Source organism: Serratia sp. B501 (assembly GCF_051172315.1).
Taxonomy (GTDB): domain Bacteria; phylum Pseudomonadota; class Gammaproteobacteria; order Enterobacterales; family Enterobacteriaceae; genus Serratia; species Serratia ureilytica.
The window spans coordinates 229514-343224 of the sequence record NZ_JBPIZB010000003.1 but is presented as its reverse complement, the minus strand read 5'-3'; the positions used below and the strand labels follow the sequence as shown (position 1 = coordinate 343224).

The 113711-nt window shown below is 60.6% G+C and carries 102 protein-coding genes and 1 tRNA gene (2 of these 103 running past the window's edge); 57 read left to right on the top strand and 46 right to left on the bottom strand.

The annotated features are described in order from the left end of the window. From ACSBQV_RS12180 to ACSBQV_RS12165, 4 genes are all read right to left on the bottom strand, one after another. Positions 1-820 carry the 5' portion of a sugar efflux transporter gene (locus ACSBQV_RS12180; RefSeq protein ID WP_434991449.1) on the bottom strand. Its footprint begins 389 nt before the window's first position, so only the first 820 of its 1209 coding nucleotides appear in the window; the start codon lies at positions 818-820; its stop codon lies off the left edge, out of view. A 155-nt stretch (positions 821-975) separates the two neighbouring features. After that, positions 976-3450 carry a trimethylamine-N-oxide reductase TorA gene (gene torA, locus ACSBQV_RS12175; RefSeq protein ID WP_099784171.1) on the bottom strand — a complete coding sequence of 825 codons (2475 nt, stop codon included), beginning with the start codon at positions 3448-3450 and terminating at the stop codon, positions 976-978. Between the two features lie 12 nt (positions 3451-3462). Next, positions 3463-4623, bottom strand: coding sequence for a NapC/NirT family cytochrome c (locus ACSBQV_RS12170; protein WP_033652538.1), 1161 nt, complete (start codon positions 4621-4623; stop codon positions 3463-3465). Between the two features lie 231 nt (positions 4624-4854). Beyond that, positions 4855-5277, bottom strand: a complete 423-nt coding sequence (locus ACSBQV_RS12165) for a nucleotide triphosphate diphosphatase NUDT15 (RefSeq protein WP_033652539.1) — start codon at positions 5275-5277, stop codon at positions 4855-4857. A 247-nt stretch (positions 5278-5524) separates the two neighbouring features. Here ACSBQV_RS12165 and fruB point away from each other — a divergent pair, with 247 nt between their 5' ends. The 4 genes from fruB (at position 5525) to ACSBQV_RS12145 (ending at position 10045) form a co-directional block, all read left to right on the top strand. Beyond that, positions 5525-6658 (top strand): fused PTS fructose transporter subunit IIA/HPr protein, encoded by a 1134-nt coding sequence (fruB, locus tag ACSBQV_RS12160; protein ID WP_069100293.1) that lies wholly within the window; start codon positions 5525-5527, stop codon positions 6656-6658. Continuing rightward, entirely contained in the window at positions 6655-7596 is a 942-nt protein-coding gene (fruK, locus tag ACSBQV_RS12155; protein WP_015378523.1) for a 1-phosphofructokinase, read from the top strand. Before fruB ends, fruK begins: the two co-directional genes overlap by 4 nt. Positions 7597-7607: 11 nt before the next feature. After that, on the top strand, positions 7608-9290 hold the full coding sequence (fruA, locus tag ACSBQV_RS12150) for a PTS fructose transporter subunit IIBC (RefSeq protein WP_099784167.1): 1683 nt from the start codon (positions 7608-7610) through the stop codon (positions 9288-9290). A gap of 161 nt (positions 9291-9451) precedes the next feature. Further along, positions 9452-10045 (top strand): DJ-1/PfpI family protein, encoded by a 594-nt coding sequence (locus ACSBQV_RS12145; RefSeq protein ID WP_099784165.1) that lies wholly within the window; start codon positions 9452-9454, stop codon positions 10043-10045. A 20-nt stretch (positions 10046-10065) separates the two neighbouring features. Here the strand turns inward: ACSBQV_RS12145 and nfo are convergent, their stop codons facing one another. Both nfo and ACSBQV_RS12135 read right to left on the bottom strand, forming a co-directional pair. Next, on the bottom strand, positions 10066-10905 hold the full coding sequence (nfo, locus tag ACSBQV_RS12140; protein WP_033643802.1) for a deoxyribonuclease IV: 840 nt from the start codon (positions 10903-10905) through the stop codon (positions 10066-10068). A gap of 98 nt (positions 10906-11003) precedes the next feature. Next, positions 11004-12077, bottom strand: coding sequence for a YeiH family putative sulfate export transporter (locus ACSBQV_RS12135; RefSeq protein ID WP_099784163.1), 1074 nt, complete (start codon positions 12075-12077; stop codon positions 11004-11006). Between the two features lie 193 nt (positions 12078-12270). Between ACSBQV_RS12135 and ACSBQV_RS12130 the strand changes: the two genes are divergently transcribed. The 3 genes from ACSBQV_RS12130 (at position 12271) to ACSBQV_RS12120 (ending at position 15133) form a co-directional block, all read left to right on the top strand. Then, a complete protein-coding gene (locus ACSBQV_RS12130; protein ID WP_033643799.1) occupies positions 12271-12468 on the top strand; it encodes a hypothetical protein in 198 nt (65 codons plus the stop codon). A 98-nt stretch (positions 12469-12566) separates the two neighbouring features. Next, complete coding sequence (yieE, locus tag ACSBQV_RS12125) at positions 12567-13433, top strand: DNA-binding transcriptional regulator YeiE (RefSeq protein WP_099784161.1); 867 nt, start codon at positions 12567-12569, stop codon at positions 13431-13433. Between the two features lie 221 nt (positions 13434-13654). Continuing rightward, on the top strand, positions 13655-15133 hold the full coding sequence (locus ACSBQV_RS12120) for an amino acid permease (protein ID WP_033643798.1): 1479 nt from the start codon (positions 13655-13657) through the stop codon (positions 15131-15133). A gap of 45 nt (positions 15134-15178) precedes the next feature. Here the strand turns inward: ACSBQV_RS12120 and ACSBQV_RS12115 are convergent, their stop codons facing one another. Beyond that, on the bottom strand, positions 15179-16279 hold the full coding sequence (locus ACSBQV_RS12115) for a GGDEF domain-containing protein (RefSeq protein ID WP_033652543.1): 1101 nt from the start codon (positions 16277-16279) through the stop codon (positions 15179-15181). Between the two features lie 368 nt (positions 16280-16647). On the opposite strand from ACSBQV_RS12115, the gene ACSBQV_RS12110 reads away from it, so the two are divergent. Both ACSBQV_RS12110 and ACSBQV_RS12105 read left to right on the top strand, forming a co-directional pair. Next, positions 16648-17730: a FecCD family ABC transporter permease gene (locus tag ACSBQV_RS12110; protein WP_033643796.1), complete on the top strand. Its 1083-nt coding sequence runs from the start codon at positions 16648-16650 to the stop codon at positions 17728-17730. Further along, a complete protein-coding gene (locus ACSBQV_RS12105) occupies positions 17727-18515 on the top strand; it encodes an ABC transporter ATP-binding protein (RefSeq protein ID WP_033643795.1) in 789 nt (262 codons plus the stop codon). The genes ACSBQV_RS12110 and ACSBQV_RS12105 overlap by 4 nt, the downstream gene beginning before the upstream one ends. A gap of 33 nt (positions 18516-18548) precedes the next feature. Here the strand turns inward: ACSBQV_RS12105 and ACSBQV_RS12100 are convergent, their stop codons facing one another. The 5 genes from ACSBQV_RS12100 to puuR all read right to left on the bottom strand — a co-directional run bounded on the left by ACSBQV_RS12100 (position 18549) and on the right by puuR (position 25000). Further along, complete coding sequence (locus ACSBQV_RS12100; RefSeq protein ID WP_099784159.1) at positions 18549-19496, bottom strand: siderophore ABC transporter substrate-binding protein; 948 nt, start codon at positions 19494-19496, stop codon at positions 18549-18551. Positions 19497-19551: 55 nt separating this feature from the next. After that, positions 19552-21540 carry a ligand-gated channel protein gene (locus ACSBQV_RS12095; RefSeq protein WP_099784157.1) on the bottom strand — a complete coding sequence of 663 codons (1989 nt, stop codon included), beginning with the start codon at positions 21538-21540 and terminating at the stop codon, positions 19552-19554. A 244-nt stretch (positions 21541-21784) separates the two neighbouring features. Continuing rightward, a complete protein-coding gene (locus tag ACSBQV_RS12090) occupies positions 21785-22705 on the bottom strand; it encodes an ABC transporter permease (RefSeq protein ID WP_434991455.1) in 921 nt (306 codons plus the stop codon). Between the two features lie 71 nt (positions 22706-22776). After that, positions 22777-24288: a sugar ABC transporter ATP-binding protein gene (locus ACSBQV_RS12085; RefSeq protein ID WP_099784153.1), complete on the bottom strand. Its 1512-nt coding sequence runs from the start codon at positions 24286-24288 to the stop codon at positions 22777-22779. A gap of 154 nt (positions 24289-24442) precedes the next feature. Further along, positions 24443-25000, bottom strand: a complete 558-nt coding sequence (gene puuR / locus ACSBQV_RS12080; protein WP_016927000.1) for an HTH-type transcriptional regulator PuuR — start codon at positions 24998-25000, stop codon at positions 24443-24445. A 394-nt stretch (positions 25001-25394) separates the two neighbouring features. Between puuR and ACSBQV_RS12075 the strand changes: the two genes are divergently transcribed. Further along, positions 25395-26813: a glutamine synthetase family protein gene (locus tag ACSBQV_RS12075; RefSeq protein ID WP_099789583.1), complete on the top strand. Its 1419-nt coding sequence runs from the start codon at positions 25395-25397 to the stop codon at positions 26811-26813. A 535-nt stretch (positions 26814-27348) separates the two neighbouring features. Continuing rightward, the gene (locus ACSBQV_RS12070) at positions 27349-28716 is read left to right on the top strand and encodes an APC family permease (protein ID WP_099784150.1); all 1368 of its coding nucleotides are present in this window, start codon (positions 27349-27351) and stop codon (positions 28714-28716) included. A 70-nt stretch (positions 28717-28786) separates the two neighbouring features. Here the strand turns inward: ACSBQV_RS12070 and sbcB are convergent, their stop codons facing one another. The 3 genes from sbcB to ACSBQV_RS12055 form a co-directional block, all read right to left on the bottom strand. Continuing rightward, positions 28787-30214, bottom strand: a complete 1428-nt coding sequence (gene sbcB / locus ACSBQV_RS12065) for an exodeoxyribonuclease I (protein WP_099784148.1) — start codon at positions 30212-30214, stop codon at positions 28787-28789. A 90-nt stretch (positions 30215-30304) separates the two neighbouring features. Next, a complete protein-coding gene (locus ACSBQV_RS12060; protein ID WP_033643787.1) occupies positions 30305-30493 on the bottom strand; it encodes a DNA polymerase III subunit theta in 189 nt (62 codons plus the stop codon). Positions 30494-30547: 54 nt separating this feature from the next. After that, positions 30548-30754: a hypothetical protein gene (locus tag ACSBQV_RS12055; RefSeq protein ID WP_046896373.1), complete on the bottom strand. Its 207-nt coding sequence runs from the start codon at positions 30752-30754 to the stop codon at positions 30548-30550. Between the two features lie 258 nt (positions 30755-31012). On the opposite strand from ACSBQV_RS12055, the gene ACSBQV_RS12050 reads away from it, so the two are divergent. Further along, positions 31013-32122 carry an SDR family oxidoreductase gene (locus tag ACSBQV_RS12050; RefSeq protein ID WP_033644325.1) on the top strand — a complete coding sequence of 370 codons (1110 nt, stop codon included), beginning with the start codon at positions 31013-31015 and terminating at the stop codon, positions 32120-32122. Positions 32123-32158: 36 nt separating this feature from the next. Here the strand turns inward: ACSBQV_RS12050 and ACSBQV_RS12045 are convergent, their stop codons facing one another. Continuing rightward, positions 32159-32905, bottom strand: a complete 747-nt coding sequence (locus tag ACSBQV_RS12045) for a S24 family peptidase (protein ID WP_033643785.1) — start codon at positions 32903-32905, stop codon at positions 32159-32161. Positions 32906-33081: 176 nt separating this feature from the next. On the opposite strand from ACSBQV_RS12045, the gene ACSBQV_RS12040 reads away from it, so the two are divergent. The 3 genes from ACSBQV_RS12040 to tmaR all read left to right on the top strand — a co-directional run bounded on the left by ACSBQV_RS12040 (position 33082) and on the right by tmaR (position 35489). After that, complete coding sequence (locus tag ACSBQV_RS12040; RefSeq protein WP_099784146.1) at positions 33082-33849, top strand: N-acetylmuramoyl-L-alanine amidase; 768 nt, start codon at positions 33082-33084, stop codon at positions 33847-33849. A 94-nt stretch (positions 33850-33943) separates the two neighbouring features. Next, the gene (locus ACSBQV_RS12035; RefSeq protein WP_099784144.1) at positions 33944-35011 is read left to right on the top strand and encodes an FUSC family protein; all 1068 of its coding nucleotides are present in this window, start codon (positions 33944-33946) and stop codon (positions 35009-35011) included. Positions 35012-35171: 160 nt separating this feature from the next. Continuing rightward, the gene (gene tmaR / locus ACSBQV_RS12030; RefSeq protein WP_004935612.1) at positions 35172-35489 is read left to right on the top strand and encodes a PTS system regulator TmaR; all 318 of its coding nucleotides are present in this window, start codon (positions 35172-35174) and stop codon (positions 35487-35489) included. A 158-nt stretch (positions 35490-35647) separates the two neighbouring features. Here tmaR and ACSBQV_RS12025 read toward each other — a convergent pair whose 3' ends face one another. Continuing rightward, positions 35648-36436 (bottom strand): ABC transporter substrate-binding protein, encoded by a 789-nt coding sequence (locus tag ACSBQV_RS12025; protein ID WP_099784142.1) that lies wholly within the window; start codon positions 36434-36436, stop codon positions 35648-35650. Between the two features lie 22 nt (positions 36437-36458). Then, the gene (locus tag ACSBQV_RS12020; protein ID WP_099784140.1) at positions 36459-37640 is read right to left on the bottom strand and encodes a M20 aminoacylase family protein; all 1182 of its coding nucleotides are present in this window, start codon (positions 37638-37640) and stop codon (positions 36459-36461) included. 138 nt (positions 37641-37778) lie between these two features. Between ACSBQV_RS12020 and ACSBQV_RS12015 the strand changes: the two genes are divergently transcribed. The 8 genes from ACSBQV_RS12015 to araD all read left to right on the top strand — a co-directional run bounded on the left by ACSBQV_RS12015 (position 37779) and on the right by araD (position 46708). Continuing rightward, positions 37779-38732, top strand: a complete 954-nt coding sequence (locus tag ACSBQV_RS12015; RefSeq protein ID WP_099817819.1) for a LysR family transcriptional regulator — start codon at positions 37779-37781, stop codon at positions 38730-38732. Between the two features lie 284 nt (positions 38733-39016). Beyond that, a complete protein-coding gene (locus ACSBQV_RS12010) occupies positions 39017-40084 on the top strand; it encodes a zinc-binding dehydrogenase (RefSeq protein WP_033643780.1) in 1068 nt (355 codons plus the stop codon). Positions 40085-40221: 137 nt separating this feature from the next. Further along, positions 40222-41139, top strand: coding sequence for an ABC transporter substrate-binding protein (locus ACSBQV_RS12005; RefSeq protein ID WP_016927010.1), 918 nt, complete (start codon positions 40222-40224; stop codon positions 41137-41139). A 54-nt stretch (positions 41140-41193) separates the two neighbouring features. Further along, positions 41194-42684 carry a sugar ABC transporter ATP-binding protein gene (locus tag ACSBQV_RS12000; RefSeq protein ID WP_099784136.1) on the top strand — a complete coding sequence of 497 codons (1491 nt, stop codon included), beginning with the start codon at positions 41194-41196 and terminating at the stop codon, positions 42682-42684. Beyond that, positions 42681-43670 (top strand): ABC transporter permease, encoded by a 990-nt coding sequence (locus tag ACSBQV_RS11995; RefSeq protein WP_099784134.1) that lies wholly within the window; start codon positions 42681-42683, stop codon positions 43668-43670. Before ACSBQV_RS12000 ends, ACSBQV_RS11995 begins: the two co-directional genes overlap by 4 nt. A gap of 8 nt (positions 43671-43678) precedes the next feature. After that, the gene (locus ACSBQV_RS11990) at positions 43679-45166 is read left to right on the top strand and encodes an FGGY-family carbohydrate kinase (RefSeq protein WP_099784132.1); all 1488 of its coding nucleotides are present in this window, start codon (positions 43679-43681) and stop codon (positions 45164-45166) included. Further along, on the top strand, positions 45153-46022 hold the full coding sequence (locus ACSBQV_RS11985; RefSeq protein ID WP_099784130.1) for an L-ribulose-5-phosphate 3-epimerase: 870 nt from the start codon (positions 45153-45155) through the stop codon (positions 46020-46022). The genes ACSBQV_RS11990 and ACSBQV_RS11985 overlap by 14 nt, the downstream gene beginning before the upstream one ends. After that, complete coding sequence (gene araD / locus ACSBQV_RS11980) at positions 46016-46708, top strand: L-ribulose-5-phosphate 4-epimerase (protein ID WP_060388044.1); 693 nt, start codon at positions 46016-46018, stop codon at positions 46706-46708. Before ACSBQV_RS11985 ends, araD begins: the two co-directional genes overlap by 7 nt. A gap of 6 nt (positions 46709-46714) precedes the next feature. Here the strand turns inward: araD and ACSBQV_RS11975 are convergent, their stop codons facing one another. Then, complete coding sequence (locus tag ACSBQV_RS11975) at positions 46715-47719, bottom strand: LacI family DNA-binding transcriptional regulator (protein ID WP_047574453.1); 1005 nt, start codon at positions 47717-47719, stop codon at positions 46715-46717. Positions 47720-48231: 512 nt separating this feature from the next. Then, positions 48232-48780, bottom strand: a complete 549-nt coding sequence (locus ACSBQV_RS11970) for a TetR/AcrR family transcriptional regulator (protein ID WP_099784478.1) — start codon at positions 48778-48780, stop codon at positions 48232-48234. Between the two features lie 131 nt (positions 48781-48911). Between ACSBQV_RS11970 and ACSBQV_RS11965 the strand changes: the two genes are divergently transcribed. The 5 genes from ACSBQV_RS11965 (at position 48912) to ACSBQV_RS11945 (ending at position 52320) form a co-directional block, all read left to right on the top strand. Beyond that, positions 48912-49094, top strand: coding sequence for a hypothetical protein (locus ACSBQV_RS11965; RefSeq protein WP_404948200.1), 183 nt, complete (start codon positions 48912-48914; stop codon positions 49092-49094). A gap of 61 nt (positions 49095-49155) precedes the next feature. Continuing rightward, positions 49156-49938 (top strand): SDR family NAD(P)-dependent oxidoreductase, encoded by a 783-nt coding sequence (locus tag ACSBQV_RS11960; protein ID WP_099784476.1) that lies wholly within the window; start codon positions 49156-49158, stop codon positions 49936-49938. Positions 49939-50072: 134 nt separating this feature from the next. Next, positions 50073-50891, top strand: a complete 819-nt coding sequence (locus ACSBQV_RS11955) for an oxidoreductase (RefSeq protein WP_099784474.1) — start codon at positions 50073-50075, stop codon at positions 50889-50891. A gap of 2 nt (positions 50892-50893) precedes the next feature. Further along, a complete protein-coding gene (locus tag ACSBQV_RS11950; RefSeq protein WP_099784472.1) occupies positions 50894-51304 on the top strand; it encodes a hypothetical protein in 411 nt (136 codons plus the stop codon). After that, the gene (locus tag ACSBQV_RS11945; RefSeq protein WP_099784470.1) at positions 51301-52320 is read left to right on the top strand and encodes an NADP-dependent oxidoreductase; all 1020 of its coding nucleotides are present in this window, start codon (positions 51301-51303) and stop codon (positions 52318-52320) included. The genes ACSBQV_RS11950 and ACSBQV_RS11945 overlap by 4 nt, the downstream gene beginning before the upstream one ends. Here ACSBQV_RS11945 and ACSBQV_RS11940 read toward each other — a convergent pair. Then, positions 52275-53237 carry a LysR family transcriptional regulator gene (locus tag ACSBQV_RS11940; protein WP_241900192.1) on the bottom strand — a complete coding sequence of 321 codons (963 nt, stop codon included), beginning with the start codon at positions 53235-53237 and terminating at the stop codon, positions 52275-52277. The genes ACSBQV_RS11945 and ACSBQV_RS11940 overlap by 46 nt on opposite strands. A gap of 107 nt (positions 53238-53344) precedes the next feature. Here ACSBQV_RS11940 and ACSBQV_RS11935 point away from each other — a divergent pair, with 107 nt between their 5' ends. After that, entirely contained in the window at positions 53345-54652 is a 1308-nt protein-coding gene (locus ACSBQV_RS11935) for a serine hydrolase domain-containing protein (protein ID WP_099784468.1), read from the top strand. 210 nt (positions 54653-54862) lie between these two features. Then, positions 54863-55084 carry a DUF6434 domain-containing protein gene (locus ACSBQV_RS11930; RefSeq protein ID WP_047730881.1) on the top strand — a complete coding sequence of 74 codons (222 nt, stop codon included), beginning with the start codon at positions 54863-54865 and terminating at the stop codon, positions 55082-55084. 297 nt (positions 55085-55381) lie between these two features. Here the strand turns inward: ACSBQV_RS11930 and ACSBQV_RS11925 are convergent, their stop codons facing one another. Together ACSBQV_RS11925 and ACSBQV_RS11920 are read right to left on the bottom strand one after the other, a co-directional pair. After that, complete coding sequence (locus ACSBQV_RS11925; protein WP_434991448.1) at positions 55382-56140, bottom strand: ankyrin repeat domain-containing protein; 759 nt, start codon at positions 56138-56140, stop codon at positions 55382-55384. Continuing rightward, the gene (locus ACSBQV_RS11920) at positions 56137-57639 is read right to left on the bottom strand and encodes a phospholipase (RefSeq protein ID WP_099784466.1); all 1503 of its coding nucleotides are present in this window, start codon (positions 57637-57639) and stop codon (positions 56137-56139) included. Before ACSBQV_RS11920 ends, ACSBQV_RS11925 begins: the two co-directional genes overlap by 4 nt. A gap of 505 nt (positions 57640-58144) precedes the next feature. Between ACSBQV_RS11920 and ACSBQV_RS11915 the strand changes: the two genes are divergently transcribed. From ACSBQV_RS11915 to ACSBQV_RS11905, 3 genes are all read left to right on the top strand, one after another. Further along, positions 58145-58759 carry a TetR/AcrR family transcriptional regulator gene (locus tag ACSBQV_RS11915; protein ID WP_099784464.1) on the top strand — a complete coding sequence of 205 codons (615 nt, stop codon included), beginning with the start codon at positions 58145-58147 and terminating at the stop codon, positions 58757-58759. 74 nt (positions 58760-58833) lie between these two features. Continuing rightward, positions 58834-59943 (top strand): efflux RND transporter periplasmic adaptor subunit, encoded by a 1110-nt coding sequence (locus tag ACSBQV_RS11910; protein ID WP_099784462.1) that lies wholly within the window; start codon positions 58834-58836, stop codon positions 59941-59943. Continuing rightward, positions 59940-63026, top strand: coding sequence for an efflux RND transporter permease subunit (locus ACSBQV_RS11905; protein ID WP_099784460.1), 3087 nt, complete (start codon positions 59940-59942; stop codon positions 63024-63026). The genes ACSBQV_RS11910 and ACSBQV_RS11905 overlap by 4 nt, the downstream gene beginning before the upstream one ends. A gap of 135 nt (positions 63027-63161) precedes the next feature. Here the strand turns inward: ACSBQV_RS11905 and lptG are convergent, their stop codons facing one another. From lptG to ACSBQV_RS11870, 7 genes are all read right to left on the bottom strand, one after another. After that, complete coding sequence (gene lptG / locus ACSBQV_RS11900; RefSeq protein WP_099784458.1) at positions 63162-64241, bottom strand: LPS export ABC transporter permease LptG; 1080 nt, start codon at positions 64239-64241, stop codon at positions 63162-63164. Continuing rightward, on the bottom strand, positions 64238-65308 hold the full coding sequence (gene lptF, locus ACSBQV_RS11895; protein WP_099784456.1) for an LPS export ABC transporter permease LptF: 1071 nt from the start codon (positions 65306-65308) through the stop codon (positions 64238-64240). Before lptF ends, lptG begins: the two co-directional genes overlap by 4 nt. Before the next feature lie 28 nt (positions 65309-65336). Next, positions 65337-65903, bottom strand: a complete 567-nt coding sequence (locus tag ACSBQV_RS11890; protein ID WP_046688517.1) for a YtfJ family protein — start codon at positions 65901-65903, stop codon at positions 65337-65339. Positions 65904-65923: 20 nt separating this feature from the next. Continuing rightward, positions 65924-66793, bottom strand: coding sequence for a hypothetical protein (locus ACSBQV_RS11885; protein WP_033643767.1), 870 nt, complete (start codon positions 66791-66793; stop codon positions 65924-65926). After that, on the bottom strand, positions 66790-68127 hold the full coding sequence (locus tag ACSBQV_RS11880; RefSeq protein WP_004935553.1) for a lipopolysaccharide biosynthesis protein: 1338 nt from the start codon (positions 68125-68127) through the stop codon (positions 66790-66792). The genes ACSBQV_RS11885 and ACSBQV_RS11880 overlap by 4 nt, the downstream gene beginning before the upstream one ends. A gap of 72 nt (positions 68128-68199) precedes the next feature. Next, positions 68200-68994, bottom strand: coding sequence for a hypothetical protein (locus tag ACSBQV_RS11875; RefSeq protein WP_099784454.1), 795 nt, complete (start codon positions 68992-68994; stop codon positions 68200-68202). 30 nt (positions 68995-69024) lie between these two features. Further along, positions 69025-69750: a lipoprotein gene (locus ACSBQV_RS11870; RefSeq protein ID WP_033643765.1), complete on the bottom strand. Its 726-nt coding sequence runs from the start codon at positions 69748-69750 to the stop codon at positions 69025-69027. 368 nt (positions 69751-70118) lie between these two features. Between ACSBQV_RS11870 and ACSBQV_RS11865 the strand changes: the two genes are divergently transcribed. After that, positions 70119-70850 carry an ATP-binding protein gene (locus ACSBQV_RS11865; protein ID WP_099784452.1) on the top strand — a complete coding sequence of 244 codons (732 nt, stop codon included), beginning with the start codon at positions 70119-70121 and terminating at the stop codon, positions 70848-70850. Between the two features lie 64 nt (positions 70851-70914). Here ACSBQV_RS11865 and spt read toward each other — a convergent pair whose 3' ends face one another. Genes spt through ACSBQV_RS11845 form a run of 4 tightly spaced genes read right to left on the bottom strand, consistent with a single transcriptional unit; the run spans position 70915 to position 75016 of the window. Next, the gene (gene spt, locus ACSBQV_RS11860) at positions 70915-72087 is read right to left on the bottom strand and encodes a serine palmitoyltransferase (protein ID WP_089194954.1); all 1173 of its coding nucleotides are present in this window, start codon (positions 72085-72087) and stop codon (positions 70915-70917) included. Then, a complete protein-coding gene (locus ACSBQV_RS11855) occupies positions 72074-72334 on the bottom strand; it encodes an acyl carrier protein (RefSeq protein ID WP_015378483.1) in 261 nt (86 codons plus the stop codon). The genes spt and ACSBQV_RS11855 overlap by 14 nt, the downstream gene beginning before the upstream one ends. A 31-nt stretch (positions 72335-72365) precedes the next feature. Then, a complete protein-coding gene (locus tag ACSBQV_RS11850) occupies positions 72366-73280 on the bottom strand; it encodes an NAD-dependent epimerase/dehydratase family protein (protein WP_033643762.1) in 915 nt (304 codons plus the stop codon). Continuing rightward, positions 73277-75016 carry a fatty acyl-AMP ligase gene (locus tag ACSBQV_RS11845; RefSeq protein ID WP_033643761.1) on the bottom strand — a complete coding sequence of 580 codons (1740 nt, stop codon included), beginning with the start codon at positions 75014-75016 and terminating at the stop codon, positions 73277-73279. The genes ACSBQV_RS11850 and ACSBQV_RS11845 overlap by 4 nt, the downstream gene beginning before the upstream one ends. Positions 75017-75755: 739 nt before the next feature. Between ACSBQV_RS11845 and ACSBQV_RS11840 the strand changes: the two genes are divergently transcribed. From ACSBQV_RS11840 to ACSBQV_RS11830, 3 genes are all read left to right on the top strand, one after another. Then, complete coding sequence (locus ACSBQV_RS11840) at positions 75756-76880, top strand: N-acetyltransferase (RefSeq protein WP_099784448.1); 1125 nt, start codon at positions 75756-75758, stop codon at positions 76878-76880. Between the two features lie 206 nt (positions 76881-77086). Continuing rightward, positions 77087-77452: a diacylglycerol kinase gene (locus ACSBQV_RS11835; protein WP_033643759.1), complete on the top strand. Its 366-nt coding sequence runs from the start codon at positions 77087-77089 to the stop codon at positions 77450-77452. Positions 77453-77554: 102 nt separating this feature from the next. Next, positions 77555-78454, top strand: a complete 900-nt coding sequence (locus tag ACSBQV_RS11830; protein WP_046896395.1) for a LysR family transcriptional regulator — start codon at positions 77555-77557, stop codon at positions 78452-78454. Here ACSBQV_RS11830 and ACSBQV_RS11825 read toward each other — a convergent pair. After that, positions 78429-79235, bottom strand: coding sequence for a substrate-binding domain-containing protein (locus ACSBQV_RS11825; RefSeq protein ID WP_099784446.1), 807 nt, complete (start codon positions 79233-79235; stop codon positions 78429-78431). The genes ACSBQV_RS11830 and ACSBQV_RS11825 overlap by 26 nt on opposite strands. A gap of 26 nt (positions 79236-79261) precedes the next feature. After that, positions 79262-80557 carry an MFS transporter gene (locus ACSBQV_RS11820; RefSeq protein ID WP_033643756.1) on the bottom strand — a complete coding sequence of 432 codons (1296 nt, stop codon included), beginning with the start codon at positions 80555-80557 and terminating at the stop codon, positions 79262-79264. A gap of 438 nt (positions 80558-80995) precedes the next feature. Between ACSBQV_RS11820 and ACSBQV_RS11815 the strand changes: the two genes are divergently transcribed. The 3 genes from ACSBQV_RS11815 (at position 80996) to ACSBQV_RS11805 (ending at position 83289) form a co-directional block, all read left to right on the top strand. After that, positions 80996-81349, top strand: a complete 354-nt coding sequence (locus tag ACSBQV_RS11815) for a type II toxin-antitoxin system RelE/ParE family toxin (protein ID WP_099784444.1) — start codon at positions 80996-80998, stop codon at positions 81347-81349. A gap of 4 nt (positions 81350-81353) precedes the next feature. Continuing rightward, the gene (locus ACSBQV_RS11810) at positions 81354-81656 is read left to right on the top strand and encodes an XRE family transcriptional regulator (RefSeq protein WP_016927038.1); all 303 of its coding nucleotides are present in this window, start codon (positions 81354-81356) and stop codon (positions 81654-81656) included. A 424-nt stretch (positions 81657-82080) separates the two neighbouring features. Further along, on the top strand, positions 82081-83289 hold the full coding sequence (locus tag ACSBQV_RS11805; protein ID WP_099784442.1) for an aldose 1-epimerase family protein: 1209 nt from the start codon (positions 82081-82083) through the stop codon (positions 83287-83289). Between the two features lie 73 nt (positions 83290-83362). Here ACSBQV_RS11805 and ACSBQV_RS11800 read toward each other — a convergent pair. Beyond that, a tRNA-Asn gene (locus tag ACSBQV_RS11800) sits at positions 83363-83438 on the bottom strand. 456 nt (positions 83439-83894) lie between these two features. Here ACSBQV_RS11800 and ACSBQV_RS11795 point away from each other — a divergent pair. The 5 genes from ACSBQV_RS11795 to ACSBQV_RS11775 all read left to right on the top strand — a co-directional run bounded on the left by ACSBQV_RS11795 (position 83895) and on the right by ACSBQV_RS11775 (position 88934). Beyond that, the gene (locus ACSBQV_RS11795; protein ID WP_016927040.1) at positions 83895-85013 is read left to right on the top strand and encodes a branched-chain amino acid ABC transporter substrate-binding protein; all 1119 of its coding nucleotides are present in this window, start codon (positions 83895-83897) and stop codon (positions 85011-85013) included. 124 nt (positions 85014-85137) lie between these two features. Next, positions 85138-86052, top strand: a complete 915-nt coding sequence (locus tag ACSBQV_RS11790; RefSeq protein WP_016927041.1) for an ABC transporter permease subunit — start codon at positions 85138-85140, stop codon at positions 86050-86052. Between the two features lie 10 nt (positions 86053-86062). Continuing rightward, on the top strand, positions 86063-87349 hold the full coding sequence (gene livM / locus ACSBQV_RS11785; RefSeq protein WP_033643751.1) for a high-affinity branched-chain amino acid ABC transporter permease LivM: 1287 nt from the start codon (positions 86063-86065) through the stop codon (positions 87347-87349). Continuing rightward, positions 87346-88221 (top strand): ABC transporter ATP-binding protein, encoded by an 876-nt coding sequence (locus tag ACSBQV_RS11780; RefSeq protein WP_033651873.1) that lies wholly within the window; start codon positions 87346-87348, stop codon positions 88219-88221. The genes livM and ACSBQV_RS11780 overlap by 4 nt, the downstream gene beginning before the upstream one ends. Further along, positions 88218-88934 carry an ABC transporter ATP-binding protein gene (locus ACSBQV_RS11775; RefSeq protein ID WP_033651872.1) on the top strand — a complete coding sequence of 239 codons (717 nt, stop codon included), beginning with the start codon at positions 88218-88220 and terminating at the stop codon, positions 88932-88934. Before ACSBQV_RS11780 ends, ACSBQV_RS11775 begins: the two co-directional genes overlap by 4 nt. 29 nt (positions 88935-88963) lie before the next feature. On the opposite strand, the gene ACSBQV_RS11770 is transcribed toward ACSBQV_RS11775, so the two are convergent. Next, on the bottom strand, positions 88964-89383 hold the full coding sequence (locus ACSBQV_RS11770) for a winged helix-turn-helix transcriptional regulator (RefSeq protein WP_033651871.1): 420 nt from the start codon (positions 89381-89383) through the stop codon (positions 88964-88966). An 86-nt stretch (positions 89384-89469) separates the two neighbouring features. Here ACSBQV_RS11770 and ACSBQV_RS11765 point away from each other — a divergent pair, with 86 nt between their 5' ends. After that, entirely contained in the window at positions 89470-90402 is a 933-nt protein-coding gene (locus ACSBQV_RS11765) for an aromatic alcohol reductase (RefSeq protein WP_099784440.1), read from the top strand. Between the two features lie 17 nt (positions 90403-90419). Here the strand turns inward: ACSBQV_RS11765 and ACSBQV_RS11760 are convergent, their stop codons facing one another. Further along, a complete protein-coding gene (locus tag ACSBQV_RS11760) occupies positions 90420-91106 on the bottom strand; it encodes an aspartyl/asparaginyl beta-hydroxylase domain-containing protein (protein ID WP_434991447.1) in 687 nt (228 codons plus the stop codon). Positions 91107-91366: 260 nt separating this feature from the next. Here ACSBQV_RS11760 and ACSBQV_RS11755 point away from each other — a divergent pair, with 260 nt between their 5' ends. The 5 genes from ACSBQV_RS11755 (at position 91367) to ACSBQV_RS11735 (ending at position 96735) form a co-directional block, all read left to right on the top strand. Further along, on the top strand, positions 91367-92557 hold the full coding sequence (locus ACSBQV_RS11755; protein ID WP_099784438.1) for a sugar transporter: 1191 nt from the start codon (positions 91367-91369) through the stop codon (positions 92555-92557). A gap of 160 nt (positions 92558-92717) precedes the next feature. Beyond that, on the top strand, positions 92718-93548 hold the full coding sequence (locus ACSBQV_RS11750) for an alpha/beta fold hydrolase (RefSeq protein WP_033643745.1): 831 nt from the start codon (positions 92718-92720) through the stop codon (positions 93546-93548). A gap of 9 nt (positions 93549-93557) precedes the next feature. Next, a complete protein-coding gene (locus tag ACSBQV_RS11745) occupies positions 93558-93983 on the top strand; it encodes a DoxX family protein (protein WP_033651867.1) in 426 nt (141 codons plus the stop codon). Next, complete coding sequence (locus ACSBQV_RS11740) at positions 93976-95586, top strand: MFS transporter (protein WP_099784436.1); 1611 nt, start codon at positions 93976-93978, stop codon at positions 95584-95586. Before ACSBQV_RS11745 ends, ACSBQV_RS11740 begins: the two co-directional genes overlap by 8 nt. A 96-nt stretch (positions 95587-95682) precedes the next feature. Beyond that, the gene (locus tag ACSBQV_RS11735) at positions 95683-96735 is read left to right on the top strand and encodes an NAD(P)H-dependent flavin oxidoreductase (protein ID WP_434991446.1); all 1053 of its coding nucleotides are present in this window, start codon (positions 95683-95685) and stop codon (positions 96733-96735) included. A gap of 106 nt (positions 96736-96841) precedes the next feature. On the opposite strand, the gene ACSBQV_RS11730 is transcribed toward ACSBQV_RS11735, so the two are convergent. The 5 genes from ACSBQV_RS11730 to ACSBQV_RS11710 all read right to left on the bottom strand — a co-directional run bounded on the left by ACSBQV_RS11730 (position 96842) and on the right by ACSBQV_RS11710 (position 105339). Further along, positions 96842-98224: a serralysin family metalloprotease gene (locus ACSBQV_RS11730; protein WP_033643741.1), complete on the bottom strand. Its 1383-nt coding sequence runs from the start codon at positions 98222-98224 to the stop codon at positions 96842-96844. Positions 98225-98725: 501 nt separating this feature from the next. Further along, positions 98726-100012: an alginate export family protein gene (locus tag ACSBQV_RS11725; protein ID WP_241900780.1), complete on the bottom strand. Its 1287-nt coding sequence runs from the start codon at positions 100010-100012 to the stop codon at positions 98726-98728. A gap of 44 nt (positions 100013-100056) precedes the next feature. Further along, positions 100057-100956 (bottom strand): VOC family protein, encoded by a 900-nt coding sequence (locus ACSBQV_RS11720; protein ID WP_168177249.1) that lies wholly within the window; start codon positions 100954-100956, stop codon positions 100057-100059. Between the two features lie 524 nt (positions 100957-101480). Then, positions 101481-103676, bottom strand: a complete 2196-nt coding sequence (katG, locus tag ACSBQV_RS11715) for a catalase/peroxidase HPI (RefSeq protein ID WP_099782252.1) — start codon at positions 103674-103676, stop codon at positions 101481-101483. Positions 103677-103935: 259 nt separating this feature from the next. Next, positions 103936-105339, bottom strand: coding sequence for a coniferyl aldehyde dehydrogenase (locus ACSBQV_RS11710; RefSeq protein WP_434991445.1), 1404 nt, complete (start codon positions 105337-105339; stop codon positions 103936-103938). 220 nt (positions 105340-105559) lie between these two features. Between ACSBQV_RS11710 and ACSBQV_RS11705 the strand changes: the two genes are divergently transcribed. Beyond that, positions 105560-106390, top strand: coding sequence for an alpha/beta fold hydrolase (locus ACSBQV_RS11705; protein WP_033643735.1), 831 nt, complete (start codon positions 105560-105562; stop codon positions 106388-106390). A 67-nt stretch (positions 106391-106457) separates the two neighbouring features. Next, positions 106458-107402: an NAD-dependent epimerase/dehydratase family protein gene (locus ACSBQV_RS11700; RefSeq protein ID WP_099782251.1), complete on the top strand. Its 945-nt coding sequence runs from the start codon at positions 106458-106460 to the stop codon at positions 107400-107402. A gap of 139 nt (positions 107403-107541) precedes the next feature. Here the strand turns inward: ACSBQV_RS11700 and ACSBQV_RS11695 are convergent, their stop codons facing one another. Both ACSBQV_RS11695 and amiA read right to left on the bottom strand, forming a co-directional pair. Continuing rightward, positions 107542-108594 (bottom strand): porin, encoded by a 1053-nt coding sequence (locus ACSBQV_RS11695; RefSeq protein WP_099782249.1) that lies wholly within the window; start codon positions 108592-108594, stop codon positions 107542-107544. A gap of 54 nt (positions 108595-108648) precedes the next feature. Continuing rightward, positions 108649-109491, bottom strand: a complete 843-nt coding sequence (gene amiA, locus ACSBQV_RS11690; protein ID WP_099782247.1) for an N-acetylmuramoyl-L-alanine amidase AmiA — start codon at positions 109489-109491, stop codon at positions 108649-108651. A gap of 339 nt (positions 109492-109830) precedes the next feature. On the opposite strand from amiA, the gene ACSBQV_RS11685 reads away from it, so the two are divergent. The 4 genes in view from ACSBQV_RS11685 to ACSBQV_RS11670 are tightly spaced (at most 46 nt apart) and all read left to right on the top strand, a layout consistent with a single transcriptional unit that may run on beyond the window. Beyond that, the gene (locus ACSBQV_RS11685; protein WP_089197224.1) at positions 109831-111201 is read left to right on the top strand and encodes an MFS transporter; all 1371 of its coding nucleotides are present in this window, start codon (positions 109831-109833) and stop codon (positions 111199-111201) included. An 18-nt stretch (positions 111202-111219) separates the two neighbouring features. Continuing rightward, a complete protein-coding gene (locus ACSBQV_RS11680) occupies positions 111220-111618 on the top strand; it encodes a hypothetical protein (RefSeq protein ID WP_226886098.1) in 399 nt (132 codons plus the stop codon). A 46-nt stretch (positions 111619-111664) separates the two neighbouring features. Further along, entirely contained in the window at positions 111665-112741 is a 1077-nt protein-coding gene (locus ACSBQV_RS11675) for an ABC transporter substrate-binding protein (protein WP_232099496.1), read from the top strand. A 42-nt stretch (positions 112742-112783) separates the two neighbouring features. Further along, positions 112784-113711, top strand: partial view of a FecCD family ABC transporter permease gene (locus tag ACSBQV_RS11670; protein WP_099782245.1) — the 5' portion only. The gene runs 83 nt beyond the window's last position; the window shows 928 of its 1011 coding nt (coding positions 1-928); the start codon lies at positions 112784-112786; its stop codon lies beyond the right edge, outside the window.

Here is a 113711-nt window from a genome sequence, read left to right as displayed (position 1 = left end):
CCACCATGCCGGCGATCAGCATGATCGGGATTTCCAGCCCGGCGGCGGTGCCCATCAGCACGCCGACCAGCCGCTCCGGCAGCCGCAGTTCGTGCACCATATACAGCGGCATGTTGATCAGGTACATGCTGTTGGCGGTCCACATCAGGGTGCTGGCGCCAAACAGCAGCAGCGCGTCGCGGCGATGCTGCCGCGGTGCGGCCAGGGGCGCGTTCGTCGCCGCGGTTTTCGGCATGGAAGGCAGCCGCTTCCACACCAGCAGGCCGCATAGCACAAAGGCCGCCGCGCCAGCCAGGTACAGGGTCTTAAACCCGAATCCCAGCGCCAGCGCGAAGGCGATCGGCGGGCCTATCACCCAGGCGAGCGAGACCTGCGCGCGCATGACGGAGGTGAACATCACCGCCTCGCGCCCGGTGCGATCGGCGTGTTCGCGCGCCAGGGCGAACATTTGCGGGTTAGCGGTCGAACCGAAGCTGGTAAGCAGCACGCCGACGAGCAGCAGCAGGTAATAATTGCGGCTCCAGGCGAACAGCGTAAACCCCAGCGCACCCAGCATGCAACAGAGAAAAATCAGTGACTTGCGGTCGCCTTTTTTATCCGAGCGGCCGGCGAGAAACTGGCTGACCAGAATGCCGATCACCGCGCTGCCGGTAAAGAACAGGCCAACCAGCGCCGGCCGCACCTTGACTTCGGTTTCCAGAAACAGGCTCAGCGTCGGGGTTTGCAACGCGCCGGCAATGCCGGTCAGGAACGCCACCGCCAAAAAGGCCAGCGAAGTGAGATCGGGCGTGCGTCGCGTTACTGCGGATGAAGTCGGCATGGCGATTGAGAATTCGTCGAAAAAGGAAGGTCGCGCGCATCATACGCCCGTAGAAATGAAACGCAAACCGCTCCCTTCCGGCGAAGGGTAAAACGGCTATGTCGCGCGGCGACGAGAAAAAAGGGGCGCGTTGCGCCCCCTTGCTTGCCGATAAATCAGGCGCCTTGCGGCACCGCGTGCGCGGTATTTTTCAGCGCCGGCCCCTGATATTTCTCGATCTGCAGCTGCGCCATCTGCCCGCAGTTGCCCTGCGCCAGGCTGGAGGAGCCGATGTCGAAGGTCAGGCAGTTGACGTTGCCGTTCTTACATAGCGAGCCGGGCTGCGCCGGATCGGCCGGATCGAACCAGGCGCCTTCACTGATGCGCACCACGCCAGGCCGCACGTCTTCGCTGACCACCGCCCCCACCAGGATCTGGCCGCGATCGTTGAACGCCCGCACCAGATCGCCGCCGGTGATGCCGCGCGGCTGCGCGTCCTGCGGGTGGATCAGGATCGCTTCACGATCCGCCACCGCGTATTTCTTGCGCAGCGGCGTATTGTCGAGCTGGGAGTGCAGCCGGTTGGTCGGGTGCGCGGTATTGAGCGACAGCGGATACTTGGCCGCTTCCGGCCCGCGATACCACTCGTGCGGCGGCATCCAGGTCGGGATGCCCGGGCAATCCTCATAATGCATTTTGGCGATGGCGTCGGAGTAGATTTCGATCTTGCCCGACGGCGTGCCCAGCGGGTTCAGCAGCGGGTTGTCGCGATAATCAGCGAAGCGCACCCACTGTTTATTGGCCTCCGGCACCGGGAAACGCACGTAGTTATTGGATTGCCAGAACATGTCGAACGGCGGCAGCGCCACCCGCGCGGCGCGCGCCTGGTTTTTCATGTCGTCGTACATGCCTTTCAGCCACTGGGTTTCATCCTTGCCCTCGGTAAAGGCCTCCTGCACGCCCAGCTTGGCCGCCATCGCCGAGAAGATGTCGAAGTCGCTGCGCGACTCGTGCTGCGGCGGCACGCATTGATGCATCGGGAACACGTAGAGCTGCGAATAGTCGCCGCCCATTTCCAGATCGTTGCGCTCGTAGCTGGTGGTGGCCGGCAGGACGATATCGGCATGCTTGGCGGTGGCGGTCCAGTAAGGCTCGTTGACCACGATGGTGTCCGGCCGCTGCCAGGCTTTGACCAGGTTATTGGTGTCCTGATGCTGGTGGAAGGTGTTGCCACCCGCCACATACACCATCTTCACCTCGGGGTAGGTGACCTTGGCGCCGTTGAAGTCGATGGTTTTACCCGGATTGCTCAGGCATTCGGCGATGCGCGCTACCGGGATCGGCGCCGGCGAGTTCTTCGGCGCGTTGCCGGCGGAGATGCCGGCGATGATGCCGCCCTTGGCGGTCGGGCTGCCGCCGGACGAATAGTGGTAGCTGAAGCCGAAGCCGCCGCCCGGCAGGCCGATCTGGCCGAGCATCGCCGCCACCGTCACCAGCAGCCAGTGCTGCTGTTCGCCGTGATGCTGGCGCTGAATGCCCCAGCCGCCCATGATCATGGTGCGGTGCTTCGCCATCTCGCGCGCCAGCGCGCGCAGCGTGTCGGCATCGACGCCGCTGATGTCGGCCGCCCATTCGGCGGTTTTCGCCACGCCGTCGCTCTCGCCCAGCAGGTAGGCCTGGAACTTGTCGAAGCCGACGGTGTAGGTTTTCAGGAAGTCCGGGTTATGCAGCTTCTCGGTCAGCAGCGTGTGGGCGATGCCGATCAGCATGGCGCCGTCGGTATAAGGACGCGGGGCGATCCACTGCGCATTGACGAACTTGGCGCTGTCGCTGTGCACCGGATCGATGCTGATCACCCGGGTGCCTTTTTTCTTCAGCGCCTCGAAGCCGGTTTGGCCGACGTGATCCGGCACGTTCCAGCTGTTTTTCAGCGTGACCATCGGGTTGCAGCCCCAGAGGATCACCAGCTCGCTGTTCTCGATCACATTCGGCCAGGCGGTCTGCTGTTCGTAGACCTCCATCGAACCGACCACGTGCGACATGATCACCTGCGCCGCGCCGGTGGAGTAGTCGCCGGCGTAGCCGAGGAAACCGCCGGTCAGGTTCATCAGGCGCTGCAGCAGCGTGCGGCTGTTGTGCAGCATACCGACGCTTTTCCAGCCGTAGGAACCGGCGTAGATCGACTGCGGGCCGTGATCTTTTTGCAGGCGAACGATCTCATTGCACACCAGCTCGGTTGCTTTGTCCCAGCTGACGCGCACCCACTCGTCGCGGCCGCGCAGCTCGGTGCGGCTGCCGGGGCCGCCTTCCAGCCAGCTTTTGCGCACCATCGGGTATTTGATGCGGTTCTCGGCGTGCACCTGATAAGGCGCCATGGTGATCAGCTCATTGGGATACGGATCGTCCTGCACCGGCTGCACGCCGACCATCTTGCCGTCCTGCACGATGGCCTCGAACGCACCCCAGTGGGCACCGGTCAGGATGCCTTTCTGCGCCTGACGCAAGACGATGAACTGCGGCAGCGCTTCGCTGATGGCCTGCGCCAGCGCCGCTTTGGGCCATAATCCCGCCAGCAGCGGGGCGGCGGTCAGCGCGGCGGCGCCGGTTAGGAAGCGGCGGCGGCTCATGGTTAACGGTTTTTGGTTGCTCATTGCGCTTCTCCCTTAAAGCTTGGCCGGTGCGGCAGGTGGCATGTCGCTGGCGTGTTTTTGTACGTATTGTGTCAGCACGCGCAGCTGTTCCTGCGTCAGCGAGGTACGCGGCGCCATGCCTTTGATGACGCCGATCCATTGGTTGGCGTTGAAGCGATCGAGCGCGGTCAGCCCGTGGCAGCCGGTGCAGTTGGCCGACATCATGTCCGCGGCGTAGCGCCAGATTTTTTGCTGATCGTCGATCAGCTGCTTGCGCGGCAGCCACACCTGCAGAGAGACCTGATGCCAGACCAGGCCGGTTTCCGCATCGGTCTGGGTGGACGCTGTCTTCAGCTGTTTGCGCGCGTCTTCACCCAGCAGCACGCTGAGGATGCGCTTGCCCTGCGCGGCGTAGAACACTTCGCTGACCCCGTCCTGCTGCCAGCCGCTGACGGTGGCCAGCACCTTGTCGCCATCCTGTTTCACCACCTGCACTTCGGTGGACGGCATCAGGTTGCCGGCATTATGGCTGTCGTCTGCGCTGAGGAAGAACGGTTCGGTGGCGATGGTGTAGAGGGTGGTGGCGCCCGGTGCGGTCAGCGCAGCGGCCTTGGCCAGCTCGGCGGCGCCGGCCTGGGTTTCGCCGCTCATGTCCGGCAGGATGTGGGCCACGCCTTTATGGCAGTCGATGCAGGTTTCGCCCTGTTTGATCGCCACCGGGTGCTGCAGGCGCGCTTCGGGACGCTGGGCGGTGATGTCCATGGCGTCGTAGCTGTGGCAGGAGCGGCAGGTGGCCGAGTCGTTCTCTTTCAGCGTCTTCCAGACCGACTGCGCCATCGCCAGCTTGTGCGCTTCATATTTTTCCGGCGTATCGATGGTGCCGACCATCTCGCCGTAGATGTCTTTTACCGCGCGGATCTTGGTCCACAGGTAATCGATCGGCTGGTGCGGCACGTGGCAGTCGGCGCACTCGGCGCGGATGCCCTTGGTGTTTTGGAAGTGGACGCTGCCCTGATATTCGGCCAGCGGTTGTTGCATGGTGTGGCAGGAAACGCAGAAGGCGGTATCGCTGGTTTTATGGAATACGGTGGCGGTCCCGGCCAACAGCGCCGCGCCGAGGATAATCCCCAGCAGCAAAAGCCATAGCCATCCCCACCGGCGCTTTTTTTCAAAGCCAGTCAGTTTTTTGCTCATGGTAAACCCGCTTATAATTATGAATTTAAAATAAAATCTTGCCAAAAGGCCGCCGACCGGAGGTCAGAATGCCACGTCGATTGCAGGGGTAATGATAGAAGAGGGTTAACCCCATGGGGTTATCCGTAGTCAAAAAAATGGCGTATATCGCAAAAAATAGCGTTATATTCTATTTTATATAACGATGAGCTGTGAGGCAGGCAACGCGAACGCCGCGCGCTCGCGAAGGGCTCAGGCCGTTGGCAAGTAGGTTTGGCCGCTCAGCCACAGGCGGATCGCCGTGCGGCTGGCTTCGAAATGGGGTTCCGGCAGAGAGTCTGGCGCGCACCAGCGCCATTCGGCGCATTTTTCGGGTTCTTTCAGCTCGGCTTCGCCGCCGGGATGCGCCACCTGCAGACAGATGGACACCGTGTGTTTGCCTTCGGCGCGCCAGGTTTGCAGATTGTTGCTGACGCCAACGAAGCGCGGCGGATCGATGATCAACCCGGTTTCTTCGGCAATTTCGCGCTGGGCGCACTGCTCGAAGGTTTCACCGGCATCCAGATGCCCGCCGGGGATCGACCAAAAGGGCGCGTGGGAGCCGCAGCGTTTGCCCAGCAAAATCTCGCCTTGCGGGTTCACGATGATCACCCCGACGCCCGTCACTACATTCATGCTTTTCTCCGTCAGCAAAGTTTCAGCACAGTATGTCATTTTGCCCCGGCGCTGACCAATGCGCCGATGAAAGTGTGCGTAAGCTCAAAAATCTGCAATGGCGAAAGGGAGAAAGCTTGCTTTCATCTTGCGCTGCTTACACACTCCTTGAAACGTTTCAGCGTTATCCGACCGCTTGTGGGCAGCGGGTAACGCTCCTTTTTCTCAATGAAGCTGAAACGATTCAATTCAGCAGGAGAGGAGAATCATGTTCCAGTTGTCACCGCAAGACATTCATCTGGGCGCCGCTGCCGCCGATAAGCAGGAGGCCATCCGTCAGGTGGCCGCCGCGCTGACCGAAGCCGGCTGCGTCAGCGCCGGTTATGTGGACGGCATGCTGCAGCGCGAACTGCAGACGTCCACCTACCTGGGCAACGGCATCGCCATTCCGCACGGCACCACCGATACCCGCGATCTGGTGTTGAAAACCGGTGTGCAGGTGTTCCAGTTCCCGCAGGGCATCGCGTGGGGGGAAGGCCAGACCGCCTATGTGGCGATCGGCATCGCCGCCCGTTCCGACGAGCATTTGGCGCTGCTGCGTCAGCTCACCCACGTGCTGAGCGATGACAGCGTGGCGGAGCGGCTGGCGAAAACCACCTCCGCGGAAGAGCTGCGCAGCCTGTTGATGGGCGAACGGCAGAGCGCCGAATTCCAGTTCGACGTTTCGCTGATTGCGCTCGACGTCGCCGCCGACAGCCTGATGACGCTGCAGGCGCTGAACGCCGGCCGTCTGCAAAAAATCGGGGCGGTCAACGCGCAGTTCGTCAGCGATGCCATCACCCGCAAGCCGCTGAATCTGGGGCAGGGCATTTGGCTCAGCGACAGCGTTGAAGGCAACCTGGCCAGCGCGGCCACCGTCAGCCGCCCGGCGCAGGCTTTCGTGGAAGACGGCGAGCCGGTGGCGCTGCTGCTGACGGTGTCGGTCGCCGACGCGCAGCCGCTGGCGGTGCTCAACTACCTCAGCGATCTGCTGCTGGCCAACAAAGCTGAACGCTTGCTGAAGGCGGATGCCGCCGGCGTGCTGGCGCTGCTGACCAGCGACGTGGCGGAAGAGAGCAGCGTGCTGAGCGCCGAGTTCGTGATCCGCAACGAGCACGGTCTGCACGCGCGGCCGGGCACGGCGCTGGTCAACGTGATCAAAAGTTTCAACAGTGACATCACCGTCACCAACCTGGACGGCAGCGGCAAGCCGGCCAACGGGCGCAGCCTGATGAAGGTGGTGGCGTTGGGCGTGAAGAAAGGGCATCACCTGCGCTTTACCGCCAATGGAGAAGATGCTGAAGCCGCGCTGAAGGCGATCGGCGAAGCGATTAATGAAGGACTGGGTGAGGGCGCAGCATGAGCAGAAGAGTAGCAACAATCACCCTGAACCCGGCGTACGATCTGGTGGGTTTCTGCCCGCAGATTGAACGCGGGGAAGTCAACCGGGTAAAAACCGCCGGCCTGCACGCCGCCGGTAAGGGCATCAACGTCGCCAAGGTGTTGAAAGATTTAGGCATCGACGTCACCGTCGGCGGCTTCCTGGGCAAAGATAATCAGGACGGTTTCCAGCTGCTGTTCAGCGATCTGGGGATCGCCAACCGCTTTCAGGTGGTGCCGGGGCGCACCCGCATCAACGTCAAGCTGACGGAAAAAGACGGCGAAGTGACCGATTTCAACTTCTCCGGCTTCGAAGTGACGCCGCAGGACTGGGATCGCTTCGTCAGCGACTCGCTGAGCTGGCTGGGCCAGTTTGACATGGTGGCGGTGAGCGGCAGCCTGCCGGCCGGCGTCGATCCCGACGCGTTTACCGACTGGATGACCCAACTGCGCGCCAAGTGCCCGTGCATCATTTTCGACAGCAGCCGCGAAGCGCTGGTCGCCGGGTTGAAGGCCTCGCCGTGGCTGGTCAAACCGAACCGCCGCGAGCTGGAAATCTGGGCCGGTCGCCCGCTGCCGACGCTGGCGGACGTGGTCGAGGCCGCGCATGCGCTGCGCGAACAGGGCATCGCCCACGTGGTCATCTCCCTCGGCGCGGAAGGCGCGCTGTGGGTTAACGCATCCGGCGCCTGGATCGCCAAACCGCCGTCCTGTGAGGTGGTCAGCACCGTGGGCGCCGGCGATTCGATGGTCGGCGGCCTGATTTATGGCCTGCTGATGCGCGAATCCAGCGAACACACCCTGCGTCTGGCCACGGCGGTAGCGGCGCTGGCGGTCAGCCAGAGCAACGTCGGCGTGACCGATCGTCCCCAGTTGGCCGCGATGATGGCGCGCGTCGATCTGAAACCTTTCAATCAATAGCAGGAGGCAGAATGAAAACGCTGCTGATGGTAGACAGTTCGCAGGGACAGGCCCGTGGCCACCTGGCGAAACGCATGCTGGAGGCCGCCGCGGCCAAAGCCGGCCTGACGCTGGTCGAGTCGCTGCAGGACGCCGAACTGGTGGCGGTGGCGGGGCAGGCTGCTCCTGCTGACGCCGCGCTGAACGGCAAATTGATCTATGTGGGCGAGGTAGAACAGGCGGTGCGTGAACCGGACGCGTTTCTGGCGCGCGCCCAGGCCGAAGCTGAAACCTATCAGGCGCCGCAGGCGGCTGCGGTGAAAGCCGATGGACAAAAACGCATAGTGGCGATCACCGCTTGCCCAACCGGCGTGGCGCACACCTTTATGGCGGCCGAAGCCATTGAAAGTGAAGCCAAGAAACGCGGCTGGTGGGTGAAGGTGGAAACGCGCGGTTCCGTAGGTGCCGGCAACGCCATCACCCCGGAAGAAGTGGCGGCGGCGGATCTGGTGATCGTCGCGGCGGACATCGAAGTGGATCTGGACAAGTTTGCCGGCAAGCCGATGTACCGCACCTCGACGGGCCTGGCGCTGAAGAAAACCGCGCAGGAACTGGATAAGGCCCTGGCCGAAGCCGAGGTGTTCCAACCGCAGCAGCGCGGCGGCGCGGCGCCGACGGCGAAAAAGAAAGAGGGCAACGGCCCGTATCGCCACCTGCTGACCGGCGTGTCCTACATGCTGCCGATGGTGGTGGCGGGCGGCTTGTGCATCGCGCTGTCGTTCGTGTTCGGCATCAAGGCGTTTGAGGTCAAGGGCACCCTGGCGGCGGCGCTGATGCAGATCGGTGGCGGCTCCGCCTTTGCGCTGATGGTGCCGGTATTGGCCGGCTTCATCGCCTTTTCCATCGCGGATCGTCCGGGCCTGACGCCGGGCCTGATCGGCGGCATGCTGGCGGTGAGCACCGGCGCCGGGTTCCTCGGCGGCATCATCGCCGGTTTCCTGGCGGGTTACGTCGCCAAAGCGATCAGCAGCAAACTGCGCCTGCCGCAGAGCATGGAAGCGCTGAAGCCGATCCTGATCATTCCGCTGGTGGCCAGCCTGATCACCGGTCTTATCATGATTTACGTGGTCGGCACGCCGGTGGCGAAAATCATGGAAGGCCTGACCCATTGGCTGCAGTCTCTGGGCACCGCCAACGCCGTGCTGCTGGGGGCGATCCTGGGCGGCATGATGTGCACCGATATGGGCGGCCCGGTGAACAAAGCGGCCTATGCGTTCGGCGTGGCGCTGCTCAGCTCCTCGGTGTATGCGCCGATGGCGGCCATCATGGCGGCGGGCATGGTGCCACCGTTGGCGATGGGCCTGGCGACGCTGCTGGCGCGCCGCAAGTTCCCGAAATCCGAACAGGAAGGCGGCAAGGCGGCGTTGGTGCTGGGGCTGTGCTTCATCACCGAAGGGGCGATTCCGTTCGCCGCCCGCGACCCGATGCGCGTGTTGCCGTGCTGCATCGCCGGCGGGGCGCTGACCGGCGCGCTGTCGATGGCCTTCGGCGCCAAGCTGATGGCACCGCACGGCGGGCTGTTCGTGCTGCTGATCCCGGGCGCGATTTCGCCGGTGTTGCTGTACCTGGTGGCGATCGCCGCCGGCACGCTGTTGGCCGGGGTGGCTTATGCCCTGCTGAAACGTGCTGAAACGCCGGTAGCCGCCGCGGCGTAAGCCTCGCCGATACCGCAAAACGCGCAGCCCCGAGCTGCGCGTTTTTATTTGTGTCTTAGGCAGTTAGCACGATTTACCCCTGGTCAGAAACCACAGCGCTTTCTAAGCTGATAGCGCGACTTTGTTCCTGCGAACAAGGAATGACTCAAGGAGATTCATCAGTGGCTAAAAAAGTGGCGATCGTACTGACATCCGGTTTCGCCGATTGGGAATACGCGCTTATCGCCGGCGTCGGCGGCCCGTTTTATGGGCTGGATGTGGCGTTTTTTGCGCCGCAGGCCGGAACGCTTCGCTCACAGGGCGGGTTGACGGTGGACGTTGCTCACGGCGTGGCCGAATTGGCGGATTGGCGCCCCGAGGTGCTGGTGGTGGTCGGTGGCACCCTGTGGGAAACCGAGCGAGCGCCGGATATCCGCGCGTTGCTCAACGAGCAGTTTCAACGCGGCGCGACCCTGGCGGGCATTTGCGGCGGGACGTTGGCGTTGGCGCGGGCCGGCCTGTTGAACGGCAGGGCGCATACCTCCAACGATGCCGAGTTCTTGACGCGCAACGGTGAGGGCTACAGCGGGCAGCTCCATTACGTTGCGAGCGCCGTCGCCGTTGTGGATGACCGCGTCATTACGTCACCGGGATCGGCGCCGGTCAGTTTTACCACTGCGGTGTTCAGGGCTGCGGGCCTGGATGAAGAAACGCTGCGTCAGTTCGGCGCCATGCTGGCGGCGGAGCACGCGGTGGGGGAAACCGCTCGCGCTTAAGCGAGCGGCCAGGGGGGGGGTTACTGCTGCGCCTTCAGCCAGGCGATCTCTTCGGCCCAGATATCCGGATTGACCGTTTCCAGAATCAGCGGGATATTGTCGAAACGCGGATCGCGCATGATGTAGCTGAACACCGTTTTGCCGATGTTGCCTTCCCCCAGGCTGTGATGGCGGTCGACGCGGCTGTTGAACTCGCTCTTGGCGTCGTTCAGGTGCATGCCGCGCAGGTAGTTGAAACCGACGATGTCGCCCAACTGTTTGAAGGTGCGCTCGCATTCTTCTTCGGTGCGCAGATCGTACCCGGCGGCGAAGGCGTGGCAGGTGTCGATGCAAACGCCGACGCGGCTTTTGTCTTCGACGCCGTCGATGATCGCCGCCAGGTGCTCGAATTTGAAGCCCAGATTGCTGCCCTGGCCGGCGGTGTTCTCGATCACGGCCGTCACGCCGGCGGTTTTATCCAGCGCGATGTTGATCGATTCGGCGATGCGCGCCAGGCATTTATCTTCGTCGATTTGCAGCAGGTGGCTGCCGGGGTGGAAGTTCAGCAGCGTCAGCCCCAGCTGTTCGCAGCGCTGCAGCTCGTCGATAAACGCCTCGCGCGATTTTTCCAACGCGTCGGCTACCGGGTGCCCCAGATTGATCAGGTAGCTGTCGTGCGGCAGGATTTGCCCCGGCCCGTAACCGTACTGGGCGCAGGCGCTCTTGAACTTATCGATCACGTCGGCGGCCAGCGGGGCGGCCTTCCATTGACGCTGATTTTTGGTGAACAGGGCGAACGCGGTCGCCTCCAATTCGTGCGCGCGGATAACCGCCTGATCCACGCCGCCTGACGCGCTGACATGTGCACCGACAAACTTCATCTTCATTCTCCTGTGTTATCGGTGACATTATGGCATTGATGGCGGGCGGATTGAATGGCGAAAAGCGGCGGCCCGCCGAAGCGGGCCGCCGAGGGAGATTACAGCAGGTGTTGCACCAGTTGGTTTATCGCGCCGCCGCCGACCAGCAGCCAGACGAACAGCAGCGTCGCCAGCAGAATCGGTTTCATCCCGGCCTGACGCACGGCGCTGATGTGGGTAGTCAGCCCCAGCGCCGCCATCGCCATCGCCAGCATCCAGGTGTCGGCGGTGATCAGGTGGCGCACCAGCGTGGCCGGCAGCAGGTTGAAAGAGTTCAGCCCGGCGACGGCGATAAACAGCACGGCGAACCACGGAATGGTGATGGCGGATTTTTCCGCCTTGCCTGCGCTGCCGCGGCTGATGTAGCCCGACAGCAGCAGCAGGAACGGCGCCAGCATCATCACGCGGATCATCTTGGCGATCACCGCCGCATTTTCGGCGTCCGGCCCGATGGCGTGCCCGGCGGCGACCACCTGAGCCACTTCGTGGATGGTGGAGCCGGCGTAGATGCCGAAGGTTTCCTGGCTGAACGGCAGCCACTGGAAGTGTTCATTCAACTGGTACAGCCACGGATAGGCGAAGATCGCCAGGGTGCCGAACACCACCACGGTCGAAACCGCCACCGCCACTTTGCTGGAGTCGGCCTTCAGTACCGGTTCGGTGGCCATCACCGCCGCCGCGCCGCAAATGCTGCTGCCGGCGCCGATCAGTATCGCGGTTTGGCTGTCGATGCCGAACACTTTCTTGCCGAGCCAGCAGGCCAGCAGGAAAGTGGTGATCAGGGTCAGCGCATCGATGATGATGCCGCTGGTGCCCACGTCGGCGATCTGCTGAAAGGTCAGCCGGAAGCCGTAAAGGATAATGCCCAGACGCAGCAGGCGCTGTTTGGCCAGCTGTACGCCGCTGTGACAAACGGTTTGCCAGCGGGGGTACAGCGTGTTGCCCACCAGAATGCCGAGCAGGATCGCCAGCGTCAGCGCCCCCAGCCCCAGCTCCGCCACCCAGGGAATGTCGCCGGCCCAGACGGCCAGCGCGGTGAGCGCGCCGGTCAGCGCCAGCCCCGGCACCAGCCGCGGCAGGCCGAACAGCGGGAAGCGTCGCTCGGGGTAAGTGTGAGTGGTATCAGTCGCCATATAAAGTCAGTCCTTCAGTCTGTTTCTTGCGGTCAAGAGTACGTTTAGGCTGAATAAAAGAGAAATTGATTATATATTTATAACCTATCTGAATAAGTGGTATGGGGTCAGCCATTGGCATAACGCCGCATTGCGGCTAGGGTGTGGAGGAGCGGCGAGCCGCCGTCAATTTTCCAACTAACAGGAGCAGGCGATGGATACCGACGATCAACGCAGAGAGCAGGTAGATCAGGAGGTGGGCCGCGCGGTGCGGCGGTTGATTGAAGAAAACAAGGCGATCGACCGCGACCATCTCGCGGCGATGCTGCAATTGATACTGCGGGACGAAACCGGCACGCCGCGAGAGCCGGTGCTGGCAGCGGCGGCGCAGCTGGTCGCGTTGGGCAAATAGCGCGCCGATCTGGCCGCAAACAGGGTAGCCTGGCCGGGCTGCCCACCACACCATATTGGGGTTCTCTGGCAGAACCTTCTTTCAATACCGGGACAGCTATGCATATCACGTTGCGTCAACTGGAAGTCTTTACCGAAGTGCTGAAAAGCGGTTCGACCACGCAGGCCTCTGTGGTGCTGGCGCTGTCGCAGTCGGCGGTCAGCGCGGCGCTGGCGGATCTGGAGGGGCAACTGGGCGTGCAGCTGTTCGATCGCGTCGGCAAACGGCTGGTGATTAACGAGCACGGCCGGTTGCTGTATCCCAAGGCGCTGGCGCTGTTGGAACAGGCGGGGGAGATAGAGCAGCTGTTTCGCCATGACGGCGGGGCGTTGCGCATCGCCGCCAGCAGCACCATCGGCAACTACATGCTGCCGGAGATGATCGCCCGCTACCGCCGGGATTTTCCCGCCATGCCGCTGGAGCTGAACGTCGGCAACAGCCAGGACGTAATCGTGGCGGTGGCGGATTTTCGCGTCGATCTGGGGCTGATCGAAGGGCCTTGCCATATGCCGGAGCTGGTGACGCAGCCGTGGCTGGAGGACGAGCTGGTGGTGTTCGCCGCGCCGGATAACCCGCTGATCCGTCAACCGCCGACGCTGGAGGCGCTGGCCAATGCGCCGTGGATCCTGCGCGAGCGCGGTTCCGGCACCCGTGAGGTGTTGGACCATCTGCTGTTGGCGCATCTGCCGCACTTCCAACTGGTGATGGAGCTGGGCAACTCGGAGGCGATCAAGCATGCGGTGCGGCACGGCATCGGCATCAGCTGCCTGTCGCGGCGGGTGGTGGCGGAACAGCTGGCCAGCGGCGCGCTGGTGGAACTGCCGGTGCCGTTGCCGCCGCTGCGCCGTACCCTGTACCTGATCCGCCATCGGCAAAAGCACGTCTCCAACGCGTTGCAACGTTTTCTCAGCTATTGCGTGCTGTAACCGGCGGCACGTCAAGCCCTCTGCTGCCGCGCAGGCCGGAAAAAGCATAAAAACCTGCGCGCGCTCACATTAATGAGAGTAAGTAAGGCTATAAGGGCCGCAGCTAATAATTGCCTCTGAATTATGAAGCTATCTTATATCGGTGCAATGTTGCTAGTTCACCGGCGGGTATTTGTTACAATCCGCCCTCATTTTTCGAAGAGCAGATAGATAGGGAACGAATGGCTCAGCAGGATATAAAAACATCGGGGCAGCAAGCACCCGGATTGCGCCGTGAATTGAAAGCCCGGCATTTGACCATGATCGCCATCGGCGGCTCCATCGGCACCGGCCTCTTCGTCGCCTCGGGCGCCACGGTTTCTCAGGCAGGCCCCGGCGGGGCGCTGCTGTCTTACGCTCTGATCGGTTTGATGGTGTACTTCCTGATGACCAGCCTGGGCGAACTGGCGGCGTTTATGCCGGTCTCCGGTTCATTCTCCACCTACGGCGCCAAATACGTAGAAGAAGGCTTCGGCTTCGCGCTGGGCTGGAACTACTGGTACAACTGGGCGGTGACCATCGCCGTTGACCTGGTGGCCTCCCAGTTGGTGATGAGCTACTGGTTCCCGGACACCCCGGGTTGGATCTGGAGTGCGCTGTTCCTCGGCCTGATGTTCCTGCTGAACTACATTTCGGTGAAAGGGTTCGGCGAGGCGGAATACTGGTTCGCGCTGATCAAGGTCAGCACCGTGATTATCTTCATCGCCGTCGGCGTGATGATGATCGTCGGCATTCTGAAGGGCGGCGAGCATGCCGGCTGGCAGAACTGGACGATAGGAGACGCGCCGTTTGCCGGTGGCTTCTCGGCGATGATCGGCGTGGCCATGATCGTCGGCTTCTCGTTCCAGGGCACCGAACTTATCGGCATCGCGGCCGGCGAATCGGAAAACCCGGGTAAAAACATCCCGCGCGCGGTGCGTCAGGTGTTTTGGCGTATCCTGCTGTTCTATATCTTCGCGATTCTTATCATCAGCCTGATCATTCCGTACACCGATCCGAGCCTGCTGCGCAACGACGTGAAAGACATCAGCGTCAGCCCGTTCACCCTGGTGTTCCAACATGCCGGCCTGCTGTCGGCGGCGGCGGTGATGAACGCGGTGATCCTGACGGCGGTGCTGTCGGCCGGTAACTCGGGCATGTATGCGTCGACCCGCATGCTGTACACCCTGGCTTCGGAAGGCAAGGCGCCGCGCATCTTCGCCAAGCTGTCGAAAGGCGGCGTGCCGCGCAACGCGCTGTACGCGACCTGCGTGGTGGCCGGCCTGTGCTTCCTGACGTCGATGTTCGGTAACCAGTCGGTTTACCTGTGGCTGCTGAATACCTCGGGCATGACCGGTTTCATCGCCTGGTTGGGCATCGCCATCAGCCACTACCGTTTCCGTCGCGGCTACATGCTGCAGGGGCGCGATCTGAACGATTTGCCATACCGTTCCGGTTTCTTCCCGCTGGGGCCGATCTTCGCCTTCGTGCTGTGTCTGATCATCACCCTGGGGCAGAACTACCAGGCCTTCCTGCAAGACAAGATCGACTGGTACGGCGTGACCGCGACCTACATCGGTATTCCGCTGTTCCTGCTGATTTGGTTTGGTTACAAGCTGTCGCAAGGCACCCGTGTCGTGAAGTACAGCGAGATGGAATTTCCGAAGATGGACGTGAAGTAATTTTCGGTGAGTGACACGCGGCGGGGGCACCCGCCGCGTTTTGTTTTACTTTTTCCCGCCTTTGGCTTCCGCCAGCGCCTGCTGCGCCGAGCTCATCAAACTCTCTACCGTCGCGTAATCCTGCGTCAGCGCCACAATGCCGGCGTTAAGCTGCATGTTCACCTCGCCGAACGCGCCAAAATCGTAGGGCGCCTCCAGCGGCGGCACAATGCGCGCCAGGAACTCGCTTTCCGCGCCGTAGGGCAGATCGTGCACCAGAATCAGAAACTGGCCGCCGGTATAGCGGCAGATGTAGTCGCTGGGGCGGATCAGCGTCTTGAGGCGCTCGCCGACGGTGCGCAGCACGTCGTCGCCGATCTGGACGCCGTGGCTTTGGTAGAGCGCCGCCAGCGGGCCGAATTCAAGAATGAACAGGTGAGAGATCGGCTGCGCCGTTCCGGGACGGCAGATGCTGCGCATCACCGCCTCGCCGCCTGCGCGGTTGAGAAAGCCGGTCAGGCGATCGCGGTGCGACGCCTGCTGCTTCTCCCACGCCAGCGTGACGTGCTGCACCAGTTGGCGGTGGTAGCGCGCGATCATGCCGTGGGCCAGCACCAGCCACAGCGGCGCGAGGTCCGCCAGGACAAACAGGTTTTGCACGCGCGACAGCGGCGCCGCCAGCAGGTAAGGCAGCGTCAGCGCGATCACCTCAAGCAGCGCGAAGCGCGGGGCGGCGGCGTGGCGCTGCATCAGCCAGCAGGCCAGGGCGGTGATCGTCAGGCCGGCGAACAGCATTAAGACAAAGCGGCCCGAGAGCATCGCCAGAGCGGCGCTGGCGCCGACCAGCAGTGCCCACAGCAGCACCGTCACCAGCATGGCGTTCGGCCAGGCCGGTTGACGCCGGCGCGCCAGCCAGGCTCGCCCGGCGGTCAACAACAGCAGCAGCAGCAACAAACCGATGCCGAGCGGCCGCTGGACCAGCCAGGCGTACCCCGCCAGCAGCGCGGCCGGCCCTGCGGCATTCAGCCAGGGCGTGAGAGGAGAGGGCGTCAGCGTGAGACGCAGCTGGCGTTGAAACGGCTCGTCATCGGCGTGCAGCGGGCTGTATAACAGCCAGTTCAGCAGCGCCGGGCGTTTGGGCGTTACCGCCGGAGATGGACTTCTCATTACAGCCTCGTCAATCAATAAGGCCGCTCTTGCGGCGGCCTGAAGTTTTTTTGCACGCGCGGTGCTGTGATTTTGGATTCTATGTGGTTTTGCCGTTATTTGTCAGAGTCTGGTCGGATCAGGAAGAATTTTCAGAATAATTAACCTACTGGCCGTTGGCGGTGGAAAGCGTGGCGGTTTGAAAAATGGCGATAAAAAACAAATTATTACATTTCGACAACGCCGTTTTCACCTATTGATATGATTGATAAGTATTATCGTTTGTTTTATTGTTAACGGCTGTGCGCAGGCTGCTGCCGCACACTTTTCGGTTCACGGCGGCCGCTTTCGCGCCGCTGTCATGATGGTTGCAACAGGTATCTTAACTAATGAGCGTATCCACCGATCCCATGACTGAAGCCAAGGGGCAACCCGACGCCGGCGTGATGGGGCGTTATCAGCATATTCTTCGCCATCGCCTGTTGATGATGGGCGTATTGGCATTGGCGATCCTGGGCTCGCTGCTGCTGGATTTCACCATGGGGCCGTCCGGCCTGTCGTTGTCGTCCTTATGGCAAACACTGCTTGATCCCGCCGCGGCCGATGCCGGCACGCGGGTGATCGTCTGGGACATCCGCTTGCCCTATGCGTTGATGGCGGTGGTGGTGGGCTTTGCGCTCGGCCTGGCCGGGGCGGAAATGCAGACCATCCTGAATAACCCGCTGGCCAGCCCCTTCACCCTCGGGGTGTCTTCCGCCGCGGCCTTTGGCGCCGCGCTGGCGATCGTGCTCGGCATCGGCATTCCGGGGATCCCCGATCAGTGGTTCATCTCCGCCAACGCCTTTATCTTCGCGCTGTTCGCCGCGCTGATGCTTGACGGCATCACGCGCTGGACGCGGGTCGCTACCTCCGGCGTAGTGCTGTTCGGCATCGCGCTGGTGTTTACCTTCAACGCGCTGGTCTCGATGATGCAGTTCATCGCCAGCGAGGATACGCTGCAGGGGCTGGTGTTCTGGACCATGGGCAGCCTGGCGCGCGCCTCGTGGGACAAACTGGGCATTCTGTTCGGGGTGTTCGCCGTGCTGCTGCCGCTGTCGATGATGAGCTCGTGGAAACTGACCGCGCTGCGTCTGGGGGAAGACCGGGCGGTGAGCTTCGGCATCGACGTGCGTCGGCTGCGTTTGACCACGCTGCTGCGCATCAGCATGCTCTCGGCGCTGGCGGTGGCTTTCGTCGGGCCGATCGGCTTTATCGGTCTGGTGGCGCCGCACATCGCCCGCATGATCTTCGGCGAAGATCACCGTTTCTACCTGCCGGCCAGTGCGCTGATTGGCGCGCTGGTGCTGTCGATGGCCTCGGTGGCGTCGAAAAACCTGGTGCCTGGGGTAATCATCCCGGTGGGGATCGTGACGTCGCTGGTTGGGGTGCCGTTCTTCCTGAGCATTATTCTGCGCCACCGGGGGAACGTATGAGCCAGGGTTTACGGATAGAAAACTTCTCGGCGGGTTACCCGAAACGCCAGGTGATCGACAATCTCTCGGTGCCGATGCTGCCGCGCGGGCAAATCACCGTGTTGCTGGGGCCGAACGGCAGCGGCAAATCGACATTGCTGCGCTCGCTGGCCGGGCTGAACCCGGCGCAGGGCAAGCTGTGGCTGGACGACGGCGATTTGATGCAGATGCCGTTCGCCCGTCGGGCGGAGAAAGTGGTGTACCTGCCGCAGTCGCTGCCCGCCGGAGTGCATCTGCACGTGCTGGAGTCGATCATCGTGGCGCAGCGCGCCTCGGGCGGCCGCAGCAACGCCGGCAGCGAAGCGGAAGTGATGGCTTTGCTGGAACAGCTGGGCATCGCCCACCTGGCGTTGAGCTATCTCGATCAGCTGTCCGGCGGCCAGAAACAGCTGGTGGGATTGGCGCAGTCGCTGATCCGTCAGCCGTCGCTGCTGCTGCTGGATGAGCCGCTGAGCGCGCTCGATCTCAACTACCAGTTCCACGTGATGGATTTGGTGCGCCGCGAAACCCGCAAGCGCGATATCGTGACGGTGGTGGTGGTGCATGACATCAACATTGCGCTGCGTCACGGCGACCACGTGCTGATGCTGCAGGATGGCGATCTGATCGCCGACGGCGCGCCGGATCAGGTGATTACGCCGCAGAGCCTGGCGCGGGTCTATGGCGTGCGCGGGCGCATCGAGCGTTGCTCGCAGGGCACGCCGCAGGTGCTGATAGACGGTCTGGTGAACCAGCCGACGATATAATCCAGGAAAAAGCCCGGCATCGCCGGGCTTTTTTTATCGCGCAGCGCGGTTCAGTGCTTCGCTCACGCGTTCGACGACGTGTTGGGCGGTGACGATGCCGCCGGACAGATAGACCTCGGCCGCCGGCAGGTAAACCACCTGGCCTTTTTTCACCGCCGTGGTTTTCTTCAGCGCGGTGCCGGTGAGGATTTTCTGCGGCGCCACCGCGTTCGGCCGACCGGTCGCGGCGTCTCTGTCGATGACGAACAGCCAGTCCGGGTTCAGTTTGGCGACCTGCTCAGGCGTCAGCTTATTGCCGCGCACGTCTTTTTCATCGGACTGCAGCGCGGACGAGAAGCCGAGGGCGTCATAGACGAAGCTGAAACGGCTCTTGGGGGCGTAAGCGCTGATCTTGCCGCCGGAGAACAGCACCACCAGCCCGCGTCCGGCCTGGGCGGCCTGCGGTTTGACCGCCGCGATCTGCGCATCCAGCTTATCGATCGCCGCCTGCGCCTGTTGCGGCTTATCGAACAGCTCGCCCAGCTGCAGGGTGCGCTGTTTCAGGCTGCCCAACTGATCCTGCTGATCGACGGACATGTTCAACGTCGGCGCCAGCGCGTTCAGCTCGTCATAGGCTTTGGACGCCCGGCCGGCGATCAGGATCAGGTCCGGTTTGGCGGCGCGCAGCACGGCCATATCCGGCTCGAACAGGGTGCCGGCATTGAGGTATTTGTCATCCTGATAGCGCTTCAGGTTATCCGGCAAGTTCTTGCGATTGCCGGGCAGCGCCAGCGGCTCGACGCCCAGCAGCTGCAGCGTTTCCAGCGAAGCGTAATCCAGCACCACGATACGCTGCGGGTGCTTCTTCACCTCGGTGCTGCCGTTCAGGTGCTGGACGTTGACGGTGGCCGAGGCCGCCGGCGCGTCGGTTTTGCTGTGGCAACCCGCCAGCGCCATCGCGGCCAGCAGGGCGATCATCAGGGGGGAGCGGCGTAATCTCATGGGGCTTCCTCTCGGTGATGGAATGAAAAGGGCGCGCAGCGCGCGCCCGGGGGCATCAGAAGTTGTAGGTCATGCCGACGGTGTAACGGCGGCCGTCCAGCGTGGTGCGGTAGTGATCGTAATCCACGGTCTTGTCGAGAATGTTGTAGACCCCGCCGGTCAGCTGCAGGTTTTTCGCCGCCTGGTAGCTCAAGCCCGCATCGACGAAGGTGTAGGACGGGGTGCTGGTCTCCATCGACGTGCGGCTCAGGTAGTCTGAGGTGCGGCTGCGGAAGTTAACGCGCGACCACAGGCTGAGGTCTTGCGTGGCCTGCCAGTCCAGCACGGTGTTGATCATGTGCTTAGGCATCTGGTTCAGCGCCTTGCCCTGGAACTCGCCGCTCTTCTGCTCGGAAGCGGTGTAGGTGTAGTTGGCGTTCCACTTCCAGTCTTTATTGATCTGCCAGCCGAAGGTGGCCTCTACGCCGCGCATATTGGCTTTGTCGACGTTGACGCGATCGCTGATAAAGTCGTAGGGCGTACCGCCGATGGTGCAATCCGGCGTGTCTTCGCAGCGGCGCACTTCGGTGATCTTGTTCTTGAAGTCGGTGTTGAAGACCGTCACCCCGGCGTTGACGCCTTTCAGGCTATCCCACATCAGGCCGATCTCTTCGCTCAGGCTCTTCTCCGGCTGCAGATCCGGGTTGCCGACGATGATGCCGTTACGCACGCCGCCGCCCGTCGCCTGGCCCCAGCTGGCGGAGGATTGGCGCAGATCCGGCGAACGGTAGCCGGCGGAGACGCCGCCTTTCATCGTCCACTGTTCGGTCAGGTGCCAGACGCCGTACATGCGCGGCGACCAATGGCTGCCGAAGTTCTGATCGCGGTCCATACGAATACCGCTGGTCAGACTGAAGTCGTTGGTCAGCGCCCATTCGTCCTCGGCGAACAGCGCCCAGCTCCAGCGCGTCAGCTGGTTGACGTCTTGCGCCGAGCTCAGCTGGTTGCCACTGTCGCCCAGTTTCTCATAGCGGTATTGGCCGCCGAGGTTCAGCATGTGGGCACCCAGCTCGAACTGGTTCTGGGTGTTGAAGATGGTGTTGTACATCTTCATCTTGCGGCCCGGGTTGTTGGTCTCTTCGCGCTGAACGTAGCTGGTGGAGTTGCCGAAGTCGTAATAACCGTTGTGGGTCAGCGAGTAGTTGGTGCGGGTGTAGAGATCTTCGCTGCGTGAGGACGGTTTGCACTTGCCTCTGCTGCAGCGCTCCGCCGCCACCGATTTGCCCGGCGTGCTGTTGCGATCCTGCAGCGAGCGGCCGATTTCAAAGTCGAATTCGTTTTTCTCGTCCGGGGTCAGGGTGAACACCGCGGTACCGCTGCGCATGCGCTGTTCGTTGTAACCGTTGACGATTTTATCTTCCGCGCGGCGCGACAGCAGGCCGTTGACCCGCACGCCGAGCAGGCCTTCAATCAGCGGACCGGACGCGTAGGCGTTGGTCTGGAACAGATCGCCGGAATCGCGGTTTTCCTGGAGGGTGGCGTCGCCGTGCAGCGAGCCTTTCCACTCGGTGCGGGAAGTCTTGCGGGTGATGACGTTGATCACGCCGCCCATGGCGTCGGAACCGTACAGCGAAGACATCGGCCCGCGCACCACTTCGATACGTTCGATGGCTTCCATCGGCGGCAGCCAGCCCTGTTCGATGCCGGCGTTATCGCTGTTCGGCCGGGTGCCGCGGGTGTCGACGCGCTTGCCGTCCACCAGAATCAGCGTGTACTTGGAGGACATGCCGCGGATGCTGATGTCGCTGCTGCTGGCGCCGCCGGTGACGACCACGCCCGGCACGTCTTTCAGCGCATCGGTCACATCGCGATAGGCTTTATCTTCAATTTGCTGGCGCGGGATCACTGAGATGGAAGCGGCGGAGTCCTGAATTTTTTGCTGAAAGCCGGAGGCGGTGACGACCATGGTGTCCTGGGCGTCAGTCTGCGGCGCGGCCAGCGCGGCGGTGGCGCTGAGCGAGGCGATGACCATGGCGGCGAGCTTGCTGTAACGTGGCGTTTCCATGAGGTAAACCTTTCCTGGATTGAAGTGAAAGTAATTAACCAATTGAATTTCTAATGAAATCATTCATCGTTCGCTGAGAAATCCGGTGCTTCGTCAGCGTGGCGTGAGGGTATTGTAAGGATTTTTTACTTAATGTAAACGCTAATGATAATTCATATCATTTGTATGCTTGTTATTCTGGCGGGAAAGAGTAACCGGATGAATTAAAGGGAAAACCGGCGCAGCGGATGTGCGCCGGGGAGGATCAGCGTTTCTGGATGTAAGTGATGGCCAGCGCCAGCGCCAGCACCAGGCCTTTGATAATGTCCATGGCGTAGTAGGGCACCGACAGCATCACCAGGCCGTTTTGCAGCACACCGAGGATCACCGCGCCGATCAGGGTGCCGAGCGCATTGGGTTTGCCGGAGCCGGCCAGCGAGAAGCCGATGTAGGCCGCCGCCACCGCGTCCATCAGATAGCCGCCGCCGGCATTGACCTGCGAAGAGCCGATACGTGACGCCAGCAGGATGCCGCCAAGCGCCGCCAGCCAGGAAGAAATGACGTAAGCGGCAACCCTGTAACGCACGGTGCGAATGCCCGACAGGCGTGCCGCCTCGGGGTTGCCGCCGATGGCGTACATGCGGCGGCCGTGCTTGGTCAACGACAGAAACAGCTGCACCGCCACGGTGACCGCCAGCATGATCAGCACGATCACCGGCACCTGGCCGAGGGCGGAAAACACCTCCGGGATCAGGCCTTCCGCCATGTCGCCATTCGGCAGCACCATGTTTTGGGTGATGGAGCCGCCGTAGCTGTAGGTCATCGCCACGCCCTGGATCACGAACAGGCTGGCCAGCGTCGCCAGCATATCGGGGATTTTGAGCACCACGATCAGCAGAGCGTTGAACAGGCCGACCAGCGTGCACAGCAACAGCGTCACCACGATGGCGCCGGCGGTGCCGAACCCGTGCCAGACGAACAGGGAAGTCACCAGCGCGTTGGCCAGCGAGGCGGTCGAGCCGACCGACAGATCGAAACCGCCGACCGACAGCGAGATAGAGACGCCGATGGCGATCACCGTCACGATGGCGATCGAGCGCAGGATATTGATGATGTTGTTGGCATCGAGAAAGTTGTCCGACGCCAGGCCAAACAGGGCGACCAGCGCCGCGACGGTCAGCAGCATGCCCCACTTGTAGAGGAAATCAAACAGCTGTTGGCGCCAGGGCAGCGTCGGCCGCAAGGCAAATTCTTTACTCACGCAGGGGTTCCTCCGGTGGAATAGAGCAATAAGGTTTCTTCGTCGGTATCGGCGGCGTTCAGCTCCGCCACGATGCGGCCATCCCACAGCACGCAGATGCGATCGCACAGACCAACCAGCTCGGCGAACTCGCCGGAGGCGTAAATCACGCCTTTGCCGGCGCGGGCCAGGCCGTCGATCAGGCTGAACAGCTCCTGTTTGGCCTTGATATCCACGCCCTTGGTCGGCTCATCGAAGATCAGCACGTCGGCGTCGCCGCGCAGCCACTTGCCGATCGCCACTTTTTGCTGATTGCCGCCGGACAGGCGCGCCAGCCGCTGTTGCGGGCCGGAGGCGCGAATGTTCAGACGCTGCATGATCTCGCGCGCCCAGCGCAGCTCTTGCCGCCGGCTGAACAGGCTCCAGCGCGAGAAGCTGTTATCGGCGCTGACGCTCAGGTTCATCGGGATCGCCTCATCGATAAAAATGCCTTCTTTGCGGCGTTCTTCCGGCACCAGCGCCAGCCCCTGTTCGACCGACAGATGCGGCGCACGCGGCGCCCAGGGCTGCCCGCGCAGTTCGCCGCGTTCCAGCTGCGCGGCGCCGGCGCCGAACAATGCCTTGCACAGCTCGCTTTTCCCGGCCCCGGCCAGCCCGGCGATGCCGAGGATCTCGCCCTCATGCAGCCGCAGCGAAACGTCGCGCAGCTTATGGCGATCGCGCAAGCCCTCCACCTGCAGCAGCGTTCGCTCAGGGTGGGGCGGGCGCGGCGGCGGGAAAATGTCGTCCAGCCGGTGGCCAAGCATTTTCTCGACGATCTGTTCGCCGCTGAGGCCGCGCATGGCGTCTTCGCTGACGCGGCGGCCGTCGCGCAGCACCGTCAGCCGATCGCAAATGTCGCTCAGTTCGTGGATGCGGTGAGAAATGAATACGATGCCGATGCCTTCGGATTGCAGGCGGCGCACTACGTTGAACAGGCGCTCGCTCTCGGCCCGATCGAGCGGCGCGGTCGGTTCGTCGAGCACCAGAAAACGGCAGCGGTGCGACAGCGCGCGCGCCAGCAGCACCTGCTGTTTTTCCGCCAGCGTGCAGTCCGCCAGACGTCTGCGCGGGTTGAGCGGCAGCGCCCATTGCTGCAGCAGCTCTGCGGCGCGGCGGTGCAGCTCCGCCCAGTTCAGCCAGTGGCCCGGTTCGTTCAGCCAGTCCAGCATGATGTTTTCCGCCACCGACAGCGTGGGGATCAGCGCGACGTCGACTTCTTGCTGCACCACGTGGATGCCGTGGCGGCGCGCCTGCAGCGGGGAATGAATTTCCACCGCCCGGCCGTCGATCAGGATCTCGCCGCGGTAGTGATCGTGGGCGCCGGAGAGGATCGCCATCAGCGTTGACTTGCCCGCGCCATTGGCGCCGACCAGCGCATGGATTGAACCGCCCTGCAGCGTGAAGTCCACGTCCTGCAGCGCGTTGAAGCCGGCGAAGGCGATCGAGATATTGCGCATCTCGAGGCGTGAAGGCGTTGCGGTTGACATTGCGTAGTGAGGCCGTTTAGATGTTTAGATGGCTGTTTTGCTCTGTTGTAACACAGATTGCGCCGTTGGCAACCAACAAAATGGCATAACGGCGATGAAAGCGTGGGCGGACAGGGGCGCAACCCGCGTCAGGCTGCGCCGGAGCGATAAGCGGTCAGAAGGTGGTGGGGGTGTGTGCGCTGACGATGCGGCAGATGCGCGCCGAGGTATTGCTGAAGCTGTGCGGGATGCCGGTGTTGATGGCGTAGCTCTGACCGGCGGTCAGGCAGTAACTCTGGCCGTTGATGGTCAGCACGATCTCGCCCTCCAGCAGGGTGCCTATCTCTTCGCCCTGATGCTTGATCTTTTCGCCGGTGGTGGTGCCGGGCTGGTAGGTTTCCAGCATCATCGCCAGGTTGCGCGTCGGGCTGCCGTTGTGCACCAGCTTCATCGACACCCCCTGGCTGCCGATCTCAATCAGATCCTCGGCGTCGATCACCACGCGCGGTTCGTCGACGGCCTCCGGTTCGGCAAAGAATTCCGACAGCGACAGGCCATACACCTTAAGCAACTTTTGCAGCGTGCTGATGGCCGGGCTGACTTTGTCCTGTTCGATGGTGCTGATCGCACTGTGGGTTAACCCGGACAGTTCGGCGACCCGGCGCTGCGACAAACCCAATTGCTGGCGGATCTGCGACAGGCGTTTGCCCGGTGCCAAGCTGGCTTCGCTCATAGCGGTACTTCCTTCTGGTAAGGGCGACAGGCTGAAATGACGATCGGTATCGGGCGCCTGCCTGGTCGATAACGATGCTGCATGATATCGGTAGTTAGGGTAGGTTTGGAAAATATATTGCCCATGCTCACCGTCGGCGCGGCGGACAAAATAGTTGACGTGAAAATGGCATCAAGGCCTTTTCGGTCAATATTTTATCAATTTAGCAGCCGGTGGCGAATAATCAAACAGGATTGTAACATTTGCAAACCCATTCTGTTAATACTATGTTTCATGTTGTGGATGTTATTTTGAGCGCCCGCAGCGGCGCGACCTGGCGAGAAATCCAATCATGTGTTGAATCGAACGGCGGACGGGCGCCAACGCGCCTTAAGAGCATAATGGCGGGTGACGTATGCAAACCAATAGCGCAGCAGTTGAACATTTTGCACAGCATCATGAAGAGAGGCGAAGTAGCGCGTTCCAAAATGAGGTCGCTCATTATTTGGAACGCCATCCCGCCACGCAGTATATCGATATCCTTCTCACCGATCTCAATGGTTCCTTCCGCGGCAAACGCATACCCGTCTCAGGGTTGAAAAAACTGGAAAAAGGCAGCTACTTCCCCGCGTCGGTGTTCGCTATGGACATCCTCGGCAACGTGGTGGAGGAGGCGGGCCTTGGGCAGGAACTCGGCGAACCGGATCGCGTATGCCTGCCGGTGCCCGGTTCGCTGACGCCGTCGGCGGCCGATCCGCAGCACATCGGCCAGGTGCTGTTCACCATGCTGGATGAAGATGGCACTCCCTTTGACGTTGAACCCCGCAATGTGCTGAACCGCGTGTGGCAGGCGCTGCGACAGCGCGGCTTGTTCCCGGTGGCAGCGGTAGAGCTGGAGTTTTATCTCATCGATCGGCAGCGCGACGCGGAAGGCGATTTGCAACCGCCGTGTGCGCCCGGCACGCAGGAGCGCAACACCCAAAGCCAGGTGTACTCCGTCGATAACCTGAACCATTTCGCCGAGGTGCTGAACGATATCGACGCGCTGGCGAAGCTGCAGGGGCTGCCGGCGGACGGCGCGGTGGCGGAGGCCTCGCCAGGGCAGTTCGAGGTCAACCTGCGCCATACCGACGATATCTTGCAGGCCTGCGACCACGCGCTGGCGCTGAAGCGGCTGGTGCGGCTGGTGGCCGAGAACCACGGCATGCACGCCACCTTTATGGCCAAGCCCTATGAGGAGTACGCCGGCAGCGGCATGCACGTGCACGTCAGCATGCAGGATGGCGCGGGCAACAACCTGTTCGCCGACGGCGAAGGCGAGGATTCGCCGCTCTTGAAACAGGCGCTGGCCGGGATGATCACCCTGATGCCGGCGTCGATGGCGCTGTTGGCGCCGAACGTCAACGCCTACCGGCGTTTCCAGCCGGGGATGTATGTGCCGATCCAGGCCGCCTGGGGCCACAATAACCGCACCGTGGCGCTGCGCATTCCCTGCGGCGAACCGGAGAACCATCGGGTGGAGTATCGCGTGGCCGGCGCCGACGCCAATCCGTATCTGGTGATGGCGGCGATCCTGGCCGGCATGCTGTACGGGCTGGACAACCTACTGCCGCTGCCTGAGCCGGTGACCGGCAACGGGCTGGAGCAAGAGGGGCTGCCGCTGCCGATCCGCCAGAGCGACGCGCTGTACGAGTTTGAACATCAGCACGCGCTGACGCACTATCTCGGCGAGCGTTTCACCCGCGTTTATCACGCCTGCAAGACCGACGAACTGCTGCAGTTTGAACGGCGAGTGACGGAAACAGAGATCGACTGGATGTTGAAAAATGCCTGAATAGGCGTATAAAGTAAGAGGTATGTGCGGGCGACTGGCCTGCCGGCAGCGGATTAATTCGCCTGCCGGGCTGGTTTTCCGTGCGATCGACAAAAAGAATTTGTATTTGAGGGTTTCCGGATCTTGTCATTCGGAGGCATTCTGGTGCAAAATATCTCAAATGCAGATAGCCGACGTTTTGAAAGCGTCGGTTATTTTTTTTGCATTATGTTTTACCAACGTAGCGTTTCATACACCAAGCGAGGCCGGACACCGATCCGGATAGATAAATAGTTTCGTGCACGATCAAACAAAACTTTATGGTCGTGACTCATGAGGATTAGAAAGATGGGGCAATTTTTCACTTTAGCGCCGGTGCCCGCCGGTTTCCGCTGTGGCCGCAGCGACTATGGAGCAGCCGAGGTTACCTCGACCCGTTATCCAGCTTACAACCCCCTTCTTTTAGAATTAAGTCGCTCGTTGCGAAGTTTCCCCGCAACCTTAAGTCTTGGCGTGTCCGCCATCCGCAAGGCTCAAGGTAAGGGGGGGCTGAACAATGTCCGATAACACCCTCAACGCCGCTCCGGCTCAGCGCACTCAGCTGCGTAAAACCCTGACTTTAGTTCCGGTAGTGATGATGGGCTTGGCTTACCTGCAGCCAATGACCATTTTCGATACCTTCGGCATCGTATCCGGCCTGACCGATGGTCACGTCGCGACCGCGTACGCCTTCGCTCTGCTGGCGATCCTGTTTACCGCCCTGAGCTACGGCAAGCTGGTGAAGAAGTTCCCTTCCGCCGGTTCCGCCTACACCTACGCCCAGAAAGCCATCAGCCCGCACGTCGGCTTTATGGTGGGCTGGTCATCGCTGCTGGACTACCTGTTCATGCCGATGATCAACATTTTGCTGGCCAAGATTTACCTGGAAGCGATTTTCCCGGGCGTACCGTCCTGGATCTTCGTGGCGGTGCTGGTCGGCTTGATGACGATTTTCAACCTGCGCGGCATCAAGCTGGTGGCTAACCTGAACTCCATCATCGTGGTGGTGCAGGTGGCGATCATGATCGTGTTCCTCGGCCTGGTGATCAACGGCATTTACCACGGCGAAGGCGCCGGTACGTTGGTCAGCAGCCGCCCGTTCTGGTCCGATAACGCTCACGTGGTGCCGATGATTACCGGCGCGACCATCCTGTGCTTCTCGTTCCTGGGCTTCGACGGCATCAGCTCGCTGTCCGAAGAGACCAAAGACGCGGAAAAAGTGATCCCGAAAGCCATCTTCCTGACGGCACTGATCGGCGGCATCATCTTTATCGTGGTGTCTTACTTCGTGCAGCTGTACTTCCCGGACATCTCGCGCTTCAAGGATCCGGACGCGTCGCAGCCTGAAATCATGCTGTACGTGGCGGGCAAGTTCTTCCAGTCGGTGATCCTGGTGTTCTCCTGCGTGACGGTATTGGCGTCGGGCATGGCGGCGCACGCGGGCGTTTCGCGTCTGATGTACGTGATGGGCCGCGACGGCGTGTTCCCGACTCGCTTCTTCGGCTATGTGCATCCGAAGTGGCGTACCCCGGCGCTGAACGTGCTGCTGGTAGGCGCCATCGCGTTGTCCGCGGTGTCGTTTGACCTGGTGACCGCGACCGCGCTGATCAACTTCGGTGCGCTGGTGGCCTTCACCTTCGTTAACCTGTCGGTGATCTCGCAGTTCTATATTCGCGATAAGATGAACCGCACCGTGAAGGACACGTTCAACTACCTGATCCTGCCGGTGATGGGCGCACTGACCGTCGGCGCGCTGTGGATCAACCTGGAAGCCAGCTCGATGACGCTGGGCCTGGTTTGGGCGGCCATCGGCCTGATCTACCTGGCCTTCGTCACCCGCAGCTTCCGTCTGCCGGTGCCGCAAGCGAGCGAAGACGCCGCCTAAACGCGAGCCGTCTCCTCAGCCACAAAAAAGGCCGCTTTCGCGGCCTTTTCCTTTTCTGCTGCGGCGGATTTTATCCCACCAACTCTTTGCCGTAATCGAACAGCGCTTTCAGCAGGGCGGTTTTCTCTTTGTCGCCTTCGTGCAGGTTATACAGCGATTCGAGCTGCAGCAGATAGCTCTGCACGCGCTCCGCGCTCAAGGCTTCCTGACGATGTTGCAGCCAGCGGCGCTGCTCGGCGTCGTCCAGCGTATTCGGGTAGTTGCGCGCGCGGAAGCGGAACAGCAGCTCTTTCATGCGGCCGTCGCTGAAGGCCAGATCCAGCACCGGCAGGTTCTGCGGCTTGGTCTGCTGGATAATCCTCATCGCCGCCTTGTCGGCGTCGCTGAAGAAACCGTCGTACAAGCGGGCGTCGACGTCCTCGGAACCTTTGAACGGCTCGGCTTCGGCGAACAGCGCGACCACTTTCTCGCGCACTTCCGGATGCTGTTTCAGCAGCTGCAGATTTTGCAGGCACGCCTGACGATCGATGCCCAGCCGCTCGGCGTTCTCCGGCAGCAGGGTTTTGGCCGGCGCCAGCACCGGGCATTTGTTGATGTGCACCAGCTTGATCGGCACCGGCGCCTGATCCGGCGCCAGATCGTCGCGGCGGGTGTACAGCCGCTCACGCAGCTGCTCGGCGCTCAGCGTCAACAGCGGCGTCATGTCGCCGGCCAGATCGCACATGATCACCGCGTTCTTGTTGTCCGGGTGCCAGGCCAGCGGCGATACCCAGCTGGTATTGCCGCGCGCCGCGCCGAACATGCCGGAGACGTGCACCAGCGGCGTCATGTCGGCGACGTCGATCAGGGCGTTCAGCTTGTGTTTATTGCGGTGCTGCAACAGGAAATCGAACAGCCGCGGCTGCGCCTGCTTGACCAGCTTGGCCATGGCGATGGTGGCGTAAACGTCCGACATCGCGTCGTGAGCCTGCGTGTGCTCGACGCCGTTGGCGCGCGTCAGGTGTTCCAGGCGGAAGCTGGGGAAACCGTCTTCGTTTTCCGGCCACACGATGCCGTCCGGGCGCAGAGCGTAGCAGGCGCGCATCACATCCAGCAGATCCCAGCGCGAGTTGCCGTTTTGCCAGCTGTACGCGTAGGGATCGTAGAAGTTGCGATAGAAGATATTGCGGCTCACTTCGTCATCGAAGCGGATGTTGTTGTAACCGAGAATGCAGGTGCCGGCCACGCTGAAGGCCTGATGGATTTGGCGGGTGAACTCGGCTTCGTTAACGCCTTTGGCGCGCGCCACCTGCGGCGTGATGCCGGTGATCATCACCGCCTCCGGTTCCGGCAGGTAATCGTCGGCCGGGGCGCAGTAGATGACCAGCGGCTCTTCGATAATGTTGAAATCCATATCGGTGCGCACGCCGGCGAACTGCGCCGGGCGGTCCAGCGACGGGCTCTTGCCGAAGGTCTCGTAATCGTGAATATAAAATGTGGACGTTGCCTTGCTGCTCAAAATCGCGTCTCTTCAGTGGCGGATACAATATGCCTCTATTGTAACGGCGTGGGGAGCGATGCCAAGCGGCGGTTAGCGAAATGCGCGCAATTACGCACGGCGATAATAATTCAGCCGTTGATGAAAGTAGGGGAGCAGGTGGTCGGGGACCTGTTGTTCTGTTTCCGCCTGAGTGGAGGCGATGCCGTAGCGTTCGTTGTAGATCACGCTGATGGCCAGCAAATCGGTTTCTATTTTCTCGCGTTGCGCCTGCGGTAAGCTATCCAGCTTTCGAGCCATCGTTATCTCCCTGTTAACCTTAGGGCATGATAGGATCGTTAGCGGATATTGTCCCTACCCATTCCGGGGGGCAGTCGACGCCTGAGCGCCGGGTTGCGCGCAAGGCGCCTGGCTGTGGCGGGCGGCGAACTCGCTCTCTGCGTGATGTGCCTGGAAGCGATCCACGCGTTGATAAAGCGAACAGGCGCCGCCGATCACCGCCACCCAAAACAGGGTGCATAGCAGCAAAACCCCCAACCAGATTTTTTGGTTATAGGTCATAAGTCCTCCACGGACGAAAAGAGAAATAACATTGACCGTTAAATTAAATCAGGGGTTACATCAATGGTATTTAAACAGCAGGGATTAATCGTAATCTTGTCCCGACTCTTTTGTTACTAAACCCATGATGGATGTTTCAAAAGATTCCTTAAGATAATATTAAGAAAAGTGTTTAAGGGCGCCGTAATTCTATTTAATAATTGTTTAATTATCCGCAGATACAATCTTCCACATTCAATGCCAATGTGGGTGACAATTATGAAAACGCTGCTGTTGACCGGCGCTACCGGCTTTCTCGGTGGTGCGGTTCTTGAGAAATTATTGATTGAAAATCAGTCTATTAATTATCTTTTACTGGTGCGCGCCGACGATGCGCAGCAAGGGCTGGCCCGTATTCGCGCGAATATGGAAAAATTTAATATCGACGCGAATCTGCTGTCTAAAATTACGATAGAAAATATATTGTTGGGCGACCTTTCCGAGCCGGCCGACTTTTTAACTGACGCACGCATTAACAAAGTCACGCACGTTATTAACTGCGCGGCCGTTGCTTCTTTCGGTAATAACCCGCTCATTTGGAAGGTAAACGTAGAAGGCACACTGGCCTTTGCCGAAAGAATGGCGCAGGTGCCGGGATTAAAACGCTTCCTGCACGTCGGTACCGCCATGTCCTGTTCGCCGGAGCCGGGTTCGCTGGTGTCGGAGAGCGGCGAGTTTGAGGAAGACGCCGAGCACCTGGTGGAATATACGCGTTCCAAATCCACCATCGAACAGCTGATGCGCCAGCGCTGCCCGCACATGCCGCTGACCATCGCCCGTCCGTCGATCGTCGTTGGCCACACTCGCCTGGGCTGCCAGCCTTCCAGCAGCATTTTCTGGGTGTTCGGCATGGCGCTGATGCTGCGCAAGTTCATGTGTTCGCTGCAGGACAATATCGATGTGATCCCGGCGGACTACTGTGCGGATGCGTTGGTGATGCTGATGAACAGCGAAACGCTTGAGAACGACGTTTATCATATCTCCGCCGGTGAGGAGAGCAGCGTCAGCTTTGCCGAAATCGACCGCGCCATGGCGGCGGCGCTGGAAAAGGCGCCGGTGGGCGATGAGTATGCGCAGGTGACGTATGACGCGCTGGTGAAAATGCGCCGTCAGCTGAAAGACATTTTCGGCCCGTGCAACGAGCGGCTGATGCTCAAAGCGATGCGCCTGTACGGATCGTTCGCCATGCTCAACGTGCGTTTCAGCAACGAGAAAATTCTCAAGCTGGGCATGCCGAAACCGCCGCGCTTCACCGACTACATCGCCGGCTGCGTGCAGTCGACCCGCGGGCTGTCCATTCAGCAGCAGATGGTGGTGGACTTCAAATAACCGCCGGGCGCCCTGGGCGCCCGACGCTGTGGTCCGTTACCAGGACGAAGATGACCAGAAGACGCGGCCGAGCACCACCAGTTGCTCTTTGCGCTGCTGATAGCTGAGATGCTCGTCCTGGTACTCTTCCCGGTTGAGGGAGCGGATGATGACGCCGCCGTCCGGCTGCTCGATAAGCACCTTCACCCGCAGCAAATTGCCGTGGCGGATGGCGTAGGTCTTGCCCTCGCGGATGCGCGTGTCGTCGGTGTTGATGCCGACCACGTCGCCGTCCTGCAGGCGCGGCTCCATGCTGGAGCCGGAGATGCGGATAATGCGCGCGGCGTTGACCGCCACCCCCATCTTGTGCAGATAGTAACGGCGAAAGATCAGCGAAAACTCCTCGCGATCGACGATTTCGTAGCAGCCGTCGCCGGCGGAAAAATCGATATCCAGCAGCGGGATCTCCACAAACTCTTCCTTGTCTTGTTCGGTATCTTCCCATACCACCGGTTTCAAGCGGGCGGGTTGGAAGTCCGACTCCGCCGCCACGTTGTCAAACGGGCGCACCAGCTGCTTTTCATGAAACACGTCGAACCAGCCCTTGGGCAAGTTCAGCTTGGCCTCGATCCGCCTGGCCAGATTGTCGCCAAGATTGCGGGAGGATTTCTCCCCGATGATTTGGCTCAGCGTCGGCGCGGAAGACTCAACCAGCGTTGCGAATTCATTCTGGTTGACGCCTTGCCGGGCGTAGCGGGCCATCAATTCGCGCAGATTGTTGCGCCTGATTTCTTTAGTTTCCATCGTGCAATGATCGCACTCTTTAGCAAAAAGGTAAATAACGATTTTGCTAAAAAAGACTTGCGCATGATTTAGCAATTAGCTAAAACAAAAAAGGTGAGCCAAGGGTTCACCCGTGCGGGGCGGTCTGTCATGATGAGGGGCCGCTCAGTGAAATCAAACGAGAGAGGGACTTTACGATGTACAAGATTGATTACAATAGCTACCGATCGGTCGCCAGCTTCGGCCACCGCGTGCGCTTTCTGGTGCTGCACTACACGGCGCAAAACTTCGCCGACTCGGTGAAGTCGTTGACCGGAAAATCGGTCAGCGCGCACTATCTGGTGCCGGATCCGACCGAGGCGACCTATCAGGCGGCCGGCTTCAGCGGCGTGCGCATCTTCAACCTGGTGGACGAGAATGAGCGCGCCTGGCATGCCGGCAGCAGCCAATGGGGCACCCGCAGCAATATCAACGACACCTCGATCGGCATCGAGATCGTCAACCTGGCGAGCGGCGACGGTGGAAACATCACCTTCCCGCCGTTCAATCCGCAGCAGATCGAGGCCGTCACCCAGCTGGCGCAGAACATCCTGCAGCGTTATCCGGACATCTCGCCGGTGAACGTGGTGGCGCACTCGGACATCGCGCCGGGCCGCAAGAGCGATCCGGGCCCGCAGTTCCCGTGGCAGCAGCTGTATCAGGCCGGCGTCGGCGCCTGGTATGACGAAGCGACCAAGCAGCAGCGCCAGCAGGAATACTGCAGCCAGGGCCTGCCGGCGCAGGCCGATCTGCTGAAACTGTTCGCCCAATACGGCTACGACACCTCGGCGGCGAACACCGCAGATGGCTATCGCCAGTTGGTGCGCGCGTTCCAGCTGCACTTCCGTCAGCAGAAGTATGACGGCGTGATGGATGTTGAAACCGCCGCCGTTCTGCGCGCGCTGGTCGACAAGTACGTCGCCTGAGCCTGAAGGTGAATGGGGGACGCCTCATTCGCCTTTTCCTCGCCGGGCTTCCTCCGCTAAAATAGCGGCCTGGCTGGTCTTTATCGGAGGCACTGTGCGCCTCGATCGAAAAATCTCTTCCCTTGAACTGCTGACCTATCGCCACTACCGCATCGTACACGGCGTGCGCATCGGGCTGGCGTTTATCCTGACCTTTCTGCTGATCCGCCTGCTGGCGGTGCCCGAAGGCACCTGGCCGCTGATCACCCTAGTGGTGGTGATGGGGCCGATCTCGTTTTGGGGCAACGTGCTGCAGCGGGCGCTGCAACGCATTGCCGGCACTGTGTTCGGCGCGGCTTCCGGCCTGATCGCCCTGTATCTGGAACTCTATTCGCTGCCGCTGATGCTGGTCTGGTGCGGCGTGGTGATGTTCGTCTGCGGTTACCTGACGCTCGGCAAACGGCCGTATATGGCGCTGCTGGTGGGGATCACGCTGGCGGTGGTGTGCGGCGCGGGCGCCGGCGACATGCACACCGCGCTGTGGCGCAGCGGCGACGTGATCTTCGGCTCGCTGTTGGCGCTGCTGTTCACCAGCATCTACCCGCAGCGCGCCTACATTCTGTGGCGCATGCAAATGGCGGACTGCCTGCAAACCGCCGCCCGTCTCTACGGCGCGTATTTTTCGCCGAACGTTATCGAGCGGCCGCGGCTGGAGCCGCAGCTCAAGGATCTGTTGAATCAGGTGGTGAAGCTGCGCAGCCTGATCGTGCCCGCCAGCAAGGAAACCCGCATCCCCAAAGCGGTGTTCGAAGCGGTGCAAACCCTCAGCCGCAATCTGGTGTGCACGCTGGAACTGATGGCGGATGCTTACTGGGCCTCGCGCGAAACGCACTTCATCATGCTGAACGCCCGAACGCTGCGCAGCACCCAGCTGCTGACGCTGAGCTCGCTGGAGTCGCTGGCGGTGCTGATGCGCGAAGGGCCGCAGGCGCAGCGCCAGGCGGCGGCGGGGCAGCTGGCGGAAATCGCCGGCGAGTTGAAAAGGCTGATGCAGGAAGTCAGCGTCGGCCAACACGGCGAAGCGCCGATTTACGGCTACGTTTGGCTCAGTATGGAGCTGGCGCAGCAGTTGGAAGAGCTGGGGGATTTGCTCCAGGTTTGCACCGCCGCCGGGCGCGAATAAGGGGTCAGATCATGAAGGCGGCGCTTTGGGTTTTGGCCGCCGGGGCAAAGTGGGTAAGATAAGCCGATCACTGTTGTGCCGGACCGCCACAAACCTGTATCTTGGTGCCATGTGGCCGTAAGCAAATGAATCTGTGTATTACTAAAGCAAGGGTATAAAGATGGATAATGCAAATAAGCCGAGTTTCCAGGACGTGCTGGAGTTTGTGCGTATGTTCCGCCGCAAAAACAAACTGCAACGCGAGATCGTCGACAACGAAAAGAAAATTCGTGATAACCAGAAGCGCGTGCTGCTGCTCGACAACCTGAGTGAGTACATCAAGCCCGGCATGAGCATTGAAGACATTCAGGGCATCATCGCCAACATGCGCAGCGACTACGAAGATCGCGTTGATGACTACATCATCAAAAATGCCGATCTGTCCAAAGAGCGCCGCGAGCTGTCCAAAAAGCTGAAAGCGATGGGCGAAGTGAAGTAACCCGCGTTATTGGGCCGGGCGCGATGCCTGGCCCGCATTCCTATCCTGTCTGATTCTCCATTTTTGCCGACACTGCCGTTTTCGTTGGGGCGTTCCCCGGCGGCCGAAGGCGCCTCCCCATCCTGCAGGAGCTGCAGGTGACCGCCGGGGAACGCGTGTTACTGCTCCGCGCCGTACATGTCGAAGTCGAAATACTGGTCGTTGATTTTCTTGTAAGTACCGTTGGCGCGGATCGCCTGCAGCGCGTCGTTGAAGGCGTTAAGCAGCGCGGTATCGTCTTTGCGCACCCCGATACCGTCGCCGACGCCGAAGTATTTGCTGTCGGTCAGCTCGGCGCCGATAAAAGCGAAATCTTTACCGCCGGGCGTTTTGAAAAACTCGCTGGCGCTGACGCTGGCCAGCAGCGACGCATCCAGGCGGCCGTTGGCCAGATCCTCATTCACTTCCTGCTGGCTTTGGTAGGCGACCACGTTGACGCCGGCCGGGCGCCACAGCGCGTTGGCGTAGGCTTCCTGGCTGGAGCCTTGCTGCACGCCGACCGATTTGCCCTTCAGCGAGGCGGCGGTCGGCAGCAGGTTGCTGCCCTTATGCGCCACCAGCCGCGCCGGGGCGTTGGAGACTTTGCTGGAGAAAGCTATCTGCTGCCGGCGCTGCGGCGTGATGGTCATCGATGAGGCGATGGCGTCGAACTTCTTCGCCTGCAGGCCGGGGATCATGCCGTCCCAACTGCTTTCTACCCACACGCATTTGGCCTGCATCTGGTCGCACAGCGCCTGGGCGATATCGACGCCGAAGCCGGTCAGCTTGCCCTGCGGGTTTTTATACTCCAGCGGCGGAAAGGTGGGATCGATGCCCAGTTTGATCACTTTGCCGCTAAATTCACCGCTCAGCGCGGGAAAACTCGCGGCCAGCGGCAGCAACAACAACAGCCCTTTGATGGTTTTCATGTCATTTCCTCAGCGTTGGTGATTAAACCGCGGGGCGAGCCAAAAAGCGCTCGACCAATTTGACCCAGTAGGTGGCGCCCAACGACACATTGTCGTCATTGAAGTCATAACCGGGGTTGTGCAAAGAATTGCCCGGCGTGGCGGGGCCGTTGCCGATCGAGATGTAGCTGCCTGGGCACTTCTCCAACATAAAGGCGAAATCTTCGCTGGCGGTAAACGGCCGCAGCGTGGGAATAACTCGGCTCTCTCCGGCCCATTCCTGGGCTACGGCGCGCGCCAGCTCGGTTTCTGCCGGGTGGTTCACCAGCACCGGGTAGCCGTGCTGGTAGTCGATCTCCGCGCGGGCGCCGAAGCTGGCGGCCTGCGCCGTGACCAGCTCGGTGATGCGCTGCTCCAGCCGCGCTCGCACCGCCGCCGTCAGCGCACGCACGCTGAGCGTCAGGCTGGCGGTCGCCGGGATCACGTTGGCGGCCTGGCCGGCCTGCATCGCTCCCACGGTGACGATCGCCGTTTCCTGCGGATCGATATTGCGCGCCACGACGGTTTGCAGGCTCATGACGATGGCCGCGCAGACCACCACCGGATCAACGGTGCTCTGCGGCACTGCGCCGTGGCCGCCGTGGCCGTGCAGAGTGATGTGTACCGTATCGGCCGAGCACATGAAGGGGCCGCTGGCGAAGCCCAGGTGGCCGATGGGGAAACCGGGCACGTTGTGCATGGCGAACACTGCGTCGCAAGGGAAGCGCTCAAACAGGCCGTCTTCAATCATCACTCTGGCGCCGCCGCCGCCTTCTTCCGCCGGCTGAAAGATCAGGTGCAGCGTGCCGCTGAAGTTCGGCTGCTGCGCCAGATAGCGTGCAGCCGCCAACAGCATGGCGGTGTGCCCGTCGTGGCCGCAGGCGTGCATCACCCCGGAATGGGTGCTGGCGTGCGGTAAGCCGGTTGTTTCGGCAATCGGCAGGGCGTCCATGTCGGCGCGGATGCCGAGTGATTTTCCCGGCCCGTGCTGCAGTGTGGCGACAACGCCGGTTTGTCCTACGCCGCGCGTGACGCGGTAACCCCATTCCTCCAGCCGCCGCGCCACCAGATCCGAGGTGGCGAACTCCTGGAAGCCTAATTCCGGATGGGCGTGAAGGTGGCGGCGAAGAGCGACCATCTCATCATGAACGGCGGCGATATCAGGCAGTACCAGTGAATGCATCATCACGATCTCCGGCAAAGGGTTCCGGCTAACGGGCACGGAACGGGGCAGAGGGGTAGGCATCGAGACTAGCAAACTCCGTTTTTGGCGGGTAGCCACCGTTCGGTTATGCTGACAACCAATAATTGTCAGGAGGCGAACATGAAACTGCACCAACTGCAGGCGCTGGTGGCCAGCGCCGATAGCGGCAGCATTCGCGCGGCGGCGCGGCATCTGGGGCTATCGCAGGCGGCGGTGACCCGCGCGCTGCGCGAACTGGAGCAGGAGCAGGCGCTGCCGCTGCTGATCCGCACCCCGACCGGGCTGGGCTTTACCCCCTACGGCAAAACCCTGTTGGCGCACGCCAGGCTGGTGTTGAATCAGCTGGAGCAGGCGCAGGGTGAAATGGCGGCGCTGCGCGGGCGGACGGCGGATCTGGTCAAGGCGGCGATCACCCCCTGGCTGATGCTGACGGTGCTGCCGCCTGCGGTGAGGGCGTTTCGCAGCAAGGTGCCGGCGGTGCGGCTGGAACTGTCGGAAAGCCTGATGGCCAACGCTCAGTCGCAGCTGCGCGAGGGCACGATGGACTTTGCCATTACGCCGCTTCCGGCATCGTCGGCGCCGCAGGAATTTCACTGCGAGCCGCTGCTGGAGTATGAAACGGCCTACATGGTGCGGCGCGGCCACCCGCTGGCGCACAGCACCTCGCTGCATCAGCTGCTGGAGCAGGATTGGGTGATGAGCTATACCCCGGAAAGTTTCGATGCGCTGCTCGACGAGGTGTTCCACCGCCACGGCGCGCGCCTGCCGCGCCAGCGCATTATCCAGGCGCATTCGTTCGGCATGCTGCAGGCGCTGGTGGAATCTGCCGGGATGTGTACCTGGTGCCCGCAGCCGATCGTCGCGCTGCCGCAGTTCGATTCCCGCGTGCAGCCGCTGGCGTTGCGGGAGAGCTGCCAACCGGCGCAGCTGAATATCGTCACCCGGCGCAACAGCATTCTGAGCGCCGCCGCGCATGCGTTTATCGATACGCTGGTGCGCACCCTGCGTCAGCAGGCGCGATCGTCGCGGCTGGAAGATCGTCAGATCTACGATCGCGTGCGCCTGCTGATTTAGCGGATCTGCCCGGATCGCCGATCTTGTAAATGGGATCGCGATCCGCATTTGTAGCATTTTTGGCCGCAATGTTAACGAACTGTGATTTTGCTCAAACAATTCTTTTTGCAGCTTTGGTTATATGTCGATCAATGTTCACGTTGTCATTTTGAGTTTTCGGGATGTGTGATGATTAATTTATTGAAATTTAACATGTTGTGACGCCACTCATTTTTTGTTGAATAAAAATGACAACGTCAACATTAATAAAATTCAAGCGTTTAACGAATGTATTGGAGGAAGAGATGAGCCAGTTGCCGGAAAAAATGCGCGCGGTCGTTTGCCATGGCCCGCAGGATTATCGTTTCGAACAGGTGCCTACGCCGCTGCCGAAGGCGCGCGAGCTGGTGATCAAGGTGGAAGGCTGCGGCATTTGCGCCGGCGACTGCAAGTGCAAGAACGGCGCGCAGATGTTTTGGGGGGAGAACCCGTGGGTCAAACCGCCGGTGGTGCCGGGGCACGAGTTCTACGGCCGCATCGCCGCGCTGGGAGAGGGCGCGGAAGGCAAATACCGGCTCGGCGAGCGGGTGATCGCCGAGCAGATCGTGCCGTGCTGGGAGTGCCGTTACTGCAAATCCGGCAGCTACTGGATGTGTGAGACGCATAACATTTACGGCTTCCAAAAAGACGTGGCGGAGGGCGGCATGGCGGAGTACATGCGCTTTTCCGAAAACGCCATCGTGCACAAGATCCCGGAAAGCCTGAGCCATGAAGACGCGGTACTGATCGAGCCGATGGCCTGCGCCATCCACACCGTGGCGCGCGGCGACATCCAGCTGGACGACGTGGTGGTGTTGGCCGGCGCCGGGCCGCTCGGGCTCTGCATGGTGCAGGTGGCGCGCCTGAAAACGCCAAAGAAACTGATCGTGATCGACGCCATCGACGAGCGGCTGGCGCTGGCGAAGGAATTCGGCGCCGACGTGGTGATCAACCCGCTGAAGGAAGACGCTGACCAGATCGTCAAATCGCTGACCGGCGGCTACGGCTGCGACGTGTATATCGAGGCCACCGGCGCGCCGATCGGCGTCACCCAGGGGCTGCAGATGATCCGCAAGCTGGGTCGCTTCGTGGAGTTCAGCGTGTTCGGCAAGGAAACCACCGTCGACTGGTCCATCATCGGCGATCGCAAAGAGCTGGACATTCGCGGCGCGCACCTGGCGCCCTACAGCTACGAAATCGCCATCGATCTGTTCGAACGCGGGCTGGTGACTTCCAACGGCGTGGTCACCCACAGCTATTCATTGAACGACTGGGACGAAGCCTTCGCCCTGGCGGACTCGACCGACTCCATCAAGGTGATCCTGGTTCCCTGACCCTCCCGCCGTACCGCTGTTGCAGTCACGACCGCCGGCCCGTTCCGCAACGGAAGGGTCGGCCGGTCGGCCAAACGTAAAGACATGCTGTTGCTCTGATAACCACAACAAGAAGCTTCCCTACAGGAGAATTGGCTATGTTTTCATTATTCAAAAAGACCCTGCCTTTTATCGTCGCCGGTGGAATGTTGGCGGCCAGCCAGGTGGCGCTGGCCAAGCAAATCACGATCGGTATGTCGTTCCAGGAAATGAACAACGACTACTTCGTCACCATGAAGCAGGCGCTGGATCAGGCGGCGGCGGATATCGGCGCCAAGGTGTACGTGGCCGATGCGCGCCATGACGTCGCCAAACAGATCGGCGATGTGGAGGACATGCTGCAGAAGAAGGTGGATATCCTGCTGATCAACCCGACCGATTCGGTGGGGGTGCAGTCGGCGGTGATCTCCGCCCATAAGGCCGGCGCGGTGGTGGTGGCGATCGACGCGCAGGCGGAAGGGCCGCTGGATTCGTTCGTCGGCTCGGAAAACTATGACGCCGGCTTCCAGGCGGGCGAGTACCTGGCGAAAGCGCTGGGCGGCAAAGGCAAGGTGGCGATCCTCGACGGCATCCCGGTGGTGCCGATCCTGGAGCGCGTGCGCGGCTTTGAAGCGGCGATGAAAAAATACCCCGACATCAAGATCGTCACCAAGCAAAACGGCAAGCAGGAGCGTGACACCGCGCTGACCGTGACCGAAAACATGCTGCAGTCGGCGCCGGATCTGGCGGGCATCTTCAGCGTCAACGACGTCGGCGCACTCGGCGCCCTGGCGGCGATCGAAAGCAACGGCGCCAAGGTCAAGCTGGTGAGCGTCGACGGCCAGCCGGAAGCCATCAAAGAGATCCTCAAGCCGAACTCGCCGTTCATCGCCACTTCGGCGCAGTTCCCGCGCGACCAGCTGCGCATCGCGCTCGGCATTGCGCTGGCCCGCTACTGGGGCGCCACGGTGCCGAAAACCGTGCCGGTCAAAGTGAAGCTGATCGACCGCAGCAATGCGGCCGGCTTTAGCTGGTAACAGCGGCCGGGTTCGCCCCGCTGCGGCGGGGCGTTCGGCGCGGAGGGCAATGCGGTGACACCTTTACTGGAACTGAAGCGAATCAAGAAAAGCTTTCCCGGCGTGAAGGCGCTGGACGGCATCGATCTGGCCATTCAACGCGGCGAGGTACACGCCCTGCTGGGCGAAAACGGCGCCGGCAAATCGACGCTGGTGAAAATCATGTGCGGCATCTATCAGCCGGACGAGGGCGATATTTTTATCGACGGCGAGCAGCGCCGCTTTAACAACTATCGCCAGGCGATCGAGGCCGGCGTCGGCATTATTTTTCAGGAATTCTCGTTGATTCCGTACATGAGCGCCATCGACAACATCTTCCTCAACCGGGAGATCAGGAACCGCTGGGGCCTGCTGGATCGCCGGGCGATGCGGCGCAAGGCCGAGGCGATCTTCAAGCGGCTGACGGTGGCTATCGATCTCGATTGCCCGGTGGAGCAACTGAGCGTGGCGCAGCAGCAGTTCGTTGAGATCGCCAAGGCGCTGTCGCTGGAGGCGCGGGTGCTGGTGCTGGATGAACCGACCGCCACGCTGACGCCGGGCGAGGCCGAACACCTGTTCAGCGTAATGAACGATCTGCGGCTGCTGGGCGTCGGCATGGTGTTTATCTCGCACCACCTGGACGAGATCTTCACCATCTGCGATCGCATCACCGTACTGCGCGACGGCGCCTACATCGAAACGCTGGCCACCGGCGACACCAACGTGGAAGAGCTGGTGCGGCTGATGGTCGGGCGCAAAATCGAGAACGCTTTCCCGGTGAAACAGCATCCGGTCGATACCGCGACGGTGCTGCTGGAAGCGGAGATCCAGCGCGAGAAGCACGGCGCGACCGACCGTTTTCGGCTGCACAAGGGCGAGATCCTCGGCTTCGCCGGGCTGGTGGGCTCCGGGCGTACCGAGACCGTCTCGGCGCTGATCGGCGCCGGCCGCTGCCACCGCAAACGCGTCAGCCTCGGCGGCCAACCGGCGGCGCTGCGCTCCCCGGCGCAGGCGCTGGCGCAGGGTATCGGCCTGCTGCCGGAGAGCCGCAAAACCGAGGGCCTGGTGCTGCCGTTTTCGGTGGCGCAGAACATCACCCTCAACCGGCACCACCGGCGCGGCAAGATCTTCGTCAGCGCCCGCAAAGATCGCGACGTGGTGCAGCGGCTGATCCGTGCCGTGGGGGTGAAAACCCCGGACGCCGAGACCGCCGTCAGCACCCTGAGCGGCGGCAACCAGCAGAAGGTGGTGATCGCCCGCTGGCTCAACAACGACTGCAACATCCTGATCTTCGACGAACCGACGCGCGGCATCGACGTGGGCGCCAAGGCCGAGATCTACCAGCTGATGCAGCAACTGACCCAGCAGGGCATCTCCATCATCATGATTTCCTCCGAACTGCCGGAGATCATCGGCGTGTGCGACCGCGTGCTGGTGTTTCGCGGCGGCCACATCGTCGCCGAGCTGACCGGCGACGACATCGAATCCAACCACATCATGCTTCACGCGACCGGGAGTGCCTTATGATCGGAATTGAACAACCCGCCGTGGCGCGCCGCGCCGCCGGCCCCAGCCTCGGCAAGCGCTGGGAAAAACTGCTGCATCATCCGGCGGTCTTGCCGTTTATCGGCTTCGTTGTCCTGTTCGTGCTGATGAGCCTGTTGAACGACAGCTTCCTCAGCGTCAACAACCTGACCAACGTGGCGCGCCAGGTGTCTATCAACGCCATCATCGCGGTGGGCATGACCTGCGCCATCCTGACCGGCGGCATCGATCTCTCGGTGGGGCCGGTGATGGCGCTGGCCGGTTCGGTCGCCGCCGGGCTGATGCTGGCGGCGGTGCCCATTCCGCTTGCGATGGTGGCGGCGCTGGCGGTCGGCGCGCTGTTCGGCCTGGCCAACGGCGCCTGCATCGCCTACCTGCGCATGCCGCCGATCATCGTCACCCTGGCGTCGATGGGCATCGCCCGCGGCCTGGCGCTGCTCTATACCGGCGGCTACCCGATCTCCGGCCTGCCCGACGTCTTCTCCTTCTTTGGCCGCGGCACGGTGCTGGGCATCCAGGTGCCGATCCTGATCATGATCGGCGTGTACCTGCTGGCCTGGCTGATGCTCAACCAGCTGCCGTTCGGCCGCTACGTCTACGCGATGGGCGGCAACGAAGAGGCGGCGCGCCTGAGCGGCATCCGCGTGCCGCGCTACAAGATGCTGGTGTACGTGATCAGCGGCCTGACCGCCGCGCTGGCCGGACTGGTGCTGACCTCGCGCCTGATGAGCGGGCAGCCCAACGCCGGCGAAGGCTTCGAGCTGGACGCTATCGCTGCCGTAGTGCTGGGCGGGGCGGCGATCTCCGGCGGGCGCGGCGCCATCGTCGGCACGCTGGTGGGGGCGATGATGCTCGGGGTGCTCAACAACGGCCTCAATCTGATGAACGTGTCGCCATATATCCAGAACGTGGTGAAGGGCGGCATCATCCTGGCCGCCATCTACCTCAGCTCCGTGCGGCGCAAATAGGAGGCGCGATGGCAGTCTTTCTTGGCATAGACGTCGGCGGCACGGTGATCAAGGCCGGGCTCTACCGGGCAAGCGGTGAAGAGCTGGCGATCGCCGAGCGCGACGGCGCGGCGATTGCCGCCCAGCCGGGCTTCAGCGAACGCAATATGGACGCGCTGTGGGATGACGTTTGCGCGGCGATCCGCCAGACGCTGCACGCGGCGGGGGTGGAGGCCGGGCAGGTGCGCGGCGTCAGCTTCTCGGCGCACGGCAAAGGGCTGTACGCCATCGACCGCCACGGCAAGCCGGTCGGCAACGGCATCCTCTCTTCGGACAACCGCGCGGCGGCCACGGCGGCTGAGCTGCGCCGCGCCGGGGTGGACGCGCAGACCTACCCGCGCAGCCTGCAGCCGCTGTGGCCCAGCCACCCGGCGCTGCTGCTGCGCTGGTTGAAGCAGCGGCAACCGGCGCAGTACGCCGCCGTCGATCGCATCCTGATGGCGCACGACTACCTGCGCTTTCGCCTCACCGGCGAGGCGGCGGCCGAAGTGACCAATATCTCCGGCAGCAACCTGTTTAACCAGCACAGCGGCGCTTACGATCCGGCGCTGATGGCGGCCTTCGGCATCGAAGAGGCGCAGGAGAAGATCGCGCCAACGATCGGCTCGGCGCAGCTGGCCGGGCGGGTGACGGCCGCGGCGGCGGCGCAGTGCGGCCTGCGAACGGGCACCGCAGTGTACGGCGGCCTGTTCGACGTGGTGGGCGCGGCGCTCAGCTCCGGCGTGGCCGACGATCGCACGCTCAGCGCGGTGGCGGGCACCTGGTCGATCGCCACCTGCGTGACCGAGCGCATCATTCCCGCCGATTACCCCTACGCCTGGGGGCGCTACTGCATCGACGGCCGCTATTTCGTGCACGAAGGCAGCCCGACCTCGGCCGGCAACCTGGCCTGGTTCCTGCGCCAGTTCTGCGCCGACGACCGGCAGCGCTACGCCCAGTTCAACGCCTGGGTGGCCGAGCGTCGCGAGCAGCCGAGCGGGCTGCTGTTCCTGCCTTATCTGTATGGCTCCAACCTCGGCGGCAACACGCCGGGCGGGCTGATCGGTCTGAGCGCCCACCACGAGATGGCGGACGTGGTGCAGGCGATCTACCAGGGCATCGTGTTCTCGCACCTGATCCATCAGGAGCGCATGGTGCAGCTGAACCCGCGCATCGAACGGGTGCGCATGACCGGCGGGCCGACGCAGTCCGAGGTCTGGATGCAGATGTACGCCGACGCCGGCAACCTGCCGCTTGAGGTGGTGGAAACGCGCCAGAGCGGCTGCCGCGCCGCCGCCCTGTGCGCCGCCGTCGGCGCCGGGGAGTACGCCGGGTTCGCCGAAGCGATCGCCGCCGCGCCGCCCAAACTGCGCCGTTATTATCCCGCGACCGCCGCCCACCGGCGCCTGCGCGCCCAGCAGGCGCGCTATCTGGCGGTCGCCCAGGCTTTGAGTGAGGTGACTGATGCAAACGACTAACGCCGCCTGTCTGGGGCTGTATGAAAAGGCGCTGCCCGCCGATCTGAGCTGGCCGCAGCGGCTGGCCACCGCCGCCGAGCTGGGCTTTGAATTTGTGGAGATGTCGATCGACGAGCAGCCGGCGCGCCAGCAGCGGCTGGACTGGGATCGCCGCCAGCGGCTGGCGTTTATCCAGGCGCGGCTCGACAGCGGGGTGACGGTGCCGAGCCTGTGCCTGTCGGCGCACCGGCGCGACCCGTTCGGCAGCGCCGACGCCGCCACCCGCGAACGGGCGCGGGTACTGATGAGCAAGGCACTGGAACTGGCGACGGATCTCGGCATCCGCAACATCCAGCTGGCGGGTTACGACGTCTATTACGAACCCGCCGATCGCCACAGCCGCGAACGCTTTATCGAGGGCATGCAGTGGGCGGCGGCGCAGGCCGCCAGGGCGCAGGTGATGCTGTCGGTGGAGGTGATGGACACGCCGTTCATCAACAGCATCAGCAAATGGCGCGACATCGCCCGCCACGTCAACAGCCCATGGTTCACGGTGTATCCCGATCTCGGCAACCTCAGCGCCTGGGGCAACGACGTCGCCGCCGAGCTGGCGCTGGGCATCGGCAGCATCACCGCCGTGCACCTCAAAGACACCGTGGCGGTGGGGCCGGGCAGCGCCGGGCAGTTCCGCGACGTGCCGTTCGGCGAGGGCTGCGTGGATTTCGCCCACGCCTTTTCCGTGCTCAACGCGCTCGGCTATCGCGGCCCCTACCTGCTGGAGATGTGGGCGCGTGAAGACGGGCAGGACAAGCAACGCATCGCCCAGGCCAAGGCCTGGATCGAACAACAGATGAATGAGGGAGGCATCGCATGCTGAACGAACTCAAGCGGCAGGTGCTGGCCGCTAACCTCAGCCTGCCGGCATACGGGCTGGTGACCTTTACCTGGGGCAACGTCTCGGCGATCGACCGCCAGAGCGGGCTGGTGGTGATCAAGCCTTCGGGCATCGCCTACGAGGCGATGACGCTGGAGGATTTGGTGGTGGTGGATCTGGAGGGCAAGGTGCGCGAAGGGCACCGCAAGCCCTCATCCGACACCGCCACCCACCTGGCGCTGTACCGCGCCTTCGCCGATATCGGCGGCGTGGTGCACACCCACAGCCGCAACGCCACCATCTGGGCGCAGGCCGGGCAGCCGATCCCGGCGCTGGGCACCACCCACGCCGACTACTTTTACGGCGACATTCCCTGCACCCGGCCGATGAGCGAGGCGGAGATCGCCGGCGATTACGAGGGGGAAACCGGCAAGGTGATTATCGAGACCTTCAAGCAGGCGGGGCGCGATCCGCAGCAGGTGCCGGGGGTGCTGGTTTATTCCCACGGCCCGTTCGCCTGGGGCAAGGACGCGGCGGATGCGGTGCACAACGCGGTGGTGCTGGAAGAGGTGGCGATCATGGCGATGGCGACGCGCCAGCTGGCACCGGCCATCGCCCCGATGCAGCCGGAGCTATTGGACAAACATTTCCTGCGCAAGCACGGCAAACACGCCTACTACGGGCAATAGCGCCCGTCAGCGATTCAACAGCGAGCCGGTGAAGAACTCTCTGCGCACCGGCAACTCGCCGCGCGGGCTGTTAATGGCGCTGAACAGCAGCTCCGCGGCGATCTCCCCCAGTTTCTGCGTATCGTGATACACCCCCGGAATGTGCAGGCCGTAAGCGCCGGCGCGCGGCGGTTCGTCTATCGAAAAGAACTTCACCTGCTGATAAAGCCCCATCTCGTGGCAGATGGCGATGGCGCCCAGCGTGATGATGCCGTTCAGGCCGATGATGTAATCCGGGCGGTTCTCCGGCTGCGCCAGATAGGCGCGCACCTCGCTTTCCTGTGAGGTGAAATCGTAGTCGCCGTTGATGATATGAATCTCACGGCCGCTGCCCTGTAGCGCCGCGACGATGCCGGCGGTGCGCGTTAGCGTAATTTCCGAATCCGCCGGGCCGCCGATAATCAGCAGCTTCTGCTCCGGCTGCTCCGCCAGATAGCGCCCGGCCAGCACGCCAATCTCGCGGTTGTCGAGGAACACGCCGCTCAGATGCTGATCGTAGAGATCGCGGTCGATCAGGATCAGCGGCACGCCGTACACCTCGGCCAGCTCGAGATAGGCGGGGCGGTAGCGCTTGTCGTCACGCACCGCCGACAGCAGGATGCCGCGCGCCTTGTAGCCGAACAGCGCCTGAATGGCGCGCATTTCCGCCTCTTCGCTGCCGTCGGTGTCGAACAACATGATCTGGTAGCCCTGCTGGCGCGCAATGCGCGACACGGTCTTGATCAGGCCGGAATAGAACGGGTTGTACATACTGCTGGTGACGATGCCGATAATCTGGCTGCTGCTGCTTTTCAGCCCCTGCGCGAAGGCATTGGGCACATAGTTCAGCTCTTTGGCGATGGCGTGAATGCGCTCGCGGGTTTCCGGCTTGACCAGCTCGGGCTTATTGAAGGCGCGGGAAACGGTGATATTGGTCACCCTGGCGCGGCGGGCGATATCCACGATAGTGGCATTGGGATTGGCTTTCGACACCGTCTTTCCTTGCGTTATGCCTCAACAGATCCCTTATTGTAGGGAAAGGGCGGGGGCGGTGCTAGGGGGGAGTGATTGGGGGAAGGGCGAGCCGGCTGGATATTTTTGCGCAGGGGCTGTTGATGTGGCGCGAATTAAAAGAATGCAAAGAGGGTTAATAATGCCATTTGACGATGAGTGGATTAATTAAATTGTTTGGCGACTTCTTCTTCTGAAAAGAACCGTGGCGCATTGCTCGCCAGACACAGGATTTCAAGCCACCGCAGCGCTCATCCAGTTGTACATCACTTACAATCAGTGGGGGCGCAAAAGGAGGTATCACGATGCGTTTGACGTCTGCTGAGTGCCTGACTGGCTTGGAACCACGGGCGGCGTTCGCGGTCAATGAGATCCATCGCCACTGCTGGAGCCATAAAAAGTTTGCCGCATGCGCCGGGTATGAAGGAATAGGGGCGCTTTATTTATCGACACAGCACAGAAAAAACGACAAAAACGCCTGCTGCCCATCCAAATTAGTTCTTACGGGAGTCCTGGCTGAGAAGACGCGTGCGGCACACCTCCAGAATTTCGTCAGCCAGGGCTGAATTATCCGGACAGGCACGGGAAAGCACTAAGGCGCCGACAAGTTGCGCGAAGGTAGCGATCAAGTCAGCGCGCGTTTCATGTTCATTGCCTAAAACGGCCAGTTGGCGTTCCATTCCGTCCGCGAAGGCTTCCTTGATAGGCTCAGACTGACGGGCCGCATCGATGCCCAGTGCCGACATCACGCAACCTTTCCCCCTATTGTCGCGATGCGGCCGGGAAAGATAATTTTCGACAAATTTTTCCCGATCCTCACCTGCCGTACTTTCTGTTGCACGCATAAAGCCACAGCTCATTGCCTCCGCCATCAGATCAGCCTTAGAGCCAAAGTGTTTGTAGAACCCACCGTGGGTCAGGCCTGCCGCTGACATCAGTTCCGCCACGCCGACGCCGTCGTAACCGCGCTCGCGAAACAGTTCTGATGCCGTTTCAACAATGCGCATCCGGTTTTTACGGACCTGCTCTTTTGACACTTTCATGCTTTACAACCCCTTTTTAAATAGGGGTTGAGTATACATTGATGATGATCATAATCAAACGTGTTGACTTTAAAGATTACGATCATCATCATTAAATGCGCAGGTAACCGCGACTGAAGCGAGGAGTAAACATGACCCGTCAGGCTGTATTTCAACCCTATAAACGTGGGTCTATAACATTGGCCAACCATAGTGTGATGGCACCGCTGGCGCGTAACCGTGCCAGAACAGGTCTTGTTCCGCACGAACTGACGGCAATCTATTACGCGCAAGGTTACACCGATTGTCCGTCGCTGACCGAGGTCAGCGAGTAGAACCGTGATACCTAATTGCACGTTGCGGATTCTGTTTACCCATTAATAAAGAGACCAACTTATGACCAAACCTTCCGTTCTCATTACAGGTGCATCAACGGGTATTGGCGCTGTTTACGCTGAACGATTCGCGCGTCGGGGACACGATCTTGTTCTGGTTGCCCGCGACAACACAAAGTTAGAGATGCTGGCAGGTCGTCTGCGACAGGAAAATGGTATTTCTGTCGATGTTCTGCCTGCCGACCTCACGCAAGAGGCGGATTTGACGACGGTCGAAGCTCGCTTGCGCAAAGACTCGCGAATTGGTGTTCTTATCAACAACGCAGGTATCGCGCAGTCTGGCGGTTTCTCTGAACAGACGTCTGATTCGATAGAGCGCCTTATCGCGCTTAACGTCACCGCCCTCACCAGACTGGCCGGTGCTGTAGTACCTCGATGGGTAAAAGATGGGGGAGGTTCGATCGTTAATATCAGCTCCATCGTCGGGCTCGCCCCGGAATTTCCAATGACGGTGTATGGCGCGACCAAAGCCTTTGTCCTTTTCCTGTCTCAGGGAATGCATCTGGAGTTGTCGCCTAAGGGCATTTATATCCAGGCGGTGCTCCCTGCCGGCACTTACACGGAAATTTGGGATCGTGCGGGTATTGATATCAGTCGCGCGTCCAAAATGATGGAGGTGGATGAATTAGTGGATGCAGCGCTGGTCGGTTTTGATCGCCGTGAACTCGTCACCATCCCGCCTTTACATAATGCTGCCCGCTGGGATGCCCTCGATACCGCGCGCCAGGCTTTGCTTTCGGACATCAAACAGGCTGAAGCCGCGGAGCGATATAAAACGCTTTAGCCAATGAGGCGCCTTCTGCAGAACTGTCTTTTGGCTGTTTTGCAGAGAGGCACAAATCTGACATGGCTGCCTGACAGCGTCCCTTCTCATCCGCGATGGGAAATCTCAAATAAATCATGAAGGCTTTATTCAGCATGACAAAAAAACGTGTAGCGCTGGTTACTGGCGCTTCCTCAGGTATCGGCGAAGCGTCTGCCCATCAACTTTTAGCCGCGGGTTATACCGTATATGGCACGAGCCGGCGCGGAACTCATGCGGGTGCGCATCGGTTTCCGTTGCTGACGCTTGATGTAACGGATGACGCTTCGGTAAGGGCGGCCATTGAGGAATTGCTGCGCCTGGAGGGGCGGATCGATATTCTGGTGAACAATGCGGGTTTTGGGGTCGCGCCGGCGGCCGCGGAAGAAAGTTCTGTCGAACAGGCCAAGCGTATTTTCGACACCAACTTTATGGGCATAGTCAGGTTGTCTCGGGCCGTGATCCCCCACATGCGCCGCCAGGGCTGCGGGCGCATCATTAATATCGGTTCGATAGTCGGGCTCGTCCCGATGCCGTATATGGCACTTTATGCGGCCAGCAAGCATGCTGTGGAAGGGTATTCGGCAGCTCTGGATCATGAAGTGCGCACGCAGGGCATCAGAGTTTCAGTCATTGAACCTGCCTACATAAAAACGCAGTTTGAAGCCAATAATATAGAGCCGGATGCAAAGCTTGAAGAGTATGACCTCAAGCGGGCCAAGCTGGAGAAAGTGGTCAGCAAGGCAATGGCTGAAGCGGAAAGTCCGGAGGTTGTGGCAGAGGTGGTCGTTAAAGCGGCCCAGACTTTACGCCCAAAAGTGCGCTACACGGCGGGAACGCTGGCCGCAAAGCTGAATTTTATTCTCAGATTCGCGCCTGCATCATTCCTGGATAAGCTCGTGCGCAAAACTCTTCAGCTTGATGCCAAGGAGTAAAAATGAAATTTTCTCAATTGGCTATGCTGACCTCGGCGTTGTTTTTCATCCTGGCCACGGTATGGATGTTTTTCCCGCAACCGCTCTTAACTCAGTGGGGAATTGAACCGACGCCCGGTATCGGCGTGATCTGTCGCCGCCTGGCCGCATTTTTTGTGGGGCTCGGGGTGATGTGTTTATTCGCTAGAAATGCAGAACCTTCCCCAGCCCGCTCTGCATTGGCCGCCGGTATCGGCACGATATTTATTGTTTCAGCCATACTTGGCGTCGTTGAATGGCGCGAAGGACGTGTCAGCGGGCAGATCCTGTTTGCTGTGTTTATCGAGTTATTCCTGGGGCCAGCCTTTTTACTCAGCAACCGGGCCGCCAAGAAAAATGCTATTGGCAAACACCACAGGGTAAATAACGAATGAATACCAAGACGATGAAAGCCTTTACCTTTAAACGCTATGGTAAATCCCCTGAGTTGGGCTTCGATGAGGTTGATTATCCCTCACCCGGCGCTGATGAAATTCTGGTCAAGGTATGCGCGGTTGGCCTGAACCCGATAGACAACATGATTCCAACCGGCATATTTAAGCCGATTTTGCATTTTAAGCTCCCCGCTACGTTGGGCAGCGACTTGTCCGGGGTTGTCATTGCCGTGGGGAGTCGTGTGACGCGTTTCACGCCAGGCGACGAAATTTTCGCCAGCATTTTCGATAAAGGAGCGGGGTCTCTTGCCGAATTCGCATTAGTACATGAAAGCGCCGCAGCCCACAAACCCGCGAACCTGGATTTTGTTCAGGCAGCGTCGCTCCCCATGGTGAGCCTCACGTCCTGGCAAGCGCTGATAGAGCGAGCCGGGCTGCGCCCAGGTGATAAAGTTTTCATTCCGGCAGGTTCCGGGGGAATTGGCAGTATCGCCATCCAACTGGCGAAGCACCTCGGTGCACTGGTGGGAACGACAACAAGTACAGACAACGTCGAGTGGGTGAGTCATCTTGGCGCAGACGAGGTGATAGATTATAAAAAGCGCGCATTCGAAAATATGCTAAGTGACTACGATATCGTTCTTGGTACTCTCAGAGGTGATGCGATTGAAAAATCCACTCAAATTCTTAAGCCCGGCGGAAAGATTGTTTCTCTCATCGGGCCGTTGGATGCCGCTTTCGCGCGGGACAGACATTTAAACATCCTCCTGCGCCTTGTATTTGCCCTGATGAGCCATAAAATCATGCGTCTCTCAAAAAAGCGCGGGCTGATCTATTCATTTCTCTTCGTTCGCCCAGATGGCGAGCAACTTACCCAAATCGCCAGACTGATAGAGGCGCGACACATCAGGCCGGTGATCGACAGCGTGTTTCCCTTCGCCAAAACAAAGGCTGCTCTTGACTATCTTGCTCAGGGGCGTGCGAAGGGTAAAGTGGTCGTTAAGATACCAGAGTGACAGCCACTCTGGTTTACTTCTGCGGTAAGAGACTTCCTTCGCCACAACGCGGGCAACAGCGCCAACGTCTCATCAATCAGCGCCCGCCGGTCATTGCCCGGCTTCCAGATGGTCACCATGGTTTGGCTGATCCCCTGGCTGCCCACTTCGGTGCGCAGCGTGTTGACGTTTTTCCACCGTTCCGCATGCATATGTGTCGGCAGGAATCCCCAGCCGCAGCCCTGTTCGAGCAGGGCACGCAGCATTTCCAGCTCGTTGGTAAATATTGTATGCCCGGAAATTTGCAGGCGGCGCGCCACGGGTTCGTCAGAATCCGGGTGCATGATCACCTGTGGCGTGAGCGAGAGTTCCAGTAGTGAAAGCGGCTGTTCCGCGCCGGGGAAAAGCGCTTTAGACGCGTAAAAATCCATCTCTATCGCCCCTAAGGCGCGCCACTCCATGGCGTCGCCCACGCTGCGATGGCGCGCTTGGCAGATCCCCAGATCGGCCTGGCCGTTTGCCAGCAGGCTTTCTGCCTCATCGCGCGAGGCGTTAATCAGGCTCAGGCGCGTGTTGCGCTGGGCCATGGCGGCAATCAGCGCCTGCAGCAACGCGCGGGGGGTAAAGGGATCGTAGACCAGCGAGATTTCCTGCGCCGCGCTCTTGGGCACGTCTTTGGCAAACGCCTCAAACGCTTTTACCTGGCGCATCAGCAGGTGCGCCTGGCGCTGCAGCTGTTCGCCCTCCGGGATCAGGTGTAGGCTGCGCCCCTCGCGCAGGAACAGCGCATAGCCCAAGCCATCCTCGAGAAAATCAATCAAATCGCGCAGCGTCGTGCGGTCTTTGCCCAGCTTGAGCGCGGCTTTCGCCAGGCTGCCGTGCTCGGCCACGGCGGTGAAGGCTTCCAGTTGGGCAAAGGAATAAATCAGGCTCGGCACGCGGCTCTCCAGTAGATTTTGCGGGGGATTTTCCCCGATTAGGCGTTTTTTATTATAGGCCGCGTTTTTTTAAGCTGAACGCCTTCCTGAGCTAAGCGAGAAAAAATATGAAAAGCAAAGTGTTTAACTGCAGCCTGCTGGCGGGCGTTGTCATCAGTCTCTGCAGCGGCCTGTTGGCGCCCGCCGCGCTGGCCGCCTGTGCGGGCACTGAACTCAGCGCCTGTCCCGCACCTTTCGATGCGCAATTGCCGGACACGCACAAGATGCTCACCTGGAGCCAGAGCGACCGGGTGATCGGTTTTCGTAACGACTACCGCAACTATGCCGGGGATGTATTTCACCACGGCAATGCCACGCCGCTGCCGGCTGCCGCTAAACCGCTAACGAATGCCAGCTATCGGGTGAATGGCAAAACCTACAGCCTGCAGGATTACCTGCAGCGCCAGAACGTCAGCGGTATGCTGGTATTGAAAGACGGCAAAATCGCCTGGAAATATCTGGGGCAGGGCAATACCGACGCTACCCTGTGGACGTCGCGCTCGGTGGGCAAATCCGTGGTCGCCACGCTGGTGGGCGTGGCGATTAAACAGGGCAAGATCCGCTCGCTCGACGATCTCATCACGCAATACGAACCCGATCTGAAAGGCACCGCGTGGGACGGCGTGACCCTCAGGCAGCTGATCACCCACACCTCCGGCGTGGCGTGGAATGAGGATTACACCAACCCGAAATCGGACTTCGCGCAGCTGACCGAGTGTGAAGCCAGGCCCGGCACCTACGCCTGCGTGCGCAAGCTGGTGGCCGGTTTGCAGCGCGCACACCCTGCCGGGCAGAACTGGTCTTATTCCTCCGGCGGCGCGTGGCTGCTGGGCGACGTGCTGGAGCGCGCCACCGGCATGCCGCTGGCGGCTTATCTGCAGCAAAGCATCTGGCAGCCGTACGGCATGGCGAGCGACGGCGTGTGGCATGCCTACGCCAGAGGCCAGCACGACGTGGGCGCGCACGGCTTTAACGCCACGCTGGAAGACTGGGGGCGCTTCGGCGAGTTCATCCTGCATAACGGGACGTTGCCGAACGGCAGACAGATCCTGCCGGAAGATTGGGTAGCCCAGTCGTCCAACTGGACGCGGGCGGCGGGCTCGGTGTCGGCGGCGCATCCTAACGGCATTTACGGCTTCCAGTGGTGGAACAACGAAGTGCCGGTGAATACGGCCAACGTTGAACCCGCTCCGCAGGCCTCCCTGCAACATTCCCTGTGGGCGCTGGGGATCTTCGGCCAGATGATTATGGTCAATCAGGCGGAGAATCTGGTGATCGTCCAGTGGTCTACCTGGCCGCAGGCGGAGCCTTCTTTCAGCGCGCAGCCGCTGGAGGCATCGCTGATGTTTAGCGCGATAGCGAAGGAACTGCGTTAATCCCGCGGAGCGAGCAGGGGCGGTTGCCATTGCGCCCCTGTTCGAAGGCGATGGCATAAATGCGCTCGTGCATATAACAGCGCGGAAATGGCGATCTGGGCTATGCTTTTCCCCACATCCACTTTGCGCCGCAACGGGCGTGACAAAAGTGCGACTTGTCAGGCCAGGTTGAAGCTCTTTATCGAACGGCTCTTCACAGGAGTGGTTAAATTGAAAATCGATTGGCATAGCGCATTGCTAACACGCGCCACGATCGTGGATAAAAGCTACAAAAATACGCAAAACGTTCGTCGTTTCATGGTTGAGGCGTGCGGAGAGGATTTTCGCTTCGATCGTGAATTTATGGCATGGATACGCAATGACATGCCAAAGACGTTAGGTGATGTCGCCGATGAGTGGCGGCGCAGGCACTCCCTCAACCCTGGCCGATAGGGTTCAACCTGCGGGCGCTTGGTACTTTTCTTTTCTCGCAAACCTTGCCAAGATCGCCTTTACACCAGCGCCAGGATCAGTAGCGGCGGGGTGAGCAGCCTTTCAACACCTGCTCAAAGATGTGGAATACATAGTTAGGTACTTTGTCGATCGCGGGAAAGTGCTCTGTGTTGTGAGCGGGTGCCGATGGAAACGCTACTTGGTGAAAAATGCATCTGGGCTGAGAAAATTTAGCCAGACGCCATCTGACAGCCTCAGTATAAATAACCGGCAGCTGTCAGATCTGCGTTGATGAAATTACTGCGCTTCCTTTGCCCCTTTCAAAAGCATGAGCTCGAGTATTTTCTTACACTGTTCATTGTATTCTGAGCCATCTTGGCTGTCTTTTATTTGCCGGTTCACTGCGGTTAACAGCGAAAGGTTGTTTATATTTACCGGGTTAGGATTCGCACCCCGATTGAGCAGTAGGGTCATGTGCTCAAAGGCTGAGCTAAAAAAAGCATCCATTAATAAGGTTTGTTGCAAGGCGTCTCTGATATTTATATCCGCTCCGTACTCCAGCATCACCTTTAACGTTTCAGTGTTTTTGGCTTTGATTGTCTGGAATACAATGGGTTCATTGAATACCTTATCTTTTGCGTTTGGCGGTAAACCGCCGTCGAGCATGGCTTTGACCCAAATCCCTTTGCCGGCTTTCATGACGAACTCCGCTGGGCTGCTTCCCCCTTCTGGTCTGGGTTGCAGCGGGTCTGCGCCAGCTTTTACCAGGTCGGTTATTATTTTCAGCCTTCCCGGCGTGTTTTTATCATAGATTGCGTTTAGCACCGACCAAAACAGCAGGGTCATGTCTGCTTTCACTGGTCGATTCAGTTCTTCCTTGCTTATTGAAGGAAGCTTCTCATTCAGTTTCACTTCGTCGCCATCATAAATCAGCTGTGCGACTTCCAATTGACGGCCTTCAAAAAAATCCCGTGGTTCATATTCCATGTTTTTTTTGCATCCTTGCATCATGAGAACAGTAAACAGTAACGCCATTGCCATTATCCACTTGTTCATATTCTCCCCCTGATAGTGGCGACATCCTCGTCTTTCTGATCTTCAATCAACTTTATTGTCTGATCTATACCGTGTTTATCGAGCAAGGTTCCTGTCCCACCGGCAAGAGTGTGCGGTATGCCGGCGGCATCAGGCAGCGCCAGTGATGACCACTCTTTCAAGGTGAAAGGCAATGCTACGCCCCAGGGTTTTTGCAAAGCATCGGGCAGGGCATTTTTTATAAGCTCATAGTCACTTTCGTTATTAACCTCCTGTAACGTGGTTAACAGTTCTCCTTCCACTCGATAGGCCTGTATGTTCTTGGCTGAACCAATCATTTCAGCTCCGTATTTCCCTACAGTTCCATGATGGAGTCCGGCTGCATTAAACGTCCAGGCGGGTTTTCCACTGGTCATTGATGCGGCGGAGGCCATTCCCCCGCCCAATGAATGACCAGAAATATCGACGCCGGAGGAGTTCTTTACTTGTAATCCTATTTTAACCGCCTGCTTATAATAATCTGAGTTCGCCCCCATCCCCTGAGCACCATTATTTATCCAGTCATTCACATTTTTAACACCTGAGAAGTCGCCCCTAAGGGCCTTTTTGGCGGCGCTACCGATTCCCTCCGGGAACTCTGGCGCTCTTGATCCTCTGAACACCACCGTTGGGTTCATCTCTTTACCAAAAACAGTGCTATCAGGTTGATATACCCTTGCCAAAAAATCCGGAGATTCATCTCTGTCGAAGAGCATATTTCTGTTTAGCCCAATTTTACTCAGGGCAGCATTATCGTTACTAATATCTTTCCAACCTTCGGGAACGCCGGGAGTCTCCTTTAGCGGATTCGTGGTCTTGTAGATATTCTCCGCCAGTTTTGCCTTCTCGACGGCGACATTGTTTGCCGCCAAGCGTTCCGAGGCGATTCGGGCGTCCGGGTAGATACTCCGTTGCCCGCGGCCAATGAGGTATTTTCGCTCCTGCCAGCGTTGCGCTTTGGTCAAGGGGCCAGACACGACCGACTGTGAGGCTCTTCCACCTTGCGCCGGGATATCCGGGCCAAGGGCCGGTTTGGCCCGCGTGACTTGTGCGGGGAAGACGGAAGGGCGAGCCCGGCGGCCGCCATAAGACTTCACGGCCTCTTCGTATCGCTTCACTATCTTGTCCACCGGGTAGTTGGGCTCTTGTCTCCCCTGCGGTATCAGGTAGCCGTCGATGTCGGCGTAAAATGGCCCCATCGTCGCCAACACGCCGGGCCGGGTTTCGACCGCGACGACAACGCCGCTCATCAGGTCGCTCTGCACTCTTGCGCGCAGGTTAGAGCTTATTCCGTTTTGCGTAACGCCGACTTCACGGCGGATCCGTTCGCCACCGCGAAAACCAGAAAAAAGCGACAGAATGTCATTGTCCGGCATGTATGAAAGGCCGTGACAGGCGCGGGAAGGGTTGACTATACGGGGGAATTCATCAGGTGAAATAATATCATCGGCGATATACAGCAGTTTCAAACTGGAAAACATAGTGTGTCTCTTCCTTTGCTTGCTGCGTCTTGGCCTGTTCAGGCGGGCGCTCGCACTCCTTGCACTCGATGGAGCCCCGAGGGGCATGTTATCGAACGGCAGTCAGCGATAGCTAACGGCGCATAGGACACCAGATAAGGGATGATAACGGCTCAGGCCAATTTGTAAAGCCGGCCAAATGTTAACCGGAAAGTTCTTGTTTTCCAAAGGCTGCTGCGGCGGCAAGGCAGCCCCCGTTTTATCTTAAACGCCTGATCGTCAGTCCATGCTGCCTGGCAAGCGTTTTGCCGCCCACCGATACCCGGCGTTCAGAGCGGTTTCATCGCGATTGCCATCGCGGCTATAATCGGGCCTGACGACGCAATCCCCTGTGAACCGGCGTTTACCGTTAAGGCGGGCGGGCGCAGGAGATGTCTTGATATTCCTTGAGGCAATGCATCATTGTAACCAAATCCCATTATGGTCACTCGTTGTTGATCTGGGTTCATTGAGCTAAGCTTGAAAAATGACTGAATACACAAATGCGAATCCCTCTCGGGGCCCCTCTGACCATAGCGTCCGCGATCAGATCGTGGATGCCGCCACGGAGCATTTCGGGCACTTTGGCTATGAAAAAACCACGGTATCCGATCTGGCTAAATCAATAGGCTTCTCTAAAGCCTATATCTATAAATTCTTTGATTCCAAGCAGGCGATAGGCGAGGTGATCTGCGCCAACCGGCTGGCGACGGTCATGGAGATTGTCAATGCAGCGATCGCAGAGGCGCCGACGGCAGCCGAAAAAATGAGGCGCTTATTGAGGGCGCTCACTGAGGCCGGCAGCGATCTGTTCTTTCACGATCGCAAGCTGTATGACATTGCGGCGGTCGCTGCGCGCGATAAGTGGCCTTCCGCCGTGCGGCATGAAGAGCGCCTGCGGCAACTTGTTGAGCACATTCTCCTTGAAGGACGGCAGACGGGGGAGTTTGAACGAAAAACGCCGCTGGATGAGACCGCGGATGCAATATATCTGGTCATGCGGCCTTACATCAGCCCGATACAGCTGCAATGCAATCTGGAGACGGCATCCTCAGCTGCCGCGCTTCTGTCATCGCTGATACTGAGAAGCCTGTCGCCTTGATTTGTGACTATTGACAATATTGGTCACTGGTCTGAGAATGCGGTTACTGTCCTGTTAATTCAGTAAGGGAACCCATGCTCCGGCTTAACCCCGTCACCTTCGCTATTTGCCTGTTGCCGTTTGCCCTGTCGGCCTGCAACGACGCTTCCGGTATTGACGATCCGCGAACGCAACCGCCTTTGGTGAGGGCGGCGACCGTAGTCAATGCCGTCGATACGGCTCGCGCATTCAGTGGCGTGGTCGTCGCGCGCATTCAAAGCGACCTCGGTTTTAGAGTACAAGGCAAAATCCTTGAACGCCTGGTGGATGCCGGCCAGAGCGTTAAACGCGGCCAGCCGTTAATGCGTCTGGATCCTGTTGATCTGCACCTGCAGGCGCAGGCTCAGCAACAGGCCGTCGCCGCTGCGCGGGCCCGCGCCCGGCAAACCGCCAATGATGAAGCTCGCTATCGCGGTCTGGTTACCGCCGGCGCCGTCTCGGCATCGGCTTACGATCAGATCAAGGCCACTGCGGAGACGGCCAAAGCGGAACTCAGTGCTGCCCAGGCCCAGGCTAACGTGGCGCAAAACGCGACGGGCTACGCGGTGCTGCTGGCCGATGCCGATGGCGTGGTCATGGATACGCTGGCTGAACCCGGTCAGGTTGTCAGCGCCGGCCAGCCCGTCGTCCGGCTGGCCAGGGCGGGGCAACGCGAGGCCTTGGTGCAGTTGCCCGAGACGCTGCGCCCGGCGATCGGAAGCGAAGCCCAGGCTGCGCTGTACGGGAACGATAAACAGTCAGTGCCTGCGAAACTGCGCCTGCTCTCCGATGCGGCTGACCCTGTGACGCGAACCTTCGAGGCGAGATATGTGCTTGAGGGCGCGCTGGCGAGCGCACCGCTCGGCTCCACCGTCACGCTCCACATTACGGAAGATAAAATAACCCGTCAGGTAGTGCAGGTGCCTTTGGCGGCTATCTATGATGCGGGCAACGGGCCGGGCGTCTGGGGGATTGCCGGCAAGCCGGCCAAAGTGTCATGGCGACCGGTCCAGGTGCTGAGCCTCCGAGACGATGCGGCAAACGTCACGGGCGCACTGCAAGCCGGTGAACAGGTGGTCGCGCTCGGGGCGCATTTGCTGCATGACGGTGAACCTGTACGCACGGCGCAACAAAACGATGGCGTTGCCGCGGGGAGCCGGCCATGAGCGGCGGGCGCTTTAATCTCTCGGTGCTCGCCGTTCGCGAGCGATCCATTACCTTATTCCTGATCGTCCTGATTACGGTCGCCGGCATTCTTTCGTTCTTCGAACTGGGGCGTGCGGAAGATCCGCCGTTCACGGTCAAGCAAATGACGATCGTTTCCGCCTGGCCGGGGGCCACCGCGAAGGAAATGCAGGAGCAGGTCGCCGAACCGCTTGAAAAGCGGTTGCAGGAGCTCAAGTGGTATGACCGCAGTGAGACTTACACGCGTCCGGGCCTGGCTTTTACCCTGCTGTCACTGCAGGACAGCACGCCACCCGCGCAGGTGCAGGAAGAATTCTATCAGGCGCGCAAGAAGCTGGGCGATGAGGCGAAAAATCTGCCGGCAGGCGTGATCGGGCCGATGGTGAATGACGAATTCTCGGACGTGACCTTCGCGCTTTTTGCGCTGAAGGCGAAAGGGGAGCCGCAGCGGTTGCTGGTTCGCGATGCGGAATCGTTACGCCAGCGTCTGCTGCACGTGCCTGGGGTCAAGAAGGTCAATATTATCGGCGAGCAGGCGGAGCGCATCTTCGTCTCGTTCTCGCATGACAGACTGGCGACGCTGGGCGTTTCTCCTCAGGAAATTTTCTCCGCGCTCAACGACCAGAACGTTTTGACGCCGGCCGGTTCGATAGACGCCCAGGGAGCGCAGGTCTTTATTCGCCTGGATGGCGCCTTTGACAAGCTGGAGAAGATCCGCGCAACGCCCATCGTCGCTCAGGGCCGGACGCTGCAGCTCTCAGACGTGGCGACGGTAGAACGCGGCTACGAAGATCCGGCGACCTTCCTGGTGCGCAATCAGGGAGAGCCGGCGCTGCTGCTGGGCATCGTCATGCGCGAGGGGTGGAACGGTCTGGATTTGGGCAAGGCGCTGGATGCGGAAACGCTGAAGATCAATCAGGGCATGCCGCTGGGCATGACATTGACGAAGGTCACCGATCAGGCGGTTAACATTAGCTCCGCCGTTGACGAGTTCATGATCAAATTCTTTGTCGCGCTGCTCGTGGTCATGGGGGTTTGCTTCGTCAGCATGGGATGGCGCGTGGGGGTGGTGGTCGCGGCGGCGGTGCCGTTGACGCTGGCTATCGTTTTTGTGGTGATGGCGGCGTCCGGCAAAAACTTCGACCGCATTACGTTGGGCTCCTTAATCCTGGCGCTGGGGTTGCTGGTGGATGATGCCATCATCGCCATCGAAATGATGGTGGTGAAAATGGAGGAGGGATACGATCGCATCAAAGCCTCCGCCTATGCCTGGAGCCACACCGCCGCGCCGATGCTGGCCGGTACGCTGGTCACGGCGGTCGGTTTTATGCCGAACGGATTTGCACAGTCCACCGCCGGCGAATACACCAGCAACATGTTTTGGATCGTGGGTATCGCGCTGATGGCCTCCTGGGTGGTGGCGGTGGTGTTTACGCCTTATCTGGGCGTGAAAATGCTGCCGAACATCAAAACGGTGCAGGGCGGGCACGCGGCTATTTACGACACCCGGCACTACAACCGTTTTCGCCGGCTGCTGGCCAGCGTCATCGCGGGCAAATGGCGAGTCGCGGGCGCCGTTATTGCCGTCTTTATCGTAGCGATTCTCGGCATGGGGCTGGTAAAAAAACAATTTTTCCCTACATCCGATCGCCCGGAGGTGTTGGTAGAAGTTCAGATGCCTTATGGCACCGCTATTGAGCAGACCGGCGTCACCACGGCGAAAATCGAAGCCTGGTTGAACAAGCAGGAAGCCGCGAAAATCGTCACGTCTTACATCGGACAGGGCGCGCCGCGTTTTTATCTGGCTATGGCCCCTGAGCTTCCCGATCCCTCGTTTGCGAAAATTGTCGTGCTGACGGACAGCCAGGCCGCGCGTGAGACGCTCAAGCTGCGCCTGCGTGAAGCGGTGGCGGGCGGGCTGGCGCCGGAGGCGCGTATCCGCGTGACTCAACTGGTGTTTGGCCCGTATTCACCGTATCCGGTGGCATTCCGCGTCATGGGGCCGGATCCTGCCAAACTGCGCGAGATTGCGGAGGGCGTGGAAAGGGTGATGCGGGCCAGTCCGATGATGAGGACCATCAACACCGACTGGGGCCCGCGCGTGCCGACGTTGCATTTTGCGCTCAATCAAGATCGCTTGCAGGCGGTGGGATTGACCTCGAATGCGGTGGCCCAACAGCTTCAGTTTTTGCTCTCCGGTATTCCTGTCACCTCTGTACGTGAAGACATCCGTTCGGTGCAGGTCATGGCGCGCGCTGCGGGTGATATTCGGCTCGACCCGGCGAAAATAGCGGGTTTTACCCTCGTCGGATCTTCCGGGCAGCGCATTCCGCTGTCTCAGATCGGCACGGTTGACGTGCGAATGGAAGATCCCGTTCTGCGTCGACGCGATCGCACGCCGACCATGACCGTGCGGGGAGACATTGCCGAAAACCTACAGCCGCCGGATGTCTCAACGGCCATCATGAAGGCACTGCAACCAACCATCGACGCGCTTCCGGCCGGATATCGCATTGAGCAGGCCGGGTCCATTGAGGAGTCGGCAAAGGCGACCAAAGCGATGGCGCCCTTGTTCCCAATCATGATTGCCGTGACGCTGTTGATCATCATTCTGCAGGTGCGCTCGATGTCGGCAATGGTCATGGTGTTTCTCACCGCGCCGCTGGGGCTGATTGGCGTGGTGCCAACGCTACTGCTGTTCAACCAGCCCTTTGGCATCAATGCGCTTGTGGGGTTAATCGCGCTGTCGGGCATTCTGATGCGCAACACCTTGATCCTGATTGGCCAGATCCATCACAACGAGCAGCAAGGGCTGGCGCCTTTCCACGCGGTCGTGGAGGCGACGGTACAGCGAGCCCGGCCGGTGTTGCTGACGGCGATGGCCGCCATATTGGCATTTATCCCGCTGACTCACTCGGTGTTTTGGGGAACGCTCGCTTATACCCTGATTGGCGGGACGTTTGGCGGCACCGTTATCACGCTGGTGTTTCTGCCGGCAATGTATGCCATTTGGTTCAAGATACGCCCTGACGATCGGCGGCAGAATGAAAGGGCCGCGTCTTAGGTCTGTCTCTGGCCCGCATTATTCACCGCGTAGTCTAACCGCAGACCATGGCCATGAGGCTACGGTCTGCGGTTTTTCATCATTGGCGGAGAAAGGAAGGTTTGCAAGCGAACGATCGCCGCCTCTCGCTGAATCCTAACCTCGCCGATCAAACCGATAAACCAGCGCCAACGCCAACGCCAGGATCAAAAGCGGCGGGGCGAGGGCGGTGAAGGGCGCGTTGAGGGCGAACAGCAATCCCAGGTTGAGGACGATCTGGTAAGCGATGTAGGTCAGCAGCCCGATGATGACGCCGAGCGCTAATCGGCTGCCCATGCCGGGGGCGCGCGGGGCGGTGAAGGTAAACGGGATGGCCAGCAGAATCATCGCCAGCACCAGCAGGGGCTGGCCGAGTTTTTTCCACAGCGCCAGGCGGTATTCGGTGCTGGGCTGCCCAGAGCCCTGCAGATAATCGATATAGCGATCCAACTGTTGGAGCGAGAAGCTGCCGGCCGGCAGGGTCAGCTCTTTCAGGCTCGGCACGGCGAACAGCGAGCGCCAGAGCAGGCTGTCTTGCCGCGCAATCGTCTCCTTTCTGCCTTGCCAGCTTTTTTGCATCACGTTGTGCAGCAGCCAGTTGCCGTCGGCGGCGGTGCTGGCGCTGTCGGCGTAAATGTAAGACTCCAGCGCGCGGTTGGCCTGATAACGGAAGATCTCAATGCCGTGGGGCTGGTCGTTCTCATCGACGGTTTTGACCGTCACAAACTCGTTGCCGCGCCGCGCCCACAGCGGGTTAACGGTGACGTCGTTACTGTTCGACTGCGCCAGCGCGTTGTTCTTCATCTGCAGCGCGCGTTGCTGCAGCGGCGAGGCCGCCCATTCATCGAGGGCGCCGAGCGAGAGGTTCATCAGCAGCCCGGCGGCGAGCATCACCAGCGCGATGCGGAATATCGACATCCCGACGGAGCGGATCGCCGTCAGCTCCAGAGTTTTCGACAGCTGCCCCAGCCCGACGATGCCGCCGAGCAGCGCGATAAACGGCCCCAGATCGACCAGGCTGCGCGGCAGGGTCATCACGGTCACCAGCAGCGCCTGCTGCCAGCGGTAGCCGCCCGGGGTCACGTCCTCCAGCTCGTTGATCAGCGTAAAGGTGGTGAACAGCGGGATGAGCAACCCGGCCGCGGCGGCGAAGCCGATGAACACGTTGCGCATTAGGTAGCGGCTAAAAATAGTCATCGGGAGGGTTTCCGCAGCAGGGATAAGTCGCGCGCCAGCAGCAGGGCGATGCCGACAGCCATCGCTATCGGCACCAGCCAAACGCCGGGGATCGTTGGCAGAGAGCCGTTGGCCACCAGCGTGCGGCAAATGTTGCCGCCATAGAAAATCACGGTAAACAGCACCGTCAGGGGCAGCAGCGCGGCGTAGCGCCCCTGTCGCGGTTTGATGCGGCTAAAGGGGATCGCCAGCAGCACCATCAGCACGGTGGTCAGCCCGCGGCTCTCGCGCCATTGCAGTTCGGCGGCATCGCCCGGATCGGCGGAGCGCGCCAGCTCCGCTGGCGAGGCCGACTTGTGCCGGCTCTCGGCGCTGGGCACGAACGGTTTGAGCGCGATATCGAAGTTGTCGTAGTTCTGCCCGTTGTCGTCGGCGCCCTCACGATCAAGCACATAGGCGGTGCCGGTTTTCAGCCGCACGGCGGGGCTGGCGGGGGATGCGTCGAGCACCTCCACCGACTGCGCGCGGTAAAGGTTGGTGTGATGGCCGCCGCGCACATAAATCAGGGCATCGGTCAAATGATTGGCCGTTTTGTCGACGTGATTGGCGAGGATCATGCGGCCGTTGCCGCTGACGTTGAATTTGTCGGCCTGCAGGTGGCTCACGTCCAGCACCGACTGCGACTGTTGCTGCAGTTGATAAATATTGGCGTACGCCCAGGGCCTGCCATACAGCGACAGCAGCGTGACCGCTATCGCCAGCGGCACGGCGAGCAGCAGCACCGCCTTGTACAGCCGCAGCGGGCTGGCGCCGGCGGCCAGCATGGCGGTGATCTCCGCATCGCTGTACATTTGGCTCAGCGCCACCGCCACCGAGACATACAGCGCGACGGGCAATATCATCTCCAGCGCAATCAGCGACTTATAGAAAACCACGTCGGCCACCACCCGCAGCGCCAGCGTGCCGTTGGCGGCGTCGGTCAGGTAGCGCTGGGCGGAGTAGCTGGCGAACATGAAGATCAGAAACCCGGCGATCATCATCACCAGGCGGCGGATCTCAACCGTGATATAGCGTTCAATCAAAGGCATGCGTTATCGGCTCCCGGCGGCGTGCGCTTCATGGCGCCTCCCGCGCGATCAGGGCGCGCAGCAGGGCGATCACCTGGTCAACTTCCTGCGGGGTGAGTGCGCCGTCCTTCGCCCACTGCACGCGCCCGGCCTTGTCCAGCACCACGATGGTGGAGCTCTCCTCCGGCAGCCGCCAGGCCATGCGCCCCAGCCCGTCGCTGTCGACGATAAATTGCGCCCAGGGGTAATGCCGCTTGTTTTTCTCGATCTTGCCGCGCACGAAGAAGCCGGAGCCCGGTATCGCATCGTCGGTGTTGACGATGGTGGTGGGCTGGAAGCGGTCGCCCGGCAGGTTCGCGTCCTTGACGGCGTTGATCAGCAGCGAGTTCTTCTTTTTGGCGGAGGTGCGCCCGGCGATGTACTGGATCACCCGCACCTTGCCCGCCAGTTTTGCGCTGTTCCACGGCCGGTAACTGAAATCGCCGTTGCGCAGCAGCAGCTCGCCGCGATCGGCGATGGCGATCGGCGCCACCGGCCGGCCCTGCACGAAGTTATGCGCCGGCGCCGCCAGCGGCGACAGCAGCAGGGCGAGGGCCAGCAAGCGAGGTAACGTCATCATGGCTACGGGCAACGCGCTTATCTGCCGGCCGCGACGGCCGACGGGGAAAACGACAGCGGAAAACGCGCCAGCAGCAGCTCCAGGCGCTGGCGGATATCGATGTCCAGCGTCGCCGGCCGGTCATAGATATCGCCGCCGGCCAGCTTGTCCGCCACCATCACGTCGTGCCGGTCGCCCATCAGGCCGTTAATCGCCGCCAGGAAGCGCGAAATCTGCCGGGCCTCGCGGTTGTCCGGATCGATCGATCTCAGCGTGTCGTAAAACGACACCTGGCGACTGACGATTTTGCGCACGTCGTGGAATTGATGCCCGGTCAGCGCCGGGCCGGCGATCAGCGTCTGCAGCTGGCGCATCTGCTCCTGGCGGTAGGCGATAAAGCCCTGTGCGCTTTCCAGGCGGGTGTGGCGCAGCGCATAGCGCACGTAAGACCATACCGGCTTGCTGAGCAGCAGCCGCAGCAGGTTGCCGTAAAGCGTCAGGTTCTTCTGGTTGCCGTTGCGAAACGCGTCCTGAAAATGGCCGAGCACCACGGTGGTGGTGTGGAACAGGCGGTTGGCGCGGTGGGGCGCGCCGTACAGCTGCTGGGCGAAGCGCAGGTGCTTATAGCGGGCGCGGATATATTTGTAGCGCATGCGCGTTGCCGCCGCCAACTGCGGGTCTTGCAGGAAACCGTTCACCAGTTGCAGCAGCTCGCGGCGGGAAAAGCCGTCTTCCCAAAACTGCAGGCACAGCGCGTAGTTGTCCCGGATGCTCTCGGGGGAGCATTCCAGATCGATCTGCTGCGGCAGGCTGATATTCGCCTCGACCAGGTCATCCTCTTCCACGGCGACAAACAGCGCCTGGGTGGTTTCGGCGGAGAACTTCTTCCAATTCGTGTTAGCGGTCATTGATTACTCTCTTTGGGCACATTCAGCCCCAACATAAAGCGATTGCGGTAGGCGCCGATCGTCGGTATCAGGGATAACAGCACGTCTAAACATTGCCCCAGTAAATAAGCGAAGGCGGCGCCCTGCACGCCGAAGGCATACGCCATCGACACCAGCAGCGCAATGTAGGCCGCCGAGGCCGTCGCCTGCGCGATCAGGAAAGCGCGCTGCTTGCCCGCCATAAACAGCAAGGATTCCTGCGGGAAGCCCATCATCGAGACGATGATCGCGCCCAGCATGATTTGAATCAGGTCATAGGCTTCCAGGTATTGCTGCCCGAAGACCGCGGAAATAAGCGGCTTGCCCACCAGCAACATCAACACCGCGACGGCCAGACCGATGCCGCCGGCCAGCAACGAAGAGCGCAGGCCCAGCAGCCACGGGGTCTTGGTGCGCGGATCCAAACGCATGATCTCGGGATAGAAGCTTTTCTCCAGCAGCTTGGCCGGGGTGCCCGTCGCATCGAAGAAGGTCATGGCGATCTTGAACAGCCCGGCGGCGGCCGGCCCGAGCACCACGCCCACCAGCACGGTGGTGCAGGAGTTGCGCGCGGCCCAGATGGTGTGGGCGATGTTGGTTGTCCAGACGAAGTTCCAGGCGCCCTCGATGCGGCGCGCGACGTTGAACAGGCGCGGCCTCAGCGCGCCGTGGATATCGCGGCGGCGCAGCTCGCGCGCGGTGAACCACCAAAACAGCGTGCCGCCGATCAGGTTAGAGGCGTACCAGGTGACGATAAAGCCGGGGAACCCCAGATCGAAATAATAGGAGATGACGCTGCCCACCGCCTGCAGGAACGGCTTGATCGCCTGCTGGATGGCGATGAGATCGAAGCGGTTGAAGGCGCGCAGCACGCCGGTCGGCGTGGACGAGGTCATCGACGGGATCAGGGTGCAGTACAGCATGGCGAGCCAGAAGCTTTCGCTGTCCAGCCCCAGGGCGTGTGACAAGAACGGCAGCATGATCATGCCGCCCAGCACGGCGATGACGCCGCTGGCGATATCCAGGCCGAAGGAGAACGCGACGACGTCGCGGAAGCGCCCGGTATTTTGATGCTCCAGCGCCGGGGTGCCGAATTGCACCACAAACTGCCAGGTCTGGAATTTGATGAAATCGCTGACCGCTTTGGTATAGGCCTGGATCACCACCAGCACGCCGAACATTTCAGGCGACATGCCTTTACCGGCGCAGGAGAGCGCCAGCAGGCCAAGCAGTGCGCTGGCGACGCTGCCGGAGCCTAAATAGGCGGCATTACGTAAAATGGAACGAAACGCGCCATCGGAAAACCATCGTTTCATAACTTAAACCAGCCATCATCGTTATTTTTGTGCATCTTGTGTTCTGCACTCATGCGCTTGCCCTGTCTCTTTTTAATAAACCTGAGTTTCTTTGACGGCGTTTTCGCCGGATTGCCCGATGTCGCTCTGTGGGCGTTTCGCGGGATTCACCACGGCGGAAATGGCGTTGAGCGCGTTGCTCAGCACCTCGTCGTAAGGGGCTCTGGCGTCCAGCTCGATGATGCGCGCGCCGTTGTACTGCAGGCGCACCATGGCGGAAATCTTGTCTTTCAGCTCTTCATAGCTGTGATCGGGCTTGCGGGAAAACGCCGTATCGACGTCGATATCCAGGCGAATGATCAGCTCCGGCCGATAGACGGCCATGCGTTGATATAAACGGCGTTCGCGCGCCGCCAGACGGCGCAATAGCCGGCCTTTTGCGCGTTCCACGCCGATGCCGGGCCCATCGTAGTAAAAACCGGAAATTTCCGCCTGCGGGTAGCGATCGCTGATCACCAGCACGCCGCTCTGCGCCAGCCGCCGCACCTTGCGCAGGTTGGCGGCGCGCCACAGCGAAAAGCCGTACATGATCAGCGCCGCCCACAGCGCCGGCGGCCTGTTGCTCATGCGCTGGGTTTTATCGGATTTGGCCGCCAGGCGCCGCTCCAGCCACACGCCGATGAACGGCAATTTCTTGATTTTGTCGCCGTCTTCGCCGGAGATCAGCCCCAAATAGCGGCGCTCCGTGGGGCGATGCTGCTGCAGGTTTTTCACCAGATCGGCGGTCAGCGTGGACTTGCCCGTGCCGTCGCTGCCCACCACGGCAATCAGCCCGGTGATGCAGGCGGGAGAGGTATCCTGTTCGGCAGTGAGTTTATTTTTTTTCATCTGTTTCGGTACGAAAAGGTTATTTGGCGGCTAGGCATTGGCGGCCCTCAGCGATATTTTAACGGCGCGCAGCGAAGCATCGAAAATATGCTTGGCCGGCTCACGGCCGTCCAAATCCAATATGTTAGCGCCGTTAAACGTCAGGTGCGGGATGACGGCGATCTTTTCACGCAACGCCGCCAACGAGTGATCGGGTTTGCGTGAATAGGCCGTTTGCTCGTCAATATCCAACCGAATTAATAATAAGGGCTGATAAGACGCCATCCAGTGGTACAGACGTTGTTCGCGTTTTCTCAGCCAGCGTATCCAGCGATTGCCGCCGGCGGTTTTTGCCAGCTGCGGGCCATCGAAACGAAATCCCGCCACTTCGGCCTGCGGATAACGATCGGTAATCAGCAATGCGCCGCGGCGACTTTTCTTCAGCATGCGGCGGAATTTAAAAACGCGCCAATAGGAAAGTAAAAAGATCACCAGCGCCGTGGCATTATCCGGCGGCGTAGCAGGGCGATCGTGCACGCGCTGCGATTTCTTCAGCAAATAACGCCCGAAGGGCGCGCCAATAATCGGCAGCGAACTGATCCATTCGCCGATACGCCCGGAAGACTGGCCGAGATAAAGCAGTTCGGCAGGTTCTTGCGCCGATAAGGCCTCGACCAGACTGGCGGCCAGGGTGGATTTTCCCGAGCCGTCACAGCCGGTTATCGCTATTACGCGCACGGGCGAGCGATCAGATGAAGGTCTTATCTGCTGACTCACAATAATTAATCCAATGCGAAAAAAACTATTGTATTCCAATACGCCTTGGGTTCAAGATATTTATTGTGCTTTGCCGCGATAAAATAATGGGTTCGGTATTCCAGTTGGTTATTTGAATTGATATTTATGGCGTTCGTTCTTGTTATTTTGTGCTAATTGGCCGGGCGTGAGCCGGTTTCGCTTTTTATGTTAACTTTCGGCCTGGCTCACGGCGAAAAAAGAGCAGAGGTTTTCAATTTTCGCTTAATCTTTTGTGCGGTTTGGCGCGGCGTCATGGCAATTATCTTCGCGCTGCCGTCGCGGCCGTGAGCGATATTTCGTTGCAAATAGGGCATGCCGTTTCTGGTGTATTGAAAGAGAGTCTGATTATGAATGCAAAATTTCCGCCGCTGATTGCGGTTATCGGCAGCGACGGATCGGGTAAGTCCACTGTTTGTGAACATCTGATCGAATATGTGAAACATTATGGCCCGGCGGTGCAGGTGCATCTGGGCAAACAGGCGGGCAACGTCGGGCGCGCGGCGGCGAAATTGCCGCTGCTCGGGCGCTCGGTGGGCAAGGCTATCGAAAGCAATACCAAAAAAGTCAAAACGAAGAAATCCCGCATCGGCCTGTTGCCGTCGGCGGTGATCATCGCCTTCGTGGGGCGGCGGCTGCTGCGGTTTCGCCGCATGCTGGCGTTTCGGCGGCAGGGGTTCATCGTGCTGACCGACCGTTTTCCGCAGGCGCAAATCCCCGGCGCTTATGACGGCACGGTATTTCCCGTCGATGTCGAAGGCAGCCGTTTCGTCCGTTGGCTGGCGGCGCGGGAGCGGGCGGCGTTCCAGTGGATGGCGAAGCAAAAACCGGATCTGGTGCTCAAGCTGAATGTCAGTCTGGACGTGGCCTGCGCCCGTAAACCCGATCACCGCAAAGCGGCGCTGGAGAAGAAGATCGCCGTCACGCCGTTATTGACCTTCGAAGGCGCCGACATCGTGGATCTCGATGCCGATCGGCCGATCGAGGAGGTGCTTTCGGCGGCGGAAAAAGCCATCGGGGAATTTATGGCGGCGCAGGGGTATCGCTATTCGGCTGATGGGGTATCACCGGCTGCGCACTGAGGTGCGCAGCGATTCGGCAGGGCGGCGATGGCGTTTTCGCCGCCGCGGCCGAGAGGGAAAGGCTTTATTTTTTCAGCGCCGCAAAGGCGCGCACGATGGTGTCTATTTCTTCATCGCTGTGCGCGGCATTGACGCTGCAGCGCAGCAGGGTGACGCCCGCCGGCGCGGCCGGCGGCAGCACCAGATTCACATACACGCCGTGGGCGATCAGCTCGCGCCAGAAACGCAGGCCGTCCTCCTTCGAACCGATCATCACCGGCACCACCGGGCTGATGCGCGGCCCCAGGGTATACCCCAGTTCGGCGAGGCCGTGGTACAGACGGTGCGCGTTGCTCCACAGCTTTTCCCGCAGCTCGGGATGGCGCGCGATTTTTTGCAGCGCCGTGCGCACCGACGCGATGCTGGACGGCGACGGCGACGCGGTAAAGATATACGGCCGGCTGCTGTAGCGCAGCACGTCCATCCCTTTGCCGCCGACGGCGAAACCGCCGATCGAAGCCAGGCTTTTGCTGAAGGTGCCCATGATGATATCCACGTCTTGCTCGACGCCGAGCGCTTCGGCCAGGCCGCGGCCGTGTTCGCCCATCACGCCGAAGGAGTGCGCTTCGTCGACCAGCAGATACCCGCCGAGCCGCCGCTTGATATCGACGATTTCCACCAGCGGGGCGACGTCGCCCAGCATGCTGTAGATGCCTTCCACGATAATGAGCGCCTCGCGGGCGCGTTCGCCCAGGCGCACCATGCGGCGCTCCAGATCGGCGGCGTCATTGTGGCGAAAGCGAATAATCTCCGCGCCGCCGAGGGCGCAGGCGTCGTAAATGCTCGCGTGGCTGTCCGCGTCGATTAACACCACGGATCCCGGCCCCGCCAGCGTGCTGATGACGCCCAGGTTGGCGGTGTAGCCGGTGGAGAACACGATGGCGCTCGGGCGATCGAAGAATGCCGCCAGCTCCCGTTCGAGCGCCAGGTGCGATCCGTAGCTGCCGTTCGCCATGCGCGAGCCGGTGGTGCCGGTGCCGAGCGCGGCCAGGGCCGATTGGCCGGCGGCGATCGCCTGCGCATCGAACGTCAGGCCAAGGTAGTTATTGGTGCCGGCGAGGACAATCTTTTGATCGCCGATGCGCCCCTGGGTGGCGGAATAGACTTCGTCGATGCAGGTGCCGAACGGATTCAGGCCGGAGGTTTGAAACTGTTCGCGATCGCCCGCGAGCCGCGCAAACTTATCATACAGTCCCATGGTTTTTCTCCAGATAAGGGCGCAGCGCGTCAAGCAGTTGCTCAGGCGTTCTGACATCAAGCAATATATTGATCGGAATGGAGATATCTAATTCATCTTCCAGCATCATCAGCAGATCCAAGACTCTGATGGATTCCAGGCCAAGATCATTGACGAGATCGCTATCAGGTTTTATTTCCACTCCGCCTTCGACGATACCTTGCAAACACGTCAGGATATAATCCATTACAGCATCGCGATTTAGCATAAGAACGTTGACACACCTCTACTTGGAATAATTAAAACAGCCCTTCACGCAGCGCGCGCTCCAAACTCACCTGTGGAAACCAATTAATCTGTTGCGACAGCGCCTGATTGTTGGCGGACCAGTCTTGATGGGTTAATTCGCGTATTTTGCTGCGCGTCAGCATCGGCTCCTGTTTTATCAGGCGGTTCCACACCACGCTGATATCCGCCAGGGCTTTCAGCAGCGGCAGCGGAATGCCCACCAGCCGCACCGGCCCGTGACGCACGGCGGCGCCGATGTCCCGCAGGCGCAGCCAGTCATAGCCTTCGGCCACGCCGTCGCACAGTTCGTAAATATTCGACTGCGCGGGCTGCGCCAATAACCATTGGCCGACCGCCTTCGCCAAATCGCTCACGTGCAGAAAAGAGAGCCTGGCGTCAGGCGCGCCCAGCCGGGGCAGCACGCCGCGCAGCAGGCCGTTGAACAGCGGTTTCAGCTCTTTATCGCCCGGCCCGTAAACCGCCGTCGGGCGGAAAATCCCCAGCGCGATCTCGCCCGAGGCGGCGATCAATTGCTGCTCGGCGGCCTGTTTTGAATGGGCGTACCAGGACAGCGTCGGATGGCGCGCCGCCAGCGACGACATGAACAAGAAACGATTGCAGCGGCCGTTTTGCCTGGCCGCCTGCATCAGATTCAGGCTGCCGGTCACGTTGCAGCGGGTGAACACCGCTTCCGCATGCCCGCGCACCTGGCCTGCACAGTGCACGACGCACTCGGCGCCGCGCACCAGTTCGGTGAGCGAAGGCCGATCTTCCAGCGCGCCGGGGATCCACTGCAGGTTGTCCGCGGCGGCTTTGTCGGCTTGCCGCGTCAGGGCGCGCACGCTAAACCCCTGCGCCAGCAGTTCCCGGACGATATGCCGGCCGATAAAGCCGGTCGCGCCCGTCACCGCCACGGTGCCGCTCATTGCGCGAAACCGGCCAACTGCGGCATTTGCGGGTAGAGCGAAGCGCTCAGCCAGCGTTTCTTGGCTTCGGCGCGGGCGGGTTTGCCCGACGACGTGCGGGGAATGCTGTGCGGCGGCAGCAGCTCGATGTCCACCGCGATGCCGAATTCGCTTTGAATGCGCGCGCTCAGCGAATGCACGATCTGCTCCCGGCGCTCTTCCGAACTGACTCGGCATTGGATCTGCAAAATGATCCTGGCCGCTTCGTCGTGTTCTTCGGTCACGAAGGCGATCGCATCGCCGGAACGGATTTCCGGTTCGGATTCCGCGACGTACTCGATATCCTGCGGCCAGATATTGCGGCCGCGAATGATGATCAAATCCTTCTTACGGCCGGTGACGTACAGATAGCCGTCCAGCAGGTAGCCCAGATCGCCGGTATCCATCCAGCCGGTCACCTGGATTTGCTGCTGGGACTCAGCATCGCAGAAATAGCCGTTCATCAGGCTGGGGCCGGAAATCGTGATATGGCCGACCTGGCGCTCCGGCAGCGGTTGCCCGGTTTCGCTGCGGATCTCAATGCGGTGGCCGGGCAGCGCACGGCCGCAGTTGACGAAGGTCGAGACGGCGCGGGTTTTTTTGCCCGGCGCGACCGCTTTACCCTCGTACTCCAAAATATCGCGGTCGACCGCGTTGGTTTGCGGGCCGGAGCAAGGATCGGAAAAGCTCACCGCCAGGGTGTTCTCGGCCAGGCCGTAGCACGGCATGAAGGCTTTGCTGTCGAAGTTGATGCTGCTGAAGTGTTCGCCGAACTGGCTGAGTAGCTCGGCCGGGATCGGCTCGGCGCCCACGCCGGCGACCCGCCAACTGGAGAGATCCAGGTCGGCCAGCTCTTTGGCGTTGCTGCGGCGCAGACACAGATCGTAGCCGAACGGCGGGGCGACGGACACCGTGCCGCGATTCTTGGCGATCAGTTTCAGCCACTGCATCGGGCGCATGGCGAAATCTTGCGTGCGCAGATAATCGACGGACAGCTGGGTCGCCACCGGCGTCAGCAGGAAACCGACCAGGCCCATATCGTGATAGAAGGGCAGCCACGACACGCAGCGATCGCCCGCGCGCAGCTTGATCCCGTCGCGGCTGATCGCATTCAGGTTCGCCATCGCCGCCCGCTGGGTGATGATCACGCCGCGCGGGAAGCGGGTGCTGCCCGAGGTGTATTGGAGATAGGCGATATCGTCGGGCGAGGGCGCGGGCAACGCGATCTCCGGCTCCGGCAATGCGTTGAAATCCGCGTCGCTGAGGATGTGCATCGCTGACGCGTTTTCCGTGGCGGAGGCGATGAGCGGCGTCCACTCTTCGCTGCTGATGATAGCCGCCGGGTTGCAGCTGGCGATCAGCCCTTTCAGTTTGGCGGTGTAGGAGTCGCGCTGGCCCACGCCCATCGGGATCGCGAGCGGCACCGCCACCAGGCCGGCATATTGGCAAGCGAAAAAGGCTTCGACGAACCCCGCGCTGGTTTCGGCGATAAGCGCCACGCGATCGCCTTTCTTGAGCTTCAGGGACAATAAACGCCGCGCGCCCGAGATCGCTTTTTGCTGCAGCGTGCGATAATCGAGAACGGTCACGAGTTGATTGCGCCGATCGTAAAAATTCATTCCCGTATTACCGAGCGCCGCGTAATCCAACGCGTCCACTAAAGTGGGGAAGTCCGCATAGCGCATGGGAAGAGAATGAACGGAACTTGTTTCAGACATAGACAAACTTAGCCATAGATTAAAAATCACCAAAAGAGTTAAATCACTCTTGGCGAGGTAATTGATGTTTTACTATGAATAGGTTTTGAATAAGTTTGTTATTCAACCATCTTCATTCCGCGAATTGCGTATATTGCCGTACTTGAGCGGCACGCCGGTTATTAACCCGGTAGCGCGTGAGCGGCCTGCATTATCAGCCTTGAGCGGCGACCTGGAGATATACGAGAGGTGATTGTAATACCCGAGGTTCGCCGTTCTTTAGTCTGCATCTGTCGGGCAGGAAATACCTGTCTGCTCATAGGTTATGACCTCATGCATGGCTATCTTCGAACTTAAACACTTCCTAAACAGTATGCCGCAAGAAATCAAAAAGTGAATGCCTCATTTAAGTTGATTCTTAAAAAGAGCATTAAGTGGTAAAAATGGCGGCGCGCCACCTGATTAAAGTCGGTACACTTAAAGCGGCGGGTTTCTTTCGCCCAAATAGCACTAAATAATAAAAGAGCACGCATAGCGTAGCATGTCAGCGCCGCTTTGGGCTTTCCTTTTTTTGTTTAATCACGCCGCCTCAGTGCGCGTGATAGGCAAATAATGCGCTGGTTCACAGGGGGAAATATTCGGTTTTTCTTATCGTTGAACCGGAGGCGATACACAATCCAATAAAAGAGAACAGCATAAAAAATGCTAAAGGCGTTGTCGCGCTCATATTTAATTATTTTATTAAAACGTAAGGCTATTTATGATCCGTATTGAGAAAGTTCTGGATAAACGCGAACTTAAAGAATTTATTGCTTTCCCTTCGTTACTGTTTCGTGATGACCCGAACTGGATTGAGCCGCTGTATTTAGAGCGCGAAGAGCACCTGTCAAAGAAGAATCCCGGCACCGATCATATCGAATGGCAGGCGTGGGTGGCGAAAAAGCAGGGGAAGGTCGTCGGGCGCATCACCGCGCAAATCGATTCTCTGCACCGGGCGCTGCACGGAGAAGATTCCGGTCACTTCGGCATGATCGACGCCGTTGACGATCCCGCCGTGTTCAGCGCGTTATTCACTGCGGCGGAGGAGTGGTTGCGGTCCAAGGGCACGCGGAAAATCACCGGGCCGTTCAGCCTCAATATCAATCAGGAAAGCGGCCTGCTGGTCGAAGGGTTCGACACGCCGCCGTCGGCCCTGATGACCCATGCCAAACCTTACTACGCGGCCCAGATAGCGCAGCAAGGGTATAGCGAAGGGATTGATTTGCTTGCTTATTGGATGAAAAGAACCGACCTGCATTTTTCGCCGTCGCTGACCCGGATGATGGATCAGGTGCGCAAAAAGGTGACCGTTCGCCGCCTCAACCGCAAGCGCTTTCGCGAGGAGATGCAGGTGCTGCGCGAGGTGTTCAACTCGGGGTGGCAGCATAACTGGGGGTTTGTTCCGTTCACCGAGCATGAGTTCGCCGCCATGGGGGATCAGCTGAAGTTCTTGGTGCCCGACGATATGATCCATATCGCCGAGGTGGATGGCGCGCCCTGCGCCTTTATCGTCGGGTTGCCGAACATTAATGAGGCGATTGCCGATCTGCAGGGGCGGTTATTGCCGTTCGGTTGGGCGAAGTTATTGTGGCGGCTGAAAGTCAGCGGCGTTCGCACCGCGCGCGTGCCGCTGATGGGCGTTCGCCAGGAATATCAATTCAGCCGCATCGGGCCGATTATTGCATTGCTGTTGATTGAGGCGCTGCGCGAGCCGTTCGCCAAGCGCAATATCGACGCGCTGGAAATGTCCTGGATCCTGGAAACCAATACCGGCATGAGGACGATTTTAGAACGTATCGGCGCGGTGCCTTATAAGCGCTACCGTTTGTACGAAAAGACGCTTTAATCGACTGATATCGCATCGCCTTTTAACGCCATCAGGATAATAAGCGCATTGCGTGCGGCGCCGTTCGTTTTGGGGGACTGAGCGTGAGTGAAAGCATTGTCCCTGGAGTGGAACGGTTAAGGCCGTTAATTAATAAACCCGAGATAAATTCACGGCGCGTGATTTATTGAACCGCGATCGCCGTGATGCTGAAGAGAGCAGAATGCATGCCTGTGGAAAAGAAAAAGGGAATAAGCCGATTAACCTACAGCATAAGGAACTCCTGGGCCGGCTTTATTGACGCCGCGCTGACCGAAAATGCGTTTCGTGAATTATTGGTTATTAACGCCATTTTACTGGTTGTTACATTTACTCTGGATATTACAAAAATGGAGCGGCTGTTATTAATCGCCTGCAGTTTCCTGCTGCTGGTGGTTGAGCTGCTTAATACGGCGATTGAAACCGTGGTCGATCGCATTTCGCTGGCGTTGCATCCGTTATCCAAACGCGCCAAAGATCTGGGCGGCGCAGCGCAGCTGGTGGCGGTGATAATGACCATCATTATTTGGGGGACGGTGCTGCTGGGAGGATAACGGCGAGGCGCGCTCCGGCGTTAAACCGGTTGCTGCGGCTAAATAAGCGGCTATTATCGTTGCTTTACGCCTTTGGCGCCATGGTAAGGATAGGTTGCCGTTATGCCCGTGAATTTTGATCTCAACGATCTTTATGCGTTTCGCGCGCTGGTGGAGTACGGCAATTTTCGGCTGGCCGCAGAGTCCATCTGCCTGTCGCAGTCGGCATTGAGCCGCAGGATTGAGAAGCTGGAAAACGCGCTGGGCATCAAACTGTTCGATCGCACCACCCGGCGCGTGACCTTGACGCTGTACGGGCAGGCCTTCGCCGAACGTTCGGAGCAGCTGCTGATGAACGTCGAAGCGGTGATGGCCGATATCGATAAGGTCAGCCAGGAGCGGGTGGGGCTGGTCACCGTCGCCACGGTGCCGTCGGCGGCCTACTATTTCATGCCCGACGTGATACGCCGTTTCCGGCTTCGCTATCCGCGCGTGCGCGTTAAGCTGATCGACGGCAGCGCAGGCAATGTCATCGAGGCGGTCACCGGCGGCCAGGCCGATTTCGGCATCTGCTTCGCCGGGCGGCTGCAGCCCAATCTTGAGTTTGTGCCGTTGGTGGGGGACGTCTACGTGGCCGCCTGCCGGCGCGACCATCCGCTCGCCGGTAAAAAGAGCCTCACCTGGCGGGAGTTTTATCAGCAGGATTACGTGTCGCTGGATAAAACCTCCGGCAATCGCAATCTGCTCGATCAGCGCCTGGAACACCTCGTGCCGGAACGCCCCAGCGTATGTGAAACTCGCCATGTGACGACCATGCTGGGCATGGTTGAGGCGGGCATCGGCATTGCCGCCGTGCCCGCCATGTCGATGCCCGCTTCAGAGCACTCGGTGTTGACGTCGGTGCCGCTGGTCGATCCGGTGGTGAAACGCACCGTAGGCCTCATCAGACGCGGCGGCCGCATGCAGTCTTTCGTCGCCGCCGAGCTGGAAAAGCTGATTACTGAACAGTATCACTCTGCCTGACCGGCTGCGGCGCCGGCACGGTTCGCATGCCGGTCGCGCGAATGGTCGGCTGCGCCTGAGAGGAGGCGAGGAAGTCCAGCAGCGCTTTGCCTTCGCGGCGGTGTTCCGCCTTGGCGGTTACCGCGCCCGCGAAGCGGGTGATGTACTGCACGTTTTCAGGCAGCTCGCCGATAAAGGTCACGCCCGCCACGGGCAGCAATTCGCTGACTTGCTGGAAGCCCAGCGCGTATTTCCCCTGCGCCACTTCAGAGGCCACCGGGATGCGCTCAACCTTATGCGCTTTCCCTTTCACCTGTTCCTCGATGCCCAGCTTTTTGAACAGTTGGCCGCTGACATAGCGGCCGCTGGCGCTGTCGGAATAGGCGAAAGAGTCCGCCTGCAGCAAGACATTGCGCAGGTCGGCATCCGTTTTTATCACCGGCTTGGGCGCGCCCTGTTTGACCACCATGCCGATCGGCGAATCGGCCAGCTCCACGCGCGAACCCGGCTGGGTCCAGCGCTCTTTTTCCAGTTGGGTGAGCGCGTCGCCCACCATGATCAGCACATCGGCTTGCTCTCCGCGCGCCAGCCGCGCGGGGATCGCCTGCGGCGTTTTGCCCATCGAGGGGCCGGACACCAGAATGATTTTGTCGCCGCTTTGGGCTTCATACTCCGGGGCCAGCTTCTCCAGCGCGGCTTTGAAGCCGCCGGAGATCATGACGGTCACGTCTTTGGCCTGCGCCGCCGTACTGCAGGAGGCGCACACCAGCGCGGCGAGGATCGAACGAGTGAGTTTTTGCATGGCATCATTCCTTTTGAGATGGCGGCTTAGCGCGCGGTTTGCAGCGGCATGGCGATGCGGCGATACATATACAGCGTCGCCAGCAGGGCGCACAGCGCGGCGAAGCTCATCCAGTAACCCGGTGAAGCCTTGTCGCCGGTGTATTCGATCAACGCGGTGGAGACTACCGGCGTAAAGCCGCCGAACACCGCCGTCGCCAGGCTGTAGGCCAGCGAGAACCCGGCCACCCGCACTTCCGTTGGCATGATCTCCGTCAAGGCCGGGATCATGGCGCCGTTGTAGAGGCCGTAAATGAAGGACAGCCACAGCAGCACGGCCAGCATCATGCTGAAGCTGGGGGCGGCGGCGAGCAGGCTCAGCGCCGGGTAGGCGGTGGCCAACGTCAGCAACGTCATGGCGACCAGCACCGGTTTGCGGCCGAAACGGTCCGACAGCGCGCCGCCGATGGGCAGCCAGATGAAGTTGGAGATCGCCACCAGCAGGGTGACCAGCAAGCTGTCGGAAGCGCTGAGCAGCAGCACCTTTTTGCCGAAGGTCGGCGCATAGACGGTGATCAGGTAAAACGCGGTGGTGGTCATGGCGACCATCAGCATGCCGGCGATCACCACCGGCCAGTTCTTCAGCAGGGTTTTAAACACGTCGCGCATCGCCAGGTGGTGACGGCGAGCGGTAAATTCCTGCGTCTCTTCCAGCTTGCGGCGCAGGAAGAAGATGAAGGGAACGATCAGGCAGCCGAACAGGAAAGGCAGGCGCCAGCCCCATTCGCGAATGGCGCTTTCTTCCAGCGCCGCATTGAGCGCGAAGCCCATGGCTGCCGCCACCATGATAGCCACCTGCTGGCTGCCGGACTGCCAGCTGGTGTAGAAGCCTTTACGGCCCGGCGTGGCGATTTCAGCCAGATAGACGGACACGCCGCCCAGCTCTGCGCCCGCCGAGAAGCCTTGCAACAGACGCCCGCACAGCACCAGCAGCGGCGCCCAAAGCCCGATGCTTTGGTAAGAGGGGATCAGCACGATCAGGAAGGTGCCCGCAGCCATGATCGACAGGGTCACGATCAACCCTTTGCGGCGGCCGACTTTATCGATGTAAGCGCCCAGCACGATGGCGCCGATCGGGCGCATCAGAAAACCTGCGCCGAATACCGCGAAGGTCATCATCAGCGAGGCGAACTCGCTGCTGGCCGGGAAAAAGGTGTGTGCGATGTAGGTAGCGTAAAAGCCGAACAGGAAAAAATCGAACTGCTCTAAAAAGTTGCCGGAGGTGACGCGCAGTATCGCGCCGGTTCTGGCCCGGGTGGTCATGGGTGAGGTAGAGGAATGCATCTTTATCTCCAGTTTGTTATTGGCGCTTGACGCCGCGCCTGTTGCTGAAGACTCGCTCAGGAAAATAAAGTAAATAAGCGCAATAAACTCATGGCGCGATGCGTTTGACGCATCAATCGGCGTTAACAATGTTGCCTAACCCGATGTAACGTGGCGTTAACAAGTTTGTCGCTCATCGCCCGCTGCGCAGAACGCCGAAAACGTTATGCGCTTTTTGTGACAGGGTTCATAAAGGGGCGGCGGGGAAGCGCCCCGTGCCTCTGAACGATTGTTCGATACCGTGCGTAAAAAGGTGAATGCCTCGCACTGCGTTTGCAAAATACGTGGATGTACGTTCAGCCTTGCAGTATCCACGCATGCCTTTGCATGCTATCCCAGCGCCTCTCTACTATAGCTTTACATCTATATAGTTACTGATCTATATTTTAGGGAGGTCCCGTGTGGGAAATTAAAACAACGGATGCATTTGATCATTGGTTCAGATCGCTTAGCGATGCCGATCGGGCCGGCGTGCTTGCCGCATTGATGGTCCTGCGGGAAAAGGGGCCGGGGCTGCCCAGACCCTATGCCGATACGGTTAAAGGCTCACGTTACAGCAATATGAAAGAGTTGCGCATTCAGTGCCGAGGCGAACCGTTGCGGGCATTCTTCGCTTTCGATCCGTACCGTATTGGCATTGTGCTTTGCGCGGGCAATAAAGCCGGTAATGAAAAGCGTTTTTACGATCGGATGATCCAGGTTGCCGATCGGGAATTCACGAACTGGCTGAACACATTAAAAGAGAAGGAGTGACGCGATGGGCAGAACGTTGGAACAGCTTATTGCGGATGAAAAGCCCGAGGTCGTGGCCAAAGCGCAGGCGCTGGCGGCGGACATCATGCTGAACATTCACCTTGCCGAGCTGCGTGAAAAAGTACAGAAAACGCAGGTTGAAATGGCGCAGGCGCTGGGGATCAGGCAGCCGACCGTTGCCGTGATGGAAAAACCGGGCCGCGATCTGAAACTGTCTTCGCTTAAACGCTATGTTGAGGCGGCCGGCGGCAAACTGCGCCTGGACATCGAACTGCCGGACGGCTCTCACTACGAGTTTGTGCTGTAAGCGCTAACGGCAGAAAGGCACAAAGCCCGCTCAGGTTCCCCGGAGCGGGCTTTGTGCACCAGGGCTCCTTTGACACAAGCAGGCGGCCGTGAAAGCAACGAGGCTCAAGACGGGCAGGCTGCTGAGCGCTTTCGTTTGGGCCGGATAGCGTTAAACAAGCCACCCGCACTCCCTTCACGATGTCTTGCTTGCCCGTAACTGTCTCCTTGCTCCTTAGCTGAAACGATACAAATTATGTTGATAAGCAGCTCGTTTTGTGTGCAAAAAATCAACGTCTTTCATTAAAACTGCGATGAGATTCGTATTTTTATCGCGCTATTTCTTCAAATACTCACCCGGTGAAGCTCATCACATTTCTTTAACCTGCTTAACAGTAGATTTTCTTTGCTTAGAAAAAAATCGATTCAGCTAAAGGGGAAGGGAAATGAAAAAGACATGGGTTATGGCGGTGTTTTCGGCCCTGATTTCAGGGCAGGCGGCGGCGCAGAGTTGGGTGCTGACCAGCGCTGAAGATGGCGTGGAGAAAGGAAACTGGAAGATTTCGAGTGAGGCGCTGAAGGTGAAGGATAAAACGTTCAGCATTGAGCAGAAAGTGTTGCACGGCGGCAAGCAAGAAGGTAGCAAAGTCGTCATTATCCGCAGCGAGGATGGCCTGACCATCACGCTGAGTCCCACCCGCGGCATGAACCTCCTGCGGGCAGAAGGCTTTGGCGCGAAAATGGGATGGGATTCCCCGGTCAAAGAGGTGGTCAACCCCGCCTTTATCAACCTGGAAAGCCGCAATGGGCTCGGCTGGCTGGAAGGTTTCAATGAGATGATGGTGCGTTGTGGCTATGAGTGGACCGGGCATCCGGTGACCGACGCAGGGCAAATTTACACGTTGCACGGCAAAGCGGGCAATACGCCGGCCTCGCGGGTTGAGGTTGAGGTAGCGGATACGGCGCCGTATGAAATTCGTATTCGCGGCCTGATCAAAGAGAGCACATTCAAAAAAGCCGATCTGCAAACCCTGACCGAATTGCGCTACGTGCCCGGCAGCAACAGTTTCAGCCTGCATGATGTGTTAACCAACCGGGCGGATTATCCCCATGACTACCAGATTATTTATCACAGCAATTTCGGCGCGCCGATTCTGGAAAATGGTGCCCGCTTCCTGGCGCCGATCGCCAGCATCAGCCCGTTTAACGACTATGCCAAAGCCGGGCTGAAGACCTGGGGAACCTATGCCGGCCCAACCAAAGGGTTCGATGAAATGGTCTTTAACATTAAGCCATTATCGGATCCGAATCATCAAACGCTGGCGGCGCTGGTCAATAACGCGGGCGACAAAGGGGTGGCGATTCAGTTCGATACCCGCCAGTTGCCCGTCCTGACGCTGTGGAAGAATACCGATACGTTAAAACAGGGGTATGTGACGGGGATTGAGCCGGGCACCAGCTATGCCTACCCGGTCACTATTGAGCGCGAACAAAAACGCGTTAAGCAGCTGCAGCCTGGCGCCAGTGCGCAGTTTGATCTGACCTATACCTTGCTGCACAGCAAAGCGCAGGTAGCGGGTCTGGCGCAGAAGATTGCGGATATTCAGGGCAAGGTAAAAATTGAAGAGAATGACGCGCCGATAGCCAAGGAGTAACGCTGCCTGTCCATGCATTCAGCGTTAAAGCAAAAAGCCCGCTTAAGTTTCCTTAAGCGGGCTTCTCTAAATATGGCTCCTCTGACTGGACTCGAACCAGTGACATACGGATTAACAGTCCGCCGTTCTACCGACTGAACTACAGAGGAATCGTTGGAACGGGGCGAATAATAGCGGGGCATCCGGGGTTTGTCAAAGCGCTAAACTGCAAAAAAAGCGCGTTTGCTGAGGGAATGAGCACCTTGCGCTGTTTTTCGGCATTTTCCATCGCTATGCGTTGATTTTTGCATCCCCAATCGTTTTGACGCCGCTTGCACACGCCTTTGCACGGCGATGGTGCAGGGCCGTTCTTCCACCCATACTTCCACTCGCGCTAACCGTATTGGCCAGAGCCTGGTTAACGCCGCCACACGCCGCGCCGCAACTGATATGTAGGATGAATAAGCAAACAATATGTATTCGTCGTCACAATGGCTGGATTTTTGCTTACCCATTTTTGGGGAATGCGACTGCGCTCTCAAGAAAATTATTTTCCCCGTCTACACATAAAGTGACTGATCCGCGCCCCAGGGCGTTTCGCTACAACAGTGCTGAGGAAGATAACAATGTCATCGAAATTGATAAAAAGTCCGCTCGCTGCTTTGCTCATCGGTTGTTTAGGTACGGCGTTTTCCGCGCAGGCCGATATCGTCATCGGCGTCGCCGGGCCGTTCTCCGGGCCGAACGCCACCTATGGCGATCAGTATTGGCGCGGGGCTTCGCAGGCGGCGGCGGACATCAACGCCGCCGGCGGGATCAAAGGGGAAAAAATCAAACTGGTGCAGGGGGATGACGCCTGTGAACCGAAACAGGCGGTCGCGGTCGCCAACCGGCTGGTGGATCAGGACAAGGTGTCGGCGGTGGTCGGCCACTTCTGTTCCTCATCCACCATGCCCGCCTCCGAGGTGTATGACGAGGCCGGCATCATCGCCATTACTCCCGGTTCCACCAACCCGCAGATCACCGAGCGCGGCATGAAGACCATGTTCCGCATGTGCGGGCGCGACGATCAGCAAGGCGTCATCGCCACCAACTACATGCTGGATACCCTGAAGGCCAAACGCATCGCGGTGATCCACGATAAAGACACCTATGGCCAGGGGCTGGCGGACGCCGCCAAGGCGGCGATGAACAAGCGCGGGGTTAAAGAGGTGCTGTATGAGGGGCTGTCGCGCGGCGAGAAAGACTTCAACGCCCTGGTGACCAAGATCGCCTCGGTCAAGCCGGACGTGGTCTACTTCGGCGGCTGCCATCCCGAAGCCGGGCCGCTGGTGCGCCAGATGCGCGAGCAGGGCGTGACCGCCAAGTTCTTCTCCGGCGACTGCGTGGTGACCGAAGAGCTGGTGACCGCCGCCGGCGGGCCGCAGTACACCAACGGCGTGCTGATGACCTTCGGCAACGATCCGCGCCAGATCGCGGAAGGCAAGGCGGTGATCGCCAAGTTCCGCGCCAGCGGCTTTGAGCCGGAAGGGTACACCCTTTACTCCTACGCTTCGATCCAGGCGATCGCCGCCGCCTTCAACGCCACCGGCGGCAAAGACAGCGCCAAGGCCGCCGAATGGCTGAAGTCGCACGATGTTGACACCGTGATGGGTAAAAAAGCCTGGGATCAGAAGGGCGATCTGAAGGTCTCGGATTACGTGGTCTATCAATGGGATGACAAGGGCAAATATCACCAACTGTAAACGGCCGAACATTGAGGGTGTGACCCTATGACCGACGGGCCGCCGCCTTGGCGCGCCCGTTCCGCGACTACCTTTGGGCCGCGTCGGACTGCGTTGGCGGCCTTACCAGGCGAGACTGCTCATTATGGATGTATTCTTTCTGCAACAGCTGATCAACGGCCTGACCCTCGGCGCGGTGTATGGCCTGATCGCCATCGGCTACACCATGGTTTACGGCATCATCGGCATGATCAACTTCGCCCACGGCGAGGTGTACATGATCTCCGCCTACCTGTGCGCCATCGGTCTGGCGCTGCTGTCGTTCTTCGGGCTGCACTCGTTCCCGCTACTGATCCTCGGCACGCTGGTATTCACCATCGTCATCACCGGGGTGTACGGCTGGGTGATCGAGCGTATCGCCTACAGGCCGCTGCGCAACTCTACCCGCCTGGCGCCGCTGATCTCCGCCATCGGCATGTCGTTAATCCTGCAAAACTATGCGCAGATCAGCCAGGGGCCGCGTCAGCAGGGCATCCCGACGCTGCTGAGCGGCGTGTTCCGCCTGGAATTCGACGGCGGCGTGGTGCAGATCACCTACACCAAGGTGTTCATTCTGGTGGCGTCGCTGCTCGGCATGGCGATCCTCACCTACATCATTCAGCGCACCCGGCTGGGGCGCATCTGCCGCGCCACCCAGCAGGATCGCAAAATGGCCTCGATTCTCGGCATCAATACCGATCGGGTGATCTCGCTGGTGTTCGTGATCGGCGCCGCCATGGCCGGGCTGGCCGGGGTACTGATCACCATGAACTATGGCACCTTCGATTTTTACGTCGGCTTTATCATCGGCATCAAGGCCTTCACCGCCGCGGTGTTGGGCGGCATCGGCTCGCTGCCGGGCGCGATGCTGGGCGGGCTGCTGCTCGGCGTGGCGGAGGCGCAGTTCGCCGGGATGGTGAATTCGGATTACAAGGACGTGTTCTCCTTCGGGTTGCTGGTGGCGATCCTGATCTTCCGCCCGCAGGGCCTGCTCGGCCGGCCGCTGGTCGCCAAGGTTTAAGGAGAACGCCATGTCGCAATCCGTAATCAACGGCGGGCTGAACGTCAAACGCAGCCTGCTGGATGCCGTTTTGGCCGGGCTGATCGCCCTGATCGTGTTCGGGCCGATCGTCGGCATCGTGCTGAACGGCTACAGCTTTAACTTCGAACCGCACCGGTTGGTGTGGATCATCGTCGCGGTGATGGCCGGGCGGCTGCTGCTGAGCCTGTTCCTGCAAACCGCGCCGGGCCGCAAGGTGCTGGCGCGCTTCGACGGCGGCAACGACGGCGTTTACGTGCGTCCGCTGGGCTATAAATCCAATCTGCGCTGGTTCCTGCCGCTGATGGCGGCGATCGCGCTGCTGTTCCCGTTCGTCGCCACCAAATACCTGCTGACGGTGGCGATCCTCGGCCTGATCTACGTGCTGCTCGGACTGGGGCTGAACATTGTGGTCGGGTTGGCGGGGCTGCTCGATCTGGGGTACGTGGCGTTTTACGCCATCGGCGCCTACGGGCTGGCGTTGGGCTACCAGTATCTCGGGCTCGGTTTTTGGGCGATGCTGCCGCTCGGGGCGCTGATGGCGGCGTTGGCGGGCGCGCTGCTGGGCTTTCCGGTGCTGCGCATGCACGGCGACTATCTCGCCATCGTCACGCTCGGGTTCGGCGAGATCATCCGGCTGGTGCTGAACAACTGGATGTCGCTCACCGGCGGGCCGAACGGCATTTCGGTGCCGGCGCCGACGGTGTTCGGCCTGGAGTTCGGCCGGCGCGCTAAAGACGGCGGGGTGCCGATCCACGAGTTTCTCGGCATCGATTACAATCCCAACCTCAAGTTCATCTTCATCTACGCGATGCTGTTTTTGGTGGTGCTGCTGGTGCTGTACATCAAGCACCGGCTGACGCGCATGCCGATCGGCCGCGCCTGGGAGGCGCTGCGCGAGGACGAGATCGCCTGCCGCTCCCTCGGGCTGAACCACGTGCTGGTGAAGCTGTCGGCGTTTATGCTGGGCGCTTCCACCGCCGGGCTGGCGGGGGTGTTTTTCGCCACTTATCAGGGGTTCGTCAACCCGACTTCGTTCACCTTCTTCGAGTCGGCCCTGATTCTGGCGATCGTGGTGTTGGGCGGCATGGGCTCCACCCTCGGCGTGGTGCTGGCGGCCTTTGTGCTGACGGTGGCGCCGGAGCTGCTGCGCAGTTTCGCCGAATACCGGGTGCTGCTGTTTGGCGTGCTGATGGTGGCGATGATGATCTGGCGGCCGCGCGGGCTGGTGCGCATCAGCCGCGCCAGCTTTGCGGAACGCAAGGGGGTGGCGCCATGAGCGACGCCATTTTGCGGGTGGAACACCTGATGATGCGCTTTGGCGGCATCAAGGCGCTAAACGACGTCAATCTGGAGGTGGAGCGTGGTTCCATCACCGCCCTGATCGGCCCCAACGGCGCCGGCAAGACCACGGTGTTCAACTGCCTGACCGGTTTCTATCGCGCCACCGGCGGCGCGATCCTGCTCAATACCCACAAGCGGCCGACCGATGTGATCCAGGTGCTGGGGCAGAAGTTCCGCGCCGGCGACTGGATACGCCCGAAGCGGCTCGGTTCGCGCCTCTATTACAAGATGTTCGGCGGCACCCACCTGGTCAACCGCGCCGGGCTGGCGCGCACCTTCCAGAATATCCGCCTGTTCCGCGAAATGTCGGTGGTGGAGAACCTGCTGGTGGCGCAGCACATGCAGAGCAACCGCAATCTGATCGCCGGGGTGCTGAATACGCCGGGCTACCGCCGGGCGGAAAGCGCCGCGCTCGATCACGCCTTCTACTGGCTGGAGGTGGTGGATCTGGCGGACTGCGCCAACCGGCTGGCGGGGGAGATGTCCTACGGCCAGCAGCGGCGGCTGGAGATCGCGCGCGCCATGTGCACCGCGCCGGAGATGATCTGCCTCGACGAACCGGCCGCCGGGCTGAACCCGGTGGAGACGGCCGCGCTGAGCCGCATCATCCGCTTCCTGCGCCGGGATCACGGCATCACGGTGCTGCTGATCGAGCATGACATGGGCATGGTAATGGAGATCTCCGATCGGGTGATCGTGCTCGATCACGGCGATGTGATCGCCCGCGGCACGCCGCAGGAGATTCAGCACAACGAGGCGGTGATCGCCGCTTACCTGGGCGCGGACGAAGAGGAGCTGGCGGGATGAGCGAAGCGATGTTGGAATTTCGCGAGGTCGATGTGTTTTACGGGCCGATCCAGGCGCTGCGCCAGGTGTCGCTGCAGGTGAACGCCGGGGAGACGGTGGCGCTGATCGGCGCCAACGGCGCGGGCAAGTCCACGCTGTTGATGTCGATCTTCGGTCAGCCGCGCATCGCCGGCGGGCAGATCCTGTTTCGCGGCGAGGACATCAGCCGCCGCTCCACGCACTTTGTTGCCAGCAGCGGCATCGCGCAGGCGCCGGAAGGGCGGCGCATCTTTCCGGACATGAGCGTGGAGGAGAACCTGCTGATGGGCACCATCACCGTCGGCAATCGCTACCTGGAAGAGGATTTGCCGCGCATGTTCGAGCTGTTTCCGCGCCTGAAAGAGCGGCGCAACCAGCGGGCGATGACCATGTCCGGCGGCGAACAGCAGATGCTGGCGATCGCCCGCGCGCTGATGAGCCGGCCGAAGCTGTTGCTGCTGGACGAGCCGAGCCTGGGGCTGGCGCCGATCGTGGTGCGGCAGATCTTCGGGGTGCTGCGCGAACTGACCCGCAGCGGCATGACGCTGTTTCTGGTGGAGCAGAACGCCAACCATGCGCTGAAACTGTCCGATCGCGGCTATGTGATGGTCAACGGCCAGATCCGCCTCACCGGCAGCGGGGAAGAACTGTTGAACGATCCGCAGGTGAGAAAGGCGTATCTGGGCGGCGGCTGACAGCCGCCTGCGGGCAGGGAAGCCCGCGTTCATTTTTCGGCGTCGCGCTCTTGGCCATCGTACTGCGAGCGGGCTGCCCTGAAGGCGTCGGCGGAGGAGATAATCCACGACCAGAGCGGCAGCATGTTGAGCAGCATTTCTTCCCCCGCCTCGGTGATGGTGTAAACCACGCGGGGCAGTTTTTCCTGATAATCGCAGCGGGATATCAACCCATCCCGCTCGAGATGGCGCAGCGTCCGCGTCAGCATTCTCTGCGTCACGCCCGCTAATTGGCGGCCTAGTTCGCCGTGGCGCAGCGGCCCGTGGGTGCCCAGGAGATGCAATACGCCCAGCGACCAACGGTTGCCCGCATGCGCGAGGATCTCGCGCTTCAACCCTTCATCGTCGTTGCTCAATGCTTCACAGAACGCTTGCGAAAATTGCAGCAGCGCTTCCCGATCGCTCGTCATATTCCTCCCCGGTATCACGCGTGTACCTAATTGAACCCGTTTTTGTCAGCTGTCAGGATGACGCAGTGTCAAGACAGGAGGCAAGCATGAAATCCACAAATCCATCCATCAATACCGTGCTCATACTCGGCGCCGGCGAACTGGGGCTGCCGGTACTGCGAGCGATGAGCCGGCAGGCTCGGTTATCTCCATCTTTAAAAATCAGCGTACTGCTCCGGCCGGAGGCCGCCCGCGCCGTGAGCGGCCCGCTCCGGGCGCGGCGGGATGAGCTGGCGCGGCTCGGGATCGCCGTGGTGGAAGGCGATCTGCAGCAAAGCGGGGTGGATGCGCTGAGCGTGCTGCTGCGTGGCTTTGATGCGGTAATCAACTGCAGCGGCTTCGTCGGCGGGGCGGGCACGCAGATAAAGATCACCCAGGCCGTTTTGCAGGCCGGCGTGGCGCGCTACTTCCCGTGGCAGTTCGGCGTGGACTACGATGTCGTCGGTAAAGGCAGCGGGCAGCCGGTGTGGGATGAACAGCTCGAGGTGCGTCACCTGCTGCGCGCGCAGAGCGCAACGGCGTGGGTGATTGTTTCCACGGGCATTTTCACCAGCTACCTGTTTGACTCGGGTTTTGGCGTGGTGGATGCGGAACGCAAAACCGTGCGCGCGCTGGGTGACTGGCAGTATGCGGTGACGCTGACCACTCCCGAGGACATTGGCCGGCTGACGGCCGCGATTTTTTTCCATCGGCCCGCGTTTCGCAACCAGGTGGTCTATATCGCCGGGGACACGCTGACCTACCGTGAGCTTGCCGATCTTATGCAGGCGCACTGGGGCGTGGAGGTCAACAGAGTCCTGTTGGACAAAGAGCGGCTGCAGGCGGAGGTGCGGAATCATCCGCATGACGTCGGCGCGAAATACCGGTTGGCTTTCGCCCGACCCGACGGCGTGGCCTGGGATAAGGCGAACACCTTCAATGCGCGCCAGGGCATGGCCGCCACCACCGCCGGCCAGTGGCTGGCTTCTCAGGGCGGTTAATCGCCTGTGCGCCGCAGTCAGAACTGGCGCTGCATCCAGCGCACGTTCAGCCGCACCAGCGCGATGATGGCGCTGGAGAGCAGCTGCAGCCCGCCTGGCATGTCGCGGCGGCGAATATCCAGCAGCAGCACGGTGCGCACCTGCGGGCTGTCGTTCCATACCTCGTGCTCGAAGGTATCGTCCCACAGCATGAACTCCCCCTCGTGCAGCCGATATTCGCGGCCGTCCACCTTCAGCACCGCCGCCGGCGCGCCGTCGGCGCGTTTGGGCATGTCCAGCACCAGATAGCCGCGCAGAATGCCGCGGAACGGGCCGCGATGGGGCGGCACCTGTTTGCCGGGCGCCAGGAAGGAGAGCGACGCGGACAGCACGTCCGGCGAGGAGGCGATCAGCGCCGCCAGCGTCGGGCAGCGCGCCAGGTTGCGGGGGATGGGCTGGCCATAGGCCTTCATGATGAACATGCGCCAGTCGCGCGCGTCGTTGGCGGAGATGGACGCCTGCTGGCTCATGATCTCGTGGAAGCGCGGGATATTGTGCAGATCGTGGGCGACCGTCAGCGCCTCTTCGCGGATCTGCCGCCATTGGGCGGTGAAGCGTTCGGCGTCGGGGAAGAGGGCCGCGCTGTCGAGCACCGGCTGGCCCTGGATGCGGCGATCGTAAACATTGCGCAGGGCAAGTACGGACCAATCATAAATCGCGGACATCATAATGACCTCGCCTCAGGAAACGCCAAAGGGACACTGCGCGGGTCTTCGGCGCGGCGCGTGGGCAGCCGGGGAAGAGCGGCAGGAAAAATTGGTACGCTTCAATAGATTAGCACAGCATTTTGGCAACCGTGCGTCGGTGAGCGTGTCGATGGGTGGTGAAAAAAACCACACAATTAAAATGTGACGCGTATCGCATTTAGCGGGCCGGTTGGTTAAAATATCGCGACTTGCCCGCACCTGTCCGGATTTTTTTTACCATGGAACACGCTCCCGTTTCCCGCTCAACCGCCTGGTTGCGCGTGGTCATCCTCGCCGTCTCGGCCTTTATATTCAACACCACCGAGTTTATTCCGGTCGGTCTGCTGAGCGATATCGCCGCCAGCTTTTCGATGCAAACCGAACAGGTCGGCTTGATCATTACCATTTACGCCTGGATCGTCGCCGCCGCCTCGCTGGCGTGCATGCTGCTGACCAGCAAGATCGAGCGCCGCAAACTGTTGATCGGCGTGTTCATGCTGTTTATCGCCAGCCACATACTGACCGCCGTGGCCTGGAACTTTACCACGCTGGTTATCTCGCGCGCCGGCGTGGCGCTGGCGCACTCGGTGTTCTGGTCGATCACCGCCTCGCTGGCGATCCGCGTGGCGCCGCCGGGCAAGAAAGCCCAGGCGCTGAGCCTGCTGGCGGGCGGCACCGCGCTGGCGATGGTGCTCGGGTTGCCGCTCGGGCGGGTGGTGGGGCAGTTGCTCGGCTGGCGCATGACCTTTATCGGCATCGCGGTGTGCGCCACCCTGGCGCTGGTGCTGCTGTGGCGCCTGTTGCCGGTGCTGAAAAGCGAGCACTCCGGTTCGCTGGCCAGCGTGCCGCTGCTGTTCAAGCGCCCGGCGCTGGTGGCGCTGTACATGCTGACCATCATGGTGGTGACGGCGCACTTCACCGCCTACAGCTACATCGAGCCGTTTATCCAGACCGTTGCCGGGCTGTCGGAGAACTTCACCACGCTGATGCTGCTGCTGTTCGGCGCCGCCGGCATCGTCGGCAGCCTGCTGTTCAGCCGCTACAGCGAGCGTTTTCCTTCCGGCTTCTTTATCGGCGCCATTACGCTGCTGGCCCTGAGCCTGCTGCTGCTGTTGCCGGCCGCCGGCAGCGAAAGCCATCTGACGGTGCTGTGCATTTTCTGGGGCATGGCGATCATGGCGATCGGTCTGTCGATGCAGGCCAGGGTCTTGAGCCTGGCGCCGGACGCCACCGACGTGGCGATGGCGATCTTCTCCGGCCTGTACAACTTCGGCATCGGCAGCGGCGCGCTGCTGGGCAACCAGGTGAGCCTGCATCTGGGCATGGGCAACATCGGCTTCGTCGCCGCGCCGCTGGCGCTGATCGCCCTCGGCTGGTGCTTGCTGAGCGCCTACCGCAGCGAACGGCTGCAGCACCACCACAGCCGTTAAGCGGCCGCGTTTCCCTGTCTTCCTGAGCCGGCGGCTGCGCCGGCCTCTTCAGCAAAAAAACTCGCGATCATGCGAAAATTATTCCGTTATCACTGCCTTTGCGCCTGCCGTACTGTTAACCCGTCCAAAATCCAATTCGATACCGAGCGGGGAACACGTCATGAGCACTCTTACCGCGCCCGATGGCGCACGCATTTTCTATAAGGATTGGGGCCGCGGCCAGCCGATCCTGTTCTCGCACGGTTGGCCGCTGTCCGCCGATGCCTGGGACAACCAGATGCTGTTTTTCGGCCAGAGCGGGTTCCGCGTGATCGCCCACGATCGCCGCGGCCACGGCCGTTCTGATCAAACCTGGCACGGCAACGACATCAACCAATACGCCGACGATCTGGCCCTGCTGATCGAAACGCTGGATCTGCGCGATCTGATCCTGGTCGGCCATTCCACCGGCGGCGGCGAAGTGGCGCGCTACATCGGCCGTCACGGCAGCGATCGGGTGGCGAAAGTGGTGCTGGTCGGCGCCGTGCCGCCGCTGATGCTGCAGACGCCGGTCAACCCAGAGGGCACGCCGATGGCGGCGTTCGACGGCATTCGCAGCGGCGTGGCGGGCAACCGCTCGCAGTTCTTCAAAGAGCTGGCGGTGCCGTTCTACGGCTTCCACTGCGACGAGGTGGAGAGCAACGCGGGGCTGATCGACAGCTTCTGGCTGATGGGCATGCAGGGCGGCGTGAAAGGGCAGTACGACTGCGTGCGCGCGTTCTCCGAAGTGGATTACACCGCCGATCTGCTGGCGATCGACAAGCCGACGCTGCTGGTGCACGGCGACGCCGATCAGATCGTGCCGATCGGCGCCTCGGCGCTGAAAGCCGCTAAGCTTATGCAACAGGCGGAGCTGAATGTTTACGCCGGCGGCTCTCACGGTTTGGCGCAGGCCGATCCCGATCGCTTCAACGCCGATCTGCTGGCCTTCATCCAGAATTCGCCGTTTTAAGGGGGCGCGATGAACCTGACTGTTATCGCCGCCCGTTGCGCGCAGCGGCTGCACGCGCCTGCGGTGCGCTGGGTGCTGCTGCTCGCGATCTGCGCCGCCTATATTCAGGGCGGGCTGGTCAAGGCGCTGAACGTTGAGGGCGCCATCGCCGAGATGACCCACTTCGGCCTGCAGCCGGCGGCGCTGTTCGCCGTGCTGGTGACGCTGCTGGAACTGGCGGCGTCGGCGCTGATCCTGAGCGGTTTTTATCGCTGGCTCGGCGCGTTGGCGCTGGCCGGTTTTACCCTGATGGCGACGCTGATGGCCAATCCGTTCTGGCAGTTCGACGGGGCGGAGCGCGGCCAGATGATGAACGGATTTTTTGAACACCTCGGGCTGGCCGGCGCGCTGTTGCTGGTGGCATTTAACGATTTGAAGGAGCGAACGGATGGCTGAACAGACGGAAAACAAGGCGACGGCGGGCGGCTTCGCGCCGCTGAAAATTCCATTATTTGCGGTGCTGTGGGGCGCCACGGTGCTCGGCAACGTCGGCAGTTTTATGCGCGACGTTGCCAGCTCGTGGCTGATCACCGACCTGTCGAGCAACCCTTCGGCGGTGGCGCTGATGCAAACCGCCGCTACGCTGCCGGTGTTCCTGCTGGCCATCCCGGCCGGGGTGCTGTCGGACATTCTCGATCGGCGACGCTTTCTGATCTTCGTGCAAATTCTGCTGGCCTGCGTCAGCGGCAGCCTGTTGCTGCTGTCGCAGACCGGCGCGCTGACGGTGGAATACCTGCTGGCGCTGACCTTCGTCGGCGGCATCGGCGCGGCGCTGATGGGGCCGACCTGGCAGGCAATCGTGCCGGAGCTGGTGCCGCGCGCCGAGCTGAAAAACGCCGTGGCGCTGAACTCGCTGGGCATCAACATCGCCCGCTCCATCGGCCCGGCGGCCGGCGGTTTGCTGCTGGCCAGCTTCGGCGCCGGCGCGGCCTACGGCGCGGACGTGATGAGCTATGTGCTGGTGATCGCGGCGCTGCTGTGGTGGAAGCGGCCGAAGGTTGAGGACAGCGGCCTGTCGGAACACTTCTTCGGCGCCTTCCGCGCCGGGCTGCGCTATGCCCGTTCCAGCCGTGAGCTGCACGTGGTGCTGCTGCGGGCGGCGGTGTTCTTCGCCTTCTCCAGCTCGGTCTGGGCGCTGCTGCCGCTGGTGGCGCGCCGCATGCTGGGCGGCAGCGCCGGTTTTTACGGCGTCTTGCTGGGGGCGGTGGGCGCCGGGGCGATCCTTGGGGCTATTGTGCTGCCGCGCCTGCGCCAGCGGCTGAACGCCGACGGGCTGGTGTTGCTGGCGGCGGTGCTGACGGCGGCGGTAATGGCGGCCCTGTCGCTGGCGCCGCCGCAGTGGCTGGCGGTGGTGCTGCTGTTGGTGCTGGGCGCCGGCTGGATCATTGCGCTGACCACGCTCAACGGCGCGGCGCAGGGCGTGCTGCCTAACTGGGTGCGCGGCCGCGGCCTGGCCATCTATCTGATGGTGTTCAACGGCGCGATGGCGGCGGGCAGCCTGCTGTGGGGACTGGTGGCGCAGGAGCTGGGCGTGGCCGCCACGCTGCTGGTCGGCGGCGTCGGTCTGTTGGCGGCGGGGCTGCTGTTCCACCGCCTGCGTCTGCCGACCGGTGAGGCCGATCTGCAGCCGTCGAACCATTGGCCGGAGCCGTTGGTTAACACGCCGGTCGAGAACGATCGCGGCCCGGTGATGATTCAAGTGGAGTACCGCATTCGCGAGCAGGATCGGCCGCAGTTCTTGCGCACGCTGCTGATGCTGGAGCGGGCGCGTCGCCGCGATGGAGCTTACGCCTGGGGCATCACCGAGCACACCGGCGATCCGGAATGCATCATGGAGTGGTTCCTGGTGGAGTCCTGGGCAGAGCATCTGCGGCAGCACCAGCGGGTATCGCACGCCGACGCCGATCTGCAGCAGGAGGCGCTGCGCTTCCATATCGGCCCTGAGAAACCGGTGGTGCATCACTTCCTGTCGCTCGACCGGCGTCAGGTGAAGCATTAACTGCACGGCCAGGCGGTGAGAAGGTGCTATGCTTTTGGTCGGTTCGGCGGCGCGGCCGCCGTAAGACGAATGTAGTCAGCACAGGGAGACATATTGATGACGGCACCTTCTGCTTTTGCCCGCGAGCTTGGGCTGCGCTATCCGATCGTTCAGGGGCCGATGAACGGCGCGTCGCCGCCGGCGCTGGCGGTGGCGGTGAGCAACGCCGGGGCGCTGGGATCGTGCGCGGCGGCGCTGTTTTCCCCAGCGGTGATCCTCGAGCGCGTGCAGCAGATCCGCGCGCAGACTGCCGCACCGTTCAACATCAACCTGTTTCTGCTCGATGAGCAGCACCCGGATCTCGCCGAGCTCAAGCGCGCCCAGCACCTGCTGCGGCCGTTCCGCGAAGCGCTGGGGCTGAGCGAGCCGCCCATGCCGGCCCAATTCGCCGAAAACAACCGCGACCAGATCGCGGCCCTGCTGGAGGCGGCGCCGCCGGTGGTCAGCTTCACCTTCGGCGTGCTGCCGCGCGCGACGGTCACGCAGTTCAAGAAGGCCGGCTCGCGGGTGATCGGCACCGCCACCACGGTGGCGGAAGCCCGCGCCTGGGAAGAGGCGGGCGCCGACTTCGTCTGCGTCTCGGGCGCGGAGGCGGGGGGGCATCGCCCGACCTTCCTCGGCGATATCGAACAGTCCTGCGTCGGCCTGATGGCCCTGTTGCCGCAGGTGGCGGCGGCGGTGAAGATCCAGGCGATCGCCGCAGGCGGCATCATGAACGGGCGCGGCATCGCGGCGGCACAATTGCTGGGTGCGCAGGCGGCGCAGCTGGGCACCGCGTTTCTGTGCAGCCCGGAGTCGGGCATCGCCGAAGCCTGGCGAGCGGCGCTGCGCAACGCCGGCGATGACAGCACGCGCCTGACGCGCGCCTTCAGCGGCCGCCCGGCGCGCGGCATCGTCAATGATTTCATGCGGCAGATGCGCGCGGAAGAGGCGCAGATCCTGCCTTATCCGGTGCAGAACGCGCTCACCGGCGATATTCGCCAGGCGGCGGCCAAGGCCGGGCGCGGGGAGTTTATGTCGCTGTGGGCCGGGCAGGGCGTGGGCCTGGCGCGGCCGATGCCGGCGGCGGAGCTGGTCGCCACGCTGGCGGCGGAGCTGGAAGCGGTGTGACCTCGTCGGCGCGATTTATTGCTGTGGCAATGTAAAAAGACGCCGGGGTGAGGCCTGAGAGAGATAAACAGTCCGGCGTGAAGGCCGGACTGCGGGTTAGCCTTGGCTAGACGAGAATATCGGCGGAAGCGTCGACATGCCCAACGATTTTGACAAGGAAATCAGGCAATTGATTGCCGGAGAGATTGATGGCCAGATCGGTGACATTCTGCTGCGCGTCATAATTCAGCGCCGCTTCATACAACGAGCCGCTTAAACTATCCACGAAGTGCAACTCGCTCCCTTCGGCCTTAGCCGTCTGGTTGAGCCACGACAGGTCGATTTTATCCACCGCCGTCTGGAAATCGCGGATCCAATCCGGCGCGGCAGCTTGGCTGTCGCCGGCTTCGCGGAAGACGAAGGTGTCCGCGCCTGCATTGCCCCAGAGCTGATCGGCGCCGCCGGCACCGTAAATGATGTCGTTGCCTGCACCGCCTTTTAACGTATTGTTCAGCGCGTTGCCCACAAGAATGTCGGCGCCGCTGCCGCCGATGATATTTTCAATCTGCGCGCCGTAGGCGATGGCGATATTCGCCTTCAAGCCGCCGACATCAGAGAATGCGCCTTCGTTAATGTTGATGCGCTGATCCTGGCTGTAGCCTGAAAAATCCAGCGTGTCATTGCCGCCGGCATCCCAGATAGCCGCCACGATTTTGTCCGTGGACGCCTTAACGCTCAAAAAGTCTCTGTCCGTATTCGAGTTGAAACCATAGGTGGTATCGCCGGTGCGCGTGGTGGTATTCGCGCCGTAAAGCTTCTGTATGGCGGTAATATCATCCAGCTGCGGCCCTGATGGCCAAACGCCTTTATAGTCAGCGCTGGTGTATTGTTCGTTAAAATAGCTCATCAAAGAATATTGATGGTCGTCTTCATAATACTTCGCCGAGTTGGCGTAGGTGGGGTAGGTGGCATTTGACGCATCATAATTGCCGGGATGAGAAAGCCCCAACGCATGCCCTATTTCATGAGTCAGCGTATCCCTCGCGTAGTTATTGGTTTGCGGATTGGAGGCGTCGTAGCCGTTATTGCCGCTGATCCAAATGGTGCTTTTGAGATTGCTCTGCGTACTTTCATACGAGGTGTAATTGCCCCCGCTGGCCGCCTTATAAAAACCAAACTTTATATCTGCATTTTTCGCGTCGTTGCCTTTAACCTCGGTGAACGTGATGTTGGCCACATCCGACCAGGATTGTAATGAAAGCTTGGTTTGGGCTTGCTGGGCGGCGGTAAGCTGCGCGGCGCCCGTCTTGTCGCTGCCCGTATAGACGGGGAAAGAGTAGGTCAAGGTAGCCGCATGGTCGGTCACGCCTTTGCCATTGGCGGAATAATGGCTCCTCAGCAGCAGATCTGAAACCTCTTGCGTGGTATATGACGGTTTACTGCTCCCCGCGTGATCGCCTCTTTCATAACGGGTTAAATAATCGGAAATCTTATCGGTCGCTAATGACATATCAAACTCCTTTGGACGTTGACAATATTGCACCTAACGCTCTATATGCTCGTACACAGGTTTGAAAATCAGGGGTAATTAAAGTGATATCATTGGCTTGCCTCCTTGGTCTGGCTTGAATATTGCGTTCAAGCGGAATATATCCTTATCATTAATCACGGTGAGGAATTAATTGTGCACTGTGATTGAGTTAAAGCAGTATAAACACAATTATTTTATTAATTAGTTATTCTTATATGAATCTTTTACATAAGATATGAGTAAAAGACGTGTTTAAATAACTCGTTGGAATTAAATCTTTATTTAATATTTCTCTGTAATCGGCGCGCGGCGTTTGCGTCGCTGATTTATCTTTCTGCTTTTCCAGCTTTTTATCTGTGAAATGCGGTGAGTAGCCGCCATTGCCGTAACGCATAGAGGCGGCCGCACGCCGGCTGTCGTCATTAATCGGATACGGGATTATTGAGGGCGCCCGCGTACACCGATTAACTTGCCTGATACTTAAAAACTGTAGGTGCCCTGCGCCAGGACGAAGTTCATGTTTTTCAGCCCGGCATGGTGCTGCAGGCTGTTGCTGACGTCGAAGTAAACATAGGCCACCTTGAACTGAAGATCGCTGCGCGGTGTCCAGGTTGTTTCGACCTGATACTGGTTGCCGATAAAGCGCGAGCCCTGCGCGCTGCCTTTCACCGGGCGCATCGGGCCGAGGTAGAAGGCATCCTCGCGGCGTTGCCGCCATAACGCGTCCCAGCTGAAGTCGATGGACAGGGTTTGCCACGGCGTGATCGTGACCGAAGGATGGATGGCGATCAGGTTCGCCGGCGCCACCAGCCCGTTCTCGGTCAGGTAGGGCAGCTTGGGATACATGGCGTTAAAGGTATTGAGCTGTCCGTCGTGACCGTTTTTATCGCCGCTGGCGATGCCAATCTTGCCGCCGAAGCGCGGCCGCCAGCGCCAGTCGTTCGCCGTATAGCCGGCGTGCGCCGACGCCGACCAGGCGCGGATGTCGCGCTGTTCCGCGCTGCCGAATTGCCAGGCGGCCTCATTGTCCCAGTCGAAGCCCTGCGCCGCGCCGAAAATGCGCGCGCCGACGGTGTAGCGCCGCTCTTGCCCGCTGAGCTGCGCGTAGTGGGCGTCGTTATCTTCAAAGCCGAAGGTATAAAGATCGAGCGAGGAAGCCAGCGGCGTCAGCGGTGTGGTGCCGTACAGCCCCCATACCTTTTGGCTGTTGTCGGTATTGTCGTCGAAACTGCCGGTCTTGAGCGTAATGGGGTGGCCGATAAAGGCGTCGAGGCGGTTTTTGTCCTTGACCCAGCTGGCGCGGATAGCGTCGAAGGAGCGGCGTACGTTGGGGCCGTCGCGGGTGCCCAGCAGGTGCAGCGAGCCCAGCGCAATCTCCTGGCGGCCGATCCGCAGGGTGCCGAGGCCGTAGGCGGTGGGCAGTTTCATATCCACATAGCCCTGGCCGAGGTAGGCATGATCTTCGTCGGTCGGCTTGCGCCCGCGGTCGCGCGGCGTGGCCAGCGACGATCCCACCTGCACATAGGCGCCGACATAGTCGCCGTAGTCGAGGCGCGCGCCAACCAGCAAGCGCTGCATGAAGGTGTCGTCGCGTCCGCCGTTCAGATCCCGCTGATCCGTCCATTCATAGCGCTCGCGCAGTGAACCGTCGAAAGACAACGTGGCCGCATCGCCCAACGGGATGTTTTTCCAGGGGGAAGCGGCGGGCTCCGCCGCCAGCGCGGGGAGCGTGGAGAACAGCAACAGTGCGGGTAGCGTGCGTTTCATCATGGATATCCGAAGAAAAAAGCGCGCCGCAGCGCGCCTTGGGTTTATTTAGCCGTCTGGTGAATTTCGGCGATATAGCCGCCAGGGAAACGCACCAGCGCCGAGGCGCGGCGCTCCGCCGCCGTCGAACGCCACAGCACCTGCGCGCCGCTGGCCGTGGCTTTGGCCAGCGTGGCCGACAGATCGTCGACGCCATAGCCGGTGCGCTCATGGCCGAACGGATAAGGCAGATGTCCGTCGGTGACGAAAATGCGCGTTTTGCCGAAGCGGGAGTCCAGCTCGATCTGGCGGATCTTGCCGTTGCCGTTGCGGCCGATCGCCGCATCGCTGACTTGCGCGTCGCTCGCCACCTTGGCGTGCGAGAATGCCCGGTAGCTTTTAAGGAAATCGTCGACGCGATAGGCGGAGAGATACAGGCGGTTTTCCGGCACGCTCAGCAGCGGCTTGTAGTTGGGCGCTTTGGTGTGCCAATAAAGCTGCATGTTGACGCCGCCGGGCCACTGGATCACTGCGTCGCGGCCAATCGGATCGTCGAAGGGTTCGACCTGCACATCGGCGCCGGCGGCCTTGGCTTGCCGGATGGCGGCGTCCATATCCCTGACCAGAAAACCGTTGCGCTCGGCACCAAACGGATGCGGGATCGGCGTTTTGAAATCGAACACCGAGAAGCTGCCGGCCGGCGTCAGTATCAGCTGGGAGTAGGTTTCGCTGGGCGTGGGCGTGACGTTGACCAGCACGCGTTCGGTGCTGGTGCCGCCGAAGGTTTTCAGGATGCTGTCGACAAAGGCATCCATCTTGCCGCGTTCGACGTAAACATGGGTGGTGTCATACTGCGGCCCCACGGCGACAGACGCCGTATCGGCCGCCCATGACATCGCCGGGAGCAGCAGCGCAAGGGCCGACATCCTCAGCCGACGAGAAGAAATGCCGATAATATGTTGCATGTTGACCTCCAGGTAGCGGTTATTTTCCTGAGTGAAGCGTAATTTTCCATGAGCTTTCCCGTCGGCTGAAAAATAAAAACCAAAAGCGCAATGCGCGCCGTGAAACATTAACGAAGGGCGAACGTCAGACGCCCAGGCGAATATCGCGCAGGTGCTGAATATCTATTTTTATGGCGTAAAACGATGGGGCGCCTTTGCCGGCCAAACCCGCTGCCGCTAAGGGACGGCGATGATGAGACCCGCCTCGCCGCGTGTTGAGGTGTATCGAGGATAATCCATAACGGTCATCTCCTTGATGGGATATATCGCATTAACGATGTGAGTTTACGCTCTTCATTGCCCTCTAAATATAAATACAGCATTAAAAGAATTGCCGCCCATCAAATTTTTATATGACTTGTTGAGTAAATACGAATAAGCGGGAAAAGAGAATATCGCGGCGCCTGACAGGGCTGACGTAGAGGGGGAGGCGGTGTTTACCTCGGGAGAGAAAACGGCCTGCCGAAGCAGGCCGTTGGAGGGCGTTACGCCAGATCGAAACGATCGAGGTTCATCACTTTGTTCCAGGCGGCGACGAAGTCGTGGGCGAACTTCTCTTGCACGTCGGCGCTGCCGTAGACTTCGGCCAGCGCGCGCAGCTGCGCGTGCGAACCGAATACCAGATCGACGCGGGTGCCGGTCCATTTGACCGCGCCGCTGCGGCGATCGCGGCCTTCGAACAGGCCGTCTTCACCGACCGGGTGCCAGGTGGTGCCCATGTCGAGCAGGTTGACGAAGAAGTCGTTGGTCAGCGCCTGCGGGCGGTGGGTGAACACGCCGTGCTGCGTGCCGCCGACGTTGGCGCCGAGCACGCGCAGCCCGCCGACCAGCACCGTCATTTCCGGCGCGGTCAGGGTCAACAGCTGCGCCTTGTCGACCAGCAGCGTTTCGGCCGGCACGCGGTATTTGCCCTTCAGGAAGTTGCGGAAACCGTCGGCGAGCGGCTCCATCGCCTCGAAGGAGTCCACGTCGGTCTGTTCCTGCGAGGCGTCCATGCGGCCCGGGGCGAACGGCACCGTCAGGGTGAAACCGGCGTTCTTCGCCGCCTGTTCCACGCCCGCCGCGCCGGCCAGCACGATCAGGTCCGCCAGCGAGACGCGCTTGCCGCCGGTCTGCGCATCGTTGAAGGCGCGTTGGATGCTCTCCAGCTTGGCCAGCGTCGCGGCGAGCTGCGCAGGTTGGTTGACCGCCCAGTCCTTTTGCGGCGCCAGGCGAATGCGCGCGCCGTTGGCGCCGCCGCGCTTGTCTGAGCCGCGGAAGCTGGAAGCAGAAGCCCAGGCGGTGGAGACCAGCGCCGACACCGCCAGGCCGGAAGCCAGCACGGCGTTTTTCAGCGCGGCGATGTCCTGCTCATCGATCAGCGGATGATCGACCGCCGGGATCGGATCCTGCCAAATCAACGCTTCCTGCGGCACTTCCGGGCCGAGGTAGCGCGCGCGCGGCCCCATGTCGCGGTGGGTCAGCTTGAACCAGGCGCGGGCGAAGGCGTCGGCCAGCTCCTCCGGGTGCTCATAGAAGCGGCGCGAAATCTTCTCGTAGGCCGGATCGAAGCGCAGCGACAAGTCGGTGGTCAGCATGGTCGGGCGGCGTTTCTTGTTGGGATCGAAGGCGTCGGGAATGGTTTCACCGATGTCTTTCGCCACCCACTGGTGCGCGCCGGCCGGACTTTGGCTCAGCTCCCATTCGTATTCGAACAGGTGACGGAAGAAGTCGTGGTTCCACTGGGTCGGGGTGGTGGTCCAGGTGACTTCCAGGCCGCTGGTGATGGCGTCTTTGCCGACGCCGGTGCCGAAGGTGCTGTGCCAGCCGAGGCCCTGCGCTTCCAGTCCGGCGGCTTCCGGATCGGCGCCGACGTGAGACGCCGGGCCGGCGCCGTGGGTCTTGCCGAAGGTGTGGCCGCCGGCGATCAGCGCCACGGTTTCTTCGTCGTTCATCGCCATGCGGGCGAAGGTTTCACGGATGTCGCGCGCGGCGGCCACCGGATCGGGATTGCCGTCCGGGCCTTCCGGGTTGACGTAAATCAGGCCCATCTGCACCGCCGCCAGCGGGTTTTCCAGATCGCGGTCGCCCGAGTAGCGGCTATTCGGCCCGCCGCTCAGTTCCAGCCAGATCTTCTCAGAGCCCCAGTAGACGTCGTCCGGCTCCCAGGTGTCGGCGCGGCCGCCGGCGTAGCCGAAGGTTTTGAAGCCCATCGATTCCAGCGCCACGTTGCCGGTCAGGATAATCAGGTCGGCCCAGGAGATGTTGCGGCCGTATTTCTGCTTGATAGGCCACAGCAAACGGCGCGCCTTGTCGAGGCTGACGTTGTCCGGCCAGCTGTTGAGCGGGGCGAAGCGCTGCTGGCCTTCGCCTGCGCCGCCGCGGCCGTCGCCGATGCGGTAGGTGCCGGCGCTGTGCCAGGCCATGCGGATGAACAGGCCGCCGTAGTGGCCGAAGTCCGCCGGCCACCATTCCTGCGAGTCGGTCATCAGGGCGTGCAGATCCTGTTTGACCGCCGCCAGATCGAGGCTGTTGAAGGCATCGGCGTAGTTGAAGTCTTTATCCATCGGATCGGACAGGGGGGAGTGCTGGTGCAGCGGTTTCAGGCTGAGCTGATTAGGCCACCAATCCTGATTGGTGGGGCCGTTCTGCGGTGCGGGCTGCTTGCCGCCCGAAAACGGGCATTTGCTTTCAGTTGTCATAATGCGCTCTCTGCTTCCGTAAAGATGCTCCAGCCGCCGGGCGTGGAGCGGTTAACAAGGCATGCGGGTAAGGCTTGCGTCGGGTGTTGCGCTAAATAACTGAACTCAATCGATTTACGTCACCCTCGCCGCCAACGGGCAAAGGGGGACATAGGGCTAAGCTTAGTCAGCGGCGGCGGAGAGATAAAATAGGAATGAGTGAATATTGTGATAGCTTGCGGCGATTTATGGGTGTGCTATTGATAGTCAACACGCCGCGTTATCGGCGCCGCAACATGAACGCGAGCACTGCGTCCGCCAGCTTGCCGAACGGCGCGCGCAGCAGGTCGGTAAAGCGCCAGCGGCTCTGGATGAAAACGCCTTTGGCGTGGCTCAGCGCCCGAAATCCTTCGATGCCGTGACAGGCCCCCATGCCACTGGGGCCGATGCCGCCGAACGGCAGGTCGTCCTGGGCGAAGTGCAGCAGGGTGGCGTTGATGCTGACGTTGCCGGAGGCGGTGCGCGCCAGCAGCCGGTCCCGATCCTCGCCCGGCGGGCCGAAGTAGTAGAGCGCGAGCGGGCGCGGCGCGGTGTTGATAACGTCGATCGTTTCATCAAAGGCGGCGTAGGTACGCACCGGCAGCAGCGGCCCGAAGATCTCTTCTTGCATGATCGCGCTGTCATCGGGGGCGCCGACGATAAGCGTAGGGGCCAGCGTGTTCGGCCGTTCAGACGCCGAGTCCGGGCGGTGGCCGACCGGATGGAGTTGCGCGCCGCGCGCCTGTGCGTCGGCAAGCAGCGCTTGCAAGCGGTGGTAGTGCCTGTCGTTGATGATGGCACCGTAGTCGTCGCCGGTTGGCCCGTCGGGATAAAAGCTTTTAACCGCCGCGTCATAGAGCGCCATGAAGCTTGCCAGATCGTCCTGATGAACCAGCAGGTAATCGGGCGCGATACAGGTTTGGCCCGCGTTCGACAGCTTGCCGAACGCCACGCTCTTGACGTTTCTGGCGTTAACCGCGCCGCGCGCCATGACGGCAGGGCTTTTGCCGCCCAGTTCGAGCGTTAACGGCACCAGATGTTTGCCGGCCGCCTGCATGACCTGACGGCCGATCGCCGTGCTGCCGGTGAACACCAGATGGTCGAACGCCAGCTCGCTGAATCTGGCCCCGACGTCCGGCCCGCCGGTCACGACGGCGACCTCATCGGCGGGAAACAGCGCCGCCAGCAACATTTCGATGAGGCGGCTGGTATGCGGCGTGAGCTCCGAAGGTTTCAACATCACGCGGTTGCCGGCGGCCAGGGCGGTGGCCAGCGGGATGAAGGTCAACGAAAACGGGTAGTTCCACGGCGCCATGATGCCAATCACGCCCTTGGGCTGATATTGCACATAGGCGCGTGCGGCCTGATACGGCAGGGCGACGTGGCGGCGCTCCGGCTTCATGAAGCGTTTCAGGTTGCGCAGCAGGTAATCGATCGCCTGAACGGTGACCAGAATCTCCAGAATGTCGGTTTCGTAAGGCGAACGGTGGCCGAAGTCCGCGCTGACGGCCGCCGCCAGCGCGGCGCGCTGGGCCAGAATGGCGCTCCGCAAGCGGCGCAGGGCGGCCTTGCGCTGTTGCATCGTCGGCGCGCCGTCGCGCAGGAAGGCGTGGCGCTGGGCGGCAAGCCGCGGCTCCATCGTCATGAGGATGTCATCTCCCTGCACTTGAATTCTCCTGATGCCGAGTGAAAGCGGGAATGCGGTTTGCCGAATGGGGTTTGACCTTAAAGTGAACTTTAAACCTATACTCGTTAAACGATCAACGCAAGATCGTCGGCCAACCGGGATGAGGGAGCCAGAGATCCCGGTGCCGTGCGCAGTATAAACCTTCTTTTTTAACCAGAGTGTAAATGGGAGAAACGACATGGGTTATGTAACGACCAGCGATGGCGTCGAGATTTTCTACAAGGATTGGGGCCCAAAAAACGGCAAGGTTATCTACTTCCACCACGGCTGGCCGCTGTCCAGCGATGACTGGGATGCCCAGATGCTGTTCTTCGTGAACAAAGGGTTCCGCGTGGTTGCGCACGATCGTCGCGGCCACGGCCGCTCCAGCCAGGTGTGGGAAGGGCACGACATGGATCACTACGCCGATGATGTCGCCGCGGTGGTAAAACACCTCGGCGTACAGGGCGCCATGCACGTGGGCCACTCGACCGGCGGCGGTGAGGTGGTGCGCTATATCGTGCGCCACGGCGAGGACAAGGTGTCCAAAGCGGTGCTGATCAGCGCAGTGCCGCCGCTGATGGTGAAAACGGACAGTAACCCGCAGGGCACCCCAAAATCGGTATTCGATGATTTCCAGGCGCAGCTGGCCGCCAACCGGGCGCAATTCTATTACGACGTGCCCGCCGGCCCGTTCTACGGCTATAACCGTCCGGGCGCCAAACCGTCGGAGGCCATTATCTGGAACTGGTGGCGGCAGGGCATGATGGGCGGCGCCAAGGCGCACTATGACGGCATCGTCGCCTTCTCGCAGACCGATTTCACCGAAGATCTCAAGAAGATTGCCATTCCGGTGCTGGTGATCCACGGCGACGACGACCAGGTGGTGCCTTATCAGGACTCCGGCGCGCTGTCGGCCAAGCTGGTGCAAAACGGCACGCTCCATACCTATAAGGGCGCGCCGCACGGCATACCGACCACCCATGCCGATCAGGTCAACGCCGATCTGCTGGCGTTCGTGAACAGTTAAGCGCGAACAAGCACTTTTGCTCCGCCCTGAGTGGGCGGAGTTTTTTTCATTGCGATGAGGAACGCCAATGCAAACGATCCTGGGCGCCAGTGGCCAGATCGCCCAAGAGCTGGCGCGTGAACTGAAGCGCGCGTACACCGATGATTTAAGATTGGTCAGCCGCAACCCGAGGAAGGTCAACGACAGCGATACGCTGGTCGCGGCCGACCTGCTCGATGCACAGCAGACCCTGGCGGCGGTGAAGGGCAGCGACGTGGTGTATTTCGCCGCCGGCCTGCCGCCGGATTCGGCGCTGTGGGAGCGGCAATTTCCGACCATGCTGCAGAATGCGTTGGACGCCAGCCGTACCGCGGGCGTGCCCTTTGTTTATTTCGACAATACCTATATGTATCCGCAGAACGGCGAGCCGCAGACGGAATCGACGCCGTTCGCGCCTCGGGGGCGCAAGGGACGGGTGCGTGCCCTGATGACCGAGAAGGTGCTCAACGAGATGGAGCGCAAGCAGATCCCCGTGCTGATCGGCCGTGCGCCCGAGTTTTATGGGCCGGGAAAAACGCAGAGCTTCACCAATGCGCTGATCGTCGACAGGCTGAAAGCGGGGGAAAAACCGCGCGTGCCGGTTCGCGACGACAGGCTGCGCACGCTGATCTGGACGCCCGACGCCAGCCGTGGGTTAGCCCGGCTCGGCAATACGCCCGACGCGTTCGGCCAGACGTGGCATCTCCCGTGCTGCGACGAGCGGCTCACCTATGCGCAGTTCGCCGCGTTGGCCTGCGAGGTGTTTGGGAAGGACATTTCATATTCCGTTATCGGCAAATGGGCGTTGATCGCTGCAGGGTTGGTTTCGTCCGGCGCGCGTGAGATGCGCGAGCTGCTGCCGCGCTACGAGCACGATAACCTGTTCGACTCGACCAAGTTCAAACAGCGTTTTCCCGACTTCGCCGTCACGACGTATCGCGCCGGGCTGGAAACGATTTGGCGGGAGTGGAAAAACGCGCAAGCGCCGCGCTGAGGCGTCCGTCGCGCCATGAGCAGGCGCATTCGGCACCCTGTCATCACTCTGCCCTCATGATCCTCTCGCACCGTCTCGATCGGCGCGAGCGAGCCTCGCCCTTCACCGGGCGGGGCTTTTTATTGGCTGCGGCAGCGCGTCACCAGTGATAGCTGATGCCCATATCGAGTTTGTCTGACGCATCGACGCCGGGGGCGTGCCGAGAAAGGTTATTGAATTCATAGTTAATAAACACCTGCATGTTGCTATTGAGCAACCAGGTCACGTCCAACTCCTCGTAGTTCAATAAGTCGGTGTTGCGGCCTGCCCGGGCCTGTATCAAACGGGTATAGCCGATGTTGGGCTGAATATGGTCCGTCAGCCGGTATTTGGCGAGCGCTTCATAACTGGACGCCGAGCCGCGGTTAGCGGTTTGTTGCGGGCTGATGGCGTTGTCGCTTTGGGTGAACACGGCCGCGAGATAGATTTTTTTCGACGCATAGAGAACCCCCTCGGCCAGCGTATCGATGCGCCGACGATAGCCGGCGGCGCGTTGCTGGCGCTGCGTGGTTTGAGACGCCGAAGCGGCGGCGATGAGGCTGAGCGTCGGCGTCAGCGCATAGCGGAAGGAGGCGCCGAACCCGTTGCCGTTTTGTTTGCCCAGCGCCTGTCGATCGTCGCCGTCTTTGAACTGATACTGCAGCGCGAGGGCGGCGTGCCGCTGAAACAGGCTGAAAGGTTTGCGGTAAGTGAGCAGGTTGTGCGCCCGGCCGCGCATAAAGTTGTCGATGTAGTTGTAGGCCATTTCTCTGAACAGCGGGGAGCGATCGGTCAGGGCGGTCACATCATAGAGCACGCCCCAGTTGCGGCCGATATCGAGGCTGCCCAGGGAGGCGTTCTGCACGCCGAGGTAGGCGAGCCGGGTGCTGTTTCGGGTGGCGTCGGCGAAGCTGACGGTATATTCCCAATGGGCGTAGGCCCGCCAGCGCGGCGCGATCTTTTTTTTGCCGATCAGGCCGAAATAGAGATAGCTGCGGTCGCCGTCGTCGCGTTCGCTTTGGCCGCTGTAGCGTCTGGCGATAATCGTGCCGTAGAAATTCAGGCTGCTGTGTTGCGATACCGTCAGCGGCACGGCGAAGGCGCTGCGCGGCAACAGGGCCAGCAGCGGGAGCCACAGGCTCGCCGAAAAAGCGCGAGGATTGCATTTTATCATGATGACGCCGTCCCTGTGCGCGGCAAGCCGGCCGGCTTGCCGTCCTGGTGAAGCTTAAGCGTGTGTGACGTGTTTAAAGTAGCTGACGATCCCCTGCGTGATGGCGGTGGCGATTTTATTTCGGAATGCAGGGGTGCCCAGCAGCCTTTCTTCCTCGGGGTTGGTGATGAACGAGGTTTCCACCAATACCGAAGGAATGTACGGGGATTTCAACACCACGAAGGCCGCCTGTTCGGTATTTTTGGCATGCAAATGATGGATGGGCGCAATATGTTGGATCAGGTGCGAGCCCAGCGTCAGGCTTTCTTTGATGGTTTCCGTTTGTTCCAAATCAAACAGTATCTTCTGCAAATAGCGATCTTTCTTGATGACGTGGGGGCCGGCGAGATCGTCCGCCGCGTTTTCACTGTTCGATAAGTATTTCGCCATCGCGCTGCTGGCGCCCTTAGTGGAAAGCGCAAAGACCGAAGCGCCGCAGGCGCTGGGGCAGGTAAAGCCGTCGGCGTGAATCGACATGAAAAGATCCGCGCCATGTCGGTGCGCGATCTCCACCCGATCGTACAGCGGAATAAAAACGTCGCTGTCGCGCGTCAGGCGGGCATCGATGCCGTGTCGATCGAGCTGCGCCCGCACGTTTCTGGAGATCGCCAGAACGACATGTTTTTCCAGCGAACCGGTGTGGCCAATGGCGCCGGAGTCGATGCCGCCATGGCCGGGATCCAACATGACCAGGAATCGTTTTCGCGCACCCTGAGGGCCCGCCTGTTTTTTGGGGCGTGGCAAGCCGTGGGCGCTAGCCAGCGGAGAAACGGCGCTATTGAGCGCCAGAGCCGCCAGCCCGGCCAGCATCATTCTGCGGCGGGACAAGCGCGTGTTCAAAAGGTCCTTCTTAGCCATAAGGTTAACCCGCATAAAGGGAAGGTTGTTGTGTTATAACATAACAACTTATACTGGTATCATCGTCGTCTGTTAGCGCCTGTTACTTTTAATGTCATTCTATAAAACAACTGGTTTTTTATACTGATTATAGTTATTTGATTGGGTGTTTATATTGTGACTTATTTGTATTTCATTTGTTAATTCTTATTTTGAAACACTATGCAATCCAATATTTCAAATGAGATTTATTACCATCCAATAATGATATGTTATAACGTAATTACAAAAATTGATAAAAACGGCGTCTTTGCCGCCGGCATGCCGGCATAAAGACACCCACGTTTTTGGAGCGTTAACATGACTTTTAAACACCAGGAAAAAGAGACGCTAAATCTATTCGCGGTTCTCGCCGTCTCGTTAAGCACGGTCATCGCCATGCTCGACAGCACCATCGCCAACGTAGCGCTGCCGGTGATCGCGAAAGATTTCGCCGTTTCCGAATCGGCCTCCATCATGATTATCAATGCCTACCAGTTTGCCGTCGTCGCGTCGTTGATGCCCTTTGCGGCGCTGGGCAGAGCGGTGGGCAATAAAAAAATCTTTATGGCCGGGGTGGTGCTGTTTGCTTTCTCCTCGTTGGGCTGCGCGCTTTCCGACACGCTGGCGATGCTGACGGCGTTCCGAGTGATACAGGGCTTCGGCGCGGCGGCGGTGCTCAGCGTCAATGCGGCGCTGATTAAGGAGATCTACCCGGCAAGGCTGCTGGGGCGCGGCCTGGGGATTAACGTGATGGTGGTGTCGGTTTCCGCCGCCGCCGGGCCGTCCATCGCCTCGGCGATACTTTCTCAAACGAGCTGGAACTGGCTGTTCACCATCAATGTTCCCATCGCCTGCCTGTCGCTGCTGCTGAGCGTGATATTTCTGGGCTCCCGCGAGCGGCGCAACGTTGGCTTCGACAGCGGGGGCGCCCTGTTGGTGTTTGTGCTGTTTATCGCTTTCTCGCTCAGCACGATGAGCATGACCACCCGCCATCTGCCGGCGGCGGCGCTGAGCTTTGCGGTATTCGCCGGACTGGCTGGGTGGCTGTACATCAATCAGAAAAGAAAGGCCAACGCCGCGCTGATCCCGGTCGCGATGCTGCATAACCCGACGCTGTCATTGTCTTTGCTGATGTCGATGCTGTCTTACAGCACCCAGCTTTTGGCTTTTGTATCGCTGCCTTTTTATTTCCACAATGTCCTGCAAAGAAACGTGGTGGAAATCGGTCTGCTGCTGACCGCCTGGCCGCTGGCCACCATGGTGTCGTCGTTGATTTCCGGCGATTTGACCAAGAAATACGATCCCAATCTCGTCGCCCTGTCAGGCCTCGCCTGCTTGTTGGCTGGCATGCTGCTGATGGCCAACCTGCCGGCCGATCCGTCGAATGGGGCAATCGTATGGCGTGTGGCGCTGTGCGGCATCGGTTTCGGCCTGTTTCAATCACCGAACAACCTGCTGATCATGACTTCGGTCTCTCATGAAAACAGCAGCATCGCCAGCGGTCTGTTGGGCAGTTCCCGGTTGATCGGGCAAATCGTCGGTTCGGCGTTAGTGGCGATTTTCTTCAATATGCGCGGCGCGCAAGCGACGACTATCAGCTTAATGGCGGGGGCGGCATTCTCGTTTCTCTCTCTGGCCGTGAGCTATATGCGCTTCAAGTCCGCCGTTACGTTAAAAACCAGCAAATAAGCACGTTCGAGGTTTCCCATGCGATTCATCCACCTGGTGCCGCTCATTATCGGGATGGCGGCGTTTTCCCTCAGCGGCTGCTCGACCTACCACGACGTGGCGCTGCAACAAAAAGAGGCGGGGCTCAATAGCCCGTATTATCTGTTGCAGCCGCCGGTGTATGTCGGCGATCGGCTGAAATACGGCCTGAAGGACGGCAGCGGCGGCGAGCTGACGGTTGCGAAGGTTGAACCGAAAGACATCGTTGCCGACAGCGGAAAAATCATTCCCCTGTCGCAACTCTCTTTCCTGCAGCGAAAAGACATTTCCGAAGGAAAAACCGCCGCGTTGGTCGGCGGCGGCGCGGTCGCCACCGCGGCGATCGTTTTCGTTGCCGGGATCACCATCATGGCCGCCGGCATCGCCGCCTCGGCCTGACACCGCTCATCGACGCGCGCCATTTCGCGTGCGCGCAGGAGGCCTCATGGCCGTAAAACTGACATTCATCGCCACCGCCTTGCTGGCGATAGCCGCTTTGCCGATGCTGCCTTGCGCCGGCGCCAGCCAGCCGGAAGCGGCCGCGCTGCCGCAGAGCGCGGCGGCGCAAACGCTGCCCGGCAGCTACCCGCGGATCGTCATCACCGGCAACTGCCCCTTCGGCGTGATCCTGGCCAACGAGGCGGCCTATCGGCACGTCGTCGGCGTCGGCCCCTGGGCATTCATGCATGCCGATATGCATGTGTTGAAAGACATGAAGCCTGACATCGGCAGGATCACGTCCGATTTCATCAATAAGGACTATCGGGTCAACATGGAGTCGTTAATGAATCTGCGGCCCGACATCATTTATTACTACGGCAAAAGCCAGGACGATCGGCTGGAAAGGGCGGGCGTGATGACGGTCGATCTGGACGCCGGCGGGAAGACCAAATACCAGCCGATGGTCACCCAGGTGTATTGGGAAAATACCTTCGCCGACACCCTCGGCCTGCCGCGCACGCATAAATTCAAAGACGCCTGGGAAAGGACCCTGAAGCAGATCCGCCCCTATGCCGCAGCCATCCGCGCGCAGCACGTCAGGGCGTTATATCTGGAAGAAAGCGACGGCAGGCAGTTGAAGGTGAGCGGCCCGCACACCTACGGCGACACCTATCTGAAAATGGCCGGCATGGATAACGTCGCCGTGGATTTGCCGGTGAAGGGCGATGCCGGCAGGTACATCAACGTGTCGATGGAGCAGATCATGGCCTGGGATCCGGATGTGATTTTCGTGGTGTTCGGCAGCGCAAAAGCGCTGCTGCACGGGGGGATCCCCGGCCAGGCGTGGGAGACGCTCAGGGCGGTGAAAAACGGCAAGGTTTTCTCGACGCCGGTGGGCATTCACAACTGGGGGGGCCTGTCGGCGGAAACGTCACTGTTGCCGCTGTTCATGATCAACCGATACGCGCCCGAAGACATTAGCGATAAGACGATGCGGCAGGAGACGCGTCGTTATTATCAGACGATGTTCTCCTACGCGATCCCGAACCGGTTGCTGGATGAGGTGCTGGCGCAACGCTAGCGCCACGGTTGAATAGCGTTAATCCATTGGAGGAGCTTGGGGATGCCGGGCAGAGGAAAATATGCGGCGATCATGGCGGGATTGTTCATTTCGCTGTGTGCAGTCGCCTTCGCATCGCTGTTTGCCGGCCGCTACGCCTTGTCGGCCCATGATGTGGCGCAGATTTTATGGCAGGGGAACATGCCGGGGGAAAACCAGGCCCGCTATTCGGTGATTTTTAACCTGCGCGCGCCGCGGGTAGTGGCGGTGATGCTGGTGGGCGGCGGGTTGGCGGTCGCCGGCGCGACCTTTCAGGCGGTGCTGAAAAACGCATTGGCCAGCCCGGACGTGCTGGGCACGTCTTCCGCCTCCGCCTTTGGCGCTGCGCTGGGCATTCTATTGAGTTTGCCTTTTGCCCTGAGTTCGCTGCTGTCGTTTCTTTTCGGCGTGGTGAGCCTGTTGCTGGTGCTCGGCATCTGCCGCCTCAAACGCCGGCAGGATGCGCTCACCACGCTTTTGTCCGGCATGATTATCGCGTCGCTGTTTATCGCGTTTGTCTCGGTCATAAAATATGTCGCCGATCCGCAGGATACCTTGCCGGCGATCGTCTTCTGGCTGATGGGCAGCTTCGCTTCGGTAGCGAAAGCGCAGGTTTATTGGCTGATCCCGCTGTTTGCGGCGTGTTACCTGACTATCTACCGGCTCAGGTGGAATATGAACATTCTCTCGCTGGGAGACGACGAGGCGCGCATCGCCGGTCTGAATCCGCCCCGGCTGAAGATCCTGTTGCTGATCGCCGCCTCTCTGCTGGTTTCCGCCTCGGTGGGCTTGGCCGGCGTGGTGGGGTGGGTCGGCTTGGTGATCCCGCATTTGGTGCGAAGCGTGTTGGGGTATAACCACGGTCGCCTGATCCCGGCTTCGGCGCTGAGCGGGGCGCTGTTTTTGCTGGTGATCGACAATATCGCCAGAGGCGCCACCTACGCTGAAATCC

Bases quoted from the DNA above. Each gene is read 5' to 3' on its own strand.
- ACSBQV_RS11760 (WP_434991447.1), bottom strand. From the start codon at position 91,106: ATGTCCGCGATTTATGATTGGTCCGTACTTGCCCTGCGCAATGTTTAC.
- ACSBQV_RS11740 (WP_099784436.1), top strand. From the start codon at position 93,976: ATGGCTGAACAGACGGAAAACAAGGCGACGGCGGGCGGCTTCGCGCCG.
- nfo (WP_033643802.1), bottom strand. From the start codon at position 10,905: ATGAAGTTTGTCGGTGCACATGTCAGCGCGTCAGGCGGCGTGGATCAG.
- ACSBQV_RS11695 (WP_099782249.1), bottom strand. From the start codon at position 108,594: ATGATAAAATGCAATCCTCGCGCTTTTTCGGCGAGCCTGTGGCTCCCG.
- ACSBQV_RS11925 (WP_434991448.1), bottom strand. From the start codon at position 56,140: ATGAACAAGTGGATAATGGCAATGGCGTTACTGTTTACTGTTCTCATG.
- lptF (WP_099784456.1), bottom strand. From the start codon at position 65,308: ATGCCTTTGATTGAACGCTATATCACGGTTGAGATCCGCCGCCTGGTG.
- ACSBQV_RS11725 (WP_241900780.1), bottom strand. From the start codon at position 100,012: ATGAAACGCACGCTACCCGCACTGTTGCTGTTCTCCACGCTCCCCGCG.
- ACSBQV_RS11710 (WP_434991445.1), bottom strand. From the start codon at position 105,339: ATGACGATGGAGCCGCGGCTTGCCGCCCAGCGCCACGCCTTCCTGCGC.
- ACSBQV_RS12050 (WP_033644325.1), top strand. From the start codon at position 31,013: ATGAAAACGCTGCTGTTGACCGGCGCTACCGGCTTTCTCGGTGGTGCG.
- ACSBQV_RS12135 (WP_099784163.1), bottom strand. From the start codon at position 12,077: ATGGCGACTGATACCACTCACACTTACCCCGAGCGACGCTTCCCGCTG.
- ACSBQV_RS11705 (WP_033643735.1), top strand. From the start codon at position 105,560: ATGGGTTATGTAACGACCAGCGATGGCGTCGAGATTTTCTACAAGGAT.
- ACSBQV_RS12085 (WP_099784153.1), bottom strand. From the start codon at position 24,288: ATGTCAACCGCAACGCCTTCACGCCTCGAGATGCGCAATATCTCGATC.
- ACSBQV_RS12020 (WP_099784140.1), bottom strand. From the start codon at position 37,640: ATGATGCATTCACTGGTACTGCCTGATATCGCCGCCGTTCATGATGAG.
- ACSBQV_RS11770 (WP_033651871.1), bottom strand. From the start codon at position 89,383: ATGACGAGCGATCGGGAAGCGCTGCTGCAATTTTCGCAAGCGTTCTGT.
- ACSBQV_RS11745 (WP_033651867.1), top strand. From the start codon at position 93,558: ATGAACCTGACTGTTATCGCCGCCCGTTGCGCGCAGCGGCTGCACGCG.
- ACSBQV_RS11995 (WP_099784134.1), top strand. From the start codon at position 42,681: ATGATCGGAATTGAACAACCCGCCGTGGCGCGCCGCGCCGCCGGCCCC.
- ACSBQV_RS11910 (WP_099784462.1), top strand. From the start codon at position 58,834: ATGCTCCGGCTTAACCCCGTCACCTTCGCTATTTGCCTGTTGCCGTTT.
- ACSBQV_RS11775 (WP_033651872.1), top strand. From the start codon at position 88,218: ATGAGCGAAGCGATGTTGGAATTTCGCGAGGTCGATGTGTTTTACGGG.
- ACSBQV_RS11850 (WP_033643762.1), bottom strand. From the start codon at position 73,280: ATGAGCGGCACCGTGGCGGTGACGGGCGCGACCGGCTTTATCGGCCGG.
- ACSBQV_RS11880 (WP_004935553.1), bottom strand. From the start codon at position 68,127: ATGAAACGATGGTTTTCCGATGGCGCGTTTCGTTCCATTTTACGTAAT.
- ACSBQV_RS12110 (WP_033643796.1), top strand. From the start codon at position 16,648: ATGAGCGTATCCACCGATCCCATGACTGAAGCCAAGGGGCAACCCGAC.
- spt (WP_089194954.1), bottom strand. From the start codon at position 72,087: ATGGGACTGTATGATAAGTTTGCGCGGCTCGCGGGCGATCGCGAACAG.
- ACSBQV_RS12165 (WP_033652539.1), bottom strand. From the start codon at position 5,277: ATGAATGTAGTGACGGGCGTCGGGGTGATCATCGTGAACCCGCAAGGC.
- ACSBQV_RS12040 (WP_099784146.1), top strand. From the start codon at position 33,082: ATGTACAAGATTGATTACAATAGCTACCGATCGGTCGCCAGCTTCGGC.
- araD (WP_060388044.1), top strand. From the start codon at position 46,016: ATGCTGAACGAACTCAAGCGGCAGGTGCTGGCCGCTAACCTCAGCCTG.
- ACSBQV_RS11825 (WP_099784446.1), bottom strand. From the start codon at position 79,235: ATGCAAAAACTCACTCGTTCGATCCTCGCCGCGCTGGTGTGCGCCTCC.
- ACSBQV_RS11700 (WP_099782251.1), top strand. From the start codon at position 106,458: ATGCAAACGATCCTGGGCGCCAGTGGCCAGATCGCCCAAGAGCTGGCG.
- ACSBQV_RS11790 (WP_016927041.1), top strand. From the start codon at position 85,138: ATGGATGTATTCTTTCTGCAACAGCTGATCAACGGCCTGACCCTCGGC.
- ACSBQV_RS11855 (WP_015378483.1), bottom strand. From the start codon at position 72,334: ATGCTAAATCGCGATGCTGTAATGGATTATATCCTGACGTGTTTGCAA.
- ACSBQV_RS11945 (WP_099784470.1), top strand. From the start codon at position 51,301: ATGAATACCAAGACGATGAAAGCCTTTACCTTTAAACGCTATGGTAAA.
- ACSBQV_RS11950 (WP_099784472.1), top strand. From the start codon at position 50,894: ATGAAATTTTCTCAATTGGCTATGCTGACCTCGGCGTTGTTTTTCATC.
- ACSBQV_RS11820 (WP_033643756.1), bottom strand. From the start codon at position 80,557: ATGCATTCCTCTACCTCACCCATGACCACCCGGGCCAGAACCGGCGCG.
- ACSBQV_RS12015 (WP_099817819.1), top strand. From the start codon at position 37,779: ATGAAACTGCACCAACTGCAGGCGCTGGTGGCCAGCGCCGATAGCGGC.
- ACSBQV_RS12120 (WP_033643798.1), top strand. From the start codon at position 13,655: ATGGCTCAGCAGGATATAAAAACATCGGGGCAGCAAGCACCCGGATTG.
- tmaR (WP_004935612.1), top strand. From the start codon at position 35,172: ATGGATAATGCAAATAAGCCGAGTTTCCAGGACGTGCTGGAGTTTGTG.
- ACSBQV_RS11680 (WP_226886098.1), top strand. From the start codon at position 111,220: ATGCGATTCATCCACCTGGTGCCGCTCATTATCGGGATGGCGGCGTTT.
- ACSBQV_RS11685 (WP_089197224.1), top strand. From the start codon at position 109,831: ATGACTTTTAAACACCAGGAAAAAGAGACGCTAAATCTATTCGCGGTT.
- ACSBQV_RS11920 (WP_099784466.1), bottom strand. From the start codon at position 57,639: ATGTTTTCCAGTTTGAAACTGCTGTATATCGCCGATGATATTATTTCA.
- ACSBQV_RS11875 (WP_099784454.1), bottom strand. From the start codon at position 68,994: ATGAAAAAAAATAAACTCACTGCCGAACAGGATACCTCTCCCGCCTGC.
- ACSBQV_RS12070 (WP_099784150.1), top strand. From the start codon at position 27,349: ATGTCCGATAACACCCTCAACGCCGCTCCGGCTCAGCGCACTCAGCTG.
- ACSBQV_RS11990 (WP_099784132.1), top strand. From the start codon at position 43,679: ATGGCAGTCTTTCTTGGCATAGACGTCGGCGGCACGGTGATCAAGGCC.
- ACSBQV_RS12075 (WP_099789583.1), top strand. From the start codon at position 25,395: ATGCAAACCAATAGCGCAGCAGTTGAACATTTTGCACAGCATCATGAA.
- ACSBQV_RS11915 (WP_099784464.1), top strand. From the start codon at position 58,145: ATGACTGAATACACAAATGCGAATCCCTCTCGGGGCCCCTCTGACCAT.
- ACSBQV_RS11885 (WP_033643767.1), bottom strand. From the start codon at position 66,793: ATGACCGCTAACACGAATTGGAAGAAGTTCTCCGCCGAAACCACCCAG.
- fruB (WP_069100293.1), top strand. From the start codon at position 5,525: ATGTTCCAGTTGTCACCGCAAGACATTCATCTGGGCGCCGCTGCCGCC.
- ACSBQV_RS11780 (WP_033651873.1), top strand. From the start codon at position 87,346: ATGAGCGACGCCATTTTGCGGGTGGAACACCTGATGATGCGCTTTGGC.
- ACSBQV_RS12060 (WP_033643787.1), bottom strand. From the start codon at position 30,493: ATGGCTCGAAAGCTGGATAGCTTACCGCAGGCGCAACGCGAGAAAATA.
- ACSBQV_RS12170 (WP_033652538.1), bottom strand. From the start codon at position 4,623: ATGAGCAAAAAACTGACTGGCTTTGAAAAAAAGCGCCGGTGGGGATGG.
- ACSBQV_RS11810 (WP_016927038.1), top strand. From the start codon at position 81,354: ATGGGCAGAACGTTGGAACAGCTTATTGCGGATGAAAAGCCCGAGGTC.
- livM (WP_033643751.1), top strand. From the start codon at position 86,063: ATGTCGCAATCCGTAATCAACGGCGGGCTGAACGTCAAACGCAGCCTG.
- amiA (WP_099782247.1), bottom strand. From the start codon at position 109,491: ATGGCTAAGAAGGACCTTTTGAACACGCGCTTGTCCCGCCGCAGAATG.
- ACSBQV_RS12025 (WP_099784142.1), bottom strand. From the start codon at position 36,436: ATGAAAACCATCAAAGGGCTGTTGTTGTTGCTGCCGCTGGCCGCGAGT.
- puuR (WP_016927000.1), bottom strand. From the start codon at position 25,000: ATGAGCGAAGCCAGCTTGGCACCGGGCAAACGCCTGTCGCAGATCCGC.
- ACSBQV_RS12010 (WP_033643780.1), top strand. From the start codon at position 39,017: ATGAGCCAGTTGCCGGAAAAAATGCGCGCGGTCGTTTGCCATGGCCCG.
- ACSBQV_RS12055 (WP_046896373.1), bottom strand. From the start codon at position 30,754: ATGACCTATAACCAAAAAATCTGGTTGGGGGTTTTGCTGCTATGCACC.
- ACSBQV_RS11720 (WP_168177249.1), bottom strand. From the start codon at position 100,956: ATGCAACATATTATCGGCATTTCTTCTCGTCGGCTGAGGATGTCGGCC.
- lptG (WP_099784458.1), bottom strand. From the start codon at position 64,241: ATGACTATTTTTAGCCGCTACCTAATGCGCAACGTGTTCATCGGCTTC.
- fruK (WP_015378523.1), top strand. From the start codon at position 6,655: ATGAGCAGAAGAGTAGCAACAATCACCCTGAACCCGGCGTACGATCTG.
- ACSBQV_RS11675 (WP_232099496.1), top strand. From the start codon at position 111,665: ATGGCCGTAAAACTGACATTCATCGCCACCGCCTTGCTGGCGATAGCC.
- ACSBQV_RS11735 (WP_434991446.1), top strand. From the start codon at position 95,683: ATGACGGCACCTTCTGCTTTTGCCCGCGAGCTTGGGCTGCGCTATCCG.
- ACSBQV_RS12005 (WP_016927010.1), top strand. From the start codon at position 40,222: ATGTTTTCATTATTCAAAAAGACCCTGCCTTTTATCGTCGCCGGTGGA.
- ACSBQV_RS12045 (WP_033643785.1), bottom strand. From the start codon at position 32,905: ATGGAAACTAAAGAAATCAGGCGCAACAATCTGCGCGAATTGATGGCC.
- ACSBQV_RS11730 (WP_033643741.1), bottom strand. From the start codon at position 98,224: ATGTCATTAGCGACCGATAAGATTTCCGATTATTTAACCCGTTATGAA.
- torA (WP_099784171.1), bottom strand. From the start codon at position 3,450: ATGAGCAACCAAAAACCGTTAACCATGAGCCGCCGCCGCTTCCTAACC.
- ACSBQV_RS12090 (WP_434991455.1), bottom strand. From the start codon at position 22,705: ATGCTGCTGACCGTCGCGGCGCTGGTCGCCCTGTTTGGCCTGGCGTCG.
- ACSBQV_RS11755 (WP_099784438.1), top strand. From the start codon at position 91,367: ATGGAACACGCTCCCGTTTCCCGCTCAACCGCCTGGTTGCGCGTGGTC.
- ACSBQV_RS12130 (WP_033643799.1), top strand. From the start codon at position 12,271: ATGGATACCGACGATCAACGCAGAGAGCAGGTAGATCAGGAGGTGGGC.
- ACSBQV_RS11795 (WP_016927040.1), top strand. From the start codon at position 83,895: ATGTCATCGAAATTGATAAAAAGTCCGCTCGCTGCTTTGCTCATCGGT.
- ACSBQV_RS11750 (WP_033643745.1), top strand. From the start codon at position 92,718: ATGAGCACTCTTACCGCGCCCGATGGCGCACGCATTTTCTATAAGGAT.
- ACSBQV_RS11845 (WP_033643761.1), bottom strand. From the start codon at position 75,016: ATGTCTGAAACAAGTTCCGTTCATTCTCTTCCCATGCGCTATGCGGAC.
- ACSBQV_RS11835 (WP_033643759.1), top strand. From the start codon at position 77,087: ATGCCTGTGGAAAAGAAAAAGGGAATAAGCCGATTAACCTACAGCATA.
- ACSBQV_RS12095 (WP_099784157.1), bottom strand. From the start codon at position 21,540: ATGGAAACGCCACGTTACAGCAAGCTCGCCGCCATGGTCATCGCCTCG.
- ACSBQV_RS11955 (WP_099784474.1), top strand. From the start codon at position 50,073: ATGACAAAAAAACGTGTAGCGCTGGTTACTGGCGCTTCCTCAGGTATC.
- ACSBQV_RS11830 (WP_046896395.1), top strand. From the start codon at position 77,555: ATGCCCGTGAATTTTGATCTCAACGATCTTTATGCGTTTCGCGCGCTG.
- fruA (WP_099784167.1), top strand. From the start codon at position 7,608: ATGAAAACGCTGCTGATGGTAGACAGTTCGCAGGGACAGGCCCGTGGC.
- ACSBQV_RS11765 (WP_099784440.1), top strand. From the start codon at position 89,470: ATGAAATCCACAAATCCATCCATCAATACCGTGCTCATACTCGGCGCC.
- ACSBQV_RS11960 (WP_099784476.1), top strand. From the start codon at position 49,156: ATGACCAAACCTTCCGTTCTCATTACAGGTGCATCAACGGGTATTGGC.
- ACSBQV_RS11805 (WP_099784442.1), top strand. From the start codon at position 82,081: ATGAAAAAGACATGGGTTATGGCGGTGTTTTCGGCCCTGATTTCAGGG.
- ACSBQV_RS12115 (WP_033652543.1), bottom strand. From the start codon at position 16,279: ATGAGAAGTCCATCTCCGGCGGTAACGCCCAAACGCCCGGCGCTGCTG.
- ACSBQV_RS11890 (WP_046688517.1), bottom strand. From the start codon at position 65,903: ATGACGTTACCTCGCTTGCTGGCCCTCGCCCTGCTGCTGTCGCCGCTG.
- ACSBQV_RS11905 (WP_099784460.1), top strand. From the start codon at position 59,940: ATGAGCGGCGGGCGCTTTAATCTCTCGGTGCTCGCCGTTCGCGAGCGA.
- katG (WP_099782252.1), bottom strand. From the start codon at position 103,676: ATGACAACTGAAAGCAAATGCCCGTTTTCGGGCGGCAAGCAGCCCGCA.
- yieE (WP_099784161.1), top strand. From the start codon at position 12,567: ATGCATATCACGTTGCGTCAACTGGAAGTCTTTACCGAAGTGCTGAAA.
- ACSBQV_RS11985 (WP_099784130.1), top strand. From the start codon at position 45,153: ATGCAAACGACTAACGCCGCCTGTCTGGGGCTGTATGAAAAGGCGCTG.
- ACSBQV_RS12100 (WP_099784159.1), bottom strand. From the start codon at position 19,496: ATGAGATTACGCCGCTCCCCCCTGATGATCGCCCTGCTGGCCGCGATG.
- ACSBQV_RS11970 (WP_099784478.1), bottom strand. From the start codon at position 48,780: ATGAAAGTGTCAAAAGAGCAGGTCCGTAAAAACCGGATGCGCATTGTT.
- ACSBQV_RS11865 (WP_099784452.1), top strand. From the start codon at position 70,119: ATGAATGCAAAATTTCCGCCGCTGATTGCGGTTATCGGCAGCGACGGA.
- ACSBQV_RS11965 (WP_404948200.1), top strand. From the start codon at position 48,912: ATGACCCGTCAGGCTGTATTTCAACCCTATAAACGTGGGTCTATAACA.
- ACSBQV_RS11840 (WP_099784448.1), top strand. From the start codon at position 75,756: ATGATCCGTATTGAGAAAGTTCTGGATAAACGCGAACTTAAAGAATTT.
- ACSBQV_RS12105 (WP_033643795.1), top strand. From the start codon at position 17,727: ATGAGCCAGGGTTTACGGATAGAAAACTTCTCGGCGGGTTACCCGAAA.
- ACSBQV_RS11935 (WP_099784468.1), top strand. From the start codon at position 53,345: ATGAAAAGCAAAGTGTTTAACTGCAGCCTGCTGGCGGGCGTTGTCATC.